The organism is Tumebacillus amylolyticus, assembly GCF_016722965.1.
Classification (GTDB): domain Bacteria; phylum Bacillota; class Bacilli; order Tumebacillales; family Tumebacillaceae; genus Tumebacillus; species Tumebacillus amylolyticus.
Genome location: NZ_JAEQNB010000001.1, coordinates 1,188,030 through 1,300,086 on the forward strand (window position 1 = coordinate 1,188,030; position 112,057 = coordinate 1,300,086).

115 protein-coding genes, 4 pseudogenes and 2 riboswitches (3 of these 121 cut by a window edge) are annotated in these 112,057 nt (G+C 55.6%); of the genes and pseudogenes, 94 read left to right on the plus strand and 25 right to left on the minus strand.

All coding sequences use genetic code 11. The features are described 5' to 3' along the window. Positions 1 to 13: the end of an RNA polymerase sigma factor gene (locus tag JJB07_RS05465; RefSeq protein WP_201631934.1), read on the plus strand. 608 nt of this gene lie to the left of the window's left edge; the window shows 13 of its 621 coding nt (coding positions 609-621); its start codon lies off the left edge, out of view; its stop codon occupies positions 11 to 13. After that, positions 1 to 413, plus strand: partial view of an anti-sigma factor family protein gene (locus JJB07_RS05470; RefSeq protein ID WP_201631936.1) — the 3' portion only. The gene continues 52 nt to the left of window position 1, outside the view; only the last 413 of its 465 coding nucleotides appear in the window; its start codon lies beyond the left edge, outside the window; it ends in the stop codon at positions 411 to 413. Before JJB07_RS05465 ends, JJB07_RS05470 begins: the two co-directional genes overlap by 65 nt. A 24-nt stretch (positions 414 to 437) precedes the next feature. Then, positions 438 to 1,190, plus strand: a complete 753-nt coding sequence (locus JJB07_RS05475; RefSeq protein ID WP_201631938.1) for a hypothetical protein — start codon at positions 438 to 440, stop codon at positions 1,188 to 1,190. Between the two features lie 10 nt (positions 1,191 to 1,200). Then, positions 1,201 to 2,493: a DUF4097 family beta strand repeat-containing protein gene (locus JJB07_RS05480; protein WP_201631940.1), complete on the plus strand. Its 1,293-nt coding sequence runs from the start codon at positions 1,201 to 1,203 to the stop codon at positions 2,491 to 2,493. A 115-nt stretch (positions 2,494 to 2,608) separates the two neighbouring features. Here JJB07_RS05480 and JJB07_RS05485 read toward each other — a convergent pair whose 3' ends face one another. After that, positions 2,609 to 2,803: a hypothetical protein gene (locus JJB07_RS05485; protein WP_201631941.1), complete on the minus strand. Its 195-nt coding sequence runs from the start codon at positions 2,801 to 2,803 to the stop codon at positions 2,609 to 2,611. Between the two features lie 176 nt (positions 2,804 to 2,979). On the opposite strand from JJB07_RS05485, the gene JJB07_RS05490 reads away from it, so the two are divergent. After that, positions 2,980 to 3,384 (plus strand): MarR family winged helix-turn-helix transcriptional regulator, encoded by a 405-nt coding sequence (locus JJB07_RS05490; protein WP_201631944.1) that lies wholly within the window; start codon positions 2,980 to 2,982, stop codon positions 3,382 to 3,384. A gap of 89 nt (positions 3,385 to 3,473) precedes the next feature. Here JJB07_RS05490 and JJB07_RS05495 read toward each other — a convergent pair whose 3' ends face one another. Both JJB07_RS05495 and JJB07_RS05500 read right to left on the minus strand, forming a co-directional pair. Then, entirely contained in the window at positions 3,474 to 3,989 is a 516-nt protein-coding gene (locus JJB07_RS05495; RefSeq protein ID WP_201631947.1) for a peroxiredoxin, read from the minus strand. Positions 3,990 to 4,050: 61 nt separating this feature from the next. After that, positions 4,051 to 5,283 (minus strand): MFS transporter, encoded by a 1,233-nt coding sequence (locus JJB07_RS05500; protein ID WP_201631949.1) that lies wholly within the window; start codon positions 5,281 to 5,283, stop codon positions 4,051 to 4,053. A gap of 241 nt (positions 5,284 to 5,524) precedes the next feature. Between JJB07_RS05500 and JJB07_RS05505 the strand changes: the two are divergent. Both JJB07_RS05505 and mutY read left to right on the plus strand, forming a co-directional pair. Next, positions 5,525 to 6,556, plus strand: a pseudogene (locus tag JJB07_RS05505) (HD-GYP domain-containing protein); the annotation flags it as partial. A gap of 107 nt (positions 6,557 to 6,663) precedes the next feature. Next, positions 6,664 to 7,737 (plus strand): A/G-specific adenine glycosylase, encoded by a 1,074-nt coding sequence (gene mutY / locus JJB07_RS05510; RefSeq protein WP_201631954.1) that lies wholly within the window; start codon positions 6,664 to 6,666, stop codon positions 7,735 to 7,737. Between the two features lie 56 nt (positions 7,738 to 7,793). On the opposite strand, the gene JJB07_RS05515 is transcribed toward mutY, so the two are convergent. Continuing rightward, a complete protein-coding gene (locus JJB07_RS05515; protein WP_201631957.1) occupies positions 7,794 to 8,201 on the minus strand; it encodes a hypothetical protein in 408 nt (135 codons plus the stop codon). Between the two features lie 440 nt (positions 8,202 to 8,641). On the opposite strand from JJB07_RS05515, the gene JJB07_RS05520 reads away from it, so the two are divergent. The 5 genes from JJB07_RS05520 (at position 8,642) to JJB07_RS05540 (ending at position 12,756) form a co-directional block, all read left to right on the plus strand. Further along, positions 8,642 to 9,049 carry a hypothetical protein gene (locus JJB07_RS05520; RefSeq protein WP_201631959.1) on the plus strand — a complete coding sequence of 136 codons (408 nt, stop codon included), beginning with the start codon at positions 8,642 to 8,644 and terminating at the stop codon, positions 9,047 to 9,049. A 118-nt stretch (positions 9,050 to 9,167) separates the two neighbouring features. After that, a complete protein-coding gene (locus tag JJB07_RS05525; RefSeq protein WP_201631962.1) occupies positions 9,168 to 10,265 on the plus strand; it encodes a serine hydrolase domain-containing protein in 1,098 nt (365 codons plus the stop codon). A 133-nt stretch (positions 10,266 to 10,398) separates the two neighbouring features. Beyond that, positions 10,399 to 11,031: an SGNH/GDSL hydrolase family protein gene (locus JJB07_RS05530; RefSeq protein WP_201631965.1), complete on the plus strand. Its 633-nt coding sequence runs from the start codon at positions 10,399 to 10,401 to the stop codon at positions 11,029 to 11,031. 44 nt (positions 11,032 to 11,075) lie between these two features. Further along, positions 11,076 to 11,837 (plus strand): FCD domain-containing protein, encoded by a 762-nt coding sequence (locus JJB07_RS05535; protein ID WP_201631968.1) that lies wholly within the window; start codon positions 11,076 to 11,078, stop codon positions 11,835 to 11,837. Between the two features lie 34 nt (positions 11,838 to 11,871). Next, positions 11,872 to 12,756 (plus strand): YitT family protein, encoded by an 885-nt coding sequence (locus JJB07_RS05540; protein WP_236587795.1) that lies wholly within the window; start codon positions 11,872 to 11,874, stop codon positions 12,754 to 12,756. 105 nt (positions 12,757 to 12,861) lie between these two features. Here the strand turns inward: JJB07_RS05540 and JJB07_RS05545 are convergent, their stop codons facing one another. Next, the gene (locus JJB07_RS05545; RefSeq protein WP_201631970.1) at positions 12,862 to 13,158 is read right to left on the minus strand and encodes a hypothetical protein; all 297 of its coding nucleotides are present in this window, start codon (positions 13,156 to 13,158) and stop codon (positions 12,862 to 12,864) included. Positions 13,159 to 13,172: 14 nt separating this feature from the next. Next, a riboswitch (cyclic di-GMP riboswitch) is annotated at positions 13,173 to 13,269 on the minus strand. 191 nt (positions 13,270 to 13,460) lie between these two features. On the opposite strand from JJB07_RS05545, the gene JJB07_RS05550 reads away from it, so the two are divergent. Both JJB07_RS05550 and JJB07_RS05555 read left to right on the plus strand, forming a co-directional pair. Then, positions 13,461 to 14,486 (plus strand): hypothetical protein, encoded by a 1,026-nt coding sequence (locus JJB07_RS05550; protein ID WP_201631975.1) that lies wholly within the window; start codon positions 13,461 to 13,463, stop codon positions 14,484 to 14,486. A 17-nt stretch (positions 14,487 to 14,503) separates the two neighbouring features. Beyond that, complete coding sequence (locus tag JJB07_RS05555) at positions 14,504 to 15,886, plus strand: tyrosine-protein kinase domain-containing protein (protein WP_201631978.1); 1,383 nt, start codon at positions 14,504 to 14,506, stop codon at positions 15,884 to 15,886. A gap of 87 nt (positions 15,887 to 15,973) precedes the next feature. On the opposite strand, the gene JJB07_RS05560 is transcribed toward JJB07_RS05555, so the two are convergent. Continuing rightward, on the minus strand, positions 15,974 to 17,002 hold the full coding sequence (locus JJB07_RS05560) for a glycosyltransferase (RefSeq protein WP_201631981.1): 1,029 nt from the start codon (positions 17,000 to 17,002) through the stop codon (positions 15,974 to 15,976). 151 nt (positions 17,003 to 17,153) lie between these two features. Here JJB07_RS05560 and JJB07_RS05565 point away from each other — a divergent pair, with 151 nt between their 5' ends. Genes JJB07_RS05565 through JJB07_RS05575 form a run of 3 tightly spaced genes read left to right on the plus strand, consistent with a single transcriptional unit; the run spans position 17,154 to position 19,534 of the window. After that, positions 17,154 to 17,381 (plus strand): hypothetical protein, encoded by a 228-nt coding sequence (locus tag JJB07_RS05565; RefSeq protein ID WP_201631984.1) that lies wholly within the window; start codon positions 17,154 to 17,156, stop codon positions 17,379 to 17,381. Positions 17,382 to 17,414: 33 nt separating this feature from the next. Beyond that, positions 17,415 to 18,131, plus strand: coding sequence for a response regulator transcription factor (locus JJB07_RS05570; RefSeq protein ID WP_201631986.1), 717 nt, complete (start codon positions 17,415 to 17,417; stop codon positions 18,129 to 18,131). Continuing rightward, positions 18,128 to 19,534 carry a sensor histidine kinase gene (locus JJB07_RS05575; protein WP_201631989.1) on the plus strand — a complete coding sequence of 469 codons (1,407 nt, stop codon included), beginning with the start codon at positions 18,128 to 18,130 and terminating at the stop codon, positions 19,532 to 19,534. Before JJB07_RS05570 ends, JJB07_RS05575 begins: the two co-directional genes overlap by 4 nt. A gap of 47 nt (positions 19,535 to 19,581) precedes the next feature. Here JJB07_RS05575 and JJB07_RS05580 read toward each other — a convergent pair whose 3' ends face one another. Then, positions 19,582 to 20,859, minus strand: coding sequence for a dicarboxylate/amino acid:cation symporter (locus JJB07_RS05580; RefSeq protein WP_201631992.1), 1,278 nt, complete (start codon positions 20,857 to 20,859; stop codon positions 19,582 to 19,584). Positions 20,860 to 20,966: 107 nt separating this feature from the next. After that, a complete protein-coding gene (locus JJB07_RS05585) occupies positions 20,967 to 21,194 on the minus strand; it encodes a hypothetical protein (protein WP_201631994.1) in 228 nt (75 codons plus the stop codon). A gap of 211 nt (positions 21,195 to 21,405) precedes the next feature. On the opposite strand from JJB07_RS05585, the gene JJB07_RS05590 reads away from it, so the two are divergent. Further along, on the plus strand, positions 21,406 to 21,591 hold the full coding sequence (locus JJB07_RS05590) for a hypothetical protein (RefSeq protein ID WP_347338317.1): 186 nt from the start codon (positions 21,406 to 21,408) through the stop codon (positions 21,589 to 21,591). A 50-nt stretch (positions 21,592 to 21,641) separates the two neighbouring features. On the opposite strand, the gene fabI is transcribed toward JJB07_RS05590, so the two are convergent. Continuing rightward, complete coding sequence (gene fabI / locus JJB07_RS05595; protein WP_201631999.1) at positions 21,642 to 22,412, minus strand: enoyl-ACP reductase FabI; 771 nt, start codon at positions 22,410 to 22,412, stop codon at positions 21,642 to 21,644. A 164-nt stretch (positions 22,413 to 22,576) separates the two neighbouring features. On the opposite strand from fabI, the gene JJB07_RS05600 reads away from it, so the two are divergent. The 6 genes from JJB07_RS05600 to JJB07_RS05625 all read left to right on the plus strand — a co-directional run bounded on the left by JJB07_RS05600 (position 22,577) and on the right by JJB07_RS05625 (position 27,158). Beyond that, complete coding sequence (locus tag JJB07_RS05600) at positions 22,577 to 23,098, plus strand: DUF4178 domain-containing protein (RefSeq protein ID WP_201632002.1); 522 nt, start codon at positions 22,577 to 22,579, stop codon at positions 23,096 to 23,098. 21 nt (positions 23,099 to 23,119) lie between these two features. Next, on the plus strand, positions 23,120 to 23,704 hold the full coding sequence (locus tag JJB07_RS05605; RefSeq protein WP_201632004.1) for a DUF4247 domain-containing protein: 585 nt from the start codon (positions 23,120 to 23,122) through the stop codon (positions 23,702 to 23,704). A 41-nt stretch (positions 23,705 to 23,745) separates the two neighbouring features. Then, positions 23,746 to 24,480: a YidC/Oxa1 family membrane protein insertase gene (locus JJB07_RS05610; protein ID WP_201632007.1), complete on the plus strand. Its 735-nt coding sequence runs from the start codon at positions 23,746 to 23,748 to the stop codon at positions 24,478 to 24,480. A gap of 6 nt (positions 24,481 to 24,486) precedes the next feature. Next, complete coding sequence (locus tag JJB07_RS05615) at positions 24,487 to 25,185, plus strand: DUF4247 domain-containing protein (RefSeq protein WP_201632010.1); 699 nt, start codon at positions 24,487 to 24,489, stop codon at positions 25,183 to 25,185. 78 nt (positions 25,186 to 25,263) lie between these two features. Next, complete coding sequence (locus tag JJB07_RS05620; protein WP_201632013.1) at positions 25,264 to 25,695, plus strand: hypothetical protein; 432 nt, start codon at positions 25,264 to 25,266, stop codon at positions 25,693 to 25,695. A 29-nt stretch (positions 25,696 to 25,724) separates the two neighbouring features. After that, positions 25,725 to 27,158 (plus strand): NAD-dependent succinate-semialdehyde dehydrogenase, encoded by a 1,434-nt coding sequence (locus tag JJB07_RS05625; RefSeq protein ID WP_201632016.1) that lies wholly within the window; start codon positions 25,725 to 25,727, stop codon positions 27,156 to 27,158. 55 nt (positions 27,159 to 27,213) lie between these two features. On the opposite strand, the gene JJB07_RS05630 is transcribed toward JJB07_RS05625, so the two are convergent. Further along, positions 27,214 to 28,041 (minus strand): metallophosphoesterase, encoded by an 828-nt coding sequence (locus JJB07_RS05630; protein ID WP_201632018.1) that lies wholly within the window; start codon positions 28,039 to 28,041, stop codon positions 27,214 to 27,216. A gap of 97 nt (positions 28,042 to 28,138) precedes the next feature. On the opposite strand from JJB07_RS05630, the gene JJB07_RS05635 reads away from it, so the two are divergent. The 11 genes from JJB07_RS05635 to JJB07_RS05685 all read left to right on the plus strand — a co-directional run bounded on the left by JJB07_RS05635 (position 28,139) and on the right by JJB07_RS05685 (position 39,112). Further along, the gene (locus JJB07_RS05635; protein ID WP_201632021.1) at positions 28,139 to 28,657 is read left to right on the plus strand and encodes a DUF402 domain-containing protein; all 519 of its coding nucleotides are present in this window, start codon (positions 28,139 to 28,141) and stop codon (positions 28,655 to 28,657) included. Positions 28,658 to 28,711: 54 nt separating this feature from the next. After that, on the plus strand, positions 28,712 to 29,170 hold the full coding sequence (locus JJB07_RS05640) for a hypothetical protein (protein WP_201632024.1): 459 nt from the start codon (positions 28,712 to 28,714) through the stop codon (positions 29,168 to 29,170). Positions 29,171 to 29,297: 127 nt separating this feature from the next. Then, on the plus strand, positions 29,298 to 29,858 hold the full coding sequence (locus JJB07_RS05645; protein ID WP_201632027.1) for a hypothetical protein: 561 nt from the start codon (positions 29,298 to 29,300) through the stop codon (positions 29,856 to 29,858). Positions 29,859 to 30,025: 167 nt separating this feature from the next. Continuing rightward, positions 30,026 to 30,784 carry an enoyl-[acyl-carrier-protein] reductase FabL gene (fabL, locus tag JJB07_RS05650; protein WP_201632029.1) on the plus strand — a complete coding sequence of 253 codons (759 nt, stop codon included), beginning with the start codon at positions 30,026 to 30,028 and terminating at the stop codon, positions 30,782 to 30,784. 37 nt (positions 30,785 to 30,821) lie between these two features. Further along, the gene (locus JJB07_RS05655; RefSeq protein ID WP_201632031.1) at positions 30,822 to 31,190 is read left to right on the plus strand and encodes a hypothetical protein; all 369 of its coding nucleotides are present in this window, start codon (positions 30,822 to 30,824) and stop codon (positions 31,188 to 31,190) included. 60 nt (positions 31,191 to 31,250) lie between these two features. Next, a riboswitch (cobalamin riboswitch) is annotated at positions 31,251 to 31,442 on the plus strand. A gap of 110 nt (positions 31,443 to 31,552) precedes the next feature. Beyond that, positions 31,553 to 32,863, plus strand: a complete 1,311-nt coding sequence (locus JJB07_RS05660) for an S-layer homology domain-containing protein (protein ID WP_201632033.1) — start codon at positions 31,553 to 31,555, stop codon at positions 32,861 to 32,863. Positions 32,864 to 32,953: 90 nt separating this feature from the next. Further along, on the plus strand, positions 32,954 to 34,237 hold the full coding sequence (locus JJB07_RS05665) for a DUF4430 domain-containing protein (RefSeq protein ID WP_201632034.1): 1,284 nt from the start codon (positions 32,954 to 32,956) through the stop codon (positions 34,235 to 34,237). Beyond that, positions 34,234 to 35,151 carry an energy-coupling factor transporter transmembrane component T gene (locus JJB07_RS05670; protein ID WP_201632036.1) on the plus strand — a complete coding sequence of 306 codons (918 nt, stop codon included), beginning with the start codon at positions 34,234 to 34,236 and terminating at the stop codon, positions 35,149 to 35,151. Before JJB07_RS05665 ends, JJB07_RS05670 begins: the two co-directional genes overlap by 4 nt. Next, positions 35,138 to 36,895: an ABC transporter ATP-binding protein gene (locus JJB07_RS05675; RefSeq protein ID WP_201632037.1), complete on the plus strand. Its 1,758-nt coding sequence runs from the start codon at positions 35,138 to 35,140 to the stop codon at positions 36,893 to 36,895. Before JJB07_RS05670 ends, JJB07_RS05675 begins: the two co-directional genes overlap by 14 nt. Next, positions 36,892 to 37,614: an ECF transporter S component gene (locus JJB07_RS05680; RefSeq protein WP_201632039.1), complete on the plus strand. Its 723-nt coding sequence runs from the start codon at positions 36,892 to 36,894 to the stop codon at positions 37,612 to 37,614. Before JJB07_RS05675 ends, JJB07_RS05680 begins: the two co-directional genes overlap by 4 nt. After that, positions 37,598 to 39,112 (plus strand): S-layer homology domain-containing protein, encoded by a 1,515-nt coding sequence (locus JJB07_RS05685; RefSeq protein WP_201632041.1) that lies wholly within the window; start codon positions 37,598 to 37,600, stop codon positions 39,110 to 39,112. The genes JJB07_RS05680 and JJB07_RS05685 overlap by 17 nt, the downstream gene beginning before the upstream one ends. 51 nt (positions 39,113 to 39,163) lie before the next feature. Here JJB07_RS05685 and JJB07_RS05690 read toward each other — a convergent pair whose 3' ends face one another. Then, on the minus strand, positions 39,164 to 39,721 hold the full coding sequence (locus tag JJB07_RS05690) for an RsfA family transcriptional regulator (protein WP_201632042.1): 558 nt from the start codon (positions 39,719 to 39,721) through the stop codon (positions 39,164 to 39,166). A 236-nt stretch (positions 39,722 to 39,957) separates the two neighbouring features. Here JJB07_RS05690 and JJB07_RS05695 point away from each other — a divergent pair, with 236 nt between their 5' ends. From JJB07_RS05695 to JJB07_RS05745, 11 genes are all read left to right on the plus strand, one after another. Further along, positions 39,958 to 40,758, plus strand: coding sequence for a Cof-type HAD-IIB family hydrolase (locus JJB07_RS05695; protein WP_201632044.1), 801 nt, complete (start codon positions 39,958 to 39,960; stop codon positions 40,756 to 40,758). An 81-nt stretch (positions 40,759 to 40,839) separates the two neighbouring features. After that, positions 40,840 to 41,313, plus strand: a complete 474-nt coding sequence (locus tag JJB07_RS05700) for a ferritin-like domain-containing protein (RefSeq protein ID WP_201632047.1) — start codon at positions 40,840 to 40,842, stop codon at positions 41,311 to 41,313. Positions 41,314 to 41,575: 262 nt separating this feature from the next. Then, the gene (locus JJB07_RS05705) at positions 41,576 to 42,178 is read left to right on the plus strand and encodes a sigma factor-like helix-turn-helix DNA-binding protein (RefSeq protein ID WP_201632048.1); all 603 of its coding nucleotides are present in this window, start codon (positions 41,576 to 41,578) and stop codon (positions 42,176 to 42,178) included. Then, positions 42,175 to 42,438: a helix-turn-helix domain-containing protein gene (locus JJB07_RS05710; protein WP_201632050.1), complete on the plus strand. Its 264-nt coding sequence runs from the start codon at positions 42,175 to 42,177 to the stop codon at positions 42,436 to 42,438. Before JJB07_RS05705 ends, JJB07_RS05710 begins: the two co-directional genes overlap by 4 nt. A gap of 169 nt (positions 42,439 to 42,607) precedes the next feature. Beyond that, positions 42,608 to 43,213: an MgtC/SapB family protein gene (locus tag JJB07_RS05715; protein ID WP_347338318.1), complete on the plus strand. Its 606-nt coding sequence runs from the start codon at positions 42,608 to 42,610 to the stop codon at positions 43,211 to 43,213. Positions 43,214 to 43,346: 133 nt separating this feature from the next. After that, the gene (locus tag JJB07_RS05720) at positions 43,347 to 44,132 is read left to right on the plus strand and encodes a 6-carboxyhexanoate--CoA ligase (RefSeq protein ID WP_201632051.1); all 786 of its coding nucleotides are present in this window, start codon (positions 43,347 to 43,349) and stop codon (positions 44,130 to 44,132) included. Continuing rightward, the gene (gene bioA / locus JJB07_RS05725) at positions 44,129 to 45,523 is read left to right on the plus strand and encodes an adenosylmethionine--8-amino-7-oxononanoate transaminase (RefSeq protein ID WP_201632053.1); all 1,395 of its coding nucleotides are present in this window, start codon (positions 44,129 to 44,131) and stop codon (positions 45,521 to 45,523) included. The genes JJB07_RS05720 and bioA overlap by 4 nt, the downstream gene beginning before the upstream one ends. Then, a complete protein-coding gene (gene bioF, locus JJB07_RS05730; RefSeq protein WP_201632055.1) occupies positions 45,513 to 46,685 on the plus strand; it encodes an 8-amino-7-oxononanoate synthase in 1,173 nt (390 codons plus the stop codon). The genes bioA and bioF overlap by 11 nt, the downstream gene beginning before the upstream one ends. A gap of 13 nt (positions 46,686 to 46,698) precedes the next feature. Further along, positions 46,699 to 47,403 carry a dethiobiotin synthase gene (gene bioD, locus JJB07_RS05735; protein WP_201632057.1) on the plus strand — a complete coding sequence of 235 codons (705 nt, stop codon included), beginning with the start codon at positions 46,699 to 46,701 and terminating at the stop codon, positions 47,401 to 47,403. A gap of 57 nt (positions 47,404 to 47,460) precedes the next feature. Then, a complete protein-coding gene (gene bioB, locus JJB07_RS05740; RefSeq protein WP_430727216.1) occupies positions 47,461 to 48,459 on the plus strand; it encodes a biotin synthase BioB in 999 nt (332 codons plus the stop codon). A gap of 84 nt (positions 48,460 to 48,543) precedes the next feature. Beyond that, positions 48,544 to 48,906, plus strand: coding sequence for a response regulator (locus JJB07_RS05745; RefSeq protein WP_201632062.1), 363 nt, complete (start codon positions 48,544 to 48,546; stop codon positions 48,904 to 48,906). Positions 48,907 to 48,970: 64 nt separating this feature from the next. Here the strand turns inward: JJB07_RS05745 and JJB07_RS05750 are convergent, their stop codons facing one another. After that, positions 48,971 to 49,297, minus strand: a complete 327-nt coding sequence (locus JJB07_RS05750) for a cupin domain-containing protein (protein WP_201632064.1) — start codon at positions 49,295 to 49,297, stop codon at positions 48,971 to 48,973. An 80-nt stretch (positions 49,298 to 49,377) separates the two neighbouring features. On the opposite strand from JJB07_RS05750, the gene JJB07_RS05755 reads away from it, so the two are divergent. From JJB07_RS05755 to JJB07_RS05775, 5 genes are all read left to right on the plus strand, one after another. Next, on the plus strand, positions 49,378 to 49,881 hold the full coding sequence (locus JJB07_RS05755; protein WP_201632067.1) for a mismatch-specific DNA-glycosylase: 504 nt from the start codon (positions 49,378 to 49,380) through the stop codon (positions 49,879 to 49,881). Positions 49,882 to 49,935: 54 nt separating this feature from the next. Continuing rightward, complete coding sequence (locus JJB07_RS05760) at positions 49,936 to 50,886, plus strand: NAD(P)-dependent oxidoreductase (RefSeq protein ID WP_201632070.1); 951 nt, start codon at positions 49,936 to 49,938, stop codon at positions 50,884 to 50,886. A 20-nt stretch (positions 50,887 to 50,906) separates the two neighbouring features. Further along, positions 50,907 to 51,545 (plus strand): YktB family protein, encoded by a 639-nt coding sequence (locus JJB07_RS05765; protein ID WP_201632073.1) that lies wholly within the window; start codon positions 50,907 to 50,909, stop codon positions 51,543 to 51,545. Positions 51,546 to 51,740: 195 nt separating this feature from the next. Beyond that, positions 51,741 to 52,835, plus strand: coding sequence for a tetratricopeptide repeat protein (locus JJB07_RS24365; protein WP_201632075.1), 1,095 nt, complete (start codon positions 51,741 to 51,743; stop codon positions 52,833 to 52,835). A 14-nt stretch (positions 52,836 to 52,849) separates the two neighbouring features. Then, positions 52,850 to 53,020, plus strand: a complete 171-nt coding sequence (locus JJB07_RS05775; protein WP_201632078.1) for a hypothetical protein — start codon at positions 52,850 to 52,852, stop codon at positions 53,018 to 53,020. 69 nt (positions 53,021 to 53,089) lie between these two features. Here the strand turns inward: JJB07_RS05775 and JJB07_RS05780 are convergent, their stop codons facing one another. Then, on the minus strand, positions 53,090 to 53,926 hold the full coding sequence (locus JJB07_RS05780; RefSeq protein WP_201632080.1) for a CBO0543 family protein: 837 nt from the start codon (positions 53,924 to 53,926) through the stop codon (positions 53,090 to 53,092). 125 nt (positions 53,927 to 54,051) lie between these two features. Between JJB07_RS05780 and JJB07_RS05785 the strand changes: the two genes are divergently transcribed. Both JJB07_RS05785 and JJB07_RS24370 read left to right on the plus strand, forming a co-directional pair. Further along, positions 54,052 to 54,222, plus strand: coding sequence for a hypothetical protein (locus tag JJB07_RS05785; RefSeq protein ID WP_236587617.1), 171 nt, complete (start codon positions 54,052 to 54,054; stop codon positions 54,220 to 54,222). A gap of 89 nt (positions 54,223 to 54,311) precedes the next feature. Continuing rightward, on the plus strand, positions 54,312 to 55,745 hold the full coding sequence (locus JJB07_RS24370; protein WP_201632084.1) for a 5'-nucleotidase C-terminal domain-containing protein: 1,434 nt from the start codon (positions 54,312 to 54,314) through the stop codon (positions 55,743 to 55,745). 140 nt (positions 55,746 to 55,885) lie between these two features. On the opposite strand, the gene JJB07_RS05795 is transcribed toward JJB07_RS24370, so the two are convergent. Further along, positions 55,886 to 56,227 carry a DUF2614 family zinc ribbon-containing protein gene (locus JJB07_RS05795; protein WP_201632086.1) on the minus strand — a complete coding sequence of 114 codons (342 nt, stop codon included), beginning with the start codon at positions 56,225 to 56,227 and terminating at the stop codon, positions 55,886 to 55,888. A 125-nt stretch (positions 56,228 to 56,352) separates the two neighbouring features. On the opposite strand from JJB07_RS05795, the gene JJB07_RS05800 reads away from it, so the two are divergent. The 4 genes from JJB07_RS05800 (at position 56,353) to JJB07_RS05815 (ending at position 58,945) form a co-directional block, all read left to right on the plus strand. Then, positions 56,353 to 56,934 carry a DUF2140 family protein gene (locus tag JJB07_RS05800; protein ID WP_201632088.1) on the plus strand — a complete coding sequence of 194 codons (582 nt, stop codon included), beginning with the start codon at positions 56,353 to 56,355 and terminating at the stop codon, positions 56,932 to 56,934. A gap of 216 nt (positions 56,935 to 57,150) precedes the next feature. Then, a complete protein-coding gene (locus JJB07_RS05805) occupies positions 57,151 to 57,708 on the plus strand; it encodes an N-acetylmuramoyl-L-alanine amidase family protein (protein WP_201632090.1) in 558 nt (185 codons plus the stop codon). A 93-nt stretch (positions 57,709 to 57,801) separates the two neighbouring features. Beyond that, a complete protein-coding gene (locus tag JJB07_RS05810; protein WP_201632763.1) occupies positions 57,802 to 58,575 on the plus strand; it encodes an N-acetylmuramoyl-L-alanine amidase in 774 nt (257 codons plus the stop codon). 13 nt (positions 58,576 to 58,588) lie between these two features. Then, on the plus strand, positions 58,589 to 58,945 hold the full coding sequence (locus JJB07_RS05815) for a phage holin, LLH family (protein ID WP_201632092.1): 357 nt from the start codon (positions 58,589 to 58,591) through the stop codon (positions 58,943 to 58,945). A 284-nt stretch (positions 58,946 to 59,229) separates the two neighbouring features. Here the strand turns inward: JJB07_RS05815 and JJB07_RS05820 are convergent, their stop codons facing one another. Continuing rightward, positions 59,230 to 59,949, minus strand: coding sequence for a YhcN/YlaJ family sporulation lipoprotein (locus JJB07_RS05820; protein ID WP_201632094.1), 720 nt, complete (start codon positions 59,947 to 59,949; stop codon positions 59,230 to 59,232). Between the two features lie 136 nt (positions 59,950 to 60,085). On the opposite strand from JJB07_RS05820, the gene JJB07_RS05825 reads away from it, so the two are divergent. The 8 genes from JJB07_RS05825 (at position 60,086) to JJB07_RS05860 (ending at position 66,579) form a co-directional block, all read left to right on the plus strand. Further along, positions 60,086 to 60,997, plus strand: a complete 912-nt coding sequence (locus JJB07_RS05825; RefSeq protein ID WP_201632095.1) for an ABC transporter ATP-binding protein — start codon at positions 60,086 to 60,088, stop codon at positions 60,995 to 60,997. Continuing rightward, positions 60,990 to 61,826 carry an ABC transporter permease subunit gene (locus JJB07_RS05830; RefSeq protein WP_201632097.1) on the plus strand — a complete coding sequence of 279 codons (837 nt, stop codon included), beginning with the start codon at positions 60,990 to 60,992 and terminating at the stop codon, positions 61,824 to 61,826. The genes JJB07_RS05825 and JJB07_RS05830 overlap by 8 nt, the downstream gene beginning before the upstream one ends. A 124-nt stretch (positions 61,827 to 61,950) precedes the next feature. Next, complete coding sequence (locus tag JJB07_RS05835) at positions 61,951 to 63,117, plus strand: YhgE/Pip domain-containing protein (RefSeq protein WP_201632099.1); 1,167 nt, start codon at positions 61,951 to 61,953, stop codon at positions 63,115 to 63,117. Further along, positions 63,118 to 63,711 (plus strand): TetR family transcriptional regulator, encoded by a 594-nt coding sequence (locus JJB07_RS05840; RefSeq protein WP_201632101.1) that lies wholly within the window; start codon positions 63,118 to 63,120, stop codon positions 63,709 to 63,711. Positions 63,712 to 63,719: 8 nt separating this feature from the next. Continuing rightward, a complete protein-coding gene (rnhA, locus tag JJB07_RS05845; RefSeq protein ID WP_201632766.1) occupies positions 63,720 to 64,151 on the plus strand; it encodes a ribonuclease HI in 432 nt (143 codons plus the stop codon). 17 nt (positions 64,152 to 64,168) lie between these two features. Beyond that, complete coding sequence (gene queG / locus JJB07_RS05850) at positions 64,169 to 65,305, plus strand: tRNA epoxyqueuosine(34) reductase QueG (RefSeq protein WP_201632103.1); 1,137 nt, start codon at positions 64,169 to 64,171, stop codon at positions 65,303 to 65,305. Positions 65,306 to 65,339: 34 nt separating this feature from the next. Next, on the plus strand, positions 65,340 to 65,792 hold the full coding sequence (locus JJB07_RS05855; RefSeq protein WP_201632106.1) for a 2-thiouracil desulfurase family protein: 453 nt from the start codon (positions 65,340 to 65,342) through the stop codon (positions 65,790 to 65,792). Between the two features lie 16 nt (positions 65,793 to 65,808). Beyond that, positions 65,809 to 66,579: an SDR family NAD(P)-dependent oxidoreductase gene (locus tag JJB07_RS05860; protein WP_201632109.1), complete on the plus strand. Its 771-nt coding sequence runs from the start codon at positions 65,809 to 65,811 to the stop codon at positions 66,577 to 66,579. Between the two features lie 18 nt (positions 66,580 to 66,597). On the opposite strand, the gene JJB07_RS05865 is transcribed toward JJB07_RS05860, so the two are convergent. From JJB07_RS05865 to JJB07_RS05885, 5 genes are all read right to left on the minus strand, one after another. Further along, complete coding sequence (locus JJB07_RS05865; RefSeq protein WP_201632112.1) at positions 66,598 to 68,001, minus strand: CotS family spore coat protein; 1,404 nt, start codon at positions 67,999 to 68,001, stop codon at positions 66,598 to 66,600. A gap of 58 nt (positions 68,002 to 68,059) precedes the next feature. Next, the gene (locus tag JJB07_RS05870; RefSeq protein ID WP_201632115.1) at positions 68,060 to 69,172 is read right to left on the minus strand and encodes an aminopeptidase; all 1,113 of its coding nucleotides are present in this window, start codon (positions 69,170 to 69,172) and stop codon (positions 68,060 to 68,062) included. Between the two features lie 87 nt (positions 69,173 to 69,259). Beyond that, positions 69,260 to 70,339, minus strand: coding sequence for an isocitrate/isopropylmalate family dehydrogenase (locus JJB07_RS05875; RefSeq protein ID WP_201632117.1), 1,080 nt, complete (start codon positions 70,337 to 70,339; stop codon positions 69,260 to 69,262). A 90-nt stretch (positions 70,340 to 70,429) separates the two neighbouring features. Continuing rightward, positions 70,430 to 72,364, minus strand: a complete 1,935-nt coding sequence (locus JJB07_RS05880; RefSeq protein WP_201632122.1) for an aconitate hydratase — start codon at positions 72,362 to 72,364, stop codon at positions 70,430 to 70,432. 100 nt (positions 72,365 to 72,464) lie between these two features. Continuing rightward, positions 72,465 to 73,211: an IclR family transcriptional regulator gene (locus JJB07_RS05885; RefSeq protein WP_201632124.1), complete on the minus strand. Its 747-nt coding sequence runs from the start codon at positions 73,209 to 73,211 to the stop codon at positions 72,465 to 72,467. 174 nt (positions 73,212 to 73,385) lie between these two features. Between JJB07_RS05885 and JJB07_RS05890 the strand changes: the two genes are divergently transcribed. From JJB07_RS05890 to JJB07_RS05920, 7 genes are all read left to right on the plus strand, one after another. Beyond that, positions 73,386 to 74,363, plus strand: a complete 978-nt coding sequence (locus JJB07_RS05890; protein ID WP_201632127.1) for an amidase domain-containing protein — start codon at positions 73,386 to 73,388, stop codon at positions 74,361 to 74,363. A 94-nt stretch (positions 74,364 to 74,457) separates the two neighbouring features. Beyond that, positions 74,458 to 75,282, plus strand: coding sequence for an HD domain-containing phosphohydrolase (locus JJB07_RS05895; protein WP_201632130.1), 825 nt, complete (start codon positions 74,458 to 74,460; stop codon positions 75,280 to 75,282). Positions 75,283 to 75,440: 158 nt separating this feature from the next. Beyond that, positions 75,441 to 75,899 (plus strand): tRNA (uridine(34)/cytosine(34)/5-carboxymethylaminomethyluridine(34)-2'-O)-methyltransferase TrmL, encoded by a 459-nt coding sequence (gene trmL / locus JJB07_RS05900; RefSeq protein WP_201632133.1) that lies wholly within the window; start codon positions 75,441 to 75,443, stop codon positions 75,897 to 75,899. Positions 75,900 to 75,914: 15 nt separating this feature from the next. Beyond that, positions 75,915 to 76,640 (plus strand): HAD family hydrolase, encoded by a 726-nt coding sequence (locus JJB07_RS05905; protein ID WP_201632135.1) that lies wholly within the window; start codon positions 75,915 to 75,917, stop codon positions 76,638 to 76,640. Positions 76,641 to 76,779: 139 nt separating this feature from the next. Then, a complete protein-coding gene (locus JJB07_RS05910) occupies positions 76,780 to 78,072 on the plus strand; it encodes a helix-turn-helix domain-containing protein (RefSeq protein ID WP_201632138.1) in 1,293 nt (430 codons plus the stop codon). 160 nt (positions 78,073 to 78,232) lie between these two features. After that, a complete protein-coding gene (locus JJB07_RS05915; protein WP_201632141.1) occupies positions 78,233 to 78,859 on the plus strand; it encodes an ATP-binding cassette domain-containing protein in 627 nt (208 codons plus the stop codon). Then, positions 78,856 to 81,078, plus strand: a complete 2,223-nt coding sequence (locus JJB07_RS05920) for a YhgE/Pip domain-containing protein (RefSeq protein WP_201632144.1) — start codon at positions 78,856 to 78,858, stop codon at positions 81,076 to 81,078. Before JJB07_RS05915 ends, JJB07_RS05920 begins: the two co-directional genes overlap by 4 nt. 62 nt (positions 81,079 to 81,140) lie before the next feature. Here JJB07_RS05920 and JJB07_RS05925 read toward each other — a convergent pair whose 3' ends face one another. Further along, on the minus strand, positions 81,141 to 81,710 hold the full coding sequence (locus tag JJB07_RS05925; protein ID WP_201632146.1) for a TetR/AcrR family transcriptional regulator: 570 nt from the start codon (positions 81,708 to 81,710) through the stop codon (positions 81,141 to 81,143). Between the two features lie 298 nt (positions 81,711 to 82,008). On the opposite strand from JJB07_RS05925, the pseudogene JJB07_RS05930 reads away from it, so the two are divergent. Further along, positions 82,009 to 82,884 (plus strand): annotated as a pseudogene (locus JJB07_RS05930) (protein prkA); the annotation flags it as partial. Between the two features lie 69 nt (positions 82,885 to 82,953). On the opposite strand, the gene JJB07_RS05935 reads toward JJB07_RS05930, so the two are convergent. After that, entirely contained in the window at positions 82,954 to 83,121 is a 168-nt protein-coding gene (locus tag JJB07_RS05935; protein WP_201632152.1) for a hypothetical protein, read from the minus strand. Between the two features lie 371 nt (positions 83,122 to 83,492). Between JJB07_RS05935 and JJB07_RS05940 the strand changes: the two genes are divergently transcribed. From JJB07_RS05940 to JJB07_RS05970, 7 genes and pseudogenes are all read left to right on the plus strand, one after another. Beyond that, positions 83,493 to 85,094, plus strand: coding sequence for a recombinase family protein (locus JJB07_RS05940; RefSeq protein ID WP_201632155.1), 1,602 nt, complete (start codon positions 83,493 to 83,495; stop codon positions 85,092 to 85,094). Then, positions 85,088 to 86,122, plus strand: a pseudogene (locus tag JJB07_RS05945) (protein prkA); the annotation flags it as partial. The gene JJB07_RS05940 and the pseudogene JJB07_RS05945, both read left to right, overlap by 7 nt. A gap of 66 nt (positions 86,123 to 86,188) precedes the next feature. After that, positions 86,189 to 87,355 (plus strand): sporulation protein YhbH, encoded by a 1,167-nt coding sequence (gene yhbH / locus JJB07_RS05950; protein WP_201632158.1) that lies wholly within the window; start codon positions 86,189 to 86,191, stop codon positions 87,353 to 87,355. 35 nt (positions 87,356 to 87,390) lie between these two features. Continuing rightward, positions 87,391 to 88,746: a SpoVR family protein gene (locus tag JJB07_RS05955; protein WP_201632161.1), complete on the plus strand. Its 1,356-nt coding sequence runs from the start codon at positions 87,391 to 87,393 to the stop codon at positions 88,744 to 88,746. 126 nt (positions 88,747 to 88,872) lie between these two features. After that, the gene (locus JJB07_RS05960) at positions 88,873 to 89,574 is read left to right on the plus strand and encodes a transglycosylase domain-containing protein (protein ID WP_201632164.1); all 702 of its coding nucleotides are present in this window, start codon (positions 88,873 to 88,875) and stop codon (positions 89,572 to 89,574) included. Positions 89,575 to 89,591: 17 nt separating this feature from the next. Beyond that, a complete protein-coding gene (locus JJB07_RS05965) occupies positions 89,592 to 91,532 on the plus strand; it encodes a penicillin-binding transpeptidase domain-containing protein (RefSeq protein WP_201632167.1) in 1,941 nt (646 codons plus the stop codon). Between the two features lie 65 nt (positions 91,533 to 91,597). After that, entirely contained in the window at positions 91,598 to 92,278 is a 681-nt protein-coding gene (locus tag JJB07_RS05970; RefSeq protein ID WP_201632170.1) for an FHA domain-containing protein, read from the plus strand. 69 nt (positions 92,279 to 92,347) lie between these two features. Here JJB07_RS05970 and JJB07_RS05975 read toward each other — a convergent pair whose 3' ends face one another. Next, entirely contained in the window at positions 92,348 to 93,814 is a 1,467-nt protein-coding gene (locus JJB07_RS05975) for an adenylate/guanylate cyclase domain-containing protein (RefSeq protein ID WP_201632173.1), read from the minus strand. 486 nt (positions 93,815 to 94,300) lie between these two features. Here JJB07_RS05975 and JJB07_RS05980 point away from each other — a divergent pair, with 486 nt between their 5' ends. From JJB07_RS05980 to JJB07_RS06040, 13 genes and pseudogenes are all read left to right on the plus strand, one after another. Next, positions 94,301 to 95,596, plus strand: coding sequence for an ABC transporter substrate-binding protein (locus JJB07_RS05980; RefSeq protein ID WP_201632176.1), 1,296 nt, complete (start codon positions 94,301 to 94,303; stop codon positions 95,594 to 95,596). An 82-nt stretch (positions 95,597 to 95,678) separates the two neighbouring features. Further along, positions 95,679 to 96,983 carry a carbohydrate ABC transporter permease gene (locus tag JJB07_RS05985; RefSeq protein ID WP_201632179.1) on the plus strand — a complete coding sequence of 435 codons (1,305 nt, stop codon included), beginning with the start codon at positions 95,679 to 95,681 and terminating at the stop codon, positions 96,981 to 96,983. 12 nt (positions 96,984 to 96,995) lie between these two features. Next, positions 96,996 to 97,823, plus strand: a complete 828-nt coding sequence (locus JJB07_RS05990; protein ID WP_201632182.1) for a carbohydrate ABC transporter permease — start codon at positions 96,996 to 96,998, stop codon at positions 97,821 to 97,823. Positions 97,824 to 97,997: 174 nt separating this feature from the next. Beyond that, entirely contained in the window at positions 97,998 to 98,141 is a 144-nt protein-coding gene (locus tag JJB07_RS05995) for a hypothetical protein (protein WP_201632184.1), read from the plus strand. A gap of 556 nt (positions 98,142 to 98,697) precedes the next feature. Beyond that, positions 98,698 to 98,925, plus strand: a complete 228-nt coding sequence (locus JJB07_RS06000) for a hypothetical protein (protein WP_201632185.1) — start codon at positions 98,698 to 98,700, stop codon at positions 98,923 to 98,925. Between the two features lie 177 nt (positions 98,926 to 99,102). Next, positions 99,103 to 100,647, plus strand: coding sequence for a glucose-6-phosphate dehydrogenase (zwf, locus tag JJB07_RS06005; protein WP_201632187.1), 1,545 nt, complete (start codon positions 99,103 to 99,105; stop codon positions 100,645 to 100,647). Positions 100,648 to 100,653: 6 nt separating this feature from the next. After that, positions 100,654 to 101,286: a cyclase family protein gene (locus JJB07_RS06010; RefSeq protein WP_201632189.1), complete on the plus strand. Its 633-nt coding sequence runs from the start codon at positions 100,654 to 100,656 to the stop codon at positions 101,284 to 101,286. Positions 101,287 to 101,331: 45 nt separating this feature from the next. Next, positions 101,332 to 102,231: a phosphogluconate dehydrogenase (NAD(+)-dependent, decarboxylating) gene (gene gnd / locus JJB07_RS06015; RefSeq protein ID WP_201632191.1), complete on the plus strand. Its 900-nt coding sequence runs from the start codon at positions 101,332 to 101,334 to the stop codon at positions 102,229 to 102,231. A gap of 130 nt (positions 102,232 to 102,361) precedes the next feature. Continuing rightward, the gene (gene glgP, locus JJB07_RS06020; protein ID WP_201632193.1) at positions 102,362 to 104,512 is read left to right on the plus strand and encodes an alpha-glucan family phosphorylase; all 2,151 of its coding nucleotides are present in this window, start codon (positions 102,362 to 102,364) and stop codon (positions 104,510 to 104,512) included. Positions 104,513 to 104,765: 253 nt separating this feature from the next. Beyond that, complete coding sequence (locus JJB07_RS06025; RefSeq protein WP_201632196.1) at positions 104,766 to 105,674, plus strand: DUF4912 domain-containing protein; 909 nt, start codon at positions 104,766 to 104,768, stop codon at positions 105,672 to 105,674. Beyond that, entirely contained in the window at positions 105,674 to 108,499 is a 2,826-nt protein-coding gene (locus tag JJB07_RS06030; protein ID WP_201632199.1) for a 1,4-alpha-glucan branching protein domain-containing protein, read from the plus strand. Before JJB07_RS06025 ends, JJB07_RS06030 begins: the two co-directional genes overlap by 1 nt. 96 nt (positions 108,500 to 108,595) lie before the next feature. Beyond that, a pseudogene (locus JJB07_RS06035) lies at positions 108,596 to 109,315 on the plus strand (nucleotidyltransferase family protein); the annotation flags it as partial. Between the two features lie 154 nt (positions 109,316 to 109,469). Then, positions 109,470 to 110,504 carry a glycoside hydrolase family 15 protein gene (locus JJB07_RS06040; RefSeq protein WP_201632205.1) on the plus strand — a complete coding sequence of 345 codons (1,035 nt, stop codon included), beginning with the start codon at positions 109,470 to 109,472 and terminating at the stop codon, positions 110,502 to 110,504. 39 nt (positions 110,505 to 110,543) lie between these two features. Here the strand turns inward: JJB07_RS06040 and JJB07_RS06045 are convergent, their stop codons facing one another. Both JJB07_RS06045 and JJB07_RS06050 read right to left on the minus strand, forming a co-directional pair. Then, positions 110,544 to 110,858: a hypothetical protein gene (locus JJB07_RS06045; RefSeq protein ID WP_201632208.1), complete on the minus strand. Its 315-nt coding sequence runs from the start codon at positions 110,856 to 110,858 to the stop codon at positions 110,544 to 110,546. Positions 110,859 to 110,924: 66 nt separating this feature from the next. After that, positions 110,925 to 111,890 carry an MraY family glycosyltransferase gene (locus tag JJB07_RS06050; RefSeq protein ID WP_201632212.1) on the minus strand — a complete coding sequence of 322 codons (966 nt, stop codon included), beginning with the start codon at positions 111,888 to 111,890 and terminating at the stop codon, positions 110,925 to 110,927. A gap of 126 nt (positions 111,891 to 112,016) precedes the next feature. On the opposite strand from JJB07_RS06050, the gene JJB07_RS06055 reads away from it, so the two are divergent. Beyond that, positions 112,017 to 112,057: the 5' portion of a DUF92 domain-containing protein gene (locus JJB07_RS06055; RefSeq protein ID WP_201632215.1), read on the plus strand. It continues 772 nt past the right edge of the window; the window shows 41 of its 813 coding nt (coding positions 1-41); it begins with the start codon at positions 112,017 to 112,019; its stop codon lies beyond the right edge, outside the window.

Below are 112,057 nucleotides of genomic sequence, written 5' to 3' on the forward strand. Positions count from 1 at the left end.
TCGACGATCTTGAACGCGAGAAAGTCGAAGCACACCTGGAGGTGTGTGAGCACTGCGTCGAGCAGTTGGCGGAAGTGGCGGCCATCGGAGCGGACGAAGAAGTATTCCCACTGGAACTGCCGCCGGTGGGATTCGCCGATCGGGTCATGGAGGAGTTGTCGGCGGCTCAATCCAAAGTTGTGCAGTTGCCGGTCCGTCGCCGCTCTCCGAAGTTCGAAGTGTTTACGCGTTTCGTCACGGCTGCGGCGGTCACGGGGTTCATGATGCTCGGGTCGTACCAAGCGGCCAAAGCGGGCGATCACTCGGTGGTCAACACCATTCAACACAAAGTGGAAGACGTATCGTCGAACACGGAAGCTATGTACGTCTCGATTCACACATGGTTTGAAAGTCTGTCGGCGAAAATTTTCTAATCAAACGAACGGAGGGAACCATTCATGCATTGCCACAATCATCCGGAACATGAAGTTGCCCGCGAGTGCCGGGCCTGCCATCATCTGATCTGTGCAGAGTGCATCGTCGAAGTCGGGGCCGAAGTGATGTGCAAGTCCTGCGTCGCCGAACGATTGCTCACGATGCAAGCCGGCCAGCAACAACGCCCGCAAGCCCGATTGCAAAAATCGGCTGCCGAGGCAAATCCGCACTTGCAAGCTGTCAAGACGCTGCACGACAAGGACGAAGCGTTGAACCGTCCTCTGAAAAGCGGATTCCTCACCGTGCTGTTCTCGTGTCTGCCGGGGCTCGGGCACTACTACCTCGGGTTGGAGAAGCGCGGGTTGAATCTCATGGTGATGTTCTTCTCCCTGATCTTCCTCGTGTCGATTATCCCGAACATCGTGACGTTCCCGCTGGGACTGGGCTTCCCGATCTTGTGGTTCTACGCCCAGTTTGACGCGCTGAAGTACCGCTCGCTGATCAACGAGGGCGCGTTCTACGAAGACAAAGCGGTGATTCCGCAGATGATGCGCTTTGTTACGTACAAACATCTGGGCGCTCTGTTGGCGTTTCTCGCGCTGATGGGGATGGTCGGCAACTTGCTTAACATGGTTCAGATCGAGTACACTTTGAGAGAAACCATTAAGCAACTCCTCTCCGGGCTGGTCTTGCTGGGAGTCGGGTTCTGGATCTTAAAGGGCAAGAACGTTCCGTTCGTGCCAAGAGAAGAGAGTGAAGATCGCAACCATGCGTAGAGTAGGAACTTTGACCAGTGCGTGCACCTTGCTCGCACTTGGTCTTTTGCTTTTCTCAGACCTGTTGTTTCATAAGCATTGGTTTCTCGGCGGTTTGAATTTCTGGCCGGTGGTGGTCGCAGGTCTTTTTGCAGAACTGGTGTACGGTGTGTATAAGATTCGACGCAAGCGCCTGCCGGAGCGGTTGAAACTCGACGGGCGTTCGCTTGGGCTTTTGTTCCTCGTCACTGTGTTCTCCGTCAACTTCTACCTTGGAGCGACCAAGGTCGCGGAGGGAGCACAGGAGGAAGCGACGGCCGCCCCGACACCGACCTCCTTGTTCACCGTGACGCAACGAGACGTTCAACTCCCGAAATTGGGAGCGACGCTGCGACCCGATTCCCGCCAAGTGGTGATTCAGAACCCGCTTGGCAAAGTGGAAGTCGTGGGGTCGTCCGAGCGGACGATTCAGATCGAAGGCGTTGCCCATATGACCGGCTCGGACGTCAGCATGCTCGAAACCCAAGCCTTGTCGTTGGCACCGGTGGTCGATTTCGGGCCGACGATGACGGTCGCCGTGCGCGCAGACAAGCTGGCAGGCGAAGAGAAGGACCCGCGTCGTGTCGATCTGCGGATTCGGGTGCCCAAAGGTGTGCAACTGACCGTACAAGCCGTGCGCGGGGATGTAAGTGTGAAGGACTTCGACGGCAACACGTCGATCTCGACGAAAACCGGCAACATCTCTGTGGACAAGCTCACCGGGGCGCTGGGAGCCGTTTCTACGAGCGGCAAGGTCAGCGCCACGAATGTGACGGGCGATCTCAACTTGAACGCCCAGCAGGGCGGTCTGGAGGCGTCTGACGTACTTGGAAATGTGACGGTCAAGTCGGACAACGGCGACGTGCAAGTGCAGAACGTCAGCGGCAAGCTCGACTTCACCGCCAATAACGGCAAGATGTCGATCACATCCGTGGACGGCGATGTCCTCTTGCACTCCACCAACGGCCTCGTGACAGGCAATGACCTTGAAGGCGCTCTGAATGCCACGTTGCAAGACGGTGAGTTTCGTCTGACGGGGGGTCATGTGGAAGGCCCGTGGTCGATCTCTTCGACCAACACGAAAGTCAGCCTCAATTTGCCCAAGGACAGCAACCTCAAATTCCTGGGCGAAACCAACAAGGGTGTCATCAAAGGCCCGACCAAGCAAAGTCCGGGCAGCGCAACGAAAAGCGGCGCGTTGGTCACCGAGCAGATGGGGGCCGGAACCTACCCGTTGACCGTGAGATCTGACAACGGAAGCATCTTTGTTACCGTACTTGATTGAGGCTGAAATCGGCGAAAAGTCTGCAAACATTTTACAATGATGTAATGAGTTTCTAACAAAACCAAGACCCCTATCTTAACGATAGGGGTCTTGATTTTTACTACTTGAGGACGGGTTAGTCCATGTCGATCGCGTCCATCATGGAATCCGCGATGCGCGACATATCGTCGGTGGAGTCGCCCGCCACGTTGTTGCGGCGCATCATTTCCCAAGCGGCGATGCCTACGCCTGCGCCAAGCACCATTGCGGTGACTGTGTTCATGCCGCCGCGTTTGCGACGGGGCATCATGTCAGTGATCATTTCCCACATGTGTACCACCTCCCGTGACTTTATTTTTTACAGTTTTTCTGAGAAGATACGCTGTTCCTGTTGGCGAAGTGTGGTATTATATTGTCATCTTCATAAATAAAACAATCTAGTGTGGGGTACATTTAAAGATGAATACTGTAAAACGCGAAGATGAATTAAGAGCTAACCTAGTGAACATGTTTATCAGAATTAACAATCTTTTGATCAAGCATGGTAACAGCAACCGTTTGGCAGGTGCGTATGGACTGTCCCAGCAACAATGGACGCTGCTCAGCGTGCTCTACCGAAGCGGCCAAGGCATGACGATGACCGAACTCGGCAAGAACCTGTTGGTGACCAAAGCCAACATGACCGGCATGGTCGACCGTCTCGAACGCGATGGTTTCGTCTCCCGTCACCCGGACCAATTCGACCGTCGTGTGACCAAAGTTCTGCTGACCGACAAGGGCAAGGAATTCATGCTCGCCATCGAAGGTCCGCGCAATGAGTTTACCGAAGAGATGTTCGGCGATTTCTCGCAAGAGGAATTAATGAATTTTTGTGGTTATTTAGAACGGCTGTTTGGTAGATTGGATCGTTGAAAAACGAACGAATCCCGTCAGGAGGATGGGACCGTTGCCAAACGCAAGGTTATAGAAAAAGCGGCGTCCCGTGTGGACACCGCTTTTTTTTATGAGAGCTTGTCTTCTTCTACTGTTTCTTGCTCATCCTTGGGTTGAGGGGGTTCGGGGATTGGGAGCGTGCCGTCGTTGATGCCTTGGATGACTTGTTGCAACTCGTGCGTCGTCGGGGAGCCTCGGAAGACATAGCGCACACGCATGTCCCGATCGAGGATGTAGACCGTCCGCGCTTGCATGAGCCCCATCAGCGTCGGGATGCGGAAGTGGAAGGCGAGTTGCCAGCGATCGTCGTAGATCAGCGGGAACCCGAAGTTGTTCCGGGTTTCGAATTTGAGATGCTTCTCCGGTTTGCCGGGGTTGACGCCGAGGACCACCGTGTCGAGCTCGGCATAGTCGGGAAGTGCATCGCGGGCTGCACAGAGCTGTTCCCGGCAGGTGCGGGTGTTGTTGAGCGGGTAGAAGATCAGAAGTACGTTCTTCTTCCCTTTGTAGTCGTAGAGATGGACGGAGCCTTGCGTGCTGTCCATCGTAAAGTCCGGTGCGATCATGCCTAGTTCAAGCAACATACCCCATCACTCCTCTCTTCTGCACCAGTTTATAGAAAAAAAACATCCGTCGCAACCGAGGTTACGAGGATGTTTGCGTCGAGGATTCAACGGTGGAGTTCGACTCCGCCAGTTTGAACAACAGAAGGGCTGCGAGCGCCGAGCAGAGCACGATCACGCCGTTGCAGGCGAGCAGAGACACGACGGAGACTTTTTGCAGCAGAGCACCTGCAACGGCTGCAGAGACCATCATCGTGCCGATGATGAGCGGCTCCAGAATGCCGGAGACGCGGCCGAGGAAGTCGTTGTGGACGAAGGTCTGGATCAGCGAGGCAAGCCCGATGTTGAGCGTGGTGCCTCCGAAACCGACGATCAACCGGGCGAGGGCTGCGACGAGCAAATTCGGTGCCGCCGCGACGAGCAGAATGCCGAGTCCGATCAGGAAAAGTCCGGCGATGATCAGTTTGTGACGATGTTGAATCGACTTCGCGAGGGTGCCGATCAACAGAGCGGAGGTCAGCATCGCCACGCCCTGAACAGAATTCAAGATCGCCACATAGCTTTCGTCGAGATGCAGGCTTTGCGTCACGAGGAAGATCTGCAGCGAGTTGTACGATCCAAGACCGATCCCAAGCGTCATGCCGGCAATCAACATCGGACGAAGCATTCGATGCCCGACGGTGTAGCGAAAACCCTCTCGCAGTTCTGCGAAGATACGGCGGTGCGGGCGCGGGTCCGTCTCCATCGGAATGCGCAACAAGCCTGTGAGACAAATCGCCGAGAGGAGAAAGGTCGCGGTGTTGATGCCAAAGGAAAGACTCACACCGACCAGCGCGAAAACGCCCGTTCCGATCATCGGGCCGACGATGCGCAGGGTATTGCGAGTGACTTGTGTAAGCGAGTTGGCCGCAATCGAGTGTTCCTTGGGTACGACGTGAGCGACAACCGCCGTGCGAGCAGGGTCGAAGAAAGATTGAAAGCATCCGGCGAGCAAGGCTCCGACATACGCGAACGGCAACCAGCCGGTCAAGAACGCCAGTGCGATCACCAGCATTGCAGCGGAACGCAACAGATCAGACACAATCATCGTCTTGACCCGGTTCCATCGATCGACCCAGACGCCGGCAAACGGTGTCACGAACAGCACGGGCGCATATTCGCAAACGGTAATCACCGAGACGGCAAGCGAGGAGCCGTGCGAGACTTGGTAGACCCAGAAGAGCAGGGCCATGTTGCGAATCCAGTCGCCGGTCTCGGAGAAGATCTGAGCCAGCCACAAACGGCGAAATGTCGCCAAACGCAAAACGGAGACCATCCTACACGTCTCCTTTCGTTTCAATAATAAATGATCGACTAAAGCGCTAAACCTACTATATAAAGTTCCTTCCAGTGAGTCAATGTAAAGATTCAGTATTTTTAGGAGATATGTTGAGAGAAAAAGATCAGGAGTGATTCTTTTTTCATACTGCAGGAGAATATAGATTGGAATCGAATAAGTGTGTAACCTTATGTCGGATTTTGACGAATTGACACAATTGAGAAAGGGGGACCCTCGAATGAAGGAACAGCCGGTTTTGCCGCGCCGACGCAGATCGTTGTACGTCGATTTTTTGGAGCGTTGTTTGTTGACAGGTTTGTACGGGCACCGCAAGATCAATGAACTTCTGAGGGCCGTGATCCAGCATGCCGATCTCGAAGGACATTCGGTGTCTGTGCTTTATCTGGATGTGGACGACTTCCGGCCGATCAACGACCAGTATGGCTATGAGACGGGAGACCTCGTTTTGCAGCATGTGGGGGAGCAGTTGCGTTTGGAAGTGCGCGCGCAAGATCACATCGGCCGCTTCGGGGGTGACGAGTTCCTGATCGTGTTGCCGGAAACCACCGCGCAAGAAGCGGAGAACCTCGCGTACGGGATTCAAAAACGCGTGCGGGAGCAGCGCTTTTTCGCGGCGAACTACGAGGAGGCTCTGCCGGTTACGCTGTCGATCGGTGTGGCAGAGTACCCGCTTGACGCGCGCTCGATCAAAGATTTGATCGCCGCCGCCGTCTCGGCGAAGGAACACGCCCAGCATGAAGGCATCGCGAAGTTGCAACGACGCGGAATTTCGTACGAGTTGTTCGTGGCAAAAAGTTCCGGTGCCTTGGAACTCTACCTCCTGTCCCTGAAAGATAAAGACACGTACACGGTGCAACATTCCGAAGACGTGGCCGACTATACGATGTTGTTGGCGACGGCGTTGGGTCTGCCGGAGTCGATGCAGGTGGAACTGCGCACGGCCGGGCTGTTCCATGACATCGGCAAAGTGCTGATCCCCGATCCGATCTTGAAAAAACCGGGCCGGTTGACGGAAGAGGAGTTCGTGTCGATGAAAAGCCATGTGACCATTTCGCACGACATCTTGGCGGCGCACTACACAAGCGAAGTGATGCGTGACGGCGTGAAGCACCATCATGAGCGCTATGACGGTCGAGGTTATCCGACGGGGCTTTGCGGGGAGGACATTCCGCTGGCGGGCCGCATCGTCGCGATTGCCGATGCGTTCTCGGCGATGACGCTCGACCGCTCCTATCGCAAGAGCAAGACGGTCGACGAAGCGCTCGCCGAGATTCGCCGCTGTGCGGGTACGCAATTCGACCCGAAGCTGTCGGAGGTGTTCTGCGAAGAGGTTGAGAAGCGGAGGACCCTGCAACCATGAACAAACTGGCGATCCGAGAGGAAGTCGGGCAGAAACTGTTAGAGTGGTATGAAGCAAACAAACGCGATCTGCCGTGGCGTCGAACGCGAGACCCGTATGCGATCTGGGTTTCGGAAGTCATGTTGCAGCAGACGCGGGTTGAAACGGTGATTCCGTATTGGGAGCGGTTCTTGGAGCGGTTTCCGACGATTGAAGCGCTCGCCGACGCGCCGGAGTCGGATGTCTTGAAACTCTGGGAGGGACTCGGCTACTACTCCCGCGTGCGCAATCTCCAAAAAGCCGCCCAAGTGGTCAAGGAACGCCATCACGGCATCGTGCCCGATACGCTCGATGAGATGCGGGCTTTGCCCGGTGTCGGTCCGTACACGGCGGGGGCCGTGCAGTCGATTGCCTACGATCTTGATGTTCCGGCGGTCGACGGCAATGTGTTTCGCGTGCTCTCGCGGTTGTTTCTGATCGAAGAAGACATCATGAAACCGAAAACGCGTAAAACGTTCGAAGACCTCGCTGAATTTTTGATCCCGAGTGGTCGGGCTGCTTCGTTCAACCAAGCCTTGATGGAACTCGGGGCGCGCATCTGCATCCCGAAAAACCCGCGTTGCGGGACATGCCCCGTCCAAGGGCCGTGCAAAGCCTACGCCGAAGGCGTGCAAGAGGAACTGCCCGTCAAGGAAAAGAAAAAACCCCCGCGTCCGGTCGACATGACCGCCGCGTTGGTTCGAAGCGGTGACGCAGTCTTGATTCGTCGCCGTCCCGACACCGGGTTGCTCGCCGGACTGTGGGAGTTCCCCGGCGGTGAGCGGATGGAGGGCGAAACGCTGGAAGACTCGCTGGTGACACATCTGCGCGAATCGCTTGGCATCACCGTGCAGCCTCTGCACCTCTTCGCACAAGTTGAACATACATTTAGCCACTTGCACTGGAACATGCGCGTTTTTGAATGCGACTTGCTAACCGGTGAAGTGCGCGTCTCGGAGGACGTCCGCTGGGTCGCCCTCCACGATCTGGAAACGTATGCATTCCCCGTCGCCCACCAGAAAATCGTGAAGCAATTGGGCGGACTGATCTAAGTCTACAAAAAGAGCACCCGACACGAGTGTCCGGGTGCTTTTTTTCTCACATTCGTTTAGGCGTGCCGTTTCATCATCACGGGACGGAGAATCTGTTGGCGCGCCGTCTCGTTGACTTCAATCGCCACACCGCCGTCGTGAACTCGTTGGTCAAGGAAGACGGGATGTTGAGTTCCTGTAAGCAGGTAGAGCGTGGAGGCTTCCATCAGAGCCAAGAGAAAGTCTTGGTGCGTAAGATAAGACAAAACGATGTGCATGCGGTGTGTACGATTCTCCGGATCGGTGACGGAGATGTGGAGTTCCAGTGCCGGTTCGCCGTTTGCAAAGGTGGCGTGTGCTTCCAAAGTCGTAGGCAGCAGACGGTTTGGACGGATGAGGGTATGCGGCAAGAGACACCCTAGCAGATACGGAGCTTTGCACCGTTGATGGATCAAAACACCGCTGTTCGTTGCTTTCCATTCCATGAAAACACTCCCTTTGCCTCGTATTCTGTCTCTAGAATACCGTGCAAACATCGTATTTGTTTGTACGAATCGTGAAAACTATGTAAAATCAAACTAGAATGACACTAGAGGAGGTACTGCCCATGATCGCAGTGACCGATCTCGCGTTGGAGAAGATCCAAGAGATCCTGAAGGAAGAGCCGGATGACAATGTTGTCATCCGAGTTAATGTCTCGCCCGGCTGAGGCGGTATGAAGTTTCATTTGGTTCTGGATGAACCAAGAGAGCATGACAGGATCCTGGAAGTCCGTGGCTTGAAGTTTGCGATCGATGCGTTTGCCGCGTCGTTTATCGAGAGCGTCACCGTGGACTTTGATGAGTACGAAGACAGCTTTATGGTAATCAACGAAGCAGGTTCGAATTCGTCCTGCTAGAGATACCCAAGAAGGGAAGAAACCCACATGTCGATGAACCCGCCTGTACAAGTCAACTATGACATCAAATCTATGGAACGCTGCGTCTCCGCAACGTTCGCATTCGGCCCGACTTCGCTGAACAATCCGTACTTCACGGTCTACTTCATCGTGAACAACGCGGGCATCGTGGCGATCTATGACAAGTCGATGCCGGTTGCCAACGCAAACCCGAACGAGAACAACGAAGTTCCGTTCGTCGACCAACTCAAAACGAACTCGATCGCCGTCAAGCAAGGCAGCAACAAGTACGAAATCCTCCGCTTCATCCACGAAGAATTGGAGCGCATCGGGGAGAAATTGCAACGTGAAGGCCGTCCGATGAGCGACGCCGACATCACGAAGCTGATGACCAAGATCGCGCGCGTCTACGAAGGCGAAGCGCCGCAACAGTAAGTCCAGAGGGAAAAAGAGACCCGGCCACTTATGGCTCGGGTCTTTTTTGCGTGCGTTCTATTTGTTTCTGTGGGCTCATACAAATGAACTACTAGATTCGGTAAAGGAGGATGAGCGTATGCGGAGGACGATTGGGGCTGGCTTGGAGCGTGGGGTATTTCCGGGAGTGGTGGCGTGCGTCTCGATGAATGGCGAGCCGGTTTTCTACGAGGCACACGGTGCGGCGGAGGTCACACCCAACCACCGGGCGATGCAGTTGGACACGCGGTTCGACTTGGCAGGGCTGACGCAAGTGGTGGCCACGATGCCTGCTTTGCTTCGTACGGTGCAGATGGGAAAAATCTCGCTCGTCGACCCTGTCGTCCGTTATCTGCCGGAGTTTGCGACCGGCATCGACCGCTATACGAAAGCGCAGATCAATTCGTTTCATCTGCTCACTCATTCGTCGGGGCTGCCGTCGTGGAAGCCGTTATTCTTGCAGGCGCGGGGGATGAAAGCGTACTTGCGCCAACTCGCCGACACGCCGCTCGAGACCGCACCGGGCACGCGGGGAATTCAGAGCGATCTCGGGTATATGTTGCTCGGCTTCTTGCTGGAACGGGTCTGGGACAGGCCGCTCTCCGAGGTGTGTGACAAATTGGTGTTCCAACCGCTGGGAATGGCTTCGACGTCGTTTGCAGGCGAAGGCTTGCCGGTGGACGAGTGCGCCGCGACGGAGATTGGCAATGAGCAGGAGCGCAGGCATTGCGACCAACATGACTTTCCGTGGCGCGGCAACACCGTCTGCGGCGAGGTGTTGGACGGGAATGCGTTCTACGGTCTGGATGGGGTCAGCGGACATGCGGGGCTGTTCTCCACGGCGGCCGACTTGAACCAGTTTGCAGAGCTGTGGGTGCGCAAGGGCATCGTGCGGCGCGAGCGGTTTTTTGATGCGACGTTGGTGACGCTCTCGACGTCTGCTCATACGAACGTGCAGGGGCGGCTCTTCGGGTTTGGATTTGAAGTGTCGGGGGATGCGTGTGCGATTGGAACGGCGGCTCCGAATCATTCGTTTGGGCTGGCGGGAGACACGGGGGTCTCGCTCTGGTGCGACCCGATGACGAAAACCACCTCCGTCGTGCTGACGAACGCCATCCATCCGGAGACCTCCGAATCCCGCGCCGACGACTTGGCGCGCTGGCGGCAGCAGTTTCATATGCGGGCGTTTCAAGGCTGAGAGTTTGAAAAAAAAAAAAACGACCTGGATCGCGGCGGCGAAGGGTCGTTTTTTCAGCGTCCAAGCAATTTGCACCTAAGTCCCATATCCTGCAGAGAGAAGGACATTTTTTTCTGCAAGGGAGGGACATCATATGTTTGTCTATACAGCTCTTGGCGACTCGATTACGTTTGGGGAGAACTCGTCCTCGCCGGCTCGGCGGTATACAAATCTCGTGGCGAAACACGACGGGGCGGCGTTGGAGGTGTTGGCTCACCCCGGTTGGACGAGTGGAGCACTGACGGCAGCCGTGCTGGATAATGCGGCCTGTTCGCTCAGACGGTCTTCTGCGGTGACGATCTGGGTGGGTGGCAACGACTTGGCGTTTGCGGGTCTGCGCGTGTTGCGCGGGGCTCCGGCCACGTCTGTCGAAGAGGCGCTCGCACAGTACGGTCGCCATCTGAACACGTTGGTTGCCGCCGTGAAGGGAGTTTGCCCCGGACGCATCGTGCTCTGCACGCAGTACAACCCGTTTCCAAACTCGCCGGTCGCGGTGCAAGGGATTCAAGCGCTCAATGCGATCACGGCGGAGACGGCGAAACGTCAGGGCGTACTGCTGGCTCCTACGGCGGCTTGCATCGACGGCCGTGCGGCAGAATTGATCTCGGGATACACAACAGGTCGTGTGGAAGATGCGTTGCGCTCTCCGATTTTGCCGGTTCATCCCAACGACGCGGGACATCGTGCCATCGCGGACCGATTAAATCCCATCCTGTATAAAAACTAAGGTATAATAGAGACATCAAATTCTGACAGCTCCGAGGGACGCCCGTGAAAACGAATCGATCCAAGTCGAAAAAAACGTACGAGCAAGTCGCCGAGCAGATCAAGTGGATGATCGAGCAAGGCCACCTGCAACCCGGTGACAAACTGCCGCCGATGATCGACCTCGCCCGTCAGCTTGGCGTGTCCCGCCCGACTGTGCGCGAGGCGTTCTCGACGCTGGTTGGCATGGGACTGATCGACCTGCGGCATGGCGAAGGAACGTTTGTACAGAAAATCGATGTGCAGACGATGGTCACAGAACCGATGAACGCCGCTCTGTTGCTGGGGCGGGGAGATCTTCGCGATCTGTTGCAGGTGCGCCGATTGCTCGAATTGGGAGCGGCGCAGATGGCAGCCGATCTGCAGGGAGACGAATGGCGGTTGGCTCCCGTGCGAGCCGCATTGGAGCGCATGGAAGCTGTTTCAAACAAACAGACTGTCGAGGAGCAGGTGGGCGCGGATTTGCAATTCCACCTCGCCATCGCCGAAGTCTCAGGCAACAATGTCTTGCTCAACCTCATGAACACGCTGACAGAAACGATTCGAAGCGTAATCCGACAAGCTTGGATGGACGAACACCGAATTGGGGGTCTCGTCGAGGAGCACTCCGCCCTCTATCGGGCGATGCTCGCCGGGGACAAGTCCTTGGTCCAGCGTTTGATGATCGACCATCTGGATAGAACGGAACATCAGATGGATCAACAGAAGGGAGAGCGAGATGGAGGAGAACAACAAAAACACACAGAGCCTAAACCAAGTACAAGCTGAGCACACGTCGGCCGCGATGGCTGTCGAGGGGGGCATGGCTGCACAGGCCAAAGCCACTCGTTCGCACAAACGACAACCTCTGTCCTATCACATTAAGCGTTTTTTCTTCATGGTGTTGGGGTCCTTGATATTTGCGACCGGACTTGAGATTTTTCTCGTACCCAACTCCATCATCGACGGTGGCATCACGGGGATTTCGATTCTCTTGGGTCATTTGTCGGGACTTCCGATTGGACTGTTTCTCTTTGTTCTCAATTTGCCGTTCCTCTTGATCGGATATAAGCAGATCGGGCGAACGTTTGCGGTCACCACGTTGGTGAGTGTCTCGTTGATGTCCGTATTCGTTTCGCTGCTGGGACCTGTGGCTGCACTGACGGTAGACCCGTTGCTGGCTGCTGTCTTCGGCGGTGTCTTGATGGGGATCGGGGTTGGGACGATCATCCGCTATGGCGGTTCGTTGGATGGAACGGAGATCGTGGCGATCCTTCTGACGCGCAAATTGCCGTTCTCCGTCGGGGAGATCGTCATGTTCTTCAACATCTTTATCTTGGGCAGTGCCGGCTTCGTGTTCGGCTGGGACCATGCGATGTATTCGCTGATCGCCTACTACATCGCGTTCAAGATGATCGACATCACCGTCGAGGGTCTCGACGAGTCCAAGTCGGTCACGATCATCGCCGAAACGCCGGAGGAAATCTCCGAAGCGATCCAGTATCGTCTGGGTCGCGGTGTGACGCACATCTACGGCAAGGGCGGCTACTCCGGCGAAGACAAGGAACTGCTCTATGTCATCGTCACCCGCTTGGAGCTGGCAAAACTCAAAAGCATCGTGCTGGAGTTTGATTCCCATGCGTTCATCGCCATCGAGCACGTCTCCGACGTGACGGGCGGACGCTTCCGCAAGAAAGCGATTCACTAGCTCAACTTCACAACTCATAAAAAACCCCTCCTTCGATGAAGGAGGGGTTAACTTTTGGTTGTTGAAGTGAGTTTAGTAAGATCGTATAATGAAGGGTGACAGTACTTACTGTACGAGGTATTGTGCTTTGGGAGAGACGAACTCAGCGCTGTCGCTGAAGTCGCTGACGTTGATCGAATATTCGCCGCTGTCGGAGCTGGATGCGAGGCTTTGTACCAAGACTTGCTTCTGATCAGCCGAGAGCGAGTTGTACGCTTTCTTCATGCTCATCAGTTCGACCGGGTATTCGCCGGAGTTGTTCGGCTCACCGCTGACATCAAGCATGCTCATTGCAGAAGAAGCCAGACCGACGAAGAGACCGACGGCCATCACAACAGAAAGACCATGAGATTTTTTTGCCATATTGGACCTGTCCTTTCGGTAACCCGGCTGCCCTGGCAGAGAACTTGACTCTCGCGGTTAGGCCCGTGGCTTTGCGTCCCACGCTTTCGCAATGGTTTGCCCTTATCGTTTGAGAGATCAGAGACTTATCAACGAAGCGGGAAAAACTTGTTAATAAGTGAAAATAACACCCTGTCTGTTATCTATATTATTCGTCCTTTACGGGAAAGTCAAGCAATGTTCAGGACTTTGTGCCCTGTTTCTTTTTAGTACATTAGACTTATGATACTTGTGGATAGAACTACGAAAGGGACGGATGATCTGTGAGCAATCCTCGGGAACCCGAGCAAAAACGCTTTTTCTTCAAACGTAAGAAAAAGTCTGACACTAGGGCGAAAGTACCAGAAACGTTAGAGGCAACCGAACCCTCTGCGCCTTTGATCCCGGAAGTCCCGGATACGCCGCTCGAACCGAAACCGGATGCGGAGGCGTTCCTCCAATTGGCACAAGCTGTGCAAGAACAAGCCGGCGCGCTCGCGATGGCGAATTCCTACGATACGCTGCGTGGAAACAAGCCGAAAGTGCCGCGTTGGCTGCTTTTGGTTGTGGCCGCTTCCTTGCTTGGAAATCTCGGCGGGGGTTATCTCGTCTACAAATACCGCAACATTGCCATCTCCAAGCCGGCCGTCGCGCCGGTCGAAGAGGCCCAGACGGAACCGGCGTTGACCGAAGAACAACAAAAGATGCTGGCTCAAATGCAAGAACAAGCCCAAGAGGAGACTGTGCCTCCGGTTAAGCAAGTGGTCGCTTGGACGACGGAACAGGCCGAAGTGTTGCCGAAGACCGAGCGTACGCGGATCGAATCGGTGCTTGGTACGATCAAGAAGCAGGAGGATTTCCAAAACGGCTCCTTCAACTTCGTGTTCGTCTCCGGTCTCAACCAGATCACCGCCATGCACGGGGGTGGAGCGGTCGTCTCTGCGTTTGTCAACAACGGCTATCTCAAATCGTTTACCCCGAAACAAATCAAGCTGACCGTTTCGTACGGCAATCAGATTGTGCTCGCCGGCACGTATGCACAAAAAATGCCGCAGTGGGCGCCGAGCGATGTCTACCTACTAGAGTGTGCGTTTACCGCCGACGACGTGCGGGACGCTTCGATCCTCGACAGGCTGTCGAAGAGTCCGGCAGAGCAAAGCAAATTGAAATTCGAAGCGCGGATTGCCTTTGACAAGGAGTCGAAAGTTCCGGGCGGGGGGCCGGAAGAGTTGTGGGAGTTGATGAACACCCACCTCGACGTGCCGCCAACTCCGACTCCGATCGTCACGGCGACCCCGACTAAGAAGTAGACAGGCGGAGAAACTCGATGAAATTCCTCTTACTTAAATATTGGAAGGCGGTTCGGAAGCGGATCTGGCTGATCGGTCTCTTGGTTGTGTTTGCGGTCGCGACTTCGTATGTGTTTACGACTCATTTTGTGACTCCGCAGTATCGGGCGACGACGAAGCTGATCGTCAACCTGAAACCGACGGAGAACACCGATGCGTTTTTGAGCGACGTGATGGCGTATCCGAAGATGATGAAGACGTACAATGAGATTTTGAAAAGCTACACGGTGACGTCGGCGGTCGTGTCGAAACTGGGGCTCAAGATGACGCCGGAAGCTCTGGGAGCTTCGATCACGATCACGTCGGTCAACGAATCGCAGATCATCGCCGTGCAAGTCACCGACTCCGATGAGAAACGCGTTGCGCTGTTGGCAGACGAAGTGTCGTACATGTTCATCGACAAAGTGGAGCAAATCATGCAGTCGGACAACATCTTCGTGTTGGACAAGGCGCAAGGCCGCGGCGTGGTGAAGTTGAAACCGAACCTCAACATGAATTTGTTGACGGCGGCGGTTTTGGCCGTGCTGGCCGGTGTCGGCGGGCTCGTTCTGCGCGAATATCTCGATACGCGACTGAAGATGCGTGAAGAAGTGAAGTCGGCGCTCGGGCTGGTCATGGTCGGCGAGATCGGCGTGTGGAAAACGGAGAGCCGCCGGTTTGCTTGGCTTCGCAAGTTGAAGTTCAAGTCGGCTCGCAACGACCCGAATCGCAGGGTGATGGAGAACTACAATGCGCTCTATCGCAACCTCGTGCCGCTGAGCATCTTGCAAGAGATCAAGACGTTGTCGATGGTCTCGACAGTTCGGCATGAGGGCAAATCGACCGTATTGACGCAGTTTGCCGTGCATTTGGCACAGAGCGGGCAGCGGGTGTTGTTGATCGACGGCGACATTGAGCATCCCGCGTTACATGTTATGTTGCAAGTTCCCAATACAGTCGGGTTGGGAGACTTCCTCGGCGGGCGTATGGAGTGGAGAGACGCCGTTCAGGGAACTCGAGTGCCGCACTTGCAATTGCTGAGCGTCGGGACGATGACGCAGGCGGGTGTGAAAGGGCTCGGGGGAGAGGCGTTTGAACGGATGTTGAGAGAGGCGCGGGAAACGTACGATCTCGTGCTGATCGACACGACGGCGCTCGGAGAGTCGCTCGTGCCGCAAGTCGTCGCGCCGCAGACGGATGGCGTGTTGTTCCTCGTCGGCAGCGGGACGGTTCATCGTGACGACGCCAAACTGGCATTGGATGCACTCACTGCGGTGGGGGCGAATGTGCTGGGGACGGTGCTCAACAACTACGACGGCAAGACGGAAAAGTCCCCGTTCTTCCTCGAACGCGTAGGAAACCAAGTAACTCTCAATAAGTAAAAAAAGACCCTCGCCGCGGCGGGGGTCTTTTTTATAGGATTTTCATAGGATGGGCCTCGGAGCAGAAGGGGCTCACGGGGCTCTTTATTACTTCGTCGTACTGCAGGTGCTGTTGGCGAAGACGTTGTGGTACATGGTGCGGAAGGCTTCGAGTTCGCGTTGCAGGGAGTAGTGCCGGCGAATGGTTTCGAGGGCGCCGGCGCTTGCTTTGACGAGGGTTTGCTCGTCGGTGCACAGCAGCGTGGCTTTCTCCACCAATTCGTCTCCGTCGGAGTAGAGATAGCCGTTGACCCCGTCTTGGATCAGGTCTTGGTTGCCCGGCACGTTCGAGGCGAGGATGGCTCGACCGAGCGACATCGCTTCCAGCAATGCGTGAGACAGCCCTTCCGAAGACGAGGTGTTCATCACGACGTCCGCCGCCCGATACAGGTCGGCAATTTCGTCGTAGGGCACGGCTCCCAAGTACTTTGCGAAATTCGCATGCTTGGCAAACGCCTCCTCCACTTCTGCGGTCGTCTTGGGGTCAAGATCTTGCCCTGCCAAAACAAACCGCACTTGCGGGTGCTTCTCATGAACTCTCGCCAACGGTTCCAACGCATGAAGCGGGCGTTTCACCGGACGCAGACCTGCCACGAGCAAGAAGATAAACTCATCATCCGACAGCCCAAAGTCTGCACGAGTTTTGCCCGCGCCCTTCGGCAAGTCGATGCCCAGATTGATCGTCATCGCTTTGCCGGTCGCCGCCGGATAGACTTCGGAGAGGTTCTCGACGGCCGCTTCTGTCAAACAGACGATTGCGGAGGCATACTCCACCGCTTCGACCATGCTCGGTCGGGTATCCGGGTGTTTCAAATGTTCGTTGACATCGGTTCCGGTCATCGTCAATACCATCGGTTTGCCGTACTGCTTGGCAAGGGGTGCAATTTGTCGGCCCGTGAGATAGGCGTTGTACGAGTGGATGATATCGGCCGCTTCGTAGTCTTGCGGTTGTACTTGATCCAGCGCCAAGCGCGTGATGTGAATTCCCATTGGTTCCAAGCCCCGCTGCAAACGACCGGAGTACGTCCAGTTGCCGCCGGAGGGGTTGTTCGGAGGGAGAACGATAAGTATGTTCATATTTGATCGTTCCTTTCGAAAGGTAACTAAGGAAGACAGTACCTCATCCTCGGCGCGTTGTCTGTATGGGAAGTCACTTTTTCTGTGGAACTCGTTTTTATGGTATGATACCTATGTATCTTGTTTTTTATGTAGCGAAGGAGTGAACAGCATGTCTCTCGTGTACAAATCGCCGATGGCGAAAAAGTTCCAGATCTTCTTTTTCATCTGGACTTTGGTCGTCATGGCTTCTTTTGCAATGGTCGGCATCTCGATTGCGTATATCAAGTGGAGCCAATCGTTCTGGTTCCTCGGCGTGGCCGTGTTGATGTCAGGCGTCGGCTTTATGATTCGCAAACGCATCTTGCGTTCGATGGGCGAAATCAAACCGAAGCAGTAAGACTTGTTGCCGGGTGAGGAGGGTCCGATGGAGATGGAAGAGACCAAGAAAAAAATTTACGTGGTCGACGATGACGAGAACATCCGCAAGATCGTCATGCGCTATTTGGAAGCGGAAGGCTATGAGGTGCGAGGGTTCGGAGACGGGGAGTCGGCGCTGACCGCGTTTGACGAAGCCCAGCCGGACATGTTCATCCTCGACATCATGATGCCCGGCATCGACGGGCTCGAAGTCTGCCGCAAACTCCGTGCGCAAAGCCAGATTCCCATCATCATGGTCTCGGCGAAGGACGACGAGATCGACCGCATCGTGGGGCTGGAACTGGGCAGCGATGATTATCTGTCCAAGCCGTTTTCACCGCGTGAACTGTTGGCGCGGGTCAAGACGGTGTTCCGCCGCTTCCATGTCGGACTCCAACAACAAGCGCAGCAGGAGGTGTCGCCTCCCGCTCTTGAGCACCTGCTGTTGCGCGACCTCACCTTGTATTTGGAAGAACGTCGCGCCGTCTGCCAAGAGGTCGATGTGCCGCTGACGACCAAGGAGTACGATTTGCTTTCCTTTTTCGCCCGCCATATCAACAAAGCGTTCACGCGTGAACAGTTGTTGACGCAAGTGTGGGGCTATGATTATCTCGGCGACGAGCGGGCGATTGACGATCTCGTCAAACGCCTGCGCAAGAAATTGAAAACCGCCGGTTCCGACTGTGAGATCAAGACGGTCTGGGGCTATGGCTACAAAGTGGAATCATGACGCGCCGCTCCTCGATTCGCCAGAAGCTGATCCTCTCGTATTTGTTGATCGCGCTGGTCGCTCTCAGTGTGGGCGGCGTTCTTTTTTATGCGTTGGTCAAGCAGGCGATTACCGACCAAGCGTTTCATACATTGGAGTACGAAGCGAGCACGTTTTTGAACACGATCGACCTCACGTCCGGCAACGACGACCAATCCCAATTGGCGAAAAAAGCGTCTCGCTTGCGCATCCAGTTTGCAACGCGCACGATGAGTCTCGCCGTCGTCATCGTCAACCAAAATACAGGCCGCGTCGAAGCGACCAATGTGGAAGGGTTGCAGGTGGGGGACAACTTCCCGGTGTCGCTCTCCTCCATCGACAATGACGGGACGAACGACGACACCCTGCAAGCGGTGAAGGAAGTGGGCAACAACCAATATCTCATCCACGCGATGAACATGCCGCAAGCGCAGTACAAGGGGTTGGACGCTGTCTTTCTCACGCCGTTGGAGAATGTCCAACTGGTCACGACAGACTTGATTCAGTCGCTGGTGAAGGGCTTTCTGATCACGAGCGTTGTGGTGATTCTGCTCGGGTTGTGGCTGTCACGGTCGCTTTCCAAGCCGATTCGGATGTTGCAAGCGCAGATGAGTCGGTTGGCGAAGCGCGACTTTTCCCCGCCGCCGATTGTGCAGACGGGGGATGAGTTGGAGGAAGTGTCGCGGACGTTTGCGTCGATGGTCGAGGAATTGAAGCGCTACGACCAAGGGCAGCGGCGCTTTTTACAGAACGCGTCTCACGAGTTGAAGACTCCGCTGATGGCGATCCAAGGGTATGCAGAAGGGATCAAGGACGGGATCTTCTCCGGCGACGAAGCGGCGTCGGGGTTGGAAGTGATCTCGCAAGAAGCGGTGCGTTTGAAAAAGCTCGTGGACGAGCTGATCTACCTGTCGAAGCTGGAGACGCTCGAAGACAGTTTCAAGCGGGAGGAAGTCGAGTTCACCGAGCTGGTGGAAGACTCTGTGACGCGCGTGAAAACGCTGGCGATGCAGAAGGGGATCGAGATCGAAGTGCGGGGTCGAGGGGAATATCTCGTCGACGTCGACGGGGACAAAATGATGCAGACGATGATCAACCTCCTGAGCAACGGCGTCCGCCATGCGAAGTCGCACTTGGTGGTGAGCTTGCGTGCGGAGGACGGGCATCTGCTGCTCTCCATCCGGGACGACGGCGAAGGATTCGCCAACCCGGACCAAGATCAACAGCAAATCTTCGCCCGCTTCTACAAAGGGGACAAAGGCGACACCGGCCTCGGTCTTGCCATCGTCAAAGCGATCGTCGACCAATCGGGCGGCACGATCACCGCTCGAAACCACGAACGAGGAGGCGCAGAGTTTATCGTGCGTCTGCCGATGAAGAAATAGAAAAAACCGCCGGCTCTCGAGGAGAGCGGCGGTTTTTTTGTACCTCATTACGCCGAGATCGGCGGTTGGTTGTTGGGGTTGTTGATCGCTTGTTGGTGGACGTCTTCGTCGAATTCACGTTCCACTTTGGCGATGACGACGGTGGCGACGGAGTTGCCGATGAGGTTCGTGATGGCGCGCGCTTCCGACATGAAGCGGTCCACGCCGATCAGCAGGGCGATGCCTTCCATCGGGATCATGTTGCTTGGCAGGGCGGCAATCGTGGCAGCCAATGTAATCAGACCGGAGCCTGTGACACCGGCGGCGCCCTTGGAGGTCAGCATGAGAATCCCGACCAACGTCAAGATGTTCACGAAGGACAGGTGAACGCCCATCGCTTGGCAGATGAACATCGCCGCCATCGACAGGTAGATCGACGTGCCGTCCAAGTTGAACGAATATCCGGTCGGGACGACGAGGCCGACAACCGGCTTCGAGCAGCCGAAGCGCTCGAGTTTTTCCATCACGCGCGGCAGAGCCGACTCCGAGGAGGACGTCCCCAGTACGAGCAGAATTTCTTCCTTGATGAACTTGATCAGTTTGAACACGCTGAAGCCGAAGAAGCGAGCGACCAAGCCCAGAACGACCACGATGAACAGGAACATGGTGATGTACACGGAGCCCATCAACTGGCCGAGCGACCAGAGAGATTTCAAACCGAACTTACCAATTGTATAAGACATCGCGCCAAACGCTGCCACCGGCGCGAACTTCATCACATACGAAACGACTTTGAAAAAGAGTTCGTTCATGCGTTCGAAGAATTCTGTCACCGGCTTCGCTTTGGCACCCATCGACGCCATCGCGAGACCGAACAGCACGGAGAAGAACAAGATCGGCAACAGATCGCCTTTCGCCATCGCGCCGACGACGTTGTCAGGAACCAGCGACATGAGGAAGTCCACGAAGCCGTGGTTTGCTTCCGCCCCTTGCTTCGCGTAGGAAGCGATGTCTGCCGCTTTCAGCTTCGAAGTGTCAAAGCCCTTGCCCGGCTGGATCAGTTCGACGACGGCGATGCCGATCGCCAGGGCAAACGTCGTGCAGATTTCGAAGTACAGCAACGCTTTGCCGCCGATGCGGCCGATTTTTTTCATGTCGCCCATATTCGCGAACCCGATGACGATGGTGAAGAAGACAATCGGCGCGATGACCATCTTGATCATCTTGATGAACATGTCGCCGAGCCATTTCAACTGTTGCGCGTGCGCCGGATCGAGAACGCCGAATACCGCACCCAGTACGATTGCGATCAAGACCCACACGGTGAGGTTCTTGAAGATTCTCATGATGACTCCCCCTTTTTATGAAAACGTTTACCTAGATGTATCATAAGTATACTATATAGACACATAATTGTCATGATCATAAAAAAAGACCCACAGAGACACGTGGGTCAGTCATAATGTATGGTAGTACCATGTCCGTCGTAATCTCCGCCGTAATGAGGCAGTCCGCCGCGGTTGTCCATTTCCTCCAAGACCTTGTTGAGAATTTCTTGGCCTTGGTCGTTGAGGCAGCCCTGCATCTGGGTCATCACGTCGCGGTGGTAGGCAAGTTCTTCGATCGTCCACTTGCCGTACGGCTGATTTTGCAACTGTTGAAGCGTGCGACCTACATACATCGCCGTTCACCTCCTGTCGGTTAGGTTGTGCTGTCAGGAGACACCCTATCCCTTGAAGTGAGAGGAGGCTCTGCATCTCATGAGCACTGTGACCGTAACCGACCGTGCCAAGCAAGAATTGCTCTCGTGGCGCGACGAGGAGACCGGGCGCGTCTGCGTCCGTTTTTTCATTGAAATGGAAGGCGGCTGAAGCGCGACATTTCAGTATGACTTGGCTCTGGATGAGCCGAGAGAGGGAGATCAAGTGTTTGAACAGGAGGACGGAGTGACCGTCGTCGTGGATCGAGCCACTTATTTTTATGTAGATGAACCTCTGCGCATCGATTTTGACGAGGCAGAGCGCGTCTACCGCATTCGTGCGAACAGCCACGTAATTCCGGACAAGATCCGGCTCTGAAAAAAAGAAAACCGTCGGCCGCGAGGGCCTGACGGTTTTTTTCCATTTCATTAGCCCATGATGTGGTAGCCAGCATCGACGTGAATGATCTCGCCGGTGATGCCGGAAGAGAGGTCGGATGCGAGGAACAGGGCTGTTTTGGCTACTTCTTCTTGGGTGATGTTGCGCTTGAGCGGCGATTTCTCCGCCACTTGCGGGAGAATCGAGGTGAAGTTTTTCACACCGCGCGCTGCCAGCGTGTTGATCGGGCCGGCGGAGATGGCGTTGACGCGGATGTTTTGTGCGCCGAGATCGGCTGCCAGGTAGCGGACGCTTTGGTCCAACGCTGCTTTGGCAACGCCCATGACGTTGTAGTTGCCGACGACGCGCTCGCCGCCGAGGTAGGTCATGGTGATGATCGTGCCGCCGTCGGGCATCATGTCTTTGGCATAACGGGAGCAAGCGACCAACGAGAACGCCGAGATGTCTTGCGCGAGCAGATAGCCTTCGCGGGACGTGTCGACGAAGTTGCCTTCGAGTTCTTCGGTTTTTGCAAATGCGAGGGAATGAACGAGGCCGTCCATCGTGCCCCATTGTTCCTTGAGCAGGGCAAAGGCGCCTGCGACTTCGTCGTCACGGGTCACGTCGACCTGAACCATCGTAGAACCCGGCATCGTTGCTTCGACAAGCTTCGTAACGCGGGATTCCAAACGGTCGCCTTGGTAGCTGAACGCAAGGGTTGCGCCCGATTCGTGCAGTTGCTTGGCAATCGCCCAAGCGATCGAGCGGTCGTTGGCCACGCCCATGATGAGGAACTTCTTACCGGCTAACAATTGATTCATAGTCAATCTCCTTTTTGCGCATGAGTTAGTACCTAGTCTTATAATGTCCGATTTTCAAGTATACGGCAAGTCCCACAAAAAAAGGACAAGAAGTTGTGCAACCTCAGGCAACTTGATTCGTATAGCTTAGTAGCAGAACCTATGAAGTGAGGAGCGATACTACGATGAGCGTTTTTGATCGTATCAAGAATATCTGGAAAGCCAACAACAACGAGGGCACGCAAGTGGTGCAACGCACGCTCACCAACCTGCGCGTCGGGGACATCGTTTCGTATGATTTGGAGGATTATAAAGTCGAAGGCATCACCACCTACCGCAGCGGAGGTCAGGTCAAGTACGGCTATTTGCTCTCCGGCCCGAAAAACGGCTACCTCATGGTCGAGCCGAAGGAATCGGTTCGCGCGTACTTGTACGAAACGCTGGATGCCCGCTTGGAGAATCCGGAAGAGATCAACCACGAGATGATCTACGACGATGTGTCGTACTTCGAAGCGGTTCGCGGCGAAGCGACCGTCAACGTGCAAGGCCGCAGTGCGTTCAACCATTATGATGTCGTCTACTGGTGGATGCATCTGTCCGACGACGGCAAAGCGATGCTGTTTGAATGGCAAAGCGGCGAGATCATCATCCGCGTGGGCGGCAAGGTCAAACCGAGCGAAGTCATGATTCTCCCGGGCAGCGAATAATCCTGAAAGGGGTTTTTGCGCATGTCGAAGCTGACGAAAACGATCGCACTCACTTTGGCACTCACCGTTTTTCTAGTCGGCTGTGGAATGGAGAATTCAGCCCAGTTCATCAAGGACCAATACTCGCTGGAGGACGTCAAAGGCTCCGGCGACACGCAGCAAAAAGTCTACCGGGCACCAGGTCAGGCCGTGCCCGACGTCGCGAAAAAGATCGCGGCTGAGCAGAAACCGGACGAGATGTCGGCAGAAAGCAAGGAGCGGATGTTCCTCGTCTACCCGAACTATCTCATCCACGTCCAGCAAGACCCGCAGAAAACGGAAGACACGCTCGTGGAAGTGGACACAAAGCAATTCGTCCGCCAGAACTACGACCCGAGCTTCCTCAACGGGTTTCTCGCGGCGTCGCTCTTGAGCAACATCTTCGGCAGCGGATGGCGCAGTTATCCACGCGGCGGGTACACGGGAGTCGGTTATGACCGCTACTACCGCGGGGGAACGGGAGGAGGCACTTACACGCCGCCAAGCACGACGCCGTCCCGCACGACCCCGTCTGTGAAACCGCCGAAGAGCAGCAGCGGCAAGGGCCGAGTGATTCGCAAGCGCTGATTGCAGATCAACGGCATCAAGGAAAGTAGGGACATGTGGAGATGAGCAACTGGGGACCTATTTTATTTCTCGCAGATTTGTTGCGGCCGGTGTTGAGCGGAATCGAGAATCTGGTACACGATTGGGGCTTGGCTGTGATCTTGCTGACTCTGATCGTCCGGGTGTGCCTGTTCCCGTTGACCGTTCGACAAGCGCGGTTCGGGTACCGCAACCGAGCTTTTTCCAAAGCGTACCGCGAAGTGAAGCAGAAGCACAAGGACGACCCTGACAAGCTCAAGGAAGCGGCCATGCAACTCACGTCCGAGCACAAGTTCAATCCGTTCTCGATGCTTGGGACGATGGTGGTGCAGATGCCGATCTTTGCCGCGGTCTATGCGGTTTTCTATCATTTTGGAAGCGACATCACCACTGTGCTGCTGCCGTGGTCGCATGCGTTGAACCAAGCGGACGCTTCGCACATCTTGCCGTTTCTCGTAGGCGGGTTGAGCGCGGTCGGGGCTTTGGTTCCGATCGTGGCGCCTGATGAGATGGGGCAAGTGGGGCAGATGTCGAAGTTTTTGCCGATCCTCATGGTGTTTCCGATGATGGTGTTCTTCCTCTGGAAAGCACCGGTTGCCATCGGGCTGTACATGGCCACGTCGTCGCTGTGGGGGATCGTGGAACGCAAGTTTTTACGCACGGATTATGCTGTCCATAAGTTTCGTTTACATACAGGTCTTGCCAAACCTGTAGGCGGCATGGGAGAATTGAGGAGAGTAGAAACGGGGGAAGTGTAAGTGAAAATGATGTCCAAAGCAATGGCCCTCCTGCTCGCTTGCTCAGTCGTTTTGGCTGGGTGCGGCGGTGGCAGCAGCAGTACCAGTGCCAGCATGAACGCGCAAGATTACATCAAGAACAAATACAGCCTGGAGAGCGCGGACGGCTCCGGTTCCAACATGCAGAAAGTCTATCGCGCAACGGGCCAGAGTGTGCCGGATGTCGCGCAGAAGATCGCCGATCAACAAAAGCCGGATGAAATGTCGAAATCGGATGACGATGACATGTTCCTCGTCTACAACAACGACATCGTCCACGTCCAGCAAGACGGTGAGAAGCAATCCGACACGCTGATTGAAGTGGACTCCAAGCAATACGTGCAACAGCATTATGACCCGAACTACCTGTCGCCGTTCCTGACCGGGATGTTGATCGGGAACATGTTCGGCAGCAACTGGGGTTCGAAGTCGTATCCGTCCTATCATGGGTACGGGGAATACAAGTATTCTTCGAAGTATCCGGGCAAGTCGTACCCGCACAAGAGTTCGTCGTATAATTACGGTTCCTCGTCGGGCAGCTCTTCGTCTTCCTCGAAGTCGGGGTCAAGCTCTTCGTCGGGGTCGTCCTCTTCTTCGAAGTCCGGGTCGTCCTCCTCGTCCAAGAGCAGCGTAACACCGCCGAAGTCCTCTTCCGGCACGGGGAAAGTCATCACCAAGAAGAAATAACGAAAAACGCAGCCTCTCGTCGCGGGAGTGCTGCGCTTTTTTGCGAGAGACGAACATACTAAAGGGGGCAAATTCGCGATGAAATACACCGTTCTGCCGATCACTTCACTCGACCCGATCACATTCGGCGCCGAATACCTCGCGCTGGACGACGCCGCGAGCGAAACGTGGAAGAAAAACATCCAAGCTCTCCACCCCAAACTCTTGCCCCAGCTCAAAGAAAATTCCCTGCTCGCCGAGGAAGACAGCCCGTTCTGCGTGGCCGGCGGCGTTTTTGACTACGAACGGGGTCGTGAGCTGGTGTTTGACGGCGAGAGATTCGTTCTATCCCACTGTGCCGAGCATTTTCTCGACTTTTTACAACCTTCTGCGGATTGTCTGCAAATCGTGGAGGAGAAAGCGGATTCATTCGAGAAGTGTAACAGTACAGAGGAGGACCGTGCCCGTTTCGTCATACTCAAGAATTGGTGGCAACAGGGATATCACGCGTTCATTCTTCAACACAACTGAGGGAAATCAAAGGGAGGGCTTTTTTTACCATGACGACGACCAGCAAGCTTTACATAAACGGTGAGTGGATCGCGACCGATTCCACTTTTGAAGTAACGGACCCGGCGACAGGCCAAGTAGTCGGTTACGCGGCAGACGCAGACGTTTCGCACGCAGACGCGGCGATCGACGCAGCACACAAAGCATTCCCGGCTTGGGCGGCAACTCCGGCGCACAAACGCTCGCAGATGCTCTACAAGTGGTACAACTTGATCATGGAGCAACGCAACGAACTGGCAGCGATCCTCACCGGCGAAATGGGCAAACCGCTCATGGAAGCCAAGGGTGAATTGATCAACGCAGCCGGCTTCGTGCAATGGTACGCCGAAGAAGCGAAACGCGTTCACGGCGAAACCATCCCGCACCTCGAACCGACCAAGCGCATCACCGTGCTCAAACAACCGGTCGGCGTGGTCTCGGCGATTACTCCGTGGAACTTCCCGGCGGGCATGATTACCCGCAAAGTTGCCCCGGCTCTGGCGGCAGGTTGCACCATCGTGCTCAAACCGGCGGAGCAAACGCCGCTGACCGCCGTTCGCCTGATCGAACTCGCGGAACAAGCAGGCTTCCCGGCGGGCGTCATCAACTTGATCACGACGTCGAAACCGGCTGAAGTCGGCACGATGCTCACCACCGACAAGCGCGTGCGCAAAGTCACCTTCACCGGCTCGACCGAAGTCGGCAAGCTGATTGCCCGCAACGCGGCAGACACCGTCAAGCGCGTCTCCCTGGAACTGGGCGGCCATGCACCGTTCATCGTGTTCGACGATGCGGATATCAAAAAAGCGGTATTCGGCCTGATCAACTCCAAATACCGCAACGCAGGTCAAACTTGCATCTGCACCAACCGCGTCTACGTTCACAAAAACATCGCCGAAGAGTTCGTGAAAGCGGCAGCCGAGGAAGTTCAGAAGCAATTCAAACTCGGCCACGGCCTTGAAAAAGAAACCACCATGGGTCCGCTGATCGACCAACAAGCGCTCGACAAAGCAACTCTGCACGTCGAAGATGCAGTTTCCAAAGGCGCAACCGTCGTCACCGGCGGCAAGCGTCACGGCGAGCAAGGTTACTTCTTCGAACCGACCCTGCTGTCCGGCGTCACCGAAGAGATGCGCATCGCGACCGAAGAAACCTTCGGCCCGGTTGCTCCGGTCTTCACCTTCGAAACGGAGCAAGAAGTTCTGGCGCGTGCCAACAATTCCGACTACGGCCTCGCCGCCTATGTCTACACCAACGATCTCGGCCGTTCGATCCGCATGAGCGAAGGCCTCGAATACGGCATCGTCGGCGTCAACGACCCGATGCCGGCCAACGCCGTGCAAGCACCGTTTGGCGGGATGAAGCAATCCGGTCTCGGTCGCGAAGGCGGTCACTACGGCATGGAGCCGTTCCTCGAAGTGAAGTACATCTCCACCGGCTTCTAAGAAAAAAAGCACGCGGACACTTTCTCCGCGTGCTTCTTTTACATAAAAAAACACCCTACGCCGCGCGCAGAGTGTGTACGGTAATCTCCGGACGAGTGCCCAAGCGAACATTGAAGGCCGCTTGGCCCATGCCGTCCGAGATGTAGACGTTTTTGCCATTGACGATGTGCATGCCCGAGATCACATTCTGTTTCGGGAGTTCGCCCATCGGGAACAATTTAAAAGCGCCCGGGACTTTGAACTGACCGCCGTGCAAGTGGCCGGACAGAAGCAGGTCGACTTTGTGGTGCTCTTCCAAGTGGAGCACGACGTTCGGGTCGTGCGAGAGAACGAGGTTCCACCCGTCCTCGACACCGTGGAAGGAGCGCGGGATGTCCGACTTGCCGAGGCAGAAGTCGTCGATTCCGATAATATTGAGACGCTGTGCTCCAAACTCGATGGAGCCCCACTCGTTGGCGAGCACGCGAATGCCTTTGGCGGAGATCTCCTCCGCCAAGTCGTCGATGCGCTCCCCGAGGTAGTGGTCGTGGTTGCCCCAGACGAGCCAGATGCCGTGCTCCGGCTCGATTTTTTTGATCTCGTCGAGGTACAGCATGAATTTATCGAGGTTGTCGTAGTTGTCGAGATAATCGCCGGTCATCACGATCAAGTCGGCGTTGGCATCGGCGATGATCTTCGCCATGCGCTCCGGTTTGATCGATTGGCGTTCCATGTGCAGATCGGACAGTTGGACGATGCGCAGTTCCGATTTGTCGCCGAGTTGCTCGTCCAGGGTCGTCTCGACGTGGCGGACCACCGGACGGAACGTGTTCCAGTGCGCATACCCGATCAGGGCGGCAACGACGACGGCGACAAGCAGGAGCACAGTCAGAATGATCAACATCGAGATTCACCTTCCTTCGTTTTGGTTGCAAGGGTTAAGTCTATCAGCTCTCTTGGGGGAAAGATAGGGAGAAATCTTGGAGGAGTTGGGAGTCAGGATGAGAGAAGTTTGGATGCAAGCGTACAAGCACGACGGTCGTGAGCACCGTCGTTGGGTCAAGCTCTACGAACTGCCGGGCGAGCGAGGGGTGATGTGGATCGAACCGAACACGGCGGTTGTGGAATCGGACGGCGGGGAGTGGTCGAGCCCGTTTCCCGTCATCTATTGGGTACATCCGGAGAAATGGTACAACGTCGCGATCCTCTGTCGCGAGGAAGGCACAGGCTACTATTGCAACATCGCAAGCCCGATCGAGTATGAGGAAGAGCGCAACCTGTACAAATTCATCGACTATGACGTCGATTTGATCGTCAACGTCGACGGCGTGTACGAAGTGGTCGATGAAGAGGAACTGACAGAGCATGCCCACGCGATGAAGTATCCGTCCGACATCTTGCTCAAAATCGCAGAAGCGACGGCGGAGTTGGTGGCGTTGTTTGAAGCGCAAGAGGGGCCGTTCGACCCCGAGGCGCGGGAGAGATGGACGAGGTTGTGGCACGAGGCGAACGGGGAATAGCAAACCACCTTCTCACAGATACTAGAGGTACTCGTGTGAGAGAGGTGACCATACATGTCAAAACCGATTGTATTGGCGGCATTTCCGAGCTATCAACAAGCTCACGATTCCGTTCAGAACTTGTATCGTGCAGGAATGAATGACTTCACGGTCCTCTACCTGCAGAACAAGGGCGACCAAAACGGGGACGGCATCGAAGGGTTCTACCCGGGCGTCACGCCGTTCATCCAGAACATCGTGTCAGACTCCACGCCGGTTCAAGGCGAGATCGAAGCACCGCAACTCAACGCGTTGCCGGGCACCAACCACCAGCGCACGATGGTGACGGTCGAAGATCGTCTGCGCTCGTACGGCATCCCGGAATCCGCGATCTCCCAAGCTTGCGAACAAGTCCGCAACGGGCACACCCTCGCCGTATTTCGCGACGGCGAGCAATTGGACAACGTTGCGCGCAATTTGAAGGGCGAGACCCCGTATTGCGAGATGGTGGCAGGGGAGACCAAACCGTTTTAAGCACAGAAACAGCTCCGCGATGGCGGGGCTGTTTTTTTCTATAACTTTTCCATATTTATTCCACATCTGATGGGTACCATGAAGTCAAGAGGTCAATCACAACTTGTTGAAAGGTGGACACAACGATATGAAAAACTTTCAAAAACTTCTCGTAGGTACTACCCTTGCCGCAGCATTGGCACTTGGAGGCGGCGCAGCAGCATTCGCCGCGACGGACGACCCGGCAACCACCACCACTCCGGCTCCGAGCGCTGAGCACCACCACAAAGGGGAGCATCAGAAAGTCAAGTTGACCGACCAGCAAAAGCAAGCGATCAAAGACGCGGGCGTCGATTTCAAATCGATGAAAGAGACCAAGAAACAAATGTGGGAAACCCGCAAGTCGATCAAAGAATCGCACCAACAACTTCAAGACCTTGAGAAAAACACCACCGACAAAGCGCTGAAAAAGCAGATCAAATCCGATCTGAAAACCACCGAAGCCGACCTCGCCAAACTCAAAGAACTGCGCACGACCGGCAAAGACCTGCACAAACAACTGCACGATGCGGTCCTTGCGTCCGATTCCGCCAAAATCAAGGAAGTCGCAGCCAAAATCCAAGCACAGAACCAAGACGCGCTGAAACTCATGCAAACCATCGACGCAACGCTTAAAGCGGAACTGACCAAGGCGCAAGGGAAGAACTAAGCTCCTGACTCAACCTCCGACAGCGAGAGAAATAAGCCAACCCCCGTGGCGCGGAGGTTGGCTTTTTTTACGAACGGAAAATGTACTTCCGATCAGGGGAATGATATAATCACCTCGTACATAGAACTCCTAATACCTGATCTTAATTCCTTGGAGGTATACATCACATGTCTTCACTTACCGGCAAGATCGCACTCGTCACCGGAGGCTCCCGCGGCATTGGCCGTTCGATTGCATTGAAACTGGCGGAAGAGGGCGCAGACGTCGTCATCAACTTTTTCCGCAACCGCAAACCGGCGGAAGAAACCAAAGCGATGATCGAATCTCTCGGCCGTCGCTGCCATATCATCAAAGCGAACGTCGGCGACCTCGACAAGCACCAATTGATCTTTGACGAAATCCAAGAAGTGATGGGCGGCCTCGACATCCTCATCTCGAACGCGGCGTCCGGCGTGCAACTTCCGGCGATGGAAGTCGAAGAAAAGCACTGGGACTGGACGCTCAGCATCAATTCCAAAGCGCTGCTCTTCCTCGCGCAAAAAGCAGTCCCGATGATGGAAGCACGCGGCGGCGGCTCCATCGTGGCGATCTCGTCGCTCGGCTCTAAATTCGCGCTGAAAAACTACATCAACGTCGGCACCTCCAAAGCGGCTCTCGAATCGATCGTACGCTACCTCGGCGTGGAACTCGCTCCGAAGAACATCATCGTCAACGCCGTCTCGGGCGCAGCAGTGGACACCGACGCTCTCACGCACTTCCCGAACCGTGAAGAGATGATCCAAGCGGCGGTCGACCGCACCCCGGCAGGTCGCATGATTACGCCGGAAGACCTCGCGAACTCCGTGCTGTTCCTCTGCTCCGAGCAGTCTCGCATGATCGTCGGCCAAACCTTGGTCGTCGACGGCGGCTATTCGTTGATTGGCTAGGAATTATCAGGTAAGATGAAAGGCGAGGTGATTGCTAATGGCAACCGAACAAATTCTGCGTAGCAACGAGTTTATGGTCATCCAATCCGCGATTGCAGCCACGAACTTCGCAATCGGCGCATTTACCGTTGAGTTGAAAGCGCAAGAAGCGATGAAAAACGAAGAGATGATCCCGCGTCTGCAAGGAGCTCTCGCCAAGGCGAAAGAAGACCGCAAGTACGCAATGAGCCTTCTCGACGTGCAACTCGAAGGCAACTTCAACGACGACGCCGACTTCAAGAAAGTTCTCGACCTCGTCTATTCGTACAACTCTTTGATCGACCATTCGCTGATCAACGGTCGTTCCGCATTTCTTCCGCTGGGCGCCGTTCCGTCGATGCGTTTTGAGAAATACGAAGAGCAGTAAGTCAACATCATTTGAAAAAGAGACCAGGCCGCTCGCGGTGCTGGTCTTTTTTTTCGTGGGATGGTACACTAGTTTTGTAATTTCATAGGAATGGTGCCATGAAGTGTAGGGAAAGCGGTGCAAATCCGCTGCAGCCCCCGCTACTGTAAACGGCGACGATCCCGCAAGTACCCATTGTGCCAAGCGGCATGAGAAGGGGCGGAGGTCGGAGGACCCGTGAGCCAGGAGACCTGCTTCAAGGACGGCACTTTTTTTTCGTAGCACCTTCGGAGGGAAGGTTCAGGCGTACATACGAACCTGTTCTCCCGACCGATTGGTTAGGGAGTTTTTTTATTGTTTGGAACTAGAGAGGAGCACAACCAATGAACCGCAACTTCGTCAAAATCGCCGCTTCCACGCTGTTGATCGCTGGCCTGATGGCCCCGTCTCTCAGCGCAGTGGCTGCCACGGATACCAAGGCGCACGTGAAAGTCCGCGTCGTCGGCCCGAACGGGTTTATGAAAACGGAATACCTCGCCGTCGGTGCAGAGTCGTTCAAAAACACCGCGGGCGATACGGTCCAAATGGACAAGCCGACCGTATTGGGCGCACTGGTGGACATCGCGGCGAAGGACTCCATCGATTACACGGCGACCACTTCCCAATTCGGCACCTACGTGAACAAAATCAACGGCGTCGGGGAGAAAACCATCAACAACAACACCGCTTGGCTGTTCTGGGTGAACGGCAAGTCGGTCGATGTCGGGGCGGACCAAGCGGAACTGCATGACGGCGACGAAGTGGTCTGGGGCTTCTCCGACTACACGCAAACGCTGTACCCGAAACTTGAAATCTCTTCGACTCATCCGTTCGTGGGCGACAACTTCACCGTGAAAGTCACCGCGCAGAAGACCACGTACGACGCGAACTGGAACGCAACGACGACCACCGTGCCGGTCGAAGGCGCATCGCTTGCCACCGTCAACAGTGACGAAGCCATTTTTGTCACCGACAAAGACGGCGTGGCGACGGTGAAAGCGTCGGACGCAGGTCTGCTCACCCTCAACCTCGACAAAATCGACCCGGCGACCGGTCTCCCGCTGATCATCCGATCCGGCGACGTGAACGTGCTCGTAGGCAACAAAGACGCGAAGTTCACCGACCTCAACGGCTACGACTGGGCGGCACCGAGCATCCTGAAGCAAGCGCAAGCAGGCATCGTCGTCGGGGACGGGAGTTCGCACTTCGAACCGGGCCGTGCCGTAACCCGTGGCGAACTCGCGAAAATGATCTCGCTGGTCGGCGCTTCGAACGGGGATCTCAACTTCGGCGGCGAGAAGCAATTCTCCGACGTCGCAGCTCGTGATCACTACAACCAATTCATCCAAACGGTCGTGCGCAAAAACATCCTCTCCGGCGACGCGGAAGGCACGTTCCGTTCAAACGACGGGATCACCCGCCAAGAGCTGGCAATCGTCGTGGCACGCTTGGCAGGGCTCTCTCCGGAAACCACCGATACGCTGACGTTCCTCGACAAAGGACAGATCGGCGACTATGCGAAAGGCTACGTGGAAGCGGTCGTGAAGGCCGGTTACATGCACGGCTACTCCGAAGGCTTGTTCTCGCCGCTGGCGTACGCGGACCGTGCCGAAGTCGCTTTGGTGTTGGACTCCATCCATACTTCGAATAACTAGGAATTCCGCACGTATAGCTAAGTGTAGAGTGGAGGCTCGATAGACGAGCCTCACTCTTTTTTCTTGAATGTGAGGAGGTTGTGAACCATCATGAAGATCGCAAGGAGTCTTGGGCTTTTCGTTGCGCTTGCACTGGTCGGCACTGCATGCGGCAAATCATCGTCCGACGCGCAGAAGCCGGACGCTCTGCCCCAACTAGAGGTGCAGACCCCCGTCGTCGATGACAAGAAGCAGGAGGCGGAACCAAAATCCCAAGAGCAACAAGCCACCCCTTCTGAGAAAAACGCCTCGGACACGCAAGCGTCTTCCGAGTCGGGCAAAAACCCGTCTGCGTCGACGGCAAACTCTGCAAGAAGCGGCGGCAATGGCAAGAGCTCCAATGGCGGCACGAGTGGAGCAGGGAGTTCCAATGGTTCCAGCAATGGGAACTCCGCTTCGAACGGGACAACGTCCAATTCGTCCGGCACGAACAGCCAGCCGAGCAACAACTCGACCGGCGCGACGAACGGGAACTTCGAACTCAGCGTCACGGAGTACTTCGGCAACAACTCCGTCTTCAACGAACCGGTAGCCGTCTCGACGGAGCAGAGTCTGCTCGATACGATGCGCGACCATCTCGACATCGAGACGGCGTACGGCGGTTCGTTTGTCAACGGCATCAACGGCACGAAGTCGGGCTATACGAGCAAGTCGATTTTCACCCGCAAGAAGCGCGATTGGTTTTACTATGTCAACGGCAGCGTCTCGCCGGTCGGAGCAGATGCAGTCAAACCGAAACCGGGCGACGCAATTTGGTGGGACTATCACGACTGGTCGGGCGACGGTTCCAGCACGCCGAGCGTCGTGGCCTCCTATCCGCATCCGTTCACGACCGGTTACAACGGAGCGCAACCCGGCACGACGATCTACTTCAGCGGAGATCATGTATCTGACGCGAACCGTCTCGCCAACGCCCTGCGAGGTTTTGGCGCAGGCAACGTCTCCACAGCCGCGTATGCGGACGGCAGTGTCGCGCATCCGTCAACCAATGTGATCGTACTCGGCACATGGAGCGAACTCGGCAACCAGCCGACGATGCAAACGCTGTTCGGCTCGCCGACGCACACGGGCTTGTACGCGAAATTCTCCGGTGACAACGTTCAACTTTTGACCTACCAAGGCAAAAACACCGACCAAACAGGCCTTGGAGCCATCCTCGCCACGGGAAGCAACGGAGGCGGCGGTTCCACTCCGACTTGGTTGGTCATCGGAGCGACGGAAGCGGGTCTCGAGCAAGCCCTCGACATCATGATTGCAAGACCCGGCGACCTGCGCGGCAAAGTCGGCGTCGTCGTCAACGGGAGCAACGTCCTCGCCGTCCCCGTCGCGCAATGAGCCGAAGCGCAGATCGTCACAACTTGCGCGGTCACGCCGCGACGTTGCTTTTTTACCCGTTTCTCATGCTGATGGTCTCCGTGCTGACGTACCATCCGCTGTATTTGGGCACGGAGTTGCTCGTTTTGATATTCGCCCTCGCGCTTCACGGCGGTGTGCGAACGTTTGGACGCACGCTGAAATTTTCGATCCCGATCTTGGTGCTCATCCTCGCCATCAACACCCTGCTGAACAAAAACGGCGCCACCCTGCTCTACAAAGGTCCGACGGTCGCGATCCTCGGACAGATTCGCATCACGTGGGAAGCGCTTGCGTACGGGTTGATCATGGGGCTTCGGATGCTGGTGTTCTTCGCGATCTTCGCCCTCGCGCTGAACTGGCTTTCGGCAGACCGGGCGCTCGGCTTGTCGGCGAAAGTCGCGAAACGCTCCGCCGTCACCGTGATGATGACGACCCGTCTCATTCCGTATCTCACCGAGCAGTCCCACCAGATCGGAGACGTTCTGCGCACGCGGGGTGTGCGGTTTGAGGAAGGCAACCTCCTCTCTCGCCTCGCCGCCCGCCGACCGCTGCTGAACGTCCTGCTGATCTCGTCCCTCGAAGGCTCGTGGCAAGTCGCCGAATCGATGGAAGCCCGCGGGTTTGGGCAAGGCAAACGCACCTCCTACTCGCGGGAACGGTGGAGTCGCATCGATTTGATCATTTGGCTGACGTTCCTCGCCGCCATCGCGCTCGTCGTCTGGTCTTGGTTCACAGCGTGGACGTGGATCGAATTTTACCCGCGCATCCAAACGGTCATGGCAGACGAAGGACCGTGGCCGACGGTATTTCATGCGGTCGCACTGGCACTCCTGCTGGCGTTGCCGCCGCTTTTGCTGAAAAAAAGGAGACGAACTTCCAATGGCACTTCCTGAACTCCGACTCACGAACTTCACCTACTACTACCCGGACGCAGAACGCCCGGCGCTCGACCTCATCAACGGGTCGGTGCGTCAGGGCGAATTTGTGTTGTTGGCGGGGCCGTCCGGTTGCGGCAAGTCGACGCTCTTGCGCGCCTTGAACGGGTTGGTGCCCGAATTTTACGGAGGACGAGTCGGCGGGGAAGTCCGCTATCGGGAAAAGTTGCTCTCCGAATTTGGCAACCGCCGCATCGCAACGCACGTCGGCATGGTGTTTCAAGACCCTGAGCGGCAGTTGGTGATGACCGAAGTCGAGCGCGAAGTGGCATTCGGGTTGGAGAACGCCGAAGTGCCGCCGGCTGAAATGAGACGTCGCGTGGCGGAGGTGTTGAACTTCTTCGACCTCGCGCCGATTCGTCACAAGCGCACCGCCGACCTCTCCGGCGGGGAGAAGCAAAAAGTCGCCATCGCCTCCGTCATGGCGCTTCAACCGGACGTGCTCCTGCTCGATGAGCCGACTTCGCAACTCGATCCCGGCGCGGCGCAAGAGATTCTCGATTTGGTCAAGCGGCTGAACGAAGAGTTGGGTGTAACGGTCGTGTTGGTGGAACAACGTCTCGACCGCGTCATGCATCTCGCCGACCGCGTGGTTTCTCTGTACGAAGGTCGCATCGAATACGACGGGTCGCCGGCCGACTTTGCGCACTTCGCAGCCCTCTCGCGTCCCGAACTGTTGGTGCCCGTCACCAAACTGTTCGTCGAGGCGGGCCGTCCCGAGCGACCGTTGACCGTCAAAGAAGCACGGCAGATCGTGAGGCGAGACGCCGCGTTCCTGCAAGACCAAGACCCTGTGAACGCTGCCCAAAACGGAACTCCCCGTCGAGGACTCTCCTCAAAGCTCGTCCACGTCATGAAAAAAATGTTCGGGGCCAACCTCGACCCTGACGATGTGCTCCTCGAAGCCCGCGACGTGCGGTTCGGGTATCCCGACGGCGAGGAAGTCCTGAAAGGCTTGCGCGTCAAGATCGGTCGCGGGCAGTTCACCGCCTTGCTGGGAGCCAACGGTGCGGGAAAAAGTACGCTGTTCCGCCTCTTTGCAGCACTGAGCCGTCCAACGGAGGGCAAAGTGCTTTTTGCCGGAGTGGATACGCGGGGGCTTGATCCGGCGGAGTTGGCTGGGCAGTTGGGGTATCTGTCTCAGAATCCAAGCGACTATCTGTTCCATGAGACGTTGCGCGAGGAGTGCGAGTTTTCACGGAAACTCATCGGCTTGTCGGTGGGAGATGAAGAAGCGGAGCGCGTGTTGCACGAGGTGGTGGAGAGTCTCGGACTCTTGCCGCATCTGGATCGCAACCCGCGAGATCTCAGTGGGGGAGAGCGGCAACGGGCGGCGTTGGCGACCGTTTTGGTGCAACAGCCGCAAGCTCTGCTCCTCGACGAACCGACACGGGGTTTGGATGCCGGGCAAAAGGACCGTTTGGGCGACTGGTTGACCACGTATGTAGAAGCGGGCGGCACAGTCGTCCTCATCACGCACGACATTGAATTTGCAGCGGAGTATGGAGAGCGGGTCTTGCTTCTGGATGACGGCATTCTCGTGGCGGAAGGCACGCCGCAAGACATGCTCACTCGCGGGCTTTTTTACTCCCCGCAAACGAGTCGTGTGTTCCACGGAGTGCTCGACCGCATCGTCACGATCCGCGACGGCGTAGAGGCATTGAAAAAACTGCCGACGGCAGAAACAGAGGGTTCCCCATGATCCGTCGAGTGCTCTCGTGGCTCATCGTCCTCGTCGCCCTCGGCGGAATTTACCTCGCCTACACGCTCTGGCCGGACGAAGACCTCAATTGGGCGGTTGCTTCGCTGGTCTTGCTCTTGCTGGGGCTCGGCCTGTTCTACCTGCGCTATGAGCGATCTCGCGTCTCGTCCAAGGAGATCGCCGTCATCGCGTCGCTCGCCGCATTCGCCATCGTGGGGCGGATCATCTTCGCCCCGTTTCCAAACTTCAAACCGACGACGTACCTCGTCATCCTCGCAGGTTATGTCTTCGGACCGCGAGCCGGCTTCATGGTCGGCGCAACGGCGGCCGTGGCCTCCAATGTCTATTTCGGGCAAGGCGCTTGGACTCCGTGGCAGATGCTCGCATGGGGTCTCGCCGGAGCGAGCGCCGGTCTGTTCGGTCGCTTGCGTGGGGAAAAAGTCACGCCCTACGAACTCGCCGCCTTCGGGATGGTCTGGGGTTTCCTGTTCGGCTGGATCATGAACCTGTGGACGTGGCTCTCCACCGTCTACCCGCTGACGTTTGAAACATGGTTGCTCACCAACACGACCTCGCTGCTCTTCGACATCTCGCACGCCGCGGCGAACGTGATCTTCGCACTCTTGCTGACCCGCCGCTTCCTGCCGATTCTCTGGCGGTTCCGCAAAAAACTCACCATCACAACTCTGGAGGTGTTGCCCCATGAAAAAAGCAACTAAAACCGCATCCCTCGCTCTGCTCGCCCTGTCCTTGCTCTCTCAACCGGCCCTCGCCGCGAGCAACGACCCGTCCCTTGCCGATCAACGCACGAGCGCGCTCAACTACCTCCACGACAATCTGCAAAAAAGTTCCTACAAATACACCGTCGGCTGGGCATCCGTCGCCCTCTACGATGCAGGCGAGTCGGTCACTTCTCCGAAATGGAGCAACGCCGACGGCACCAACGGCGTCATCTACCGCGAGTCGGAAGTCCGTCGCAACGTCAACCTCTCCGACGCGACCACCGATTTTGAAAGCACCCTGCTCGGCCTGCTCTCCGCCAACCAAAACCCGCGTGCCTTCGGGAAAAAAGACTTCATCCAAGCCATCCTCTCCTCCCAACGCGCAGACGGCAAATTTGCAGACACGATCTACGGCGAAGGCGAAGACTTGCTGAACGCGCACATCTACGGCATCATCGCGCTCTACTCGGCGGGGGTCTCAATCCCGAACGCTGACCAAGCACGCGACTACCTGCTTTCCAAACAACACGCCGACGGCGGCTTCAACTGGGCGGCGGGCGACCATTCCAACCCGGACGTCACCGCATTTGCCCTGATCGCCATGAAAGCACTCGGCCTTGATGCTTCCAACCCCGCCGTTCAAAAAGCGCTCAACTTCCTGAAAAACGTCCAAAACACAAGCGGCGGTTTCTCCAACGAAGGCACCGACAACCCGGACTCTGCAACGACCGTCTTGCAAGCGCTGGTTGCCTATGGCATCGACCCGAAAAGCTACAGCAAATCGGGCCACGACCTGTTCGATTTCCTGAACTCCTTCCGCACGGCAAACGGCGGCTTCTCCTATACGTTGGGAGGAGATGCGAACGCGATCTCCACCCAGTTCGTGCTCATGGCGTACTCCGATCTCCTGAACGGCAAAACCGTGTTCCAGAAGCTCCATGACGAGAACGTCGCGAAGTCCTCCACGTGGACTCAAGCATTCCCGGACTTGCCGTTCACCCACCCGTACTATGCGGACAACATGAAGCTCGCCAACCTCGGCGTCATGGCGGGGCACACCGACGGAACGTACGGCACGGGAGAGCCGGTCACCCGCGAACAGTTTGCCAAAATTCTCGTCTCCGGCGCCCATCTCGACGACGAAGTGGGGGCACCGACGACCCAATTCACCGATGTGGACAACGGTTGGGCCAACCCGTACATCGCCGTCGCGCTCAAGCACAAGTTCGTCTACGGCACGTCGAACACCACCTACAACCCGCTGGGCGAAATCACAGGTGCCGAAGTCATGGCGATCCTCGTGCGCATGCTCGGCTCTCACTATGAGCAAGAAGCGCAGAGCCGTCCGAAGACCGATTGGTACGACGGCTACGTGGCGGTTGCCAAGGAGCACCACCTGCTCTACCCGAACTTCAACGTCAACGCACCGGCGACACGCGCTGAAGTCGGCTACTCGTTTGTCCGACTCTATGACGAACAATTGAAAGCACAGTGACAAACAAAAAAGAGAGTCCGTTACCCGATGGGTAGGGACTCTCTTTTTCTCTCATTCTGCTGCATGTTCGGCACCGTGATGCTGTTCGAGTTCGAGAATCTTGCGCGCCCGATCCATAATCTCCAGCAGCGTTTTGGAGTCTTCGGTCAGCGGGGAGTTCCCGTTGCGAAGCGAGTGGTTCTCTTCGGCGAGTTGGTGCAGTTGAATTTCCATCTCCAAGACTTTTTGCTCCAAGAGACGGGACTTTTCTTGCAGGTTGAAGTATTCGCGTTCGTGGTTCTTGAGAGCCCGGATGATGCCGTCGAGGGACGTGTCATCCAAGTCTGGGCCATACACCCGACGCTGTTTGGCCTGTTGGCGGATGGAGAGGCGTTCTTTTTTGGCGGTTTTCGCTTCTTTGATGCCGTCTTCGTAGTGCTTGCGAACGACACCGTTCCATCGGTACCCACAAGCGGCAGGTGTACGGCCCAGCAAGTTGGCCGACTCCACGAACGCATTGAGTTGCGTGCTGCCTTCGCGTATATGACGCAGAACGATCTCTGCTAACTTTCGGTCATCATCCGCCGTCCAAGCGTCCGAGCGGGTGGTCCAACGTTCAACTGTTTCCATCATATCGCCTCCAAAATCGTATACTACCTGTATGTCCCGTAGTTGGGAGATTGATACACTTCTATTCGTGAAATTTAGGTGTCTACTCCATTCATATGAGAGAGTCCCGCCATTCTGTCACTTTTCTTTTGAAAAACTGAGAAAAAGTTTTTCGATTGTACATCTTGACAGAAAACGTGGGAGTAAGGTATCATTCCGATAATTTATACATCGCTTCAGGGAAGGGGAGAAACGCCATGAGCAAAAAATTGATTGCGCTGGATCTGGACGGAACGCTTCTCAATCGGGAGAAAAAAATATCGCCCCGCACCAAGCGGGCTGTGCAACGCGCGATTCAAGACGGCCACCATGTCTGCATCGCAACGGGTCGACCGTTTCGCTCTAGCGTGCAATACTACCGCGAACTGGGGCTGACCACGCCGATGGTCAATTTCAACGGGGCGTTGGTGCATCACGCCGATGATGCCAACTGGGGATCGCACCACTTCCCGATGGACCGTGAGACCGCATTTGCCATCTTGGACGTCTGTGAGCAATTTCAAGCGGAGAACGTCATCGTCGAAGTCAAAGACGACTACTATTTGAAACAGCATGACGAGAACTTGATTCGCTTCATGGGCGACGGCCACTCGCCGCTGGGTGTCGGGCATATCCCGAGCTTGCTCACCGAGCACCCGACGTCGGTGCTGATCTACCCGCAGAAAGCCAATTTGCGAGAGTTGCGGGACCATCTCAGCCAATTTCACGCAGACGTTGTCGAGCACCGTCTCTGGGGCGCGCCGTGGCACGTCATCGAGATCGTCAAAGCGGGCGTGAACAAAGCGACCGGATTGCAAGTGATCGCCGACCACTTCGGCATCGAGCGCGAGCACATCATCGCGTTTGGCGACGAAGACAACGACCTCGAAATGATCGAGTTTGCAGGGTACGGGGTCGCGATGGGCAACGCCAACCCGATTTTGAAGAGCATCGCCAACCACATCACCGACACCAACGACAACGACGGCATCGCCTTCGTGTTGGAAAAGCTGCTCTGACCGATACGGTCAGCGCAGTTTTTTTGTGTCACGGGTGTATGTAGGCGAATATCCTGTGGGCAAAAAGGAGGCGACTGTTTTATGTATGAGTACTTTTTGCCACGAATGCCACAACCGCAGCACGCTGCGCAACCTCATTTTGCCGCGTTTCAAAACCAGCAAGAGTTCTTGCAGATGACGGCACGGGCGATCTACAACGAGCGCCAAGCCCAACTGAACTACCGAGCCCTCTACGCCCTCGCACCGACCCCGTTTCAGAAAAAGATGATCCAGCATGCCCTGAACGATGAGATCAAGCATGAGCGAATGTTTACGTCGATCTATCAAACTCTGACCGGGCATGCCCCGCAAGTGCCGCACCCGCAACACGCCACGGTGACAACCTATGCAGAAGGCGTGCGGGCTTCGTTTGAAGATGAGCTCGAAGCGGCGGAAATGTACCGCACCATGTACCTCAATACGAAACTGCCTTGGCTTCGCGATCGCCTGTTTGAGATCATGACCGACGAGATGGAACACGCCCAGCGATTTACGTATGTGCGCGCCGATTCGTAAACTGCAAGTGTCAGAAAGAACACCGAACTTTCTCAAGTTCGGTGTTTTTTTATGGAAACACGAGGACGAGCAGGAATGAACCTAGGGACGGGCGTATATATAAATAAAAACAAAACATGTATACCGACACTTATTTCACTGTTTTTATCGTTTAATGTCGGAAAAGTGCGGAAACTATTTTTCCGGACAGGTTGTGAGGGTGATAAGTGAAACGCATCTAGTAGTAATTTCGTATTCATAATGAAAAAAGGGAGGGAGCACCATGTCGAGAACACAGTCGTCGCCCGTCGTGCCTTTTTTCAGCAATCCGTTGTTGCACCGCTTCTTGCAGTCCGCAGAGAACCGCAGGCTGTTCACCAACGTGATTTTGACCCGCAACGAAGCGGACCGGTTGGAGTTGGAGAGGCGTTTCGCCGAACACTACTTTGAGATGCGCTTCCTCGGGTTTGTCCGCAAGCACATTCATTATGAAGCGCTGCATCTCCTGACCAAGAGCCGTGCCAAGGCCAAGCAAGAAGCGTTGATCTTGAACACGCCGCTCTCGACGGAAGCGGGAGGGGGCGGCCATGAGCGCATCGAGCTCTTGGAAGACCCGAACACATCGGTCGAAGGAGTCGTCATCGAAGATTCGGAGGAACTGCTGAACCTGACCGGCAACCCCGCCTTGCATGAGGCGATTCAAGGGTTGACGCAAAAGCAACAGACGGTGCTGTATCTCTTGTACGTCAAGCAACGTACAGAGGCGGAGGCTTCGTTGGAACTGGGGGTTAGTCAGCAAGCGATCAACAAACTCAAACTGAGTTCCCTGTCCCTGCTGCGCAAGAAACTGGCAAAGGAACCGGCAGAGAGGTCGGTGGGACGATGATGGAAGAGACGTTGCGCTCGTTGATTTTACGCGCGAAGAGAGGGGACTCGGACGCGCTGGCAGCGATCATTGAACGCTTCCGCCCGCTGATCAAAAAGTACACGCGTCAAGCGGACGAGAAGGATGCGCATGACTTGGAGCAAGAGCTTGTGATGCGGTTGATCGTTTTGGTCCGTTCCTATCGAGAGGAGTTGCCGTATGGATTCATGGAACTTGTGGAGCGGGAGTGGGCCAAAAACAATCGCCCGCCGGCCAAGTAAAAGCTGATGCGTCTCGACCGGGGGTGAGGTCGGGGCGCTTTTTTGTGCTCGTTGTGAATACGATTAGGGTATGTCATTGAAAGACCTGTGGGCGGGCTGTATAATAGATGACATTCATATTGGCGTTGTGTAAAGATTTCGTAAACATAGAGGCAAGGAGGGGATCGGGGTGACGGCCATCTGGCAGGACCTTTTGAAGGAACTATCTGTGATCGACATCGTCGCGGTGCGATTGATCATCGCGTTTATCGCAGGTGCGATCATGGGCATGGAACGCGAACGGAATTTGAAAGCTTCTCACACGGGGAGCGCTACGGGCGCCGGGTTCCGGACGTATTCGCTGGTCTGCCTCGGCTCGTGCATGTATGCGTTGGCGTCCGAATTTGGGTTTCCGACGATCGGCCCGACCATGGACCCAGGCCGCGTGGCGGCACAAGTTGTCGCCGGGGTCGGCTTCCTCGGTGCCGGTACGATCATAAAGGATAAAAGCGGCTTCGTCCGGGGCTTAACGACCGCCGCCGGGCTGTGGGTCGCAGCGGCGATCGGTTTGATGATCGGGGCCGGGATGTATCTGAGCGGCCTGTTGTCTTCGCTGCTCGTGTTCGTGATTCTCGATGCGCACCATCTGTTCCCGCGCCTGTTCCGCAAGTGGGGGTCGGCAGATTCTGGAGTCAACGACGGGAACGACCACATGGGAGATGAAGACGTGGCGGACGAAGGTCGAGATCGCGCACGAGAACGAGAGCGCGAACGGCAGAGTTCGCTTGGAGAGTAATCATTCAGAAAAAAGAGTGTATCGCATGAAGCGATGCACTCTTTTTTTGTGCGCAGAGTCATGGTACACTTTGGTAGAAGATTGTTAACCTGAAATTTGGTTTGGTTGACAAACGAACGGAGGTTTGGGAGACGTGGAGTGGTTTAGCGTTCGAATGCGCGCCGCTGCGGGCGGTTCGCATGAGCAGGGCGGTTCGCACATTTCCGGCGGGGAGCGCTTGGTGCCAGTAGATGCGGTCGAAAGCATGGTGCAGTCGTTGGTACGAAGGGCGATGACGCACGAGTTGGGTCGGCCGGACTTCGTCAACGTGACGGTGGAGGTCGTGCCGGCCGAAGCGGTGCGAAGTTTGCCCGCTCTGCCGATTTCCAAACGCGAGGCGGAGTCGGTTGAACAGGGTCACGCCGTCGCGGTGGAGATTCTCGGCGAGCTGGGCATTTCAAGAGAAGTGGCAGAACTCGCGGTATGCTCGATTGCGGAAGGTCCGGCACCGAACGGCGGTGCGATGCGAGGCGCCATCGTCATGGACGCCGACACGGGGCAGCGATTGGAAAGCGACTCGGCGCGCGGCGTGCGGGTTGCGAAAATCGACTGGCATCCTGAGGAGTTGCAGGCTTGGTATGAGGACGTGCGCTCAATTGGCATAGCCAGCGAGCGGATTGCCGAAGCGTTGGCGCTCGCGACGAAAGTGACGCACACGCCGGGCACGGTCGCCGAGCTGTGTTGGTCGGACGATCCCGGTTATGTCTCGGGCTACGTGGCGTCGGCCGAGCTTGGCTATGTGCGGATTCCCATTTTGAAAGAGTGGGGGAGCCCGCTCGGGGGCAGGGTGTTTTTTGTCAGAGGCATTTCGTCTGTGGAGGACTATGAAGAGGCGTTGCAAGCGCCGGTGTTGCTGCGAAGAGAGGAGAACAAGAGATGACCTACGAGTACGAAGCTTTAGCGGAGAAGAGCCGCAAACATTTGTGGAACTCGTTCACCCAGATGCAAGGGTACAACGAAGACCTCCCCGTGATTATTGAATCGGGTGAAGGCGTGAAACTGCGGGATGTGACGGGTCGCGAATTTTTTGACGGCGTGTCATCGATTTGGTTGAACGTCCACGGGCACAACGTTCCGGAACTCAACGAGGCGATTGTGGCGCAACTTGGCAAGATCGCGCATTCCACGATTCTCGGGATGGCGAACGTTCCGGCGATCTTGGTCGCCGAGCAGATTGCGAAACTGACTCCGAATGGTTTGGAAAAAGTGTTCTACTCCGACTCCGGTGCCACCTCGGTGGAAATCGCGATCAAGATGGCGTTTCAATACTGGCAGCACAAGGGCAAGCCGGAGAAGCAGTCGTTCGTCACGATGAACAACGCCTACCACGGAGACACCATCGGGGCCGTCTCTGTCGGAGCGATCGACCTCTACCACAAGGCGTACTCGAAGCTTTTGTTCCAAGCTCATCGCGTGGAGTACCCGTACTGCTACCGATGCCCGCTGGGAGAAGAGCTGTCGTCCTGTGCGTTTGCTTGTTTGCAACAGGTGGAGCAGTTATTAGAGGAAAAAGGTTCCGAGATTGCAGGCTTCCTCATTGAACCGATCGTCCAAGGGGCTTCCGGCATCATCACGATGCCCGCCGGTTTCCTCGCACGATTGCGGGAACTGTGTACGAAATACGAAGTGCTGATGATCTGTGACGAGGTTGCGACAGGCTTTGGACGGACAGGCAAGATGTTCGCTTGCGAGTACGACGGTGTGACGCCCGACATCATGTGCATGGGCAAGGGGTTGACGGGCGGTTATCTGCCGGTTGCGGCGACGGTGACGACCGATGACGTGTACGAGGCGTTTCTGGGAAGTTATGAGAGCAAAAAGACGTTTTTCCACGGGCATTCGTTTGCGGGGAACCAGTTGGGCTGTGCGGCGGCGCTTGCGAACTTGGAGCTTTTTGAAAAGCGGGACTTGGTCCGCGATGTGGAGCGCAAGTCGGAGCATGTGGCACATCGGTTGGAGCAATTTCTGGAATTGAAGCATGTCGGGGACATTCGCCAGCGCGGGTTCATGATCGGGATCGAGTTGGTGAAGGACCGCGAGACCAAAGCAGAGTACGAATGGCAGGAAAAAATCGGGCTGGTCGTCTCGCGTCGATCTTGTGAACTCGGGATGATCATACGGCCGCTCGGCAATGTCGTGGTGTTCATGCCGCCGCTCTCTTCGACGGTCGAGGAGTTGGATGAGATGCTCGATATTTTATATGAAGCGATCGTCGATATCACGGAGCGCGGTGTGAAGGTGCGGTCGGAGAAGTTGCCTTATGGACTTTAAGGAGGAGTTGGAGGAAATTCGCGAGGCGGGGTTGTACCGGCGCTTGCGGAGGATGGAGAGTGCTTCGTCGCGGGTCGTCGTGGTGGAAGGGCGCGAGATGTTGATGTGTGCGTCCAACAATTATCTGGGGCTCGCAGACGACCCGATTTGCAAAGAGACGGCGATGGAAGCGATTCGCAGGTTCGGCACAGGCTCCGGCGGGTCGAGGTTGACCACGGGGAACACCGCGCTGCACGAACACTTGGAACGCGAGCTGGCGGCGTTCAAAGGCACGGAGGCCGCACTTCTTTTCAACACGGGCTACATGGCGAACCTCGCCGCCCTGACCACGCTCGTCGGAGTGGGAGACCTGATCCTCAGCGACCGACTCAACCACGCCAGCCTCATCGACGGCACCCGACTCTCGCGTGCCGACGTGCAAATCTACGAACACTGCGACCTCGCAGACTTAGAAAAAAAGCTCGCCGCCGCCAGAGCGGGGGAGCATCGCCGTATCCTCATCGTGACGGACGGCGTGTTCTCGATGGATGGCGACATTGCGCCTCTGCCGGGGATTTGCGAGTTGGCGGAGCGCTATGGCGCAGATGTCATGGTGGACGACGCGCATGCGACCGGCGTTTTGGGAGAAAAAGGGGCCGGCACGGCAGACCACTTCGGGATTCAGGATCGCGTGGCTGTCCAGATGGGCACGTTGTCCAAGGCGTTGGGGGCGGAGGGTGGATACATAGCAGGTTCGAAAGAGATGATCGACTATCTGATCAACCGCGCCCGACCGTTCGTTTTTTCCACAGCCCAGAGCCCGGCCGTCATCGGGGCCGTGCTCGCGGCGTTGCAGATTGTGCAAAACGAGCCTGATCGCAGGAAGCACTTGCTCCAGCGTGCCGCTCGTTTGCGAAAGGAACTGCTTCTTGCGGGATTCAACGTTCTGCCAAGCGACACCCCGATTCTCGGCGTGGTCATCGGAGCGGCAGACGAAGCTGTCGAATTCGCCCGCGAACTGGAAGCCCAAGGCATATACGCTCCTGCGATTCGCCCGCCGACCGTGCCCGAAGGTACATCGCGCATCCGTCTGACGCTTACCGCCTCGCACACAGATGCAGATGTCGAGCGCATCGTAGATGCTCTTTCCAAAGCACGAACCGCACAAAATCCACACTCGTAAGGGAGGCACCAACATGTCCCTTTTTATCACCGCCACCGACACGGGAGTCGGAAAAACGCTCGTCACCGGCGGAATCGCCTATGCTCTGCGTCAACGAGGTCTCGATATCGGATGCTGGAAACCGATGCAATCGGGTGAACTCGCCCACGACCCCGCAGGAGATGCGATGCGTTTGAAAACTCTCGGTGACCTGCCCGACTCCCCGGACCTCCTCTGCGGCTGGTCGTTTGCAGAACCGCTCGCCCCGCGTCTCGCAGCGGAACGCGCAGGCGTCGAACTCTACAGACGAGATCTGCTCGCCAAGTACGAGGAAGTTCGCAACTTTCACGACCACCTGCTCATCGAAGGCGCGGGCGGTCTCGCCGTTCCGCTCACAGCAGATACCCGTGTCGTCGACCTCGCTCGCGAGCTGAACCATCCCGTACTGCTCATCGTCCGCGCCGGACTTGGCACCGTCAACCACACCGTGCTCACCGTCCGTTTTGCCGAACAAAACGGGCTGCGCGTTGTCGGCGCGATTCTCTCCGGCGGCGGACGACCTGACGCCGAGATGAGCGAGCCTTTCAACGCAGATTACATCGAAGAATACGCCGGCATCCCCATCCTCGGGCACGTCCCTTGGCTTGGTGACACGCCCTCCGACGACCTCATTCGTGAAACGGTCGAACGCACCGTCGACATCGACCGACTCGCACGCTTCTTGTTCGGCGGCGACTGACCCCCGTGTTTCATCATCTTCATATAGACAATCGTACCTTTGAGAGGAGTCAAAAAAATCATGACCACCACCACCCAACTCAACTACCGCGAACTCGCAAAGCAAGTGCTGCAAGGCCACGAACTGACCAAGGAGGAAGCTCTCGCCCTCCTCGAAGCACCGGATGAAGACCTGCTCGACATCTTGCACTCCGCCTACGAGATTCGCAAGCACTACTACGGCAACAAAGTCAAACTGAACATGATCATCAACGCCAAGTCCGGCCTCTGCCCGGAAGACTGCGGCTACTGCTCGCAATCGATCGTCGCCGACACGCCGGTTGAAAAATACGCGATGCTCAACAAAGACTCGATCCTCGCCGGTGCCCAAGAAGCGATCAACCGCAAAGCAGGCACCTACTGCATCGTCGCATCCGGCCGTCGCCCGTCCGAAAACGAACTCGACGGCGTCATCGAAGCGATCAAAGAAATTCGCGAGACCACGTCGCTTAAAATCTGCGCATGCCTCGGCTTCCTGAGCGAAACGCACGCCGGCAAACTCGCCGAAGCGGGCGTCCATCGCTACAACCACAACCTGAACACCGACAAGTCGAACTACGACAACATCTGCTCGACACACACATATGATGACCGTGTCGACACCGTGCAAAAAGTCAAAGACTCCGGCATGTCCCCGTGCTCGGGCGTCATCATGGGCATGGGCGAGTCTTCCCAAGAGCTCGTCAACGTGGCGTTCTCCGTCAAAGCGCTCGACGTCGACTCCATCCCGGTCAACTTTTTGAACTCAATCGACGGCACGCCGCTGCAAGGCACGCAACACCTCAACCCGCGCCATTGCCTGAAAGCGGTCGCGATGTTCCGCTTCGTCAACCCGACCAAGGAAATCCGACTCTCCGGCGGCCGCGAAATCAACTTGCGCTCCCTGCAAGCGATGGGTCTCTATGCGGCGAACTCGATTTTCGTCGGGGACTACTTGACCACCCAAGGACAAGAACCGACCTCCGACTGGGGCATGATCCAAGACCTCGGCTTTGAAATCGAGGAGTGCGCGTTGTAAAAAAGTTCACTTGCATCCTCCGTCCGTTTCGTCTAGGCTTAAAGGAGCGTTACCATATCTTCGGAGAGAGAAAGGAGAGTGCACATGGAAGCAGCAGCAATTAAAACGGTTTTGGCGCTTGTCACGAACTTGATGTTCTCCACGCGGATCGGAGAGTTGGCAAGCACGATGGGCGGGCTTGTGACTCTTGTGTCGTCGAATGAGGAATTGGTGGAGAAGTTGGACATTTCTCCGTCTTTGATCATCTTGGATCTCACGGCGGTACAACCCGGTTGGAAGGAAGTCGTTGCGAAAGCGAAGCAAGCCGGCATCCCTGTGCTCGCCTACGGACCTCACGTCGATGTGGAGGCCCACGAAGCGGCCCAAGCGGCCGGATGCGACGAAGTGGTCGCGAACTCCAAGTTTCGTCTCGACCTCCCGAACCTGTTGAAAAAATACCTCGCCTAACCCGCGAGCCCAACAAAAAAACCGACCCCCCTCTTTGACGGGGATCGGTTTTTTTAGCATCTTACTACTGCGGGTGGCAGACTTCGGTGCAGATCATCTCGTCTTGGCCGTTGTTGATGATCTTGCACGACACGCCGGTCGGGACGTACATGATCGAGCCGGGTGCCACGTCCACGACTTCTTCGGTGCCGTTGTTGAGATGGAATTGACCTGAGCCGGAGAGACAGACGTACACTTGATCGCCGGGGCGGGTGCCTTGGTAGTTCATGGCTTGGCCGGGGCGGAAGTAGTAGGTGTTGGTGGTCAGGTCAGCTCCGGTGAAGTTGTTCACTTTGCCGACTTGAGATTCTGTAAACGCGGGGTTGTTGAACACGGTTTCCGCACGGTTCATAGAAGTTGCATCCTCCTTCAAAAACTGCCTGTGGAGGTAGTGTTTGCAGAAGACGCGGGCATTATAACCAAAAAGGGGGGATGAGTTTGATTCCCGACAGTGTGGCACAAGGGTTGAAGATCTTGTTCATCGGCTACAACCCGTCTCTTACATCAGGCGAAGTGGGGCATAACTACGCGGGCAAGAACAACCGCTTCTGGAAACTGCTCCACGACGCAGGTCTCACCGAGCGCAAGATGAGCCCGACCGAAGACCGCAACTTGATTGCAATCGGCTATGGATTCACCAACATCGTCGCCCGTCCGACCCGACGTGCCGACGAGATCACGAAGCTTGAGTACGCCGAAGGTCGGGTGTTGCTTGCCCAAAAATTGCAGAGATACCGCCCGCAAGTCGCCTGTTTCGTCGGCAAGGGCGTCTACGAACAATACACCCGTCAAAAAGACATCCCGTGGGGTACGCAACCACAAGCCACCGTCGAGGGCGTCGTTGATTTCGTCGCTCCTTCGTCCAGCGGTCTCGTCCGCATGCCCTACCCGGAAATCCTTCACATCTACCAAGAGCTCAAAAAGCTGATAGAATAAGAGAGAAGAAGTTCACTTGAAAAAAAGATCAGTTGAAAAAGGAGATGACCTCACGTGGTTCTGCTCACAACCTGTCCCGTCAGCGACCGTCATCTGGCGGCGATCCGCGAGATTGCGCCCCACCTCGACATTCGCGTCTTCAAAAACATCGACGAAGCGTCCCAAGACCTCGCAGACGCGGAGATCATGATTACATATGGAGAAGACCTTACGCCTGCGCACATTGCGGCAAGCCCCAACTTGAAATGGATCATGGTGATCTCCGCCGGTCTTGAACTGATGCCGTTCCCCGCGATTGACGAGCGCAACATCCTCGTCACCAACGCGCGCGGTATTCACAAAGGCCCGATGGCGGAATACACGCTCGGGATGATCTTGATGTTCTCCCGCCGTTTCGTCGAACTCTACCAGAATCAGCAAAAAAGTCTCTGGGATCGCACGATCCGCATCGACGAACTTTCCGGACAGACGCTCGGCATCATCGGCGCGGGTGCCATCGGCTCCGAAATCGCCAAGCGTGCCAAAGCGTTCGACATGCACGTCCTCGGCGTCGCCGCCTCCAAGCGCGACGTCGAAGGCGTGGACGAGATGTTCGACCAGAGCGGCCTCGACGATGTCTTGAAACGAAGCGACTACGTTGTCGTCATCGTCCCGCTGACCGACAAAACCCACGGGATGATCGGCGAGCGGGAGATCGGTCTGATGAAAGAGTCGGCGGTGCTGATCAACATCGCGCGCGGCCAAGTGGTCGACGAGAACGCGCTGCTTCAAGCCTTGCAGGAGAAAAAAATTCGCGGCGCGGGCCTCGACGTTTTTGTTCAAGAGCCGTTGCCGGAGTCGCACCCCTTCTGGGGCTTGGAGAACGCCGTCGTGACCCCGCACTTGTCCTCCCGTTCTCCGAAGTATATGGAGCGTGCGCAAGAAATCTTCCAACAAAATCTCCGCGTCTTCACATCGGGCGCGGGTGAGTTGATCAACGTGATCGATACCAAGAAAGGCTATTAAGCAGGGCAAGGAGTGACATCATGAATTTTACAGGCTTTGCACGAGAAGACTTTGACCTGTTTGCCATTGAAGGTCTGGAGCCGCGCATGGAGGCGTTGATCGCCAATCTGCGCGTCAAATTGACGCAACTGGGGCAGGACTTCGAACCGATTCTCACCGAGTTGACGGGTGAGGAGATGTTCGCACACGTCGCCAAACACGCCCGCCGCAAAACCAACCCGCCGCACGATTCCTGGGTGGCGTGGAGCAAGAGCAAAAAAGGGTACAAGATGTACCCTCATTTTCAGATCGGCGCTTGGCAGACGCACGCGTTCGTCCAGTTTGGCATCATCTACGAATCTCCCATGAAGGGCGTTTTCGCCGAGCAGATGATCTCGCACTTGGAGGAGATCAAACAGACTCTCCCCGACCATTATCTGTGGTATCCCGACCACATGAACCCAAAAGGCATGGTCATGTCCGAGATGGAGCTGGAGGACTTTGAACGCATCGCTCACCGCCTCGCCAATCAAAAAAACGGGGAAGTCATGATCGGCATCATCATCCCCCGTGCGCAGGCGATCAAACTGTCTCCGAAGGCGTTCGTCAAACGCGCCACCGAGACATTTCGCACGCTTGCGCCTCTGTATCAACTCGCTTTTTCCACCGTTGAAGTCTAAAAAAAGAGACACCTTTCGCTCGTGGAAAGGTGTCTTTTTTGTCGGAGTTAAGCCGCATTATTTGTCGAATGTAAGCGAACGATAAGAACCTTCGTCGGATATGTTAATAGTTCTTTGTTTTCTATTGAAGTATTCGAAGAGGGGCTCTATAGTAATAGACACAGAACCACTTTGAGATGAGGAGGAGGAGTCAGCGTGGAGTCAACCGTACGTGTCCGGACGATCGATGAATTGCACCAGGAACTGCATAAGTTGGAGCAAATGGTGGAGACACAGCCGGATGAGGCTCTTCAACTGATCGGCGACGGGATTGCCGATTGGGAGAAACTCGTACGACAGACTTCTGATCTGCCTCTGGCACTGCGGGTTGGCGAACTGTTGGAGAAATCCAAACACTACTGGCTCGCACTCAGTTGGTATCATTGGGGATTGGAAGCGAAGGACGGAAACGCCGACTTCGTGACGGTTTCGCGGGTGATGCGTTCCAAAGGCCGTGTGTTCATCCGGCTTGGGATGTACCAAGAAGCCCTGCAGATCCTCCAAGAGGTGGAAGAGATGGGCATCCCGGCGATTCCGGGTTCCCTCGATCTGCCGGTGCTCTGGCAGAACCTCTCCATGGTGCAGACTTCATTGGGACACTACGAATCCGCTCTCCACTATGCGCAAGAAGCTCTGCAACAATTCCAAGAGTTGGGTGAAGGGCATCGGGTGAGCATCGTCGAGTTCATGATCGGCACCAACCTCAAATCTTTGAAGCGGTTCGAGGAATCATTTACGTATCTCACGAGGTCGCGCGACGGATTGGAACAGAACCAAGATTACTTCCACCTCGCACGCGCTTGGCACAACTATGCGGAACTGATGCGAGATTGGGGTCGCACCGAAGAAGCGGTCGCTGCATGGAGGATGTCGCTGGAAATCAAAAAGCGCACCCAAGACCATGACGGGCAGGTTAACACCCTGCTTTCCATCGCAGAATATTTTATCTCCCAATCGGATTGGCATGCCGCCCTGCGCTACGTTACCCAAGCGTTTCCCTTGTGCCACCAACACAGACTATTCGACCAAGAAGTAACCTCGCTGGATTGTTGGGCTACGATCCTCTTCGCACTCGGACGCACGTCGGAGTTGGAAGTCGTGGCCACTCGTGCAACGCACCTGCGAGAAAGTGTGACCGTCAAACATCAAGTGATCATGCTGTTACACAAGGTGGCCGAATACTTTCGGCAGGTCGGGCGATTTGATCTAGCCGGACAGTATGGCAACAAGGCAGTCCAAAACCAGAGTTGAGGGAGGAATTTCCGATGAAACTTAAAGTTTGGATGGGAATCGCAGTGTTGTGCAGTTTGGTGATCGCAGCAACAGGTACCGCACTGGTGGCGGCCGATGACGGACCGAAGCCGATGATGGTGAAACCGGTCCAGTTGGCGGCGGATGACAATCCGGAGCCGATGACCGCTCCGAAAATCGGTTAATAAAAAAAGCAAAGCAGAAGGTGGTCAGCCTTCTGCTTTTTACTGTGAATACATACAAGATAAGGGAATCTAGAGCTGCAACGGTTCTGAGGAGAGAAGGAGTTGATCCATCGTATGCGCCCTCAACTTTTGACGAAGACCCGACGACAGAACGATCGACAGAATAATAGCCGGTTCCAGATTGTCGATGTTCACTGCGCTGTGCACGACATGTCCTTGGATCGTAATCCATTGCCCGCTGCGGTACACCTTCCGCTCCGCTCCGACGCTCACTTCGAGTTGCCCTTGCAAGAGGAATGCAAATTCCGGCGCGGGGTGGGTGTGCGCTCGAACCTCCGAGCCGGGCTCCATTTGTAACATCAAGATCTCCACATCTTCCGTTTCGGAGATGAAACGGAGATTCAGCCCGTGGAGTTTCAATAATTCGACAACACTCGACATCGGATTCGACATCCGGTTGCCCTCAGCCGTTGGTTTTTGAAACAGCAGCGTGAAGCGATGGAGGAGGAAGAAAATCACCCAGTCCGCGATGTAGGAGTACGCCAAACTCCACTGATGATGCACCATCCAGTCTTGCCAACAGAACAGCGACTCCAAGAGGATCACCGCGATGGTCCACTTCAAGTAATAAAACACTTGCTTGGAGGGGGCGGGCATATACTGCAAGAACAAGTACGTCGTCACCGGATAGACGCCGAAGTCGTCCAACAGCCGAACCACGAGTTGGGGCATCAGGCCGGTGGTGTCATAGTACTCCCACAATGGAAAATGCTCGGTCACGGAATCGCTCATCAAACTCATCACAGAGGCGAGCAGACAAGCCGGCAAGTACCTCCTCCAGTGACGCAAATCTGCAAATAGCCAGAACGCCGCCCAAGACAACGTAAATAGGAGAAGAAACGGCATATGGGGAAACCCCTTCCTCGGTTTACATTCTAAGTAGTGGTCAAGTCCACTTCTATCATTGCCGAAACTCAGTCGGATATTGCATCCGTTTCCAGAGATACTAAGTCATGAGGAGGTGTTTACAGATGTCAGTGAGAAATTCACAAGACAAACCGACGATTGCACCCGGTATGGAAGACGACAACTTGTATGAGGATGCGACGGAGGCGGAACAAAAAGCAGGAGATACGACGAGGGTGACCACGTTATCGTTCGATGAACATGACAATGGGTCGCGCAATTCGAACGATTCTTAAAACCGCGCAGGTGCGCGGCTTTTTTTGTTATGGTAAGATAGAGGGAACTCTTTCATGTATTTGATTTAAGGGAACGGGAGTGGGGAAGCGTGAAGATCCACTTTTTCCATACGAATGACGTACATAGTCATTTTGAAGAATATCTGCAGGTGGCCACCCAGTTGCGCCGTCACCGGGATGAAGTTTTGGCGCACGATGAAACGCAGTTCACGTTCGACATCGGGGACCATGCCGACCGCAAACGCATGGAGACCGAAGGGACGCTGGGCAGGACGAACGCCGCTCTTTTGCGTACCGTCGGCTATGACGCGTGGGTATTTGGCAACAACGAAGGCTTGATTCTGCCGAAGTCTTCGTGGGGAGATCTGGTTCGGGAATCGGGCACGCCGGTCTTGATATCGAATTTGTTTGATGAGGAGTCGCGGGAGGCGTATCCGTTTTTTGATCCGTATCTGATCTTGGAGCGGGGCGGATTGCGGGTGGCGGTGTTCGGCGTCACGGTCGCATTCTCCGACTTCTATCTCATGCACGGGGTGTTTGCCGAACATCCCCGCGATACGTTTGCACGCTTGCTGCCGGAAATTCAAGGGCAGGGCGTCGATCTCGTCGTGTTGCTCTCTCATCTCGGTTTGAACGCAGACCGCCAAATCGCCGAGGAGTTCGACGGCATCGACTTGATTCTCGGCGGTCATACGCATCAAGTGACGCCGGAGCCGGAGAAGGTACGAGGCACGTGGATTTGCCAAGCCGGGTGTTACGGCGGCTTCTACGGACATGTTGAACTCGATTGGGACGAAGAGACACGCCAAGTACGCGGTGTTGCGGGCGGTGCCATCCCTCGCGACCGCGAGTTGGAGCCGGACGGCGACCTCGTGACGCTGATGAACGAATGGGAGGAACGGGCCGCCGAGGAACTCAGCTCCGTTGTGGTGGACCTCGAACACGAGATCGGACACCATTTGATCGTCAATTCGCCGCTGGGCCATCTCTTGTCGGACGGCATGCGTCGCTTGACGGGGGCGGAGATCGCGCTGATCAATGGCGGGATGTTCAATCACGGCTTGTTGCCGGGGCCGTTTACCCGTCAAGACTTGCTGACGTGTTTCCCTTCGCCGTGTCTCACCTGCGTGGTGGAAATCACAGGAGCGCAGTTGCTGTCCGTGTTGCAAAAATCCCTGCTGCCGGGCTTTTACGAGCAAGTCGGCAAGGGGTACGGGTTCCGCGGACACTTCATCGGCGGGTTGCAGGTGTCGGGCTTGCAGATTCAGGTCGAGGAAGTCGGCCTGTATCTGTATGACGTGCAAGCGGTGCACGAGGGCGGAGAGATTGAGCCGGAGCGATGGTATTCCGTTGCGATCTGCGACTATCTGTACTTCTCTCCGGTGTTCGAAGAGTTCAAGCAGGCCCGCTCCGTGAAGTTTCAATTGCCGTTCCTGCGCGAGTTGTTGGCGAAGGAGCTTACGAGCGTGCAACTTGCAGAAGTCGAGCAACCGCGCTGGCACTTCAACGGGGCTGCTTTCTAACCGCTGCGTAGGCGAGATGTGTACGCGGACGGCGTTTTGCCGACACTAACGAGGGCGCGCGGGCACAAGAAAAAAGACCAGCGTCGAATAGACGCGGTCTTTTTTCGTATACATAGTAGGGTGGGGTTGTCTTGATCGTCTCAGCGGCGGGCGGACTTTTTGACCGGCACTTCGCCGTTGAGGACTGCGAACAAGTTCTCGTTCTCGTCCATTTCGATGCGGATCGGGGCGTTGCAATACATGCACCCGTCCTCCATCCCCATCACTTTCGTCGTGCGGTGGCAATTCGGACACTCAAGCGTCGGGATCTTCATCGACATCGCGCCGACTCGGAAGTAAATGAACACGCTGACCAAGATCATGATCGTCCCGATCACCAGCGTGTAGGGGAGGATCGCAGAGGAGAATACGCCTAGATACATGATGAAAAAGGCGAGGAAGATCAGAGCGAGCGCTACGGTTCGCAAACGGTTCAGTCTCATGATGAACCATCCTTTCTATACGCAACATTCTCTACACATGCTACCCGATTCTTTCGGGATTGTCCAATCTTCAAAACTGGGCAGCAAAGGAGGCGATTTTTATCTCTCCCCGGTTCCAAACAGTCTTGGTCAAAAATCCATGGCGGACCGCGTTCTGGGTGCTGGCGGGGCTGGTGATTGTGGCGGTACTGCTCTTGGGGTACTTCTGGTTCTCGATCACGAGTCCCTCCCAACAGGTTGTGTCCGGTTCGAAGGGCGCCGGCGTTCAAGCAAGCGGCATTCCGATTGAAGCAACCGTTCCGCTCGATTCGATCAACCAATTTGTCGATCGTCAATTGCAGGAGAAGGAAACTCCGCTCAAGGGGGTCAAACTGGCATTTGAGCAGAAGCTCATGCGGGTGGACTCGCAGTTGACGTTCTTCGGTCGGGTGATGGACATGCGCATCTGGATGCGGCCGGAAGTGCAAACCAACGGCGATGTGCGCTTGGTGGCGGAAGACTCCAAGATCGGCGATTGGTCGATCCCGCTCAAGACGCTGTTCGGCGTGTTGGAAGGGCTGCCGTGGCCGCAGTGGGTCCATATCCAGCCGGAGCAACATCTGCTGGACGTCAAGCTCTCCGAGAAGGGGGGCGACGGGCCGACGTATCGTGTGACGAACATCGACACAGTCAATGGCAAGATCAAGATGCTGATCCTGCTCGAATAGGGCAATGAGAACACATGCAAACAAACACGAACAAAAGCGAACAAACGTTCTTGTCATACGCGAACATATGTGCTATTCTTGGAGTATCGAAACTCCAAGACCACGCAGACGTCATGTCAGTCACCAGGGGATCGGTGGAGAGGCATGGCGTCTTTTTTTGAACGATTTTTATGTGGGAATCTTTTAAATACAGCTTAGAGGAGGAAGTTTGGTTTGATGGTACGACCACGTGTAATACTCGACCCCGGACATGGGGGCTGGGAGAACGGGTTTGTCGTTGAGCCTTTCGCGGAGAAGGACGTGAATCTCGCGGTCTGTTTGCAGGTGCGGGACCTGTTAGAAGCAGACGGCGTTCGCGTCTTGATGACTCGCGAGGAGGATCGAGAGCTGTCGGCGTTGCGTCGAATTGAGTTTGCAAACGCCCAGCAGGCGGATCTGTTCGTGTCTTGGCATTGCGATTTCCTGGAGGACCCCGGCGTGCGAGGGCTTTCCGTTTGGGTGGACAGCCGCTGTGCCGACCCTTGGCAGATGATGATCTTCGAACAACTGGGCGAACGAATCGCCGATGTGACGCAACAGGCGTTTCTCGGTGTGTTCCAATTGCGGGACAAAGTCCTGCATGCGGTAGAGGCGCCGGCGCTTTTGATCAAGGGCAGTTTTCTCTCCCATCCGGAGGAGTTGGCCGATTCTGTGAACCCTCATTATCAGAAACTTCAAGCGCAGGGAGCCACTGAGGGCATCCTGTATGTGCTGAAAGAATGGCAACGGAGATAAATTTTTTTCTAATTACGTGAATTTCTTATGTGCACTTTTGATACGTGGATGCATGGTAGGAAGTGAAGGTCTTAGTTGAAGGAGGAACCAATCATGGCATTGTTGGTGTTAGACCCGGGTCATGGCGGGCGCGATCCTGGCGCTGTCGGTCAGAATCTTCGGGAAAAGGACGTGAATTTGAGCGTTTCGCTGTTGCTGCGCGACGCGATGGTGCGCTCGGGCGTGCGGGTGTTGATGACGCGCGAGACCGACACGGAGCGCGTGCCGGATGTGGCCGTCGGTGTTGATCTCAAGGCGCGGGCGATGCTCGCCAATACGTACGCAGCCGATCTGTTCGTGTCGTGGCATTATGATGCGGGCAACGATCCGGGGGTGAACGGCGTCGCCGTCTGGATTCACCCGTCGCAGAAGGACAAGCCCTGCTACCACAAAGCCGAGCTGATCGCACAGTCGATTGCTGCGAACAGCGGGCAGAAGAACCGAGGCGTGTATTACGGAGACTTCCAAGTGCTGCGCGATACGATGATGGATGCGGTACTGATTGAGGGCGGGTTTCTTACGTGCCCGGTCGAGGAAGCTCATATGGCGGATGAGGCGTTTCTGCGCTTGCAAGCGGAGGGAGCGGCGAAGGCGCTGTGCCGGATCTTGGGAGTCGTGTATGTGGAGCCGACGCCTGTTGTGGTGGAGAAGACGGACGAGGCCGAAGAAGGCGTGCATGTGATGCTCAACGGGATGCCGCTGCATCAACTGGGCCGACTGATTGACGGCCGGACGTATGTGCCGGTGCGGGAGTTGGCGGAGATGCTCGGTTGTTCGGTGCAGTGGGACGGTTCGACGCAAACTGTGACGCTGACGAAAGTGGGGTGAGGAGATGATGGAGATGGATCTGACGAACACGTTGCGCGATGCGTTGTTGGTGTTGTTGCAGATTGCGCTGTTTGCGGGGTTGGTTTTGTTGCAGAAGTGGAAGACGCAGGCGGTGGAGTATTATGCGAAGCGCAATACCACGTCGCAACGAGAGTGGTTGAAACTGGTGGGGAACGAAGCGTTCCACTATGCGGAGCAAGTGTTCACCGCACATGACGGACCGGCGAAACTCAACGAAGCCGTCAAGTATGTGCTCGACCGCGCGCAAACCCACGGCATCCCTGTTACCTACCCCGAAGTCCGCGCCGTGATTGAAAAGGCCTGGGCCGAATTCCAAGTCCACCAAAAAAGCCAAGGCCAAGTCGCGTAATACCTGCCCTTCCCTGAGGGCAGGTTGGACTGAAGGCTTGAAGTGACTGCCCTTCCCTGAGGGCAGGTTGGACTGAAGGTTTGAAAGTGACTGCCCTTCCCTGAGGGCAGGTGGAGTGAAGGCTTGAAGTGACTGCCCTTTCTTAGGGGGTTATGAAGTTTTGAGTGTGTGAGTGATTTGCAAGTTGCAGTGTGATGAAGTGTATGTAGGTGTTTTGTTTTTATGGAGTGTTTGAGAATTGAGAAGCGGCACCCCCGGTTGGGGAGTGCCGCCTTTTTTTATGATTATCGGATTGGAGAAGGGAGGATGCGGGCGTTGTTTTGCAGTTGTTGTTGCTGCATCTGCTGCGGCACGTTGTTGCCGCTGTTGAAAGAGGCCTGAATGAATTGGTTGAAGTCTTGCAAGTGCGAGTCCATTTTGCCACCGCGGGAGATGTAGTGTTTGTAGCCGCTGAGCTTCTGAACCTGATCGACGTTCCCCGTGATGTAGACGTTTTTCACACCTTTGACGTTGGCGCGCACGATGTCTTCGATCTGCTTTTTCGTCGAGTCGTCGAGGTTCCCCGTAATCGTGCTGTACGGACCGTCATGCGTGTGCGCCGGGTCCATCCCTTCGGTCAGCATCTGATCCACGTTCATCCCCGCCGCCGACTTCGGGTTGTTCGCCGTACCATACGGCATGTCGTTCCAATTGTCCCCCGACTTGATCGCGGCATCCGGCGTGTGCTCCTTGCCAACGTTGATGACACCGACATACGCGTTGCCGTCATGTACCAAAACCGTCGCGTTGCGCAACCCGCTCGTGCTGTTCAATTTGTTGGAGATGTCCTGCCGTACTTGTACCCCGGCACTTTGGATATTCGCCCGCTGCGTATGGAGGGCGCCCGGTTGATCAAGGCTGTTCACATGCGCATTGTTCTTGGCCTTGTTGGTGCCACATCCCGCAAACCCCACCGCCAACGTAAGGGCCAGCACTGCGGTGCCGATTTTTTGCAAGGTTACCATCGTACTCCCCCCTTTTTTGAAGTAGATGCGCTCGGGGTTAGTGTGTCCGAAAATCTCTTGTGTAACAGAGAGTCGTGTGATATTCTTGCCTTAGATAGTTAGAGAATTGTCTAAACTTCGAAGGGTGTTGTTGCCAATGAATCAACCCTACTTGCAAGTGGACCATGTCAGCAAAAAATTCGGCACGCAACAAGTGCTGCACGATATGAATTTTACAGTCAATCGCGGCGAGATCGTCGGTCTGCTCGGGCCAAACGGTTCGGGCAAGACCACGATGATCCGCCTGCTCAACGGCGTCATCCTGCCCGACGGCGGAAGCATTCGCGTCGGAACGCACAACCCCGTCACCGACGGCGACCCCATCCGCCGCAAGAGCGGCATTCTGACCGAAGGGGCGGGTCTCTACCACGAACTGACAGGTATGCAGAACCTCGAATTTTTCGCCAAGCTCTACGGCGTTTGGGATAAAAAGCGCCTGCTCGACCTCTTGGAGCAGTTCGACCTCACGGCACACATGCACAAACTCGCCGGCACCTACTCGACCGGTATGAAAAAGCGCCTCGGTCTCGCCAAAGCCCTGCTGCACCGCCCGGAATTGCTGTTCCTCGACGAGCCGACCAACGGCCTCGACCCGGAAGGCATCCAACTGGTGATGAAGTACATCCGTGAACTGAACCGCACGGAGGGCACGACGATCTTGCTCTGCTCGCATGTGTTGCACCAGATTCAAGAGGTGTGCCATCAGTACATCTTCATGGAATCCGGTCGAGTGATTGAGCAAGGGACGAACCGCGAGATTGAGAGCAAGTATGTGACGGAGACCGTCTTGCGCGTGGAGACAGGACTGCAACCGACAGGCGATGTTTTTGCAGACGTGCCGGTGCGCCGCGTGGGCGAGCAGACGCTGGAGTTCCACCTGCCGAACAAGGACGGAATTTCCGCGTTGTTGCGGGCGATCTTGTTAGAGTCGTGGGTACACGAAGCGGTCATCACCAACCGCGATCTCGAAGCTCTGTACTTCAAAGTGAGGGGGGAGCAACATGAATAAGACGGCGGTCTGGGCGATTGCCCGCAAAGACATGCGCTCGATGACGTCCAACAAACAAATCTGGATCTCGATGATCGTCTTGCCGATCATCTTCGGTTTACTTTTCCCAACGGCTGCCGTGTTTTTGGGCAAGAACATGGATTTGAGTTCCGGCAAGAACGAGAGGATGTACCACAACCTCACGTCGAACATGCCGGATCAGTTGCAAGCGCTGCTGAACCTCAATCCGGGGATGTCGCCCAATGAGCAGATCGTGTACTTTTTCTTGAACTTCATGTGCCCGTCGTTCTTTCTGTTGATTCCGATGATCACCACGACGATGATCGCCGCGAATTCCATGGTCGGGGAGAAAGAGCGGCGCACGATGGAGAGTCTGCTGTTTGCGCCGATTACGGTGTTGGAACTGTTTTTGGGCAAGGTGTTGTCGGCGTTCATTCCGGCACTGGCGGTGTCGTTCGGGACGTTCCTCGGGTTCGCCGTGTTGGTCGATGCGTTGACGTACAACATGTTCCATACGTTGATCATCCCGAACGTTAACTGGCTGACTCTGATGTTCTGGGTGATTCCGACGATGACACTCTGCGTCATATTGTTCAACGTCCTGATCTCCGCACGGGTGAAAACGTTCCAAGCCGCGCAGAATCTCTCCGGTGTCATCGTGCTCCCCGTCGTCCTGTTGGTTGTCAGCAACGCCAGCGGACTTCTGCTGTTCGGCCCGCTCCCGATGCTGATCTTCGGCGGCGTTGTGCTTCTGCTCAGCCTGTTGTTCCTCACGCGAATTACGAAGTGGAACCAGCGGCATGTCTTGTTTGAAAAACAAATCCATTAAAGCATGGCTCAGAGAACCGGGAGGAGAACCGGTTCTTTTTTTGTTGACAGGATGGAAAAAGGCGGCATATAATCTAAACAAACGTTTTAAACATGTGTTTAGTTTCGGGGAGGGGACTTGGAAAATGGTTCGTACGTTACAATTGATGCTCAAACAAAAAACCACGATCGTCGGAATGGTGTTGCTGTTGTTCTTCCAATTGACGTTTGGGATCGTCTGGATGAACGCCTATGACGGGGTGTCGGATCGGATCAAGGATTTGAAAGTCGGAGTTGTCTCCGAGGACACGGCAATCGGCAAAACGGTCGCCGAACAACTGGTGAAAAAACTGCCCTTCCACATGGAGTCGGGCACTTCGATGGCAGAAGCCGCAGAAAAACTGAACGACCGCGACTGGAAAGTGGTCATTCACATCCCGTCCGACTACTCGGCAAACGTGCAAGATTCGAAAAAACAAGCGAACCTCGAAGTGCTCGTCAACGAATCGAACCCGCAAATGCTGAAAAGCATCGGTCAACAGGTATTGAGCCAAGTGACGGCGAATGTGAATACGGAAAGCACACAAAAGGCCGTGCAAGTTGCTTTGTCCGGACTGCATGTCCCGGAACAGCAAGCCACCTTGATGGCAGCGGGCGTTTCGAACCGCGTGTACGGTAGCTACAAATCGATCAACTCCGTCTCCAACTTCTCGTTCCAGATGGTGCCGATGATGTTGGTGCTGGCCTCTTATGTAGGCGCGATGTTGCTGTCGATGAACTTGAATGCTTCCGCGAACCAGATCGCACGGGAGACCACGCCGTGGCAACGCTTCTGGGCCCGTCAAGTGATCAATTTGACTGCTTCGGTGGTCGTGGCGGGAAGCGGGACGTTGACGTTGAACGTTTTCGGGCTGGACCCGGTTTTCGGTTTTGGCGAAGTGTTTGGCTTCCTGACCCTCACGTTGATCGCGTTTGTGGCAATGGCGCAGGCGTTTCTGTTCTTGTTTGGGGAAGCGGGCATGTTTTGCAACATCATCGCTCTGTCGTTGCAGTTGGTAACGTCCGGTGTGATGACGCCGCGCGAATTGCTCAGTTCGACGTTCCAAGCCCTCGGGGATTGGTTCCCGGCGACCTACGCGGCGACGGGGTACATGAACTTGCTGTTTGGCGGGAACGGTACGGCAGACGCGGTGGAAAAAGTATTGCTTGGCACCGTTGCCGCGCTGGTGCTGTCCATGATCGGCGTCGTCCTTCACAGCCAAGCGGCCAAGCGGAAAAATGTCATGGAAACAGAGACGAAGGTTGTGGGATAGATGAGTGAGGATGTAAAAGCCCGGATTCTCGCCGCGGCGAAGCATTTGTTCGCCCAAAAAGGATTCAAAGCGACGAGCATTCGGCAAATTTGTGATGAGGCAGGGGCCAACGTGGCTCTTGTCTCCTATCATTTTGGGGGCAAGGAGAAACTGCTCGAAGCCGTGTTCGACAACTTTTTCCCCGACGGGGTGGAGTATGCGCCGATGGAGGAGATGGAGAGCCCGGTGGATCGGCTGAAATTTTTGATTGAGCAATTTCTGACCTTGATGCGCAGGGACCCGGAAGTCACCAAAATGATCATGATGGAGATCAATGTAGGCTCCGAGCGGTTGAAGAGCATCCTCTCCCACACGCTGTCGTTCTGGAAGCGAATTCGGGATGAGATACAATCCGGCGTGGAACAGGGGGAGTTGGATGTACAATCGATCGATCAAGCGTTGGCGCAGGTGATGGGCGTCCTGATTCACCCGTTGCACGCCGGAGGTTTCGAACCTTTGATGGAGTCGTGGCCGCCGGATTTGGAAGTTGAAATTGCAGAGCGCACCCGATTTATTTTGCGAGGGTTGGGTGTACGTACGGAGGATTCGAAATGAGCGAACAACTGCGTGATGTGACGATCTACACCGACGGAGCGTGCTCCGGCAATCCGGGCCCGGGCGGTTGGGGCGCGGTTTTAATGTATGGAGAGCATTTGAAGGAAATCTCCGGCGGGGAGAAAGTCACGACGAACAACCAGATGGAGTTGCAAGCCGTCATTGAAGCTCTGAAGATGTTGAAATACCCGTGCAAAGTCGACGTGTACAGCGACAGTGCGTATGTCATCAACTGCTTCAAGGGAAGATGGTATGTAAATTGGGAAAAAAACGGCTGGGTCAACTCCAAAAAGGAACCCGTCTCCAACAAGGAACAATGGGTCGAGCTCCTCAAGCTCTTCCGCTTTCACAAAATCACATGGCACAAAGTCAAAGGCCACGCCGGCGACAAATGGAACGAGCGATGTGACGAATTGGCACGGGGAGCCGTCCCGCGCTAAGGCAGGAGGGTTGTGACATGACAGCAGAGCGGTATGAAATCGACAACGCCACCATACAACGATTGGCAGAGGAACTCGGCATCGACGGCATCGGTGTAACGACAGCCGACCCTTTTGAAGACACGAGGGAGCATCTGACGAACTACCGGGAATCCGGACATGAGTCGGGCTTCGAACATCCTGAGCTCGAAGAACGCGTCGACCCGCGCCTGACGTGGCCGAACGCCCAATCGATCATCGCCATCGCGCTGGCCTACCGCACGGAACAATACGTCGGCGCGAAAAAACCGGAGGGACTGCGCGGGCAGATGTCTGTCTATGCGTGGGGGATGGATTACCACCACGTCTTGAAACAGAAACTCGACCTCCTCGGGCAGCGCTTGCAAGAACTGCTAGGCAGACCCGTTGAAATCTACAACACCGTCGACACCGGCCCGCTGGTGGATCGCGCCGTGGCGCAACGATGCGGGATTGGCTGGCTCGGCAAAAACTGCTCGATCATTACCGAGTCGCACGGTTCCTGGGTTTTTCTCGGACAATTGGTGACCGATGTACGGATCGAACCAAACGAACCGTCACCGCCGCCGCAATGCGGAGATTGCCCCGACCTCTGCTTGAAGGCATGCCCCACAAAAGCGTTGGTCAACCCGTTCATGACCGATTCCAGCAAGTGCTTGTCCTACATCACGCAGATGAAGGGTTTCGTCCCCGAAGAGTATCGGGCGAAATTCGGTCGTAGATTGTGGGGCTGTGACACTTGTCAGGTCGTCTGTCCGAAGAACAAGGACGTGTCTTTTGGCACGACCATCGAGTTTCATCCCGAGCCGGAGTACGCGTTTCCCGATCTCATGCGCTTGCTCGACCTCTCCAACAAGCAGTTCCGCCGCGAGTACGGCACGTCGGCGGCGGCGTGGCGCGGGGCGAAAGTCATGCAGCGAAACGCGATCATTGCGCTTGGCAACATGCGGGAGACGCAGGCGATCCCGCGCTTGCTCCAACTGCTTCAAGAGGATGAACGCCCCGAGATTCGCGGCACCACCGCATGGGCGTTGAAAAAAATCGACCCCGACGCCACGCGCGAGGCCGTTTTTCAAGCGTATGAGCGTGAGCAACACCCCGAAGCCAAGCAAGAGATGCTGTGGGCCGTTCCCTAAGAAGGTACGTGTGAGTTAAGAGGAGGAGTTTTGAATGAAAGTGATCTCCGCATGTTTGATCGGCTGCCATTGCCGGTACGACGGAGGGAGCAAAACGGTCGATCCGTTTGTGAAAATGGTGGAGGACGGCGAGGCCGTTTTTGTCTGCCCGGAGCAGTTGGGCGGGTTGGCAACACCCAGACCTCCGGCGCAGATCGTGGGCGGTACGGGCGAAGACGTGCTGGATGGAAACGCCAAAGTTCTCACCGATGGCGGCGTGGATGTCACGGAGCAATTCATTCGCGGGGCCGAAGACGCCCTGCGCATGGCGAAGCTCGTCGGTGCTACAGAAGCGATTCTGAAGGAACGCAGTCCCTCGTGCGGCTCCACCCTGATCTATGACGGCACGTTCACCAAAGGCAAGCGCCCCGGACACGGTGTTACCGCCGCTTTGCTGGAACGTAACGGAATCAAGGTCTACTCCGAAGAGACCTACGAAGACAAGTAAAAGGAGTCCTGCCCACATGTACTTGCCATCCTTTGATCTTTCTGAAAAAACCGCTCTCGTCACGGGTGCCGGTCGCGGGATCGGACGTGCGCTTGCCATCGGCTTGGCAGAAGCGGGCGCCGATGTAGCGCTCGTCGCACGGACGGCTTCCGACTTGGAGGAAGTCGCAAGTGAAATCCGCGCTCTCGGACGCAACGCGTACCCGATCACGGCCGACCTGACAAAAAAAGACGACGTCACGCGCATCGTGCGCTCCGTCGTCGACCAAGCAGGCTCTGTAGACATCCTCGTCAACAATGCGGGCATGAACATCCGCTCGAAAGCGCTGGACGTTACCGAAGACGAGTGGGATACGATCATGCAGACCAACTTAAAGTCTGCGTTTCTCCTCTCACAAGCGGTTGCCCGCGAGATGAAAGAGTCCGGCGGCGGACGCATCATCAACATCGCCTCGGTTGGCGGAGCAGTGGCTCTGCGCACCGGAGTTGTCTATGGTGCGAGCAAAGCGGCCCTCCTGCACATGACCCGCATCCTCTCGCTTGAATGGGCGCAATACGGCATCCGCGTGAATGCGATCGGCCCGTGGTATTTCAAGACTCCGCTGACGGAGAAACTCCTCAACGACCCGCAATACCTCGGGGAAATCCTCGACCGCACGCCGATGAAACGCGTCGGAGAGCTGCCCGATCTCGTCGGCCCGATGGTGTTCCTCGCGTCGGATGCGTCCAACTACGTCACGGGGCAAGTGCTGCTCGTCGACGGCGGGATGAGCGTGTACGGGTTCTAATTCTCGACCTTGAATCGACTACCGCCGCATGCGTTCCACTTGCTGACCGAACGTTTTCAAAAACGCTTGTCGCTTCTCTTCTTCCGCTTCCGCCAGCTCGAAGTAGCCCATGTGATGCGGGTCGTGTCCGATGTCGTAGTGCTGGTAGGCGATCCGCCAGAACCGGTGCGGGAACATCAGCAATCCGTAGAGCAGGACATACTCTTGCACGGTCAGCAACCGCACGGAGTTGTAGTTGACCAAGCAATGGCGCAGCACGTCTTCCTCCCAGTCGGCTCGTTGCAGCGCGCGACGAACAAGATGGGCGAGGTCGAGCGTGCGCGGGCCGAACGTGCAGAAGTCGAGGTCGATCAAGCAAATCTGCCCGCTGGTGGTGTAGACCATGTTGTACGGTGTGAGGTCGAGGTGGCAAAGCGGCGGGTCATCCTCCTCATGAAGCAAGTGGGCGCGGACGCCGGGTCGTTTCATGATCGCCAGTGATTCGTCGCATTGCTTGATGTAGACGTCGACCATGCTGAGGTATTTTTTGTCCACGTCATCGGGGCGACTCTTGGCTCTGGCCCGATTTTTCCAGGAGACGAGCTCGTCCCGACGGTCTTGGAAACGATCGACGAGGTCGAAGATCATCGCAGGGCTGTACCCTTTGGGTTCGAAACCGCGCGAGGCTTCGTGAAACTCGGCGAGCGTCCTCGACGTCAACGCCAACTGCTGACGCGAACGGAAATCCACTTCCTGCCCGCGCACCCATTGGGTGGCGTAGTACGTTTCCCCGCCGACCTGCACATAGGGAAGGCCTTCGGTGGAGAGCAGAAACGGCGCATAGCGGGTGAACTTGCGCTCGTCGAGATATTGAAACGATTGGTGAAGGAACTGAACCTGTTTGGGGGTCAGTTCTGTTTTTTTGAGCGCGATCAGACCTTTGGATGTGCGCAGGCGCAACACAGGGCCGAAGGGCTCGCACTTGGTGGCGGTGATGCCGTATGCTTTCAGAGCCGCCGGAGAAAATCCATGTCGGCGGATCATCGAATGAACCGTGCTGAGAGAATCATCATGCTCCTGACCGAAGTCGCTCTTGCCGTGTGTGAGGGGGGCGTTGGTTTTGGGTTTGGTTTTTGGCTTGTGGGGAGAGGTTTGGGTGTGTGGACGTGAGCGACTGCCGGAGGAGGCGTCGCTTTTTTTCTTCTTGGATTTGGGTTTGAGAGGAACGCCGTCGGATGTGGACCAGGACCACCAGGAGGGCGGCTGACGCTTCTTGGGCTTCGAAGCGCCAGCCTCATCCTTTTTTCCGTCATCCTTGCCTTTTTGAGGTGGTTTGGGGACGTCTTTTGCCCACTTGGGCGGTTTGGTCAGTTCGCCCCAAAAGTGTTTGAAGACATCTCCCGGCTTGGTGTTGCTCGGTTTGTTGTTGTTGTCGTCAGCCACAGGATATCACCTCCACTGCCATACTATGCGGGAGGGAGGCTTGGCAGTGACAAGGCGTTTACTTGAGGTTTTCCGGGTTCAGACCTTGAAGTTCCGGGAGGACGAAGAGGCCGTCCTTGCGAATCAGCACGTCGTCGAACCAGATCTCGCCGCCGCCGTACTCCGGGCGTTGGATCAGCACGAGGTCCCAGTGGACGGAGGAACGATTGCCGTTGTCCGCTTGTTCATAGGCGTTGCCCGGCGTGAAGTGCAGAGAACCTGCGATCTTCTCGTCAAACAAGATGTCGTTCATCGGTTCGAGGACGTACGGGTTGAACCCGATGGCGAATTCGCCGATGTAGCGCGCCCCTTCGTCCGTGTCGAAGATTTCGTTGAGCTTCTCGGTGTCGTTGGCGGTCGCTTCCACGATCTTGCCGTCCTTGAAGACGAGACGGATGTTGTTGAACGTTTGACCGCGATACGGAGACGGGGTGTTGTACTGGATGACGCCGTTGACCGAATCTTTGATCGGGGCGGTGAAGCACTCGCCGTCCGGCACGTTGCGCTTGCCGTCCGCTTTGAGCGTGTTGATGTCCTTGATCGAGAACGTCAGGTCGGTGCCCGGAGAGACGATGCGCACGCGGTCGGTGCGGTCCATCAGTTCTTTGAGCGGGTTCATGGCACGGGACATTTTTGCATAGTCCAGCGTGCAGACGTTGAAGAAGAAATCCTCGAACTCTTCGGTCGAGACGTTCGCCGCCTGCGCCATCGCCTCGTTCGGGACGCGCACGAGCACCCATTTTTTCTTGACGCGGATATTGAAGTGAACGGGGATGCCGTATTTCTCCATGTAGAGGTTGGATTTCTCTGCGGGGATGCCTTTGGTTTCATTGATGTTGTGGAAATGCCCGACGCTTACGTAGGCATCCATCTGCTCCATCAACTGGCAGTCCAATTTCGCCATCAGTTCTACTTGTTCATCGGTCATGCCTTTGAGCAGTTCCCGATGGACGCGCATCACTTGATGTTTGACAAACGGAACGCCGCCCGCTGCATACGCTTGGCGCACCAGTTGGTTGGTCAGTTCCACTTCGCCGTCGGACGACTCGATCAGGATCTTCTCTCCCGGTTGCAGAGAGCAGGAATATTCAATCAAATTTTTCGCCAGTTGTTCCATACGCGGATCAGCCATGTTCGTAAATCCCCCTTGTACAAAAAAAGCAGGCTTCGTCGCAAGGACGAGCCTGCTATGTTTTTTTAGTATACCAAAAACTGTCGATTACGCGAGGGATTTCCACACTTCCAGTTTGGTACGGATGCGGCGAATGACTTCGTCGGTGAAGTCGGTGGTCGACGTGGAGCCACCGAGGTCGGCCGTGCGCACGCCGTCCACGATTGCTTCGAGGGTGGATTCGTAGATCGCGCGAGCTGCGGTGTCTGCTTCTTTGTCGCCGAAGAAGGTCAGCATCGAAGCGGCTGCGAGGATCATCGCCATCGGGTTCGCGACGTTTTTGCCGAACAGACCCGGTGCGGTGCCGTGCGGAGCTTCTGCCATGACGGTTGTAACCGCGTTGGTTTTGTCGTCGAACGCGAGCAGAATCGACTCGGAACCGGCGATGGTGCCGTACATTTGCAGAACGAGGTCGGACAGGCAGTCGCCGTCACGGTTCAGAGCCGGGATGACGAGCGGTTCGCCGGTGGTGTTCATCAGCAGCGCGTACGTTGCGTCGATCAGTTGCGGATCGTACTTCACACCCGGGAAGGCTTTGGCTGCTTGGTCCATTTCTTCCTTGAGCATGCCTTCATAAACCGGAGATACGGTGTATTTCGGGCCGCCGAAGACTTTCGCGTTCATCTTGCGCGCTTGTTGGAATGCGTATTCCGCAACTCCGCGGCAGACTTTGCGAGAGATTTTTTCCGTGCGGTATGCGTACTCGTCGAGGCCTTCGCCTTCGCGCCATTCCTTCGCGCCGTAAGCATCGTCAACCGCCATGCGGATGACGGAGATCGGTGCGTTGATGCCGGCAACCGGGTTGATGCCCGGGATGCGGCGGCCGGTGCGGACGATGACGGTGCCGTCGATGCCCTTGCGCAAGATCGCGTTCGGAGAGCCGACATCGCCGGAAACTTCCGGGGTGATGGTCGCAGCTTTGTAACCGAAGCCGTGTTCTTTCATTGCAGATGCTGCGTCGTGAACGACTTGGTTGTTGGTCGCACGGCGGTTTTCAAGCGAAAGGTCGAAGCGCAGGAATTCTACTTCTACGCCGGTCAGTGCCGGGTCGAGAACGCGAAGCCCTTCTTCGAGCAGTTCTTGACCGGTTTGGTCGCCTTCCATTACGACGATCGTTTTCTTTTCCATGATGTCACCTCATCTAAGTATCGAAAAAAGACAAAAAAGTAGGGAGGAGCATTCGCCCCCCCTTAGTGTTTGCAAAGCTGGGTCAAACCATTAGATCGCTTGTTTCTTGGTGTAGTTCAGGAGACCGCCTGCGAGGATGATGTCGATTTGACGGCCGGTCAGGTCGTGGGTCACGGTGAAGGTGGTGCCTTTGGTTACGTTCTTCACGGTGATCTCGTTGCCTGCTTGGATTTGCTCGGTCAGGTTGTCGATTGCAACTTCATCGCCTTGTGCGATGGTGTCGTAGTCGTTCTCGTTCACGAAGGTGAGCGGGAGGAGACCGAAGTTGATCAGGTTCGCACGGTGGATACGAGCGTAGGACTTCACGATGACAGCTTTCACGCCGAGGTACATCGGAGCGAGCGCTGCGTGTTCACGGGAAGAACCTTGGCCGTAGTTGTGGCCGCCGATGATAACGGATTTGCCGAGTTCTTTCGCGCGAGCCGGGAATTGCGGGTCAACGCGTACGTATACGTGTTCGGAAATCGCCGGGATGTTGGAACGAAGCGGCAGAACTTTTGCACCCGCCGGCATGATGTGGTCGGTGGTGATGTTGTCGCCGACTTTCAGAGATACCGGAGCGGTCAGAGCGTCAGCCAGGTCGGTGTTGACCGGAAGCGGCTTGATGTTCGGGCCACGGAGGACTTCAACGTCAGCCGGGTTTTCGGACGGTGCCAGCACCAGACGGTCGTCGACGAGGTATTGTTCCGGCAGTTCGATAACCGGGAATTCGCCGAGTTCGTTCGGGTCTGCGATGTAACCGAGAACAGCTGCAGCTGCGCAGGTTTCAACGGAAGCGAGGTAGACGCTTGCGTCTGCGGTGCCGGAACGGCCTTCGAAGTTACGGTTGAAGGAACGGACGGAGACAGCGCCGGAGGACGGAGCTTGACCCATACCGATGCACGGACCGCAAGCGGACTCGAGCAGACGTGCGCCGGCTGCGAGGATGTCAGCGAGTGCGCCGTTGCGAGCGATCATCTCGAAGACTTGCTTGGAACCCGGGGAGACAACGAGAGAAACGTTCGGGTGAACGGTTTTGCCTTTGAGAACGGCTGCCAGACGCATCAGGTCGGTGTAGGAAGAGTTGGTGCAAGAACCAACTGCAACTTGTTGAACCGGGATGCGCTTGTCAGCGAGGTCCTTAACAGCAACCACGTTGTCCGGGGAGTGCGGTTGAGCGACGTTCGGCTCAAGGGTGTTGAGGTCGATGATCAGCTCTTCGTCGTAGGTTGCGTCTGCATCAGCAGCCAGCGGAGCGAAGTCGCCGCCACGGCCTTGCTTTTCCAAGTAGACGCGGGTCGCTTCGTCAGACGGGAATATCGAGGTGGTTGCACCAAGTTCTGCGCCCATGTTGGTGATGGTTGCGCGCTCCGGAACGGAGAGGGAAGCAACGCCTTCGCCGGTGTACTCGATAACACGGCCAACGCCGCCCTTAACGGTCAGGTGACGGAGAACTTCGAGGATGATGTCCTTCGCAGCGGTCCACGGTTTGAGAGCGCCTTTGAGTTCAACTTTTACAACTTTCGGCATGTTCAGGTAGAACGCGCCGCCAGCCATTGCAACTGCGATGTCCAAGCCGCCCGCGCCCATTGCCAGGGAGCCCATGCCGCCTGCAGTCGGGGTGTGCGAGTCGGAACCAAGCAGGGTCTTGCCCGGCTTCGCGAAACGCTCGAGGTGAACTTGGTGGCAGATCCCGTTGCCCGGGCGGGAGAAGTGGATGCCGTGTTTCGCTGCAACAGTTTGCAGGAAGCGGTGGTCGTCCGCGTTCTCGAAGCCGGATTGCAGGGTGTTGTGGTCAACGTACGAAACGGAGAGTTCGGTTTTGACTTGCGGAACGCCCATTGCTTCGAATTGCAGGTACGCCATCGTACCGGTCGCATCTTGGGTCAGCGTTTGGTCGATGCGGATCGAAATTTCCTGACCTGCAACCATCTCGCCGGAAACGAGATGTGCTTCAATGATTTTCTGAGTTAAGTTCTTAGCCATCAGAAAAACCTCCTATAAAACCTAGTATCAGTTCTCTGCAATCTAGCGTCCCCCAAAGGACACATAGATGAACAGGAAAAACAAACTATGAGTAAAATTGCTAGTGGGCCAGCATCTTGGTCATGATGTCGGCCGATCGTCTGACTGCTTCGGTGTGAATCTTCAGCATGTCAGGGGTGAAACGGTCCACAGGGCCGGAAACCGAAAGCGCGGCGACGATGTCCCCTTGGCGGGAAAAAATCGGCGCGGCCACGGCGGCGGCACCCGGTTCGCGCTCCTCGATGGAGATCGCATACCCGAGGTTGCGAGTAGTTGCCAAGCTTTGCAAGAATTCCATTCGGCTGGATTCAGACGGGCAGCAATCGCGTACCAAGTCTTCAACCGGTTCCTTGGAGAAGGCGAGCAAAACTTTGCTTGAAGCTCCGACATGCAAGGGCAGTCGTTTGCCGATATTCGCCACGCGACGAACCGGTTGGTTACTCTCGACCGCTTGGATTCGGATGCGTTCCGTTCCAGAGCGGACATAGAGAGAAATCGTCTCGCCAATCTGATCACGCAAGCGCGTCATCTCAGGCAATACGATCGAAGAGAGTGCATCTGATTGGTACACATTGCTCACCAATTCCAGCACGCTCCAGCCCAGTCGGTACTTCTCAGTGGAAGAATGACGGCGAATGAAACCTTTGCTTTCGAGGGAGGCCAACAATCGATGCACAGTGCTCTTGTGTAACCCGAGGCGCTTCGAGATATCGGAGAGCCCGAGTTCAGCATCTGTGCCGGCGAAGCACAGCAAGATGTCCAGCGCTCGCTCAACGGCGCGCACTGTGCCTTTTTCCTGTTCCGCCATCTACCTCATCTCCCTCTGGAGGTGTTTCATACGGTGAAACCCTGTTTCATTACATAGTATATCATGCGTCTCCAACACAAGGGAACCCTTTTGTCAAAAAACATTCGAAAAGAGAAGCAAAATGGTTGTGTGCCCCGCATATAACTTTTTGAACGAGGAAGGGAGGGGCGTCTTATGTACAGACAAGAATGGTTGAAAACGGTCGAGGCATTTTTCCGTGAGAAAAATCGCGCCTGGTTGACGGGCGACGACGAGACGCTGCTTCATTTTTTGGCGGGGACGCCGGCAGACTGTCATTCGTGGCAAGATGTGCGGTCGATGCGCGATGCCAGACCTCTGCGCGAGGGTGTGCGTTTTCGCAAAGCGAAGACCTCGTTGCACATTCACTCCGCCGCGTGGAAGAGCGAGGGAGAACTCGCGGTGGTGGATGCGACGGAACACGTTCGCTTCTATTATGAGCAAGGAGATGATCTTCAACACGAAGAACGGGCTTTGCGACATCGATTGACCCTGCTTCCGTTTGGCGGAACTTGGCGGGTGTTACGAGACGAGACGGTGCGAGAGGTGGCGAAGCCGAACCTCCGGCCGGAAGACGCGGCCGACGCGCTTGCGTCGGTGGACGTTTTTCCCGAAGAACTGGAAGTGGAAGATCGTCAGCTTCGCGGGCGGTATGATCGCGTGCGGGCGTATCGCTATGCTGAATTGTGGTGGAACCGCTTCAACCCGGTTTTTAAACAGATGAAGGACAGCGACTGCACAAACTTCGTGTCACAAGTGCTCTACGCCGGCGGAGTCCCGCTCGTGCGCGGCAGTTCACGATCGAACGGGTGGTGGTACGACATCGGCAGTCACAATTGGAGTTATTCATGGGCGGTCGCCAATTCGCTCAAACTCGCATTGACCCGGCTCCTGCATGCCCAAGAAGTCGGCGACCCGCGTCAATTGAAGATTGGAGATGTGATTTGCTACGACTGGGACGGCGATGGAAGGTGGCAGCATAACACAGTTGTGGTCGGTTTCGACGGAGCCGGTCAACCGCTGGTCGATGCACACACCGTCGCAAGCCACATGCGCTTCTGGACGTACCGAGACAGCTATGCGTGGACGGCGAAAACAAAATATGCATTTTTCCACATTCCCGACCAATTCTAGACAAAAAATGAAGGGATTCTGACACACATGTCGAATGTAAAGTGTGGAAATCTTGAAGTGAGTTACACTCATTAACAGAGGGGAGGGGCTCATCGTGTTCGCCTCCAGAGTTATGTATGGCAGCCTCGGCTTCATGGTCGGTGCGCTGGTGGAAACCGCAGATAACTTCATCAATGGAGAAACTCGTGTGACGGTGTTTGTTCTCGAATTGATCGTGTTTGGTGTGCTCGGCATGATCTTCGGGTTGGTTCTGCATCGTTCTCGTGAGAACAACCGCCGGATCGTTCGCTCCTACCATACATCACTGGAAGCGTTGGCGAACGCCGTCGCGGCGAAGGACGACGAGACGAACGGACACTGCAAGCGCGTCGTTCAATACTCGATCCTCATCGGCCGTGAATTGGGCCTCGACAAGCACCTCATGCAGCAACTTGAATGGGGCGCACTTCTGCATGACATCGGCAAGATCGCCGTCCCGGACGCCATTTTGAAAAAACCGGGTGCGCTGACCGAGGAAGAATGGGTCGTCATGAGAGAACATCCGCAGATGGGCTATCTTATGGTCAAGAACATCGATTTCTTGAACGAAGGCGCAGACGTGGTGCTTCACCACCATGAGCGCATCGACGGACGCGGCTACCCGCATCAACTCAAGAGTGAACAGATTCCGTTGCTGGCCCGCATCTTTGCGGTCGCCGACACGTTCGACGCCATCACGTCCGACCGCCCGTATCGCAAGGCCCAATCGATCGAGCATGCCCGCGAAGAGATCGCGCGCCATATCGACACGCAGTTCTGTGTCGGTTGTGTCGAAGCGTTCTTGCGCATCGATTCCGCCGACTTGATCGCCGTGCAAGAGGCGGCCAAGATCCTCGATTACGAAGCGGTTCAATTGCAGAAACTCAAGCATATTTCATGATTGAAATTACTTGTATGTGAATGATATAGTTGTGGGAATATTCGAGGAACAACCTGTCTAGTTGCGGCAGGCTGTTCCTTTTTGTATGCTAGATACTTAGAGCATTACTTTTTTCAATAGTTCTTTCGTTCCGTTCTTGAAAAGGAGGACGTACTCTCATGCACATCGTCTTGGTTGAACCGGAAATTCCTGCAAATACCGGCAACATTTCGCGTACCTGTTCCTGCACCGGCATCACCTTGCATCTGGTGCGTCCACTCGGCTTTTCGGTGGACGATAAACAGTTGAAGCGGGCCGGTCTTGATTATTGGCATCTGTTGGACTTGCACTATCACGACTCTTTCGAGGAATTGCGGGCGAAGTATCCGAACGGCCGCTTTTTCTATGCGACCACAAAAGCGGAGAAAGCCCACACCGAATTTACATACGGTCCTGACGATTTCTTTGTATTTGGCAAGGAAACCAAAGGTTTGCCCGAAGAGCTGGTGATGGCAAACTTGGATACGGCGATTCGCATCCCGCTTCTGCCGGATGCCCGCTCGCTGAACCTCTCCAATGCGGTGGCCATCGTCGTCTATGAAGCATTGCGCCAACAAGGATTCCCCAATCTGATCTAAAAAGAGGCGAAATTCATGCATCCAGTCAAAACAATCCTGTTCGATCTCGATGGAACCTTGCTTCCGATGGACAACGACCACTTCACGCGCGGGTATTTTAAAAAGCTGGTGCCCAAAGTGGCGCACTTGTTGCCGCCGGAAACGTTTTTGGCGCAATTGATGAAATCGACCGAATTTATGGTCCGCAACAACGACCCGGAATTGACGAATGAACAAGCATTTAAAAAGGACTTTCTCGAAGCGGTTGGCAGCGTGAACGAAGATTTTTGGCCGGTTGTAGAAGGTTTTTACGCAGGTGAGTTCGGCGAGTTGGTCGAACTTTCGCAGCCGACCCCGCTCGCTCGCGAGATCGTGGAAGCCGCCGTGGCCAAAGGATATCGGGTGGTGCTTGCTACGAATCCGCTTTTCCCCCGTGCCGCGACAGAGCATCGCATGCGGTGGGCGAACGTTCAAGATCTTCCATTCGAATTGGTGACCACATACGAGAACAGTCATTTTTGCAAACCGAATCCAAATTACTATAAAGAAATCGTACAGAAAATCGGGACGTCCCCCGAAGACTGTATGATGGTCGGGAATGATGCCTTCGAAGATTTGATCGCAGGCACCCTCGGCATGCAAACGTATCTCGTAACCGACTGCCTCAAAGAAGGCGAAAAGCAACTTCCATTTACCCACAAAGGAACACTTGCTGATCTCTTGACGTTCGTACGTGACGAGTTACCGCACATCGGGTCGTAAAAAGTTCGGTCTACGGAACTCTTTTGGGGTATACAATGAATTAAGTGAGTTAATAATGATCGGGTAAAGGGACCTTTTTAATTAACTTCTAACTGAAACAGATAGTGATGATTGATCCACATCGAGAGGAGAGATTGTGATGCCAGCAACTCTTGGACAAAAAATAAAGGAATTACGCATTCAAAAAGGCTTGACGCAGAGCGACCTCGGCGCAGGCATGGTCACCCCGTCAATGATCTCGCAAATTGAGGCAGACAAAGCGAATCCGTCCCACAAACTCTTGCAGGCGATCGCAGAAAAATTGGAAACACCGATCGAGTACTTCCTGACCGACATGCAGATGCAAATCGAGCAGATCGCCACCTATAAAGTGGCGCGTTCGATGATGGAAGCCGGTGAGTTTGAACGAGCCGTGCCCATCCTCGAAGGGTTGATGGAAGATTCCGTGCCGCAATTGCACTCCGCGGAAATTCAATTCGACCTCGCCGAGTGTTTGCTGGAACAGGGCAAACTCGACGATGCGCTCGACGGGTTTGACAAAGTTCTGTCCTCGGCGACGACGCGCAAGGATCTCTACATGCAAATTCTCGCGCTCAAGCAGCTCGGCTATGTCGAAGAGAAGCGTCACAACTATCCGCTCGCGATCTACCACTGGCAGAAAGCGCTCGACCTGATGGCGAAAGTCGACGACCACGACCCGTTCCTCGCCGCCGAAATTCTCCGCCAATTGGGGAAAGTCTACGGCTACCTCGGGGAGAAAAACGACGCGCTTCAATCCTACGAGCGCGCACACAGCTACCTCGAATCCACCGCTTCCTTCCAAAAAATCGCGGATCTCTACCGCCGTCTGGGCGAATCGTTCCGTGAACAGGGCGATTTCGACCGTGCCAGCGAGTACGCGCAGCATTCCATCTCGCTCTACCGCGGGTTGAAGAACATCAAACTCGCGATCGAAGTCAAAGAAAACTTCGGCATCGTCAAGGGCGAAGACGGCAACGCGGACGAAGCGCTGCAAACCCTGGCCGCCTGCCTCGCCGAATACAAAGAGTACGGTTACACCGAGAAAGTCGCGCACACGCACGGTGAAATGGCGCGCATCTACCTCGCGAACCAAGACTACGCACAAGCGTCCAAGCATTGCGACGAAGCGTTGGAACTGCTCGCCGACACCTCGCTGGAACGCGGATTCGTCTTCCGCACCTACTCCACGATTTGCAAAGAGCAGAAGAAATTCGCTGAAGCGGTCGAGTTCATGGAGAAGTCGGTTAAAATCTTCGAGATCGCCGATCTCCCGCGTGAGATCGCCAAGTCGTACTCGATGCTTGGCGACATCTACAAAGAACAAGGCGACCTGCAAAAAGCGATTCATTCGCTGGAGCAAATGAAACGCGCGATGGAAAGCAACCTCAAAGAGCGCGGCATCGTCCTGTAAAACTTGAATAGTTTGGAAAAAGAGCCCGTATGCGGGCTCTTTTTTTATGTTAAAATAAGGTGTTGACACTGTGTCAGTGCATTGGTAGAATAGCCTAAGCAATGATTTTGTACTAAGCAGTCAGTTTATTCGTAAGTATACTTCGAAGGGAGGGATTCCTGTGGCAACGGTACATTTTGACAAAGTCGAGCTTCATGACAGACACAAACTGCTCTACAAGAACTTGTCGTTTACGCTGGAGAGCGGCCAGATGTGTGCTGTCTACGGCCCGTCACGCACGGGGAAGTCGTCGTTGCTCCTGCTGGCTTCCGGGCATTTGAAACCGGACAGCGGGCGCGTGTTGGTTGACGGCCAACCGCCTGTGCAAAAACGGGCCGGGGTCGGACCGATCCACGACCTCTCGCCGATGTTTGATACGTTGACAGTGGCAGAGGCGTTGCTGTTCCAAGCGCGTCTCTACGGCGTTCGTCAGGCAAAGGAACGGGTCAAGGAACTCGTCAACAAGTACGGCCTGCAGGAAGTCTGCAAATATCGGATTAAGGACGTCGGACATATCGAACAGTTTCGCGTCGGCTTGGTTTCCGCGTTGGTTCATCGTCCGACGATCGTCTTGATCGACGAACCGGAGCGCGGGTTGACCAATGAAGAATGGGAGTTGGCGTACCGCGACATGCGGGCGCTGGCAGACGAAGGGCACGCCGTGATCTTGACCACGGTGCTTTCCCAAGTGGCGGACTCGTGCGACCTGATCGTCTCTTTGCCGGATGGGGAGGTGACAACGCGATGAATACATTCTGGATTTTCCGTACGGAGATGCGCCGCTTGCTTCGTTCTCGACTCGGGCGTGCCGCGATGGTGGTCGGGATCATCATCCCGTTGCTCTACAGCGGCTTGTACCTCTATGCGTTCTGGGACCCGTACAACCAGATGGAGAACTACCCGGTCGCACTGGTCAACCTCGACCACGGCGGGGAGAAGGACGGCAAGCACGTTGACTATGGCAAGGAACTCGCCGACGAATTGGTCAAGGACAACGCCGTCGGTTGGAAAGTCGTTTCGGAGGAAGAAGCGAACAAAGGCTTAGAAGGCGAAGGCTATTATTTGAAAGTGACGATTCCGGCGACGTTCACCGAAGACGCGCTGTCCGTCACGGGAGATCAGCCCAAGCAAGCCGTGGTGCAGTTCACCCAGAACGAAGGGAAAAACTACATCGCTTCGACGATCTCCAAACGATTGGAAACTTCGTTGCGTGAGGAAGTCGGCAACAAGTTCTCCAAGGAATACTTCACCGGCATCTTCGACGTGATCGGGGACGCGGGCGACGGTCTCTCCAAAGCGGCAGACGGCGCCAACCAACTGGCAACCGGTGCGAGCGATCTGAACACCGGAGCTGCGAAACTGGCAGACGGAGCGAACCAAGTTCACACCGGCACCGTGCAAGCGGCGGACGGTTCGAAAAAACTCGCCGACGGCGCGGCCCAAGCTTCCGATGGCGCAGCGCAAGTGGCGAGCGGCTCTCAACTCCTCAACGACGGGCTGAAACAAGCCAACGGCGGAGCGACCAAACTGCAAGCAGGTGCCGATACGATCCAAGCGAAACTCGGCGACCTCTCGCAAGGGGCGCAAAAAATGGCACCGGGTCTGCAAACCGCCAACGACAATCTGACCAAGATTCAAGCGGGGCTTTCCAAAGCGGCAGGTCAAACCGGCGATCTGCAAGCCGGCCTGCAACAGATGCAAGGCTATCTCGGCACGGTCGATGCCAACGGCAACCTCTCTGGCTCGAACGAATCGGCTCTGAACTTGCTCGCCTCTCTTGCGAACCAGTACGGTTTTGCAAGCGACCCGCGTTATGCAGGTGCGGTGAAAGCGATCGGCGGTGTCTCCTCGAAACTCGGGACGACCTCCGCAACAGTTGGTCAAAGCAAAACCCAACTAGACGCTGCGGCCGGCGGTCTCGGCCAAATCGCAGAAGGGCAGAAGCAACTGATCGCGGGTCTCGGTCAGATCTCCGACGGCTCCAAGCAACTTCAAGCCGGGGCGGGTGATCTCTCCAAAGGTCTGCATGATCTGCAAGCCGGCACCGCGACAATGGCTGACAAATCAGGCGAACTCGCAGCAGGTGCCAAGAAAGTGGCAGACGGCAACGCCGCCCTTGCGACCGGCAGTCGCGATCTTGCGAGCGGTACGGGGCAACTCGTAACCGGCACTTCGCAACTTGCAGACGGCACGAAGCAATTGAATGAAGGCACGCAGAAACTGTCGGACGGCAGCAAGGAACTGGCAGGCAAGTTGACCGATGCGACGAAGGACAGCACGATCTCCAACCCGGATGTCAAAGCGGACGTCATGTCCAATCCGGTGAAAGTGGAGTCTACGCCGATTCATCCGGTCTCGACCTACGGCATGGGCTTTGCTTCGTACTTCATCCCGCTCTCCCTGTGGGTCGGGGCGGTCGTTCTGTTCTTCATGCTCTCCATGAAGGAATTCCGTTGGATGATGGCTCCGGTGTCTTCCACGTCCTTCGTGCTCGGGAAGTTCCTGACGCTCGGTGTGGTCGGCATCCTCTCCACCGTGGTTTCGGGTCTGGTCTTGACGCAAGGGCTCGGCCTACAGGTTCTGCACCCCGTGGAGTTCTACGCCATCATGGTGCTGCTCTCGTTTGAATCGATTGCGATCATCGGTTTCTTGATCGCACGACTCGGTTCGGGGGCGGGTCGCTTCTTGGCGATCCTCATCTTGATTCTGCAACTGACCTCTTCGGCGGGCACGTTCCCGATCGAGCTGGTTCCGAACTTCTTCAAAGCGATTCACCCGTACCTGCCGATGTCCTACGGCATCGAAGGTCTGCGCGCGATCATCGCGACGGGCGACCAGGCGCTGGTGCAGAAGGATATGCTCATCCTCGCCGGCATCACCGTCGTCGTGCTGATCCTGCACATCCTCACCACCCGCCGCACGCTCAAAGTCAGCGACTTGCATGACAAAGACGTACTGGCAGGCTAATACATGCGAACAAAAAAAGTCTCTGCACCCCTCGGGGAGCAGAGACTCTTTTTTTGCATCCATTACTTCACGAGACCGGCGAGCGCCATGCGTTTGAGATCGGAGAACAGTTGCTCTTCGTCGTACTCGCCCTTGCCAAGCAAGATGTGCAGGGACGCGATGGCCGCCATGCCGAACAGGGCGGACCCGGCGTTCTCGGCATTGACCGAGTGGAAGGTGTCAGCTTCGATGCCTTCGCGTACTACACCTTCGATGAGGGACATATAAGAACGTATCATTTTACGGAACTCGAGCTGTCGATCCTCCGCCCCCCACGACTCACGCAACAAGATGACGCAGAAATCGCGGTATTGGCCGAAGAAGGAGATCTGTTCACGCAAGATCAATTCGATCTTCTCGCGAGGGTGCATGTCGTCGAGCAGTTTCGACTCCACGCCGTCGCGGAGCATTTCCACGCCTTCCTCCACCAAGAACAGGAACAATTCCTCCTTGCTCTTGAAGTGGTAGTAGATGGTGCCTTTGGCGACGTTCGCGCGCGCTGCGATGTCATCCATCGTCGCTTTGTCGAAACCCTTCTCGGAAAACACATCGATGGCCGCCTGGAAGATCAAGCTGGTTTTGCTTTTGCGCAACAACATCACCTTCATTTACTATAAATTAGGTTAGATCACACATAGAGTCATAGTAGCACAAAAAGAAAGGGTTTTCAAATTCAACTCCATGCAACAGTCGACGAGATCTTGCATATCTATAGGATACGAACGGGACAATATTCATTCTAGTCAATCACAGTCTAGAAGTTTCAGAATTTTAAATCAATATTCTCTCCCAAGGTCTAGGGCAAGCCACTTTCCGAATAAAATGAACAAAACTCAGGCACCCGGCGTCAGGCTTGGGCACGGGCCCGAACGAAAAGGGGGATGATGACACATGGATTTCCTGAACCGTTTAACTGCTTACCGGGCTCAAGAGGAAAAGCTTCGGTGGGAAGGATCCTTTCTCGACTACCTGGAGGTCGTTCGCAAAAACCCCAGAATCGCCCAGACCTCTCACTCCCGAATCTACGACATGATCGCCTCCGCTGGGATCAAAACAGATGAAGCCGGGCGCAAAGAGTACCTGTTTTTCTCCAATGAACTGTATGGGTTGAATGACTCCATCGAGCGTTTGGTCGAAGAGTACTTCCACTCGGCGGCCCGCCGGTTGGACGTTCGCAAGCGGATCTTGCTCCTCATGGGGCCGGTCTCCGGCGGCAAATCGACACTCGTCACGATGTTGAAAAAAGGTTTGGAGCGATACTCCCGCACTGACGACGGCGCCCTGTTTGCGATCAAAGGCTGCCCGATGCACGAAGAGCCGCTGCACTTGATCCCCGACGATCTGCGAGCCGATTTCGAGAAGGAGATGGGCGTGCGCATCGAAGGCAACCTCTGCCCGCACTGCCGGATGCGGCTTGCGACCGAGTGGGGCGGCCAGATCGAGAATGTCACGGTCGAGCGCATCTTGCTCTCCGAAGACGAGCGTGTCGGCGTGGGTACGTTCTCCCCGTCCGACCCGAAATCGCAGGACATCGCCGATCTGACCGGCTCCATCGACTTCTCGACGATCGCCGAGTTTGGTTCGGAGTCCGACCCGCGCGCCTACCGTTTCGACGGTGAGTTGAATAAAGCCAACCGTGGCCTCATGGAGTTCCAAGAGATGCTCAAGTGCGACGAGAAATTCCTCTGGCACCTGCTCTCGCTGACCCAAGAGGGCAACTTCAAAGCCGGTCGTTTCGCGCTGATCTCCGCGGATGAATCGTCTGTGAAATGCTGTTACCAAAATATATGGGCAATTCAGTAAGAAAATGAATGCAGATACAAAAAAGCCGCGACATCAGGTCGCGGCTTTTTTGTAGGGAGATACCAGGTCCTCCACCAACAGGTTGGCGATGATTTGATGAAAATCTTGTTGAGTGTCTTTCTGATCATGAGTGCGTTCAGAACGAATGATCCACGTCGTACCAGTTGCGGACTGAAGCTGGATGCTTGCGTCTCTGTCCATCTGATCACCTCATGTGCGGGTTGGTACAACTTATTCAATCAGATCACAAGATATTTCCTGTAATACATGCCTTTAACAGTAACTAAACAGCTTTAAAAAGCATAATATTTTATATCCTAATGAAAGGAGGGGGGCTGATGAAAGCAAAAGTGACTGTGACTGTTATAAACGTCAACGTACATCAATCAGCTAAACCTACGAACTTCCAGCGACTATTGAACATTCCTGCGATCTTCGATTATATTTTCCATTATGTGTTCCATTTTTTGAAGCATTTTGTTAAATAGTTCTAGGAAGTAGCCGGCCCAATTTTGGGACGGCTATTTCTATTTTACGACTCATATTGTACTACAGAGAGCGAGGTGTTGTGAGTGAATAAGTTACCCGTAGAAATTCAGTCCATTGTCAATTATCTTCGCAGATCGCGTCAAGACGAAGAGCGTGAGCGACGCACTGGCGAAGATACGCTGGCCGAACAGGAACAACTCATGGATCGTGTATTGAGCCAGCATGGTGTTCCTTATGAGCAGCATAAGGAAATAGGCTCTGGTGACAAGATTGAAACACGACCGGTATTTAAAGAAATCCTTCAAGGTTTGAAGGAAGGTCGTTGGGATGCGATTGCGGTGAAGGAAATCAGCCGCTTAGGCCGGGGAAGTTATACGGATATGGGCGTTATTTATGATCTATTGATCGACCGTCGTCTCTACATCATCACTCCATCCAAGATCTATGACCCTAAGAATTTCTCCGATCTTCGCCAAATTCGTTTTGAACTCTTTTTATCCCGTGAAGAATTCGAGATGACACGTGAACGTTTGATGGGAGCACGTTATAATTATGCGCTCCAAGGTAAGTGGATGGCCGGTTCTGTTCCGTATGGATATCGGTACAACGAACAAACGCAACGTCTGGACATAGAACCGGAACAAGCACAGGTGGTTCGATCGATTTTTTCTCTATATACGAAGCAAAAACTTGGTTACCAGGCCATTGCCAAACACATAGAAAAACTTGAGATCCCAACGGCAACAGGTCGAGCGAAATGGCATCCGGAAGTCATTCATCGTCTTTTGCAAAAGTCGGTCTACATCGGTCAAGTGCAATTTCGAAAAACAGAACGAAAAAATGGCAAGTTAATTCAACGCCCAAAGGATGAATGGATCGTCGTAGAGAACGCGCACGAGCCGATCATCAACAGGGAGGTATGGCTGGCTTGTCAAAAACGTATGGGGAAGCAAAACGAGAAACTACCTGTCAACAAAAACCATACACCATGGGAATTAACCTCCCTCATCATCTGTGGTGAGTGCGGGAAAAAGATGCAACGTCAGTTTACAACGCAGCAATATCAGAAGAAAAATGGAGAGAACTCGATCTACGAAAAGGAGTTTTTACGCTGCGAATGTGGCGTCTATGTGAAATACCGGGAAGTGGAGAATCGGTTGTTGGAAGTAATGGAACGAATCAGTCTAGACGGAAAGCAGTTGAATGAGCAACTGGCCACAAGCTTACTCCGGCACGAGACTGACCACGCACTTCCACATGTAGACATGCTAGAGCAGATTGAACAAGAAATTGAACTCTTGAGAAAAAAATTAGCCCGCTCCTACGACTTGGTTGTTGAGGGGGTTTTTAGCTCCAAAGAGTTTGAAAAGCGGCGAGATCAATACCAAGCCAAATTACAAATCAAGGAGCAAAAAGCGGCCTTGATGAGGAAAGAACACGAACAGAGCATTCAAGACCAAGAACAATCACAAAATGCCCTTTACGACCTCCGTACCCCCCCGTCAAATCTTATGCAGGCGTATGAGATGATTAAACACCGTGAGTTACGCAACAGATTGTTAAGGATTTGCTTTGAGCAAATCCTTCTTCATGTAGAAAAAAAGGGACGTGGTCGCAAGCCAACGACCTTTACACTTAGACTAAACACCTCTTTTTTTGTGAGCCTTTCACAAACGTTGAAATGATCGTCGCCCACACCAACGAAACGGAGTACAAATCGTTCATCTCCAACAAGAAGAACGAAGCGCTCCAATCGCGGATGATCGTCATGCCGATCCCGTACAACTTGAAAGTCTCCGAAGAAGTGAAGATCTACGAAAAACTCGTCAAGCAGTCTGACATGCGCCACGTCCACATCGCGCCGCATGCGCTGAAAACGGCGTCGTTCTTCTCGATCCTCACCCGTCTCAAAGACTCCAAGAAAAACGGCGTCGACCTTCTGAAAAAACTCAAGCTCTACGACGGCGGCACCGTCGAGGGCTTCAAGGACAAAGACATCCAGGAACTGCGCACAGAGTCCCCGGATGAAGGAATGTTCGGCGTGGACCCGCGCTATGTCATCAACCGCATCTCCAGCGCCCTGATCCGTCGCGACACCAACTGCATCAACGCGCTCGACGTCTTGCGCGCGATCAAGGAAGGTCTCGACCAGCATGCGTCGATCTCCAAGGAAGACAAAGAACGCCTGATGAACTTCATCGGCATCGCCCGCAAAGAGTACGACGAAGAGGCGAAAAAGGAAGTGCAAAAAGCGTTCGTGTACTCCTATGAAGAATCGGCGAAAACCCTGCTCGAAAACTACCTCGACAACGTCGAAGCGTATTGCAATTGGCAAAAAATCAAAGATCCGATCACCGGCGAAGAGGTCGATCCGGATGAAAAACTGATGCGCTCCATCGAGGAGCAAATCGGCATCTCCGAGAACGCCAAGAAAGCGTTCCGCGAAGAGATTCTTATCCGCATCTCCACCTACGCCCGCAAAGGCAGGAAGTTCGAGTACAACTCGCACGAGCGCCTGCGCGAAGCCATCGAGAAAAAACTGTTCGCCGACCTCAAGGACGTCGTCAAGATCACCACGTCGTCCAAGACGCCGGACGCGCTCCAACTGCGCAAGATCAACGAAGTGACCTCGCGCCTGATCGACGAACACGGCTATTGCCCGGTCTGCGCGAACGAACTGTTGCGCTACACCGGCAGCCTCTTGAACCGTTAATACGTGAGAATTGGGACAGGGGCGGAAGACCTGTCCCTTTTTTCCAAAGAGAAAGGAGGAGCCCCGATGATCCATCGACCGTCATTCATCCTCTCGCGCGAAGACTGGTCCCTCCACCGCAAGGGCGAGCAAGACCAGCAACGCCACCAAGAGAAGGTACGGGAAGCGATCAAAAAAAACTTGGCCGATCTGGTCACCGAAGAAAGCCTGATCATGCACGACGGGCGGCAGATCGTCAAGGTGCCGATCCGGTCGCTTGACGAATATCGATTCCGCTACAACTACGGCAAAGGCCAGCACGGCGGCCAAGGAGACGGCGAGTCGCAAGTCGGCGACGTGCTCGGCAAAGACCCGTCCTCCAAGCAACAAGCAGGACCGGGCAAGGGCGAAGGCGCCGGAGAGCAGCCGGGGGTCGATTACTACGAAGCGGAAGTCTCCCTCGCGGAGATCGAGAACTTGCTGTTTGCCGACTTGGAACTTCCGAATTTGCAACGCAAGCAACATGACGAAGTGACGACGACCGACGTGCGGTTTAACGACATTCGCAAAAAAGGGCTCGCCGGCAACATCGACAAAAAACGCACCCTCGTCGAAGCGATCCGCCGCAATTCGCTGGCGGGCAATCCGGGGCTGCACAACATCACCAACGACGACCTGCGCTACAAAACGTGGGAGGAAGTGCAAACGCCGCACTCCCAAGCGGTGGTGCTGGCGATGATGGACACCTCGGGTTCGATGGGGCAGTTTGAGAAGTACATCGCGCGCAGCTTTTTCTTCTGGATGACGCGGTTCTTGAAAACCAAGTACGAGCACGTCGACATCCAGTTCATCGCGCATCACACGGAAGCGAAAGTCGTGACGGAACATGAGTTTTTCACCAAGGGGGAGAGCGGGGGCACGATCTGTTCCTCGGCGTACAACTTGGCGCTCAACCTCATTCATACGAAATACAACCCCGACCGCTACAACATCTACCCGTTCCACTTCTCCGACGGCGACAATTTGACCAGCGACAATGACAAGTGCATCAAGCTGATCAAGCAGTTGATGGACGTGTCGAACATCTTCGGGTATGGCGAAGTGAACCAGTACAACAGAAGCTCAAGCCTGATGAACGCGTACAAGAACATCCAAGACGAGAAGTTCAAACACGCGATCATTCGGGAAAAAGGCGAAGTGTACAAAGCGCTTTGCCACTTCTTCACCGCCAAAGACAAGATTCGGGCCTCGTAGGGGGCCCTTCCCTGTTTGAGAGGAGGTTTCCGGCTATGACCAACGAGGAGATGCAGCAATTGGAGTCGGCGATTGAGGAGATCACGATCCTCGCCCGCGACTTTGGTCTGGATTTTTACGACATGCGCTATGAAGTGTGCCCCAGCGAGATCATCTACACGTTCGGGGCGTACGGGATGCCGACACGCTTCAGCCATTGGAGTTTTGGGAAGAGCTTCCACAAAATGAAGATGCAGTACGACTTCGGGCTCTCGAAAATCTACGAGCTCGTCATCAACTCCGACCCGTGCTATGCGTTTCTGCTCGACGGCAACTCGCTGTTGCAAAACAAACTGATCGTGGCGCACGTGTTGGGACACTGCGACTTTTTCAAACACAACAATCGCTTTGGCAACACCTCGCGCTACATGGTCGATTCGATGGCGGCGTCGGCGGAGAGGATTCGCAAGTACGAGCAGGACCACGGCAAACTCGCCGTGGAGGAGTTCATCGACTCGGTGCTCGCGATCCAAGAGCACATCGACCCGACGTATGTGGGACGCAAGATGAGGTCGCGCCAGTATGACGAACCGAGCGAGCCGACGGCCGCACTCGACCCGTTCGCCGACGTCTTCGAATGGACGGAGAAGAAAAAAGCGGAGGAGCCCAAACCCGCCCCCCGCTTCCCGGCGCAACCGGAGAAAGACCTGCTGCTGTTCATCATGCAGCACGCCAAGGGGATGCCGGAGTGGCAGCGCGACATCTTGACGATTATGCGCGAAGAGATGCTCTACTTCTGGCCGCAGATGGAAACCAAGATCATGAACGAAGGCTGGGCGACGTATTGGCATCTGCGGATCATGAGGGAGTTGGATTTGGATGAGAGCGAGACGATCGAGTTCGCCAAAATGAACGCCGGCGTCATCATGCCCTCGAAGACCTCGCTGAACCCGTATCATGTCGGGCTGAAGATCTGGGAGGACATCGAGAAGCGCTGGGGTCGTGAACGGATGTGGGAGATTCGCGAGTACGATTCGGACATCTCGTTCCTGCGCAACTACTTGACCAAGGAACTGGTGGAAGAGATGGACCTGTACTTGTACGGCAAGCAAGGGGACGAGTGGAAAGTGATGGAGAAGGACTGGGAGAAAGTCCGCGACCAACTCTGCGCCTCCCGCGTGAACAGCGGGTTCCCGGTCTTGATGGTGCACGACGGAGACTATCTCAAGAACGGCGAGCTGTACCTCAAGCACCAGTTCGACGGCACGGAGCTGGACGTCAAATACCTCGAAAAAACCCTGCCCCACGTCTACAACCTCTGGGGGCGCACGACGCACCTCGAAACCATGCTCGACAACCGAGCGGTGGTCTTCACATTCGACGGCAAGAAAAACCACCGTCGGTTCGTCTAATCTTCACAGGTGTTTGCGAAAAAGAGAGCCGACACGTCGGGCTCTCTTTTTTTATCAGGAACTTGAGACTTCGCTATCATGGTATCCGATCTCTTCCAGCCGTAGAATTTCCTTGAGGTGAGTGTTATGAAAGGCAAGTTGCTGCGCGGACTGGTTGTGACTTTTTTGCTGATCCTGATCGTGGGATGCTCTCTGCAAGAAGAAGCAAAATCGATGATGGAGAACCACCAACAAACGACGACAGACCCTATAAACCAAGCCAACCTGACCGACATCCCGGATGATCTCAAGATGGCGATCGTCGATGTCGAGGACTCCCGCTTCTACGAACACAGCGGGCTCGACCTGTACGGCATCGGGCGGGCGGTCTACACCGATGTGACCACGATGTCGGCTGCGGAGGGCGGAAGCACGCTGACCCAACAACTGGCTCGCAGCGTCTATCTCTCCCAAGACCGCACCTTCTCCCGCAAAGTGAATGAGATTGCATTGGCGTTCGAATTGGAACATACTTACAGTAAAGATCAAATTCTCGAAATGTATCTCAACAACGTCTACTTCGGCAACGGCGCATTCGGCATCCGAGCGGCGGCAGAAACCTACTTCGGCAAAGGGCAAGACCTCAAACACCTGACCCTCGCCGAATGCGCTCTGCTCGCCGGGCTCCCCAACGCCCCCTCGGCGCTGAATCCGTGGTTGGAAGCAAACGTCCCGAACGCGCTGGCCCGACGCAACCATGTGCTGGACGCGATGTATCACAACGGCGACATTACGCAGGAAGAGATGACCCAAGCCAAGAGTTCGCCCTTGAAACTCTTCGGCCAGTAAGAGGGGAGTGAGAACGGATGAAGAAACGCAAACGCATCTGGTTGCTGATCGCCCTCTGCCTCACAGCGGGCTCTGTCGGCACCGTCTATGCCGTAACGGCCGACTCCGAAGAAGCGGCGGTCAAGAGCTTCCTCAACAACTGGAACCGGCAACAATATGCCCAGATGTACGAAGGAGTCTCCTCCGATGTCAAACAGTCGATGACGCAGGAGCAATTCGTCAACCGCTACCAATCGATCTACGAAGGCGTGGAGGCCAAGGACGTGAACGTCCAACTCGTCTCGATGGGGGACCAAGACTCGTTTCGCTTCCATGTGCAGATGAACACCCTCGCCGGCCCCTTGCAATTCGAAGAACCGGCCACCGCCGTCCAAGAAGGTCGGCACTGGAAAATTCAATGGAAACCGTCGTTCCTCATCCCCGACTTGCAAGCGGGAGAAAAAGTCAGCGCCAACGTCCTGCAGGCGGAGCGCGGGCAGATCGTCGACCGCCACGGACGGGGTCTTGCGATCAACGACGAGCAACTCAGCATCGGAGTCGTCCCGTCCGCACTCACAGACGAGACGATCACCAAGATGGCAACTCTCTTACATATGAACACGCAGACGATCCAAGACAAACTTCACGCCGCATGGGTCAAGCCGGACTTGTTCGTTCCGATCAAAGTCCTGCCCCAAACAGACATGCTCGTCCCGAAACTCACAGCTCTCCCCGGCGTTACGACCCAGAAGCAAAAAGTGCGCGCCTACCCGCTCGGCGAGGCGGCGGCACATTTGATCGGCTACACGGGCGATGACGGCCAAGGCAAAGCTGGTCTGGAAAAACTCCTCAACGACCGTCTGAGCGGACGAAACGGCGGTCGCATCACCATCCAAACTGCAGACGGTATCACCAAGCAGACCGTCGCGGAAAAAAAACCGCTGGCAGGCGAGGCCGTCCAACTCACGCTCGATGCCAAGCTGCAAGAGAACGTCTACGAGCAACTTCACCACGAATTGGGCGCCGGCGTTGCCCTCCACCCGTTGACCGGCGAAGTGCTGGCGATGGTCTCCACGCCGTCCTACGACCCGAACGAGATGGCGCACGGAGTGACCGACGAACAATGGAAGTCTTGGAACGAAGACCCGAACCATCCGTTTCTCAACCGCTTTGCCGACGACTACCCGCCGGGGTCTGCGTTCAAACCGCTGGTTGCCGCGATGGCGCTCGATACGAACATCATCACGCCCCAAGAGACGCACGAAATTCCGGGCAAGCAATGGCAAAAAAGCGCCGCTTGGGGCGACTACTACGTCACCCGCGTGTCCGACACCTACATCCAAGTCGATCTCGAAAAAGCACTGATCGCGTCTGACAACATCTATTTCGCACAGACCGCTCTGAAAATGGGCGAGAAGTCGTTCACCGACGAAGCGATGAAGTTCGGATTCGGGGAAAAACTGCCGCTGCTGTATCCGTTTGATCTCTCGGCGCTTGCCAACAGCGGCATGAAAAACGACATCCAACTCGCCGACTCCGGCTACGGTCAAGGAGAAGTGCTGATGACCCCGATGCACGTCGCGGCGGCCTACACCGCTTTTTCAAACGAAGGCAACATGCTCACGCCGTACCTGTTTGCCAAGGAAGCGAAAAAAGTCTGGAAGCCAAACGCCATCCAACCGGACGTCGCCCGCCTCATCGAGCAAGACTTAGTACAAGTCATCGACAACCCGAACGGCACCGGCCACGGCGCGAAGATCGACGGGATGACGCTCGCGGGGAAAACGGGCACGGCGGAACTGAAACAGACGCAGAATACCACAGGCAAGGAACTTGGCTGGTTTGTCGCCTACGATACGCAAGACCCGCACCTGTTGGTGACGCTGATGGTTGAAAACGTGCAGGGACGCGGGGGAAGTCACTTGCTAGCCTCGAAGATGCGAACGCTTTTTCAAGAGTATGGAGAGCGGTCCCACTAGCGACAATTCCCATTTTCCGTTAAGATGTGCTTGAAGGTTTGTACGAGATAGAGAGGAGAATCTCGGTGGTACCTTTCGCCTGTCTCTATGTTGAAAAGGGAGAGCCCTATCACGCCGGATCGTGCCTGTTGTTGGAAACGGACGAGACCGTGGTCGGCCGCGCGACCCAGCACGAGGTGCCGGACATCGCGTTTGCGAACGTGTTCGTCTCGCGGCGTCACCTGCTGATTCAAAACGTAAACGGCAGAGCGGTTTTGCAAGACCTCGGCAGCAAGACCGGCACGTTCATCGGCGACCGGAAGCTTACGCCGCACACGCCGTATGAGTTGCAGAATCTCGACATCATCCGGCTGGCGGGCGGCATGGTGTCGCTCCGTTTTTCCAGTGAATTGACCGACATGACGATGGAGTTGGACATCAACGCCCTGCCCCTCGACGACATCAACGATCTGCGCATCGACCGTGAGAAACGCGTCTGCTGGATCGGCTCGGAGTGCGTCACGATGTCAGACAAGGAATGGCGTTTGTTCCTCATGCTCTACGAACACGCCGCGACGCTCGTTACGTTTGAGGAAATCAAACGCATCGTCTGGCCGGAGCGGACTCCGGATGACGACGGAGTGCCGGACGTGGGCAACGATGAGCTGAGCTCGCTCGTCTACCGCATTCGCAAAAAACTGCACCAGAGTCGCTACACGATCTCGACCGTGCGCGGAACCGGGTTCATTTTTGAACTCAAGGAATGAAGCGGTAGGGAAGGAACGGAAAAAGGAGCCCCCAGTGGAGGCTCCTTTTTTCGTGCGTTCGTATGCGACTTACGCTCTGATGCAGCGGAAGATCGTAGACGGGGAGTTCACGCCCTTGAGTGTGACGGTGTGTTTTTCGGGCTTGTAGCCGTTGGCTTGCAGGACTTCGCGCGCAACGACGTCCTCGCAGATCGCTTCGGAAATCCAAACTTCGCCGGCTTGGGCTTGCCCTTGCACACGAGCGGCGAGGTTGACCGTCTGGCCGAAGAAGTCGATCGTTTCGTTCGCTTTCACCGCGAGCGCCGGGCCGGTGTGCAACCCGATCTTGAGTTCAAGCGTCGTGTCGAGGTCGGCGATGCTGTCGTTCAAGCGCTTCATCACTTGCACCATCGCCAAAGCTGCCGTCAGCGCGTCGGACGGTGTCGAGAACGACGCCATGATCGCGTCTCCCATCGTTTTGACGGTCGCTCCCGCATGTTGCGACACGACGTCGGTCAGCAGGCGGAAGTGATCTTGGACGAGGCGATACGCTTCGACGTCGCCCGTTTTTTCATAGAGAGCGGTCGAGCCTTTGAGATCGGTGAAGAGGATCGTCAAGTTGGAGATCTTGAGATTCATGCCGTTTGGCAAGTTTTCCACGAGGAAGCTCTCGCGGAACTTCTGGTTGTTGAGCAGCATCTTGCCGGAGAGGAACGGCAGGGCCTCCAACAAGTTGCCGCCTTCCTCACAGTGCAGAAGCGAGGACATGCGATCCCAATCGGTGAACATCGCCGTCAGTCCTGTCGTCTTGGTCCCGTTGTTGTTGAGGGTCACTTCCAGCGGCCCGGCCGCGAGTTCATACCACGCCGTGTGCATCGGTTCCGACCCGACATCGATGACAAGTTTCTGCGTCGTCGTCGAAATCTCATCTGTGAACTGCACATTGACGACGGCGTGCTTGTCGAGGCTCACAAACCGGTAGACTTCATCCGGGGCGCCCTGGATTTGCGTCACGCCGGAACTGTGCGGGGGGACGACGAGGAAGCTTTTCATCGATTCTTTCGTCAGATACTCCACGAACTCTTTGGGATGGACAAAGTTGTCGGAGAAAAAGTAGCAGAAGTAGCTTTCAATATCTGCAAACGGCTCGATGTTCAGCTCCCGCACGTTCGGATGCAAGTTGAACGAAACTTCCACATAGTTGTCGAGCTGCGTTTCGATGGTGTCGTCACAAAGCGTGCAATAAAACGAATCGCCCATCGCAATCTGGTTCAGGGAGTCGTACGTATGCTCCACACACCCGCACATCGGGCAGATCAAGTTCCAATCCAGTTCAAACAGGCCGACTTTGGTTCCGTAGATAAACAGGTTGACGACGTGCGTGGAATCCATGCCATGCTGGTTGGCGAATTTCAGCGGATTGATGCGAAACGATTCCCAATCGCCCTGTGCCTCCAGAATTTCCCCAAATCGTTTCAACACGTTTGTGTCTTCAACTGCAAATTGCTTGGAAATCTCTTCGATCTTGCTCCAAAGTGTTGTTGTGGTGGCATTCATGCGGTCGCCAACTCCCTTTTCCCCATTTGATCTTGATGATAAAGCACATATAATGAAAAATAAAATAGATACGTCAATATTAACAGTCTAGATCGAGTCTGAGAAGGGTGAGTGTTGAATCCTGACAGGGCGTGCGCTCGAAGTGCTTTTGTACGATTTCTTCATTAAAATCATGAAACCGCTTCCGCACATCCCCTCTTGCAAATTTGGGTACAACAAGTCGTAGAGGAAAAATGATCTCGCCGACTCGCGCAACCAACGGATCTTGCGAAACCTACGCCACACGCAATGGAAGTAACCGCATGGTAAGCCATCGGGAACTGGCGGAGACAAATCTTGATTAATAAATATTCATTCGTTATTGTTCACGTAAAATCTATTAACGATTTGCTTGACAATTCAGAATGTCGGGTAGTATGATTTGGTTGGAAAATGTGCGAAAACGTTTGCATAACATCAGATAAACGAGAGGGGACATGTGATCCAATGAAAGGCTGGAAAAAAGTTACCACCGCAGGTCTTGTAACGATGATGGCAATTACGATGGTTGGCTGCTCCGACACCAAGAGCTCCGACAACGGTTCGACCGCGAATTCCGGTTCCAAGGACGAGAAAGTCAAGTTGGTCTTCGCACGCGGGAAAGACACCACCGCTGCGTCGAACAAAATTGTAGATGCGTTCAACAAGTCGCACCCGAACATCCAAGTTGAACTGCGCGAGATGCCGTCCGACACCGGTCAATCCCATGACCAGTACGTGACGATGTTCTCCGCGAAGTCTGCTGAGATCGACGTGTTCGACCTCGACGTCATCTGGCCGGCAGAGTTTGCACAAGCGGGCTACCTGTTGCCGCTCGACCGTTTCATCCAACAAGACAACATCAAGATGGACACCTACATCCAAGGGGCTGTCCAAGCGGGTAACTTCAACGGTCAACAATGGACCATGCCGAAATTTATCGACACCGGTCTTCTCTTCTACCGCACCGACCTCGTCAAGGACGTTCCGAAGACGTGGGACGACCTGATTGCACAAGCAAAAGCAACCAAGGGCCAAGGCGGCACCCAATTCGGCTACCTGATGCAAGCGAAGCAATACGAAGGTCTCGTCTGCAACTTCGTCGAGTTTGCAGCGGCATACGGCGGCAAAATCCTCGATGACAAAGGCCAAGTCGTCATCAACAATCCGGGCACGATCAAAGGTCTGAGCAAGATGATCGAAGTCGTCAAGTCCGACTTCGTTCCGTCGAACATCACGACCTTCACCGAAACCGAATCGGCAACCGCGTTCCAAGAAGGTCAATCGGCGTTCATCCGCAACTGGCCGTACCAGTTCGCAGTCGCTCAAGATACCAAGCAATCCAAGATCGCAGGCAAAGTCGCCCTCGCTCCGCTTCCGGCGGGTGATGCAGGTTCGGCGGCAACGCTCGGCGGCTGGTTGTCCGGGATCAACAAGAACTCCAAGCATCCGAAAGAAGCGTGGGAGTTCCTGAAATACCTGACCGGCCAAGAAGGTCAAAAAATCACCGCGGTAGACGGCGGTTCCGCACCGACCCTGCTCCCGGAATACGACGATGCAGACGTTCAAAAAGCATCTCCGCTCTTTGCCAACAAAGACTTCGTAAACGGCATCTCCAAAGCGGTGCCGCGCCCGACCTCGCCGCAATACCCGAAGATCTCCGACATCATCCAGATCGAGGTATCCAAGGCGATCGCAGGTCAAGAAACCGCAGAAGAAGCGGTCAAGAACATGGACGCGAAAATGAAAGAAGTCGTGAAATAATCTAAATCATAAAACCTGAGTGCTCCTCTGTCGAATCAAAATACAGAGGGGCATTCATGGTATGTGGAAGTGGTGAGAGAACATGGCAAAAAGCAATCGCCGCATGTCGGAAAAGCAAGCCGGCTATCTGATGGTGTTCCCTGCGCTTCTGATCATCCTCGTCATCGCAATCTGGCCGGTCGTGCGCTCGTTCTGGATCTCGCTCTACGACGTTCGGTTGAACGATCCGACCAAGTCGCAAATTCACAGCTCATACGGCATCGACATGGAGCGCTACGCCAACGGACTGCCGCTCTTGAAATCGAACATCGCCAACGAGGAGAAGCAGATTCAACCTGCCGCCGCGAAGGAATTGGAAAGCGTGCTGCAGTCGATCAACGCAGTGGACCAAGAACTGCGCCAAGATTCAAAGTTTGCGGACCGCTATACCCAAGTGGACAACCTGCTCAACGACATGCAACCGATCCCGGACGATGTGAAGTTCTTCGAAGCGGATCAAACAGAAGCAGAGAAACTCAAGACAACACTCGGTGACGCGGAGAAAAAAGTCCTCGCACTCGCCAATGACAAGCAATTGAAGTCCGAAGCCGTTCTCGGTCTCGTCCGCGGTCTCCAAGGCACGGTCATCGAGCCGAACTTTGTCGGCTTCACCTACTACAAGCAATACTTCACCGACTCCCGCCTCTGGGCGTCGCTTGGCAACACGGTGACGTTTACGCTCGTGTCGGTGTTCTTCGAATTGATTCTCGGTCTCTGGATCGCCGTCCTGATCAACAAGCAGTTTATCGGACGCGGTCTGGTGCGTGCGGCCGTCCTGATCCCGTGGGCGATTCCGACGGTCATCTCAGCCTTGATGTGGAAGTTCATGTACGACGGGCAGAACGGCATCTTGGCACACGTCTTCTACACCATCGGCTTGATCTCCGACCCGGGTGTCTTGCTCACGACGAAGTGGGGCGCGATGTTCTCGACGATTTTCGCAGACGTGTGGAAAACGACGCCGTTCATGGCCCTCCTGCTGTTCGCAGGCTTGCAAACCATTCCGGAATCGCTCTATGAAGCGGCGGAAGTGGACGGGGCGACGAAACGCCAGCAGTTCTTCTCCATTACGCTTCCGATGCTCAAGACCTCGATCTTGGTCGCGCTGTTGTTCCGGACGTTGGACGCGTTCCGCGTGTTCGACCTCGTCTACGTTCTGACCGGCGGCGGCCCTGCCAACTCGACGGAGACGATCTCGATCTACGCATACAAGACGATGTTCGCCCAGATGAACTTCGGTGCGGGCTCCGCACTGTCTGTCATCGTCTTCCTCTGCGTCGCGCTGATCTCGATGGGCTATATCAAAATCCTCGGCGCCGATCTCATCGGCGAAAACAGCGGGAAGTAAGGGGGAAGGACGATGCAGAAAAAAGCAGGGCCTTTGTTCTATGTGTTCCTGATCTGTTTCTTGTTCGCAGTCATGTTCCCGTTCCTCTGGCAGTTGCTGGCGTCCTTGAAGCCGCCGGGTGAACTGTTTGGCGCGAATGCGTTCAACATCGGAATCCAAGAACCGTCGATCAACAACTACAAACTCGTCTTCACAGAGCGACCGTTTGGGACCTACCTCTGGAACTCGTTGGCGGTCGCGGCGCTGACCACGATCTATGCCATCGTGATCTCCGTGTTTGCTTCCTACGCCATCGCGTGGTTGAATTTCAAAGGCAAGACGATCATCCTCGGCATCGTGCTCGCCGTTTCGATGTTCCCGCAGATTGCCACGATTTCTCCGATCTTCATGTTCTTGCAGTCGGTCGGGCTCACAAACTCGTGGCTTGGCTTGATCATCCCGTACACCACGTTTGCATTGCCGCTGGCAGTGTGGAACTTGACGATCTTCTTCCGCAAGTTGCCAAACGACTTGGCAGAAGCGGCGAAGATGGACGGAGCGACGATCTGGCAGACGCTGACGAAAGTTTTCCTGCCGCTCGCGATGCCCGGCGTGTTCACCACCGCCATCCTCGTGTTCATCGCCGCGTGGAATGAATTCCTGTTCGCGCTGACGATCAACACCGAAGAAGCGATGAAGACCGTGCCGGTCGGGATCGCGATGTTCCAAGGCCAGTACACTCTGCCTTGGGGTGAAATCTCGGCGGCTTCGATCATCGTCACCGTGCCGCTCGTCGTGATGGTTTTGATCTTCCAACGCCGCATCGTCTCCGGTCTGACCTCCGGTGCGGTCAAAGAATAGTTTTTCTTGCAAAAAGAGTCTCCCTTGCGCCACGGCGCGGGGAGGCTTTTTTTGTGCGGCATGTGAATGGAGGGGAGAGGCGATGTCGTTGCGATTGCAGCTCCACCCGCGCATTGAAGGGAAAAAAAGCCGTGTCCTCGCCGTGCTCATCCACGGCCTCGGCGCACCGACCATATGCGGCGCTATTTCGTCGGACGTGCTCATCCCGATGTGCAAGACGACTTGCGCCGCTCGATGGAGGAAGTCGGACAGCGGATCGTGGAACTGGGCTCCGACGAATTCGAAGCCGCGATGGCCTGCCAATACGACCCCAAGTAAGACCCTTGTCTGTAAAAAGAGACCCTGCCCGGTGAGGCGGGTCTCTTTTTTCTCACCCGTTTATTCAATTGGGAATTTATTTGTTTTCTTTTAAATAAATTTTAGTATTGCAATATATTATATTGTAATTTTAACTTAGTTTTGATATATTTTATGTGTGGATGAAAGTTTGGAAAGGTCCCTGTACCAGACGTCACTCACAAGACTCCAGAGATATACATCCTAGAACATTCTCATGTAAAGGAGGTGTTTCGAATGGAGAACATGTTTGATCTCGACATTCTCGTCAATTCCACCGTAAGCGCGCAAAGCATCAACGATACTGATCTTTCCGGGAACAGTTGCTATTGCAATACCAGGGTCTGCTAATCGACCTGGAACATTTGTGCCAACGATCTCATGTAAAGGAGGTGTTTCGAATGGAGAACATGTTTGATCTCGACATCCTCGTCAATTCCACCGGAAGCGCGCAAAGCATCAACGATGCTAATCTTGAAACGTCCACTGACTATTGCAATAGCACTACCAAATTCTGCTAATCGACCTAATCCGCACCTTGCTCCAAAGAGGTGACACACGCCGCCAGTTCATCATCTCCACCCACGACGCCACGTTCTACGAACTGATGCTCAAAAAATTCCGCTTCCTGCGCGTCGGCGTCATCGAATACGAAGGCTATTCCGAAAAAGGCCCGCTCACCTACCGCGACCTCCGCGAACCGCTCTCTCCGGACATCGACCTGCAAGACATCCTGTGGACCGAACAACAAGCGTACCGCGCGTAAAAAAAGAGACACACCCCACACGGGCTGTGTCTCTTTTCCACGGACAAAAAATTTTTCTACGAGAATCGACGCTTTTGTACATTTTTGGCAGGTGTTTCGGGAAAAAATACTATATACTAATACGTGTTGTGTGTTATCGGACTTGTAAAAACAGGCTGATGGGAGTGCGTCTAGTGTATGCGTGAGAGTAAGCAGCCGTTTGTCATGGTCTTATTCGGAGCGACGGGGGATCTTGCAAAACGCAAGCTGTTTCCCGCCCTCTATGCGTTGTATCGCGATGGGCTGATTCATGAACAATTCGCCATCGTTGGCGTTGGTCGTTCGGAAATGGGGCAACCCGAGTTTCGTGCTATGGTGCACGATTCGATCACCAAACACAGCCGTTTGTCCTTCCAAGAAGGACAGGCGTGGGAAAACTTCATCGGGCGAATCGACTATGTGGCGCTCGACGTCACCAACCCGGATACCTACGGGAAGCTGCGCACCGTCGTGGAAGGCCGTGAGAAATTGATGGACGGGTCGTCCAACCGACTGTTCTATCTCTCGCTGGCTCCCGAACTGTTCGGCACGGTGGCGACCAATCTGCGCCACGGCGGGCTGACCCAGAACCAAGGCTGGAAGCGTCTGATCATTGAGAAGCCGTTTGGCAAAGACCTCGAATCGGCACGTGCGCTCAACGAAGTGATCTCGCAATCCTTCAAGGAGGAAGAGGTCTACCGCATCGACCACTATCTCGGCAAAGAGATGGTGCAGAACATCGAGATGCTGCGCTTCACGAACATGCTGTTCGAGCCGCTCTGGAACAACCGCTACATCGACAACGTCCAGATCACCGCTTCCGAAACGCTCGGTGTCGAGGACCGCGCCTCTTACTACGAACACTCCGGCGCTCTGCGGGACATGGTGCAGAATCACATGCTCCAGATGCTGATGATGGTCTGCATGGAACCGCCGTCCAAGTTTGAGACGGAAGCGATTCGCGACGAGAAAGTCAAAGTCCTGCGCTCGCTGCGTCGATATGCGGAGGACGAAATCTCGCAATACGTGGTGCGCGGCCAATACGTCGCGGGCCAGATGAAAAACGAGCCCGTCCTCGGGTATCGCGATGAAGCGAACGTCGCTCCGGATTCGGACACGGAAACGTTTGTCGCGGCGAAGCTGTTCGTGAACAACTTCCGCTGGTCCGGCGTGCCGTTTTTCATCCGCACCGGCAAACGCATGCCGAAAAAAACCACCGAGATCGTCATCCAGTTCAAGGACGTTCCGATGCTGAACAACTTCCATCACGCCGGCACCGTCGGCCCGAATCTGCTCGTCATCCGCATCAACCCGACGGAAGGCATGACACTCTATCTAAACGCCAAGAAGCCAGGCACCGATGACGAAGTTGTGACGATCGCGATGGACTTCTGCAACAACTGCGACATCGAAGGCGGTTCGCCCGAAGCGTACGAACGCCTGATCAACGACGCCATCCAAGGCGACTCCACGTTCTTCACCCGCTGGGACGAAGTTTCGCTTGCGTGGAAGTTCGTCGACCCGATCCGCCGCGCGTGGGACAAAGGTCTCGTGCCGTTGCACGAATACCAAGCGGGCACATGGGGGCCGAAAGCGGTCAACTACTTGCTGTCTGAAGACAACGTGCAGTGGTGGTACATCGATGCAAACGAAGCCCACACGCTGCCCGCTCAGATGCAGGACGGCGTTTTTTCGAGGAGGTAATCTCGCATGAACTATAAAGTGTACGACGTCTCCATGCCGATTTTTAACGGCATGCCCGTCTACAAGGACAAACCGACCAAGCAACCGAACATCTCCGTCGTGCAGGACTTCGACACGGCGACCGCTCGCGAATCTCGTCTCGACATGGACGTGCATTGCGGCACGCACATCGATTCTCCCTTGCACATGGTGCCCGGCGGCGGCACGATGGAAGTGATTCCTCTGGAAACGATGGTCGGACCCTGCCGCGTGCTCGACCTCACGAACGTCACGGGCGGCATCACCCGCGCCGACCTCGAAGCGCAGACCGTCGAGCAGGGCGATTTCTTGATCCTCAAAACCAAGAACTCCGCCGAGAGCGTCTTCAACCTCGAATTCGTCTACCTCTCCGTCGACGCAGCGGAGTACTGTGTGGAAAAAGGCATTCGCGGCGTCGGCATTGACGCACTGGGCATCGAGCGCAGCCAACCGGGGCATCCGACGCACAAAACGCTGTTCCAAGCGAACATCGTGATCATGGAAGGCTTGCGTCTTGGAGACGTCCAAGCGGGCGAATACTTCCTCTGCGGGGCTCCGCTGAAATTGTTGGAAACCGAAGCGGCTCCGGCGCGTGTTTTGCTGTTGCAGTTTACGCAATAATACCAGAGAGAGAACTTTAGAACCTACTGAGGAGATGACCAGAACATGAAGCTCGGACTGATCGGTCTCGGCAAAATGGGGTACAACCTGGCCCAGAACTTGCTCGACCACAACCACAGCGTAGTTGGCTATGACGTAAACGCCCAAGCGGCGAAAGACCTGCAATCGTTCAACCAGAACGCCATCCCGGCTGAAACCATCCAAGACCTGATCGAAAAACTCGACACCCCGCGTGTCGTCTGGGTCATGGTTCCGCACAACATCGTGGACAGCGTGCTCGACACCCTGCAACCGCTGCTCTCCGCCGGTGACATCGTCATCGAAGGGGGCAACTCGCATTACAAAGAATCGGTCGCTCGCGGAGAACGCATGGCGGAGACCGGCGTCCACTACTATGATGTCGGCACGTCCGGCGGTACCGAAGGCGCACGTCATGGTGCTTGCTTCATGATCGGCGGCAACGCAGAAGTATTCCCGACCATCGAACCGATTTTCCAAGACCTCTCCGTGGAAAAAGGCTACCTCTACGCAGGCGATGTCGGGGCCGGCCACTTCCTGAAAATGGTCCACAACGGCATCGAGTACGGCATGATGCAAGCGATCGCCGAGGGCTTTGAAGTTCTCGACAAGTCGAAGTACGACTACAACTACGAGGACGTCGCCCGCGTCTGGGCGAACGGCTCCGTCATCCGCGGTTGGCTGATGGACCTGACCGAGCGCGCTTTCTCCAAAGACGCCAAGCTCGAAGGCATCCGCGGCGTCATGCAATCGTCGGGCGAAGGCAAATGGACCGTCGAGACCGCGTTGGAGCTCCAAGCGAGCGCTCCGGTCATCGCGATGTCGCTGTTCATGCGCTACCGCTCTCTCGAAGACGACACCTTCCACGGCAAAGTCGTCGCCGCTCTGCGCAACGAATTCGGCGGACATGCCGTCGTCAAAAAGTAGTTCCAGGCAGGAAAAAGAGCCTCAGCCCGTTCTGACACGGGCTGAGGCTTTTTTGTCGAGAAAAATGAGAGTTCAGTGCAATCGCTTTCTCATATCTTCTCTTATAAAGAGTGGAGAGGTGGAGCAACCGATGCAACCGAAAATCGCGTATTTCAGTGCCGAGTTTGGTTTGAGTGAATCCCTTCCGATCTATTCCGGAGGTCTTGGCGTATTGGCGGGGGACCATGTGAAAGCGGCCAACGACTTGGAACTTCCTCTGGTGGGGGTCGGAGTGTTATATCGCCGAGGGTATTTTCAACAACGCATCCTCGAAGACGGTTCCCAAGACGCACAATACCCGCCGATGAACCCGGAGGAGTTGCCCGTGCAAGCGGTGCTCGACGGTCACGGGCACCCGCTCTTCGTCGAAGTGCCGCTTGGAAACCGCCTGATCTACTTGCGCGTCTGGCAGGCGAACGCGGGAAACGTTCCCATCTATTTGATGGACGCAGACAACGACCGCAACTCCGACCAAGACCGTCGCTTGACCGACCGTCTCTACGGCGGCGACCAAGAGACGCGAATCGCCCATGAAGTGATCTTGGGCATCGGCGGCGTGCGTGTTCTGCGCGCGATCGGATTCGAGCCGGACGTGTGGCATATGAACGAAGGGCACGTCGCGTTTCTCGCGTTGGAGCGAATTCGCGAATACTCCGCACAGGGCGTTTCGTTTGAAACGGCGCTCGAGGCGGTGAAAGCCTCCACCGTTTTTACCACGCACACGCCCGTACCGGCGGGTCATGACCAGTTCTCCTTCGAATTGATGGACCGCTACTTGGGAGACTACTTCTGGCAGTTGGGCGCCGACCGTGCGAAGATCTTGGGTCTGGGCCGCCACAACGACAAATTCAACATGACACGCCTCGCGTTCCAGACCGCTTCAAAAGTCAACGGCGTCTCCAAACTTCACGCCGAAGTGACGAAGGAACTTTTTCACAAGTGGTGTCCCGACATCCCGCCCCAAGACATTCCCGTGGAAGCGGTCACCAACGGCGTTCACACGGAGACGTGGCTTTCTCCTGAACTGAGTGAACTCTACAACCAACATCTCGCCTACAACTGGCCGCGTGCCGTCGCCGACCCGCAGACGTGGGTGAAAGTCGAGGAAATCCCCGACGACAAGCTCTGGGGCGCACATCAGTCGGCAAAGCAACGCATGACCGAACGCTTGAGTCTGCCGAATTTGCAGAACGTGCTGACGATCGGGTTCGCCCGTCGATTTGCGACCTACAAGCGAGCGTACTTGCTGTTCCAAGACCTCGACCGATTGGAGCGCATCGTCAACCACCCCGATCATCCGGTGGCGTTCGTTTTTGCAGGCAAGGCACATCCGGCCGATCATCCGGGGCAAGAATTGATCCGTCGCATCGTGGAAGTCTCCAAGATGGAAGGATTTCAAGGCAAGGTCTTCCTCGTCGAAAACTACGACATGAACATCGGACGCCACTTGGTGCAAGGTGTGGACGTCTGGTTGAACACCCCCGTAAAACCGATGGAAGCCAGCGGCACTTCGGGAATCAAAGCAGCACTCAACGGCGTGCCGAACTGTTCTGTTCTCGACGGGTGGTGGGATGAAGGCTACAACGGCGAAAACGGTTGGGCGATTGAAGGCAAGACCGAGGGCGGGCGGGGCTACCAAGATTGGGTGGACGGTGAAACGCTCTATCGCGTTTTGGAAACGGAGATCGCGCCTCTGTACTACCGCCGTGGCGAAGGGGGAGTTCCGCACGACTGGGTCACCGTTATGAAAAACTCCATTCGCACGATCACGCCCGAATTCAGCACCGCACGCATGGTCGGGGAGTATTGGAGTCGCGCCTACGCACCTGTCGCCGAGCGGGGACGACGGTTTGCGGCGAACAACTTGGAAGTGGCACAGCGAGTCGGCGCGTATAAGCAGTTCGTCCGCACTTCGTGGGACTCCGTCTACATCCAAGACATCAAACTCAGCCCCCACGAGGACGGAACGCGTGTGCAAGCGTGCATCCGATTGGGCCGCATCTGGCATGCGGACGTGCGCGTCGAAGCGGTCGGTTCCGATGGACACGGCGGCATTTGGAAGCAAGAATTGCGCCCGGTGACAGAGAATGCCGGCGGGAAGTACCTGTTCGAATGCGACTACCCAAACCGCATCGAAGTCTGGCGCAAAGCGAACGCCAACATCCGCGTCGTGCCGATTTCCCCGGACTTCTGCAACGATTTCGAGCTGGAACTGACGAGTTGGGGGACGAACTGGCGATAGGATTTGAAAAAAGTGATGGGGCCGCGAGCCTTTCCGTCACTTTTTTTCGTGTCGAATCAAAAAAGTTTTCTCCTGTTTTCCTAAAATTTCGACACGAGATGGAGGTTGAATTGGGAATGTTTGGGCATGAGAGCGGATTCACGTGTCGAGCGGTGTCTGCTGAGGGCGAGAGGCGTGTTTTTTGTCAGAAAGGAATCGTGAGCATGGGCGCGAAACTTAAGCCTAACAAGAGATTTTCACGCTGGAGGAGACCATGAACGCGAACCAAGAACACACAATGTGGATCGAGATCATTCAACGGCTCGAAGCGGGCGAGATGCAGTCCGAAGTGGCTCGGGCGTATGGCATGTCCCGCGGGAAGTTCAGATATCGTTTGCAAAAATTTATGGAGACGGCAGGCATGGCGGAGATCGCCGTGACCTCTCAAGAGATACAGTTTCAAGAGCAAGAACCTTCGATAGAAACGAAGATTGAGTCGACGCCTGTTTCGACGCCGACCCCTGCGCCGACTTTCGCGACCGAAGCGGCTCCGGTCACAAAACCGGCCCCCGCACAAGTGGCGCTCAAACTCGACACGCCGCTCGTCGATCCCTCTCTGCGCGATGCTTCCTTGGTCGACGAAACGTGGAACCGCAGTCACGGCCTGAACCGTCTGGTCGCGATGGTCAAGGAACCGCGCACGCTGTTTGCCTACTGGGAAGTCAACGAGCAGCGCAAACACCTGATCCAAGAGCACTTCCGCGCCGATTGGAATGTCTTGCCGTTTTGCTTGATCGTCCATGATGTGACCGATTTGCTTTTTACCGGCACCAACGCGAATGACAAGATCCGCATCGACGTCAACCCGCGTGCGGAGAGTTGGTACATCCACGGCATCGCACCGGGTCGTCGCTACCAGATCGACCTCTGCACCCAGACGATCACCGGCCAACTGTTCACGATCTTGCGTTCGAACATCGTCGAAACCCCGCCGCTTCCGCAAGAGAATCAAGCGAAGCCGCACCTGAAATTCAGCACGATCCACCAAGAGACGCCGGACTTCTTGCGCGCCAAGGACGCAGAACTTGCACCGTCCTCTCTGGCCAACGAACCGTGGCACGACAAGTTCACCGGCTACAACCTCTCGGAATCGAAAGCATCCGGGGAAGGAGACAAGCTCTAATGGTAAAAGGCTACCTCGCCCTCGTCCTGCACGCACACTTGCCGTACATCCGACATCCGGAAAGTGAAGCGTACTTGGAGGAACGCTGGCTGTTCGAAGCGATCACAGAAACCTACATCCCGCTCCTGCAGGTCTACCAAGGACTGCTCGCCGACGGCGTTGAATTTCGCGTCACGATGTCGATTACGCCGACGTTGTTGTCGATGCTGACCGACCCCCTTTTGCAAAAGCGCTACCTCAAACACCTCACCAAACTGATCGAACTGGCGGAAAAGGAAGTCTTGCGCACCGAATCGCAAGCCCAGCAGTTCAACGGACTGGCCTTCAAATACCTGAACCGCTTCACGTCTCTGCGGGAGTTCTACCTGCGCTACAACGGCAACTTGATCCCCGCGTTTCGCGAACTGCAAGACCTCGGGAAGTTGGAGATCATCACGTCGGCGGCGACACACGCGTTTCTCCCGAACGTCATGACGGAGGAAGCCGTCCGCGCTCAATTGCAGACGGCGGTCGACCTGCATACGGAACATTTCGGCCGCGCCCCGCAAGGCATCTGGTTGCCGGAGTGCGGGTATGCGCCTGAACTTGATCTTTTATTGAAGGAATGCGGTCTGCGTTTCTTCTTCACCGATGCGCACGGCGTTTCGACCGCCGAGCCTGCTCCGGTGTTTGGCACGGCGTCGCCCGTGCTGACTCCGCACGGCGTGGCGGCGTTTCCACGCGATGTCGAATCGTCCCGCCAAGTGTGGAGTTCACACGAGGGCTATCCGGGCGACTTCAACTACCGCGAATACTACCGCGACATCGGGTTCGACCTGCCCATCGAAGAGGTGAAAGACTACATCCACCCGGACGGCATCCGCATCAACACGGGGATGAAGTACTTCCGCATCACCGGCAAGTCTGAGCAAAAGGAACCCTACAACCCGCAATGGGCGCGGGAAAAAGCGGCCGAACACGCCGGCAACTTCCTGTTCAACCGCGAACGACAAGTCGAGCATCTGTCCTACCAAATGGGTCGCCGCCCGATCATCGTCGCGCCCTATGACGCGGAGTTGTACGGGCACTGGTGGTACGAAGGCCCGCAATGGTTGGACATGCTCTTGCGCAAGATGCACTTCGACCAGACGACGATCAAAACGATCACACCTTCCGAATACTTGGGTCTCTATCCGGACTTCCAAGTATGCCGTTTGCCCATGTCTTCCTGGGGGAGAGGCGGCTACTCGGATGTTTGGTTGCGCAGTGAGAACGATTGGATCTATCCGGCGTTGCATCGCATGGAGACTTGCATGATCGACTTGGCGAACTCGTTTGCAGAGCCGTCCGACTTGGAACGCCGAGCGCTCAACCAAGCGTCTCGCGAGCTGATGCTGGCACAGAGCAGCGACTGGGCGTTCATCATGGACAACAAAACGATGGTCGACTATGCCGTGAAACGCACCAAGCACCACGTCAATCGCTTTGACGCCCTCTACGGCATGTTGAAAAAAGGCAACCTCAACGCGATGTGGTTGTCCAAAATCGAGCTCCTCGACAATCTCTTCCCGGCCATCAACTTCGAGGCGTATCGTTCCAAACACGAACTGCGCCAATTCGCCCCTTCGACTTCACCGGTCGTGCTCCTGCTCTCGTGGGAGTTCCCGCCGATGACCGTCGGTGGTTTGTCTCGCCATGTGTACGACCTGACCCGCTATCTCGTGAAAAACGGCTGGGACGTGCACGTCGTCACCACCGAAGCGGAGGGCGCACCGTTTGAGGAAGTCGTCGAAGGAGTTCACGTTCACCGCGTTCACGTCATGAAGCCGGACGGAGCTGAATTTGAGCACTGGGCGTTCCAATTGAACCTCATGATGATCGACACCGTGCAGGGGTTGCAGGACGCAGGTTTGAAATTCGACCTGATCCACGCCCACGACTGGCTGGTGGCCTACGCCGCCGAAATGATCAAAAAAACAAGCGGTGTTCCGCTCGTTTCCACGATTCACGCGACGGAGCACGGGCGCAATCACGGGATTCACACCGACCTGCAACGCTACATCCACGGTCTGGAATGGAAACTCACCTACGAATCGCAGCGCGTCATCCTCTGCTCCACGTACATGCAGCGGGAAGTGGAGCAGGTCTTCCACCTGCCGTCCGACAAATTGGACGTCATCCCGAACGGCGTGGACCCGGAGATGTTGCGTCCGACCGCGCTCGCAGAAGCGGGCAAGGGCGTTTTTGCCAAAGAGGGTGAGAAGTTGGTGATGTTCGTGGGCCGTCTGGTGCGGGAAAAAGGCGTTCACACGCTGTTGAACGCCGTCCCGATGATCGTGGACGAGTTCCCGGAAACCCGCTTCGTCATCGCGGGCAAGGGTCCGTCGATGGAATCGCTCCGAGAGCAAGCACACGCGATGGGGATCGCGGATCGTGTGCGGTTCACCGGGTTTATCTCCGATGAAGATCGCAACTCCCTGTTCCAAGAAGCGGACGTGGCGGTGTTCCCGAGCTTGTACGAACCGTTTGGCATCGTGGCGCTCGAAGCGATGGCGGCGAATACGCCGGTCGTGGTGTCGGACGTCGGGGGCTTGGGCGATGTGGTGCAGCACGGGCGCAACGGGTTGAAGATGTACCCGGACGATGCGCACTCGCTGGCGTTGCAAGTGAAGAGTTTGCTTCGCGATGCGGAGTTTGGCAAGCGTCTGGCGCAGACCGCGTTGGACGAGATCGACCACTACAACTGGAATTGCATCGCAAGGCAGACGACCAAGGTGTATCACAAAGCGTTGGGGCTGGATGTCCGCGTGCCGACCGTTTTAGAAGCGGCGGCGGCGATGGAGTAGGAAAAACGGAGACATGAGAGATGGGAGGCCGTCCGTAGGGAAAGCGGAGGGCCCGAGCTGCCGGATGAAACGAACACCTGAGAGGAGCGTGCCGCAATGAAAGCTGTGATCATGGCTGGAGGTCAAGGTACTCGCCTGCGACCGTTGACAGACAGAATGCCGAAACCGATGGTGCCGCTTTTGGATCGACCTTGTATGGAGTACATACTCGACTTGCTCAAGCGCCACGGAATCACCGACATCGCCGTCACATTACAATACCTGCCAGACGTGATCAAGCAGCACTTCGGCGACGGCTCTGCGTATGGAGTTCGTTTGCACTACTTTGAGGAGTACAGCCCGCTCGGTACAGCGGGCAGCGTGAAAAACGCCGCCGACTTCCTCGACGAAACGTTTTTGGTCATCAGCGGCGATGCCTTGACCGACTTTGATCTGACGCACGCGATGAACTTCCACCGAGACGCTCAAGCGCTCGGGACGATGGTTCTTACGCAAGTGGACGACCCGACGAGATTCGGCGTCGTGACAACGGCGGAGGACGGGCGGATCGTAAGGTTCCAAGAAAAGCCGAGCTGGGACGAAGTGTTTAGCCATACGGTGAACACGGGAATTTACGTATTGGAACCGCAGATCTTGGAGTTCTTCGAGCACGGGCAGAAGTACGACTTCAGCTCTCAACTTTTTCCTCAAGTGTTGGCTCAAGGACTCCCGCTCTACGGCTGCATCGGCCGGGGGTACTGGTCCGACATCGGCACGCCCGACCAATACCGCGAAACCCAGATCGACATGATCTACGGCCGTGTCAAAACGAACATCTACAAACTTGCTATTTAGAAAAAAAGCCCATGCCTTCCGCTCCCCGGAGGTTTGGGCTTTTTTGTACAGGCACCAATCCGTCCTTTCCCGCTTATCATGAGGTTATCCACCCCCATTCGTGTTCAGAATGGTCGTAGAAGGGAGAGATGACCCCATGAAAGCTCTGCACGACTTGTTGGAGGCGATGCGCCTGCCCAATGGGGCCTATGTGGCAAGCCCCTCCAGCGACTATTCCTACGTTTGGATTCGAGATATCGCCTATACGGTCTTACCTTATCTCCACTCCGATTGCGGTCGATACGAAGCCGCCTACCATGCGCTCCTCGATCTGTTCCGCCAGTACGAATGGAAGATCGACATCCACACCCGCCAGAAGCCGGTGCTTCCCTACGAATACATTCACGCCCGTTATTCCGTGGACCTCCGCGAGGTGCCTGATCCCTGGGGCCATGCCCAGAACGACTCCATCGGCCTGTTCCTCTGGGGACTCGGCGAGGGCGTTCGCCACGGCAAACCCCTCATCCGCGACTCTCGCGACCACGACATCGTGCAAAAACTCGTCTACTACCTCGGCTGCCTCCAATATTGGCAAGAACCGGACAACGGCATCTGGGAGGAGAACGTCGAAGTTCACGCCTCGTCTGTCGGAGCCTGCGTCGCCGGTTTGAAAGCGGTCTCGCTGCTCGTCAACGTCCCGCCGGAATGGATTCAAAAAGGGGAAGAGACGCTCAAGAATCTCCTCCCCCGCGAAAGTGTCTCCAAAGACACCGACCTCGCACTGCTTTCCTTGATCTACCCCTACCGAGTCGTCAACCGAGCGACCGCTCTGCGCATCCTCGGCGACATCACGCAAAAACTCGAACGCACCCACGGCGTCATCCGCTACCAAGGGGACCGCTATTACAACGAAGGCAGCGAAGCGCAGTGGTGCTTCGGCTTCCCGTGGCTAGGCCTCTGTTACGCAAGCCTTGGCGACCGGCAGAAAGTCGAGCACTACTGGGCGAAAACAACCGCTCTGCTTCACGCCAACCACGGCAAACTGCCCGAACTCTACATCGGCGGCACGCTTCAACCGAACCAAAACAACCCGCTCGCATGGGGAGTTTCGATGACGCTCCTCCTCAGCGAGCACGTTCAACCACTCTCGACAACTCCCACGCAGTATGCAAAAAAGGGGACAAGCGCCTAGGCGCCGTCCCCTTTTTTCTTGGTGACTGTATTGCGTGAATTACTCCACGATGCCTTGCTGGCTGTCTTCCGTGACTTCCAGCCATTCGTCGAGTACTTTTTTGTCGAGCACGCGTGCGGTGATCATCACTTGTTGCTTTTCGTTGAACAGAAGCTTCCAGTCCGCTTCTGCGCCTTCGGCGATGCGAACCGCCATCAAGAGACCCGCCCACGCCGCATGACGCTTATACCAAAAGAAAGTCTGCTGTTCCATCATGTACGGATATAAGTCGTCAAACGCGGTATGTTTGCAGGCCAGCGTGCGGTCCAACTCTTCCTTTGCCTCCAGGACGTACTTCAAAACGTCAAATGACATGGGTTTCTCCCTCCTTTGCTTCTCTCTCCATGATACAGCAAGGAAGGCACATGGGGAAGACTCTGGCTAAATCAGGGTCAGCACCAACGACGAAAGCCCGAGGCACGTCGCGATCAGGTAGAGGAACACGACCGCTTGCTTCTGGTTCAGCCCATGATCCATCAAACGGTGATGCGCATGGGTGCGGTCCGGCGTGTAGATCGGTTTGCCGTTCAAAGCACGACGGATCGTTACATAAAAAGCGTCAAAGATCGGCAAGCCCAATGCCACGACCGGCACGAGGACAGAGGCGATGGTGATCGACTTGAATGCGCCGAGAATCGAAATCGCGGCGAGCATGAAGCCGAGGAACATCGAACCGGTGTCGCCCATGATGATCTTGGCCGGGAAGAAGTTGTGACGCAGATAGCCAAGCGTCGTGCCAACCAGCGTCGCCGTCAGCAAAGCGGTTGTCGTCTGGCCCATCATCAGCGTGACGACGAGCAACGTACCTGCAGCAATCGCCGCCACGCCGCCCGCCAGCCCGTCCACGCCGTCGAGGAAGTTGAAGGCGTTGATGACGCCGACGACCCAGAGAACGGTGAGAACTTGTCCGACAATCGGGTTGAACGTGATGTAGCCGATGTCGCCAAACGGGATGTTCACGCCGTGAACGACGGTGCCCGACAAAATCAGCGAGTACGTCGCGACGATCTGCCCGAGGAATTTCGGCAGTGCGGGGAAATCCTTGCCGCGCGTCTTGGCATAGTCGTCGAGAAACCCGACGATAACCAGCACGGCGATGCCGCCGAGGATGCCCCAGAGCGTCAAGTCGTCATCGGGCGAGTCGCCAAAGCGGTAGATGAAAAAGCTTACGAACAGAACGAACACTACGATCATGCCGAGTCCGCCCAGCATCGGAAGCGGTTCTTTTTGTTTCTTGCGAGCGTTGGGCTTGTCCACGTAGCCATAGCGGAGCGCGATCTTGCGGAACATCGCGACGCTTAGGAAGCTACAGAGAGCAGCCGCCAACATCACCCATAGGACGGTCACAAAGGGTCCCTCCCAAAAAATTGTGGATTTTATCTCTCCCTATTGTCATCCCGACTGTCGAACGCTGTCAAGTGGAAAGTATGGTACAGTAGAGGAAGAAGTGGTAAAAGGCAGGAGGTCAAGAGCATGACAATCAGTGCATGGATACTCGGATTGATCGGAGCCAC

What these genes read in the sequence shown, in the direction of transcription:
- JJB07_RS05660 (WP_201632033.1), top strand. Translation starts at nt 31,553, where the DNA reads ATGAACCGCAACTTCGTCAAAATCGCCGCTTCCACGCTGTTGATCGCT.
- JJB07_RS05870 (WP_201632115.1), bottom strand. Translation starts at nt 69,172, where the DNA reads ATGGCTGATCCGCGTATGGAACAACTGGCGAAAAATTTGATTGAATAT.
- JJB07_RS05515 (WP_201631957.1), bottom strand. Translation starts at nt 8,201, where the DNA reads ATGGAATGGAAAGCAACGAACAGCGGTGTTTTGATCCATCAACGGTGC.
- JJB07_RS05805 (WP_201632090.1), top strand. Translation starts at nt 57,151, where the DNA reads ATGGTACGACCACGTGTAATACTCGACCCCGGACATGGGGGCTGGGAG.
- JJB07_RS05495 (WP_201631947.1), bottom strand. Translation starts at nt 3,989, where the DNA reads ATGTTGCTTGAACTAGGCATGATCGCACCGGACTTTACGATGGACAGC.
- JJB07_RS05490 (WP_201631944.1), top strand. Translation starts at nt 2,980, where the DNA reads ATGTTTATCAGAATTAACAATCTTTTGATCAAGCATGGTAACAGCAAC.
- JJB07_RS05580 (WP_201631992.1), bottom strand. Translation starts at nt 20,859, where the DNA reads ATGAGAATCTTCAAGAACCTCACCGTGTGGGTCTTGATCGCAATCGTA.
- JJB07_RS05700 (WP_201632047.1), top strand. Translation starts at nt 40,840, where the DNA reads ATGTATGAGTACTTTTTGCCACGAATGCCACAACCGCAGCACGCTGCG.
- JJB07_RS06010 (WP_201632189.1), top strand. Translation starts at nt 100,654, where the DNA reads ATGAACTATAAAGTGTACGACGTCTCCATGCCGATTTTTAACGGCATG.
- JJB07_RS05905 (WP_201632135.1), top strand. Translation starts at nt 75,915, where the DNA reads ATGCATCCAGTCAAAACAATCCTGTTCGATCTCGATGGAACCTTGCTT.
- JJB07_RS05475 (WP_201631938.1), top strand. Translation starts at nt 438, where the DNA reads ATGCATTGCCACAATCATCCGGAACATGAAGTTGCCCGCGAGTGCCGG.
- JJB07_RS05545 (WP_201631970.1), bottom strand. Translation starts at nt 13,158, where the DNA reads ATGGCAAAAAAATCTCATGGTCTTTCTGTTGTGATGGCCGTCGGTCTC.
- JJB07_RS05570 (WP_201631986.1), top strand. Translation starts at nt 17,415, where the DNA reads ATGGAAGAGACCAAGAAAAAAATTTACGTGGTCGACGATGACGAGAAC.
- JJB07_RS05885 (WP_201632124.1), bottom strand. Translation starts at nt 73,211, where the DNA reads ATGGCGGAACAGGAAAAAGGCACAGTGCGCGCCGTTGAGCGAGCGCTG.
- JJB07_RS05565 (WP_201631984.1), top strand. Translation starts at nt 17,154, where the DNA reads ATGTCTCTCGTGTACAAATCGCCGATGGCGAAAAAGTTCCAGATCTTC.
- fabI (WP_201631999.1), bottom strand. Translation starts at nt 22,412, where the DNA reads ATGAATCAATTGTTAGCCGGTAAGAAGTTCCTCATCATGGGCGTGGCC.
- JJB07_RS05540 (WP_236587795.1), top strand. Translation starts at nt 11,872, where the DNA reads ATGGCTGCACAGGCCAAAGCCACTCGTTCGCACAAACGACAACCTCTG.
- JJB07_RS05815 (WP_201632092.1), top strand. Translation starts at nt 58,589, where the DNA reads ATGGATCTGACGAACACGTTGCGCGATGCGTTGTTGGTGTTGTTGCAG.
- JJB07_RS05840 (WP_201632101.1), top strand. Translation starts at nt 63,118, where the DNA reads ATGAGTGAGGATGTAAAAGCCCGGATTCTCGCCGCGGCGAAGCATTTG.
- JJB07_RS05745 (WP_201632062.1), top strand. Translation starts at nt 48,544, where the DNA reads ATGGAAGCAGCAGCAATTAAAACGGTTTTGGCGCTTGTCACGAACTTG.
- JJB07_RS06030 (WP_201632199.1), top strand. Translation starts at nt 105,674, where the DNA reads ATGGTAAAAGGCTACCTCGCCCTCGTCCTGCACGCACACTTGCCGTAC.
- trmL (WP_201632133.1), top strand. Translation starts at nt 75,441, where the DNA reads ATGCACATCGTCTTGGTTGAACCGGAAATTCCTGCAAATACCGGCAAC.
- zwf (WP_201632187.1), top strand. Translation starts at nt 99,103, where the DNA reads ATGCGTGAGAGTAAGCAGCCGTTTGTCATGGTCTTATTCGGAGCGACG.
- JJB07_RS05630 (WP_201632018.1), bottom strand. Translation starts at nt 28,041, where the DNA reads ATGTTGATCATTCTGACTGTGCTCCTGCTTGTCGCCGTCGTCGTTGCC.
- JJB07_RS05585 (WP_201631994.1), bottom strand. Translation starts at nt 21,194, where the DNA reads ATGTATGTAGGTCGCACGCTTCAACAGTTGCAAAATCAGCCGTACGGC.
- JJB07_RS05655 (WP_201632031.1), top strand. Translation starts at nt 30,822, where the DNA reads ATGGCAACCGAACAAATTCTGCGTAGCAACGAGTTTATGGTCATCCAA.
- JJB07_RS05795 (WP_201632086.1), bottom strand. Translation starts at nt 56,227, where the DNA reads ATGAGACTGAACCGTTTGCGAACCGTAGCGCTCGCTCTGATCTTCCTC.
- JJB07_RS05875 (WP_201632117.1), bottom strand. Translation starts at nt 70,339, where the DNA reads ATGGAAAAGAAAACGATCGTCGTAATGGAAGGCGACCAAACCGGTCAA.
- JJB07_RS05560 (WP_201631981.1), bottom strand. Translation starts at nt 17,002, where the DNA reads ATGAACATACTTATCGTTCTCCCTCCGAACAACCCCTCCGGCGGCAAC.
- JJB07_RS05990 (WP_201632182.1), top strand. Translation starts at nt 96,996, where the DNA reads ATGCAGAAAAAAGCAGGGCCTTTGTTCTATGTGTTCCTGATCTGTTTC.
- yhbH (WP_201632158.1), top strand. Translation starts at nt 86,189, where the DNA reads ATGATCCATCGACCGTCATTCATCCTCTCGCGCGAAGACTGGTCCCTC.
- JJB07_RS05830 (WP_201632097.1), top strand. Translation starts at nt 60,990, where the DNA reads ATGAATAAGACGGCGGTCTGGGCGATTGCCCGCAAAGACATGCGCTCG.
- queG (WP_201632103.1), top strand. Translation starts at nt 64,169, where the DNA reads ATGACAGCAGAGCGGTATGAAATCGACAACGCCACCATACAACGATTG.
- JJB07_RS05665 (WP_201632034.1), top strand. Translation starts at nt 32,954, where the DNA reads ATGAAGATCGCAAGGAGTCTTGGGCTTTTCGTTGCGCTTGCACTGGTC.
- JJB07_RS05765 (WP_201632073.1), top strand. Translation starts at nt 50,907, where the DNA reads ATGAATTTTACAGGCTTTGCACGAGAAGACTTTGACCTGTTTGCCATT.
- JJB07_RS05640 (WP_201632024.1), top strand. Translation starts at nt 28,712, where the DNA reads ATGTCAAAACCGATTGTATTGGCGGCATTTCCGAGCTATCAACAAGCT.
- JJB07_RS05910 (WP_201632138.1), top strand. Translation starts at nt 76,780, where the DNA reads ATGCCAGCAACTCTTGGACAAAAAATAAAGGAATTACGCATTCAAAAA.
- JJB07_RS05620 (WP_201632013.1), top strand. Translation starts at nt 25,264, where the DNA reads ATGAAATACACCGTTCTGCCGATCACTTCACTCGACCCGATCACATTC.
- JJB07_RS05520 (WP_201631959.1), top strand. Translation starts at nt 8,642, where the DNA reads ATGTCGATGAACCCGCCTGTACAAGTCAACTATGACATCAAATCTATG.
- JJB07_RS05600 (WP_201632002.1), top strand. Translation starts at nt 22,577, where the DNA reads ATGAGCGTTTTTGATCGTATCAAGAATATCTGGAAAGCCAACAACAAC.
- JJB07_RS05670 (WP_201632036.1), top strand. Translation starts at nt 34,234, where the DNA reads ATGAGCCGAAGCGCAGATCGTCACAACTTGCGCGGTCACGCCGCGACG.
- JJB07_RS05615 (WP_201632010.1), top strand. Translation starts at nt 24,487, where the DNA reads ATGATGTCCAAAGCAATGGCCCTCCTGCTCGCTTGCTCAGTCGTTTTG.
- JJB07_RS05705 (WP_201632048.1), top strand. Translation starts at nt 41,576, where the DNA reads ATGTCGAGAACACAGTCGTCGCCCGTCGTGCCTTTTTTCAGCAATCCG.
- JJB07_RS05935 (WP_201632152.1), bottom strand. Translation starts at nt 83,121, where the DNA reads ATGGACAGAGACGCAAGCATCCAGCTTCAGTCCGCAACTGGTACGACG.
- JJB07_RS05985 (WP_201632179.1), top strand. Translation starts at nt 95,679, where the DNA reads ATGGCAAAAAGCAATCGCCGCATGTCGGAAAAGCAAGCCGGCTATCTG.
- bioA (WP_201632053.1), top strand. Translation starts at nt 44,129, where the DNA reads ATGACCTACGAGTACGAAGCTTTAGCGGAGAAGAGCCGCAAACATTTG.
- JJB07_RS05965 (WP_201632167.1), top strand. Translation starts at nt 89,592, where the DNA reads ATGAAGAAACGCAAACGCATCTGGTTGCTGATCGCCCTCTGCCTCACA.
- JJB07_RS05810 (WP_201632763.1), top strand. Translation starts at nt 57,802, where the DNA reads ATGGCATTGTTGGTGTTAGACCCGGGTCATGGCGGGCGCGATCCTGGC.
- JJB07_RS05695 (WP_201632044.1), top strand. Translation starts at nt 39,958, where the DNA reads ATGAGCAAAAAATTGATTGCGCTGGATCTGGACGGAACGCTTCTCAAT.
- JJB07_RS05890 (WP_201632127.1), top strand. Translation starts at nt 73,386, where the DNA reads ATGTACAGACAAGAATGGTTGAAAACGGTCGAGGCATTTTTCCGTGAG.
- JJB07_RS05635 (WP_201632021.1), top strand. Translation starts at nt 28,139, where the DNA reads ATGAGAGAAGTTTGGATGCAAGCGTACAAGCACGACGGTCGTGAGCAC.
- JJB07_RS05675 (WP_201632037.1), top strand. Translation starts at nt 35,138, where the DNA reads ATGGCACTTCCTGAACTCCGACTCACGAACTTCACCTACTACTACCCG.
- JJB07_RS05980 (WP_201632176.1), top strand. Translation starts at nt 94,301, where the DNA reads ATGAAAGGCTGGAAAAAAGTTACCACCGCAGGTCTTGTAACGATGATG.
- JJB07_RS05500 (WP_201631949.1), bottom strand. Translation starts at nt 5,283, where the DNA reads ATGGTCTCCGTTTTGCGTTTGGCGACATTTCGCCGTTTGTGGCTGGCT.
- mutY (WP_201631954.1), top strand. Translation starts at nt 6,664, where the DNA reads ATGAACAAACTGGCGATCCGAGAGGAAGTCGGGCAGAAACTGTTAGAG.
- gnd (WP_201632191.1), top strand. Translation starts at nt 101,332, where the DNA reads ATGAAGCTCGGACTGATCGGTCTCGGCAAAATGGGGTACAACCTGGCC.
- JJB07_RS05625 (WP_201632016.1), top strand. Translation starts at nt 25,725, where the DNA reads ATGACGACGACCAGCAAGCTTTACATAAACGGTGAGTGGATCGCGACC.
- JJB07_RS05880 (WP_201632122.1), bottom strand. Translation starts at nt 72,364, where the DNA reads ATGGCTAAGAACTTAACTCAGAAAATCATTGAAGCACATCTCGTTTCC.
- JJB07_RS05485 (WP_201631941.1), bottom strand. Translation starts at nt 2,803, where the DNA reads ATGTGGGAAATGATCACTGACATGATGCCCCGTCGCAAACGCGGCGGC.
- bioD (WP_201632057.1), top strand. Translation starts at nt 46,699, where the DNA reads ATGTCCCTTTTTATCACCGCCACCGACACGGGAGTCGGAAAAACGCTC.
- JJB07_RS05680 (WP_201632039.1), top strand. Translation starts at nt 36,892, where the DNA reads ATGATCCGTCGAGTGCTCTCGTGGCTCATCGTCCTCGTCGCCCTCGGC.
- JJB07_RS05775 (WP_201632078.1), top strand. Translation starts at nt 52,850, where the DNA reads ATGAAACTTAAAGTTTGGATGGGAATCGCAGTGTTGTGCAGTTTGGTG.
- JJB07_RS05525 (WP_201631962.1), top strand. Translation starts at nt 9,168, where the DNA reads ATGCGGAGGACGATTGGGGCTGGCTTGGAGCGTGGGGTATTTCCGGGA.
- bioF (WP_201632055.1), top strand. Translation starts at nt 45,513, where the DNA reads ATGGACTTTAAGGAGGAGTTGGAGGAAATTCGCGAGGCGGGGTTGTAC.
- JJB07_RS05610 (WP_201632007.1), top strand. Translation starts at nt 23,746, where the DNA reads ATGAGCAACTGGGGACCTATTTTATTTCTCGCAGATTTGTTGCGGCCG.
- glgP (WP_201632193.1), top strand. Translation starts at nt 102,362, where the DNA reads ATGCAACCGAAAATCGCGTATTTCAGTGCCGAGTTTGGTTTGAGTGAA.
- JJB07_RS06040 (WP_201632205.1), top strand. Translation starts at nt 109,470, where the DNA reads ATGAAAGCTCTGCACGACTTGTTGGAGGCGATGCGCCTGCCCAATGGG.
- JJB07_RS05820 (WP_201632094.1), bottom strand. Translation starts at nt 59,949, where the DNA reads ATGGTAACCTTGCAAAAAATCGGCACCGCAGTGCTGGCCCTTACGTTG.
- JJB07_RS05855 (WP_201632106.1), top strand. Translation starts at nt 65,340, where the DNA reads ATGAAAGTGATCTCCGCATGTTTGATCGGCTGCCATTGCCGGTACGAC.
- JJB07_RS05575 (WP_201631989.1), top strand. Translation starts at nt 18,128, where the DNA reads ATGACGCGCCGCTCCTCGATTCGCCAGAAGCTGATCCTCTCGTATTTG.
- JJB07_RS05690 (WP_201632042.1), bottom strand. Translation starts at nt 39,721, where the DNA reads ATGGAAACAGTTGAACGTTGGACCACCCGCTCGGACGCTTGGACGGCG.
- JJB07_RS05555 (WP_201631978.1), top strand. Translation starts at nt 14,504, where the DNA reads ATGAAATTCCTCTTACTTAAATATTGGAAGGCGGTTCGGAAGCGGATC.
- JJB07_RS05825 (WP_201632095.1), top strand. Translation starts at nt 60,086, where the DNA reads ATGAATCAACCCTACTTGCAAGTGGACCATGTCAGCAAAAAATTCGGC.
- JJB07_RS05780 (WP_201632080.1), bottom strand. Translation starts at nt 53,926, where the DNA reads ATGCCGTTTCTTCTCCTATTTACGTTGTCTTGGGCGGCGTTCTGGCTA.
- JJB07_RS05785 (WP_236587617.1), top strand. Translation starts at nt 54,052, where the DNA reads ATGTCAGTGAGAAATTCACAAGACAAACCGACGATTGCACCCGGTATG.
- fabL (WP_201632029.1), top strand. Translation starts at nt 30,026, where the DNA reads ATGTCTTCACTTACCGGCAAGATCGCACTCGTCACCGGAGGCTCCCGC.
- JJB07_RS05960 (WP_201632164.1), top strand. Translation starts at nt 88,873, where the DNA reads ATGAAAGGCAAGTTGCTGCGCGGACTGGTTGTGACTTTTTTGCTGATC.
- JJB07_RS05530 (WP_201631965.1), top strand. Translation starts at nt 10,399, where the DNA reads ATGTTTGTCTATACAGCTCTTGGCGACTCGATTACGTTTGGGGAGAAC.
- JJB07_RS05860 (WP_201632109.1), top strand. Translation starts at nt 65,809, where the DNA reads ATGTACTTGCCATCCTTTGATCTTTCTGAAAAAACCGCTCTCGTCACG.
- JJB07_RS05685 (WP_201632041.1), top strand. Translation starts at nt 37,598, where the DNA reads ATGAAAAAAGCAACTAAAACCGCATCCCTCGCTCTGCTCGCCCTGTCC.
- JJB07_RS05920 (WP_201632144.1), top strand. Translation starts at nt 78,856, where the DNA reads ATGAATACATTCTGGATTTTCCGTACGGAGATGCGCCGCTTGCTTCGT.
- JJB07_RS05955 (WP_201632161.1), top strand. Translation starts at nt 87,391, where the DNA reads ATGACCAACGAGGAGATGCAGCAATTGGAGTCGGCGATTGAGGAGATC.
- JJB07_RS06025 (WP_201632196.1), top strand. Translation starts at nt 104,766, where the DNA reads ATGAACGCGAACCAAGAACACACAATGTGGATCGAGATCATTCAACGG.
- JJB07_RS05710 (WP_201632050.1), top strand. Translation starts at nt 42,175, where the DNA reads ATGATGGAAGAGACGTTGCGCTCGTTGATTTTACGCGCGAAGAGAGGG.
- JJB07_RS05750 (WP_201632064.1), bottom strand. Translation starts at nt 49,297, where the DNA reads ATGAACCGTGCGGAAACCGTGTTCAACAACCCCGCGTTTACAGAATCT.
- JJB07_RS05645 (WP_201632027.1), top strand. Translation starts at nt 29,298, where the DNA reads ATGAAAAACTTTCAAAAACTTCTCGTAGGTACTACCCTTGCCGCAGCA.
- JJB07_RS05975 (WP_201632173.1), bottom strand. Translation starts at nt 93,814, where the DNA reads ATGAATGCCACCACAACAACACTTTGGAGCAAGATCGAAGAGATTTCC.
- JJB07_RS05835 (WP_201632099.1), top strand. Translation starts at nt 61,951, where the DNA reads ATGGTTCGTACGTTACAATTGATGCTCAAACAAAAAACCACGATCGTC.
- JJB07_RS06045 (WP_201632208.1), bottom strand. Translation starts at nt 110,858, where the DNA reads ATGTCATTTGACGTTTTGAAGTACGTCCTGGAGGCAAAGGAAGAGTTG.
- JJB07_RS05605 (WP_201632004.1), top strand. Translation starts at nt 23,120, where the DNA reads ATGTCGAAGCTGACGAAAACGATCGCACTCACTTTGGCACTCACCGTT.
- JJB07_RS05755 (WP_201632067.1), top strand. Translation starts at nt 49,378, where the DNA reads ATGAGTTTGATTCCCGACAGTGTGGCACAAGGGTTGAAGATCTTGTTC.
- JJB07_RS05995 (WP_201632184.1), top strand. Translation starts at nt 97,998, where the DNA reads ATGCGGCGCTATTTCGTCGGACGTGCTCATCCCGATGTGCAAGACGAC.